The 93675-nt window shown below is 72.3% G+C and carries 71 protein-coding genes, 2 tRNA genes and 7 pseudogenes (1 of these 80 cut by a window edge); 33 read left to right on the top strand and 47 right to left on the bottom strand.

Annotated elements, in window-relative coordinates:
* The coding region (locus tag MMR14E_RS09240) for a PAS domain-containing protein (RefSeq protein ID WP_331313813.1) at positions 1–693 on the bottom strand (693 nt) is incomplete at its 3' end.
* A gap of 29 nt (positions 694–722) precedes the next feature.
* Positions 723–1613, bottom strand: coding sequence for a cobalamin B12-binding domain-containing protein (locus tag MMR14E_RS09235; RefSeq protein ID WP_331313812.1), 891 nt, complete (start codon positions 1611–1613; stop codon positions 723–725).
* A 318-nt stretch (positions 1614–1931) separates the two neighbouring features.
* Here MMR14E_RS09235 and bchF point away from each other — a divergent pair, with 318 nt between their 5' ends.
* From bchF to MMR14E_RS09155, 16 genes are all read left to right on the top strand, one after another.
* Positions 1932–2438, top strand: a complete 507-nt coding sequence (gene bchF / locus MMR14E_RS09230) for a 2-vinyl bacteriochlorophyllide hydratase (RefSeq protein WP_331313811.1) — start codon at positions 1932–1934, stop codon at positions 2436–2438.
* Entirely contained in the window at positions 2435–3706 is a 1272-nt protein-coding gene (locus tag MMR14E_RS09225; RefSeq protein WP_331313810.1) for a ferredoxin:protochlorophyllide reductase (ATP-dependent) subunit N, read from the top strand. Before bchF ends, MMR14E_RS09225 begins: the two co-directional genes overlap by 4 nt.
* A 4-nt stretch (positions 3707–3710) precedes the next feature.
* The gene (gene bchB, locus MMR14E_RS09220; RefSeq protein WP_331313809.1) at positions 3711–5303 is read left to right on the top strand and encodes a ferredoxin:protochlorophyllide reductase (ATP-dependent) subunit B; all 1593 of its coding nucleotides are present in this window, start codon (positions 3711–3713) and stop codon (positions 5301–5303) included.
* Positions 5278–9084 (top strand): magnesium chelatase subunit H, encoded by a 3807-nt coding sequence (locus MMR14E_RS09215; RefSeq protein ID WP_331313808.1) that lies wholly within the window; start codon positions 5278–5280, stop codon positions 9082–9084. The genes bchB and MMR14E_RS09215 overlap by 26 nt, the downstream gene beginning before the upstream one ends.
* A complete protein-coding gene (gene bchL, locus MMR14E_RS09210; RefSeq protein WP_331313807.1) occupies positions 9081–9974 on the top strand; it encodes a ferredoxin:protochlorophyllide reductase (ATP-dependent) iron-sulfur ATP-binding protein in 894 nt (297 codons plus the stop codon). Before MMR14E_RS09215 ends, bchL begins: the two co-directional genes overlap by 4 nt.
* 16 nt (positions 9975–9990) lie before the next feature.
* On the top strand, positions 9991–10746 hold the full coding sequence (bchM, locus tag MMR14E_RS09205; protein WP_331313806.1) for a magnesium protoporphyrin IX methyltransferase: 756 nt from the start codon (positions 9991–9993) through the stop codon (positions 10744–10746).
* Positions 10743–12170 (top strand): BCD family MFS transporter, encoded by a 1428-nt coding sequence (locus tag MMR14E_RS09200; protein ID WP_331313805.1) that lies wholly within the window; start codon positions 10743–10745, stop codon positions 12168–12170. The genes bchM and MMR14E_RS09200 overlap by 4 nt, the downstream gene beginning before the upstream one ends.
* Positions 12171–12188: 18 nt before the next feature.
* Positions 12189–12968, top strand: a complete 780-nt coding sequence (puhA, locus tag MMR14E_RS09195) for a photosynthetic reaction center subunit H (protein WP_331313804.1) — start codon at positions 12189–12191, stop codon at positions 12966–12968.
* On the top strand, positions 12965–13615 hold the full coding sequence (puhB, locus tag MMR14E_RS09190) for a photosynthetic complex putative assembly protein PuhB (RefSeq protein ID WP_331313802.1): 651 nt from the start codon (positions 12965–12967) through the stop codon (positions 13613–13615). The genes puhA and puhB overlap by 4 nt, the downstream gene beginning before the upstream one ends.
* 11 nt (positions 13616–13626) lie before the next feature.
* Positions 13627–14127 carry a photosynthetic complex assembly protein PuhC gene (gene puhC, locus MMR14E_RS09185; RefSeq protein ID WP_331313801.1) on the top strand — a complete coding sequence of 167 codons (501 nt, stop codon included), beginning with the start codon at positions 13627–13629 and terminating at the stop codon, positions 14125–14127.
* Positions 14127–14423: a hypothetical protein gene (locus tag MMR14E_RS09180; protein WP_192710362.1), complete on the top strand. Its 297-nt coding sequence runs from the start codon at positions 14127–14129 to the stop codon at positions 14421–14423. Before puhC ends, MMR14E_RS09180 begins: the two co-directional genes overlap by 1 nt.
* Entirely contained in the window at positions 14420–15508 is a 1089-nt protein-coding gene (acsF, locus tag MMR14E_RS09175) for a magnesium-protoporphyrin IX monomethyl ester (oxidative) cyclase (protein WP_331313800.1), read from the top strand. Before MMR14E_RS09180 ends, acsF begins: the two co-directional genes overlap by 4 nt.
* A gap of 1 nt (position 15509) precedes the next feature.
* Positions 15510–16304 carry a putative photosynthetic complex assembly protein PuhE gene (gene puhE / locus MMR14E_RS09170; RefSeq protein ID WP_012318818.1) on the top strand — a complete coding sequence of 265 codons (795 nt, stop codon included), beginning with the start codon at positions 15510–15512 and terminating at the stop codon, positions 16302–16304.
* Between the two features lie 112 nt (positions 16305–16416).
* On the top strand, positions 16417–17634 hold the full coding sequence (hemA, locus tag MMR14E_RS09165; RefSeq protein ID WP_331313799.1) for a 5-aminolevulinate synthase: 1218 nt from the start codon (positions 16417–16419) through the stop codon (positions 17632–17634).
* 170 nt (positions 17635–17804) lie between these two features.
* Positions 17805–18815 carry a magnesium chelatase ATPase subunit I gene (gene bchI, locus MMR14E_RS09160; protein ID WP_331313798.1) on the top strand — a complete coding sequence of 337 codons (1011 nt, stop codon included), beginning with the start codon at positions 17805–17807 and terminating at the stop codon, positions 18813–18815.
* 348 nt (positions 18816–19163) lie between these two features.
* The gene (locus MMR14E_RS09155; RefSeq protein ID WP_331313797.1) at positions 19164–19289 is read left to right on the top strand and encodes a hypothetical protein; all 126 of its coding nucleotides are present in this window, start codon (positions 19164–19166) and stop codon (positions 19287–19289) included.
* 31 nt (positions 19290–19320) lie between these two features.
* Here MMR14E_RS09155 and MMR14E_RS09150 read toward each other — a convergent pair whose 3' ends face one another.
* Positions 19321–19467 (bottom strand): hypothetical protein, encoded by a 147-nt coding sequence (locus MMR14E_RS09150; RefSeq protein ID WP_331313796.1) that lies wholly within the window; start codon positions 19465–19467, stop codon positions 19321–19323.
* A gap of 210 nt (positions 19468–19677) precedes the next feature.
* On the opposite strand from MMR14E_RS09150, the gene bchO reads away from it, so the two are divergent.
* The 5 genes from bchO (at position 19678) to MMR14E_RS09125 (ending at position 25183) form a co-directional block, all read left to right on the top strand.
* Complete coding sequence (gene bchO, locus MMR14E_RS09145) at positions 19678–20586, top strand: alpha/beta fold hydrolase BchO (RefSeq protein ID WP_331313795.1); 909 nt, start codon at positions 19678–19680, stop codon at positions 20584–20586.
* 83 nt (positions 20587–20669) lie between these two features.
* Entirely contained in the window at positions 20670–21455 is a 786-nt protein-coding gene (locus tag MMR14E_RS09140; RefSeq protein ID WP_331313794.1) for a gamma-glutamyl-gamma-aminobutyrate hydrolase family protein, read from the top strand.
* A gap of 382 nt (positions 21456–21837) precedes the next feature.
* The gene (gene gntA, locus MMR14E_RS09135; protein ID WP_331313793.1) at positions 21838–22590 is read left to right on the top strand and encodes a guanitoxin biosynthesis heme-dependent pre-guanitoxin N-hydroxylase GntA; all 753 of its coding nucleotides are present in this window, start codon (positions 21838–21840) and stop codon (positions 22588–22590) included.
* A gap of 44 nt (positions 22591–22634) precedes the next feature.
* The gene (locus tag MMR14E_RS09130) at positions 22635–23231 is read left to right on the top strand and encodes an urea carboxylase-associated family protein (protein WP_331313816.1); all 597 of its coding nucleotides are present in this window, start codon (positions 22635–22637) and stop codon (positions 23229–23231) included.
* A 212-nt stretch (positions 23232–23443) separates the two neighbouring features.
* The gene (locus tag MMR14E_RS09125; protein WP_331313792.1) at positions 23444–25183 is read left to right on the top strand and encodes a methyl-accepting chemotaxis protein; all 1740 of its coding nucleotides are present in this window, start codon (positions 23444–23446) and stop codon (positions 25181–25183) included.
* A 37-nt stretch (positions 25184–25220) separates the two neighbouring features.
* On the opposite strand, the gene MMR14E_RS09120 is transcribed toward MMR14E_RS09125, so the two are convergent.
* The 12 genes and pseudogenes from MMR14E_RS09120 to MMR14E_RS09065 form a co-directional block, all read right to left on the bottom strand.
* Positions 25221–26309 (bottom strand): phytanoyl-CoA dioxygenase family protein, encoded by a 1089-nt coding sequence (locus tag MMR14E_RS09120; protein ID WP_331313791.1) that lies wholly within the window; start codon positions 26307–26309, stop codon positions 25221–25223.
* Positions 26310–26459: 150 nt separating this feature from the next.
* Positions 26460–27713, bottom strand: coding sequence for a cytochrome P450 (locus MMR14E_RS09115; protein ID WP_331313790.1), 1254 nt, complete (start codon positions 27711–27713; stop codon positions 26460–26462).
* Between the two features lie 105 nt (positions 27714–27818).
* Positions 27819–28688: pseudogene (locus MMR14E_RS09110) on the bottom strand (FAD-dependent oxidoreductase); the annotation flags it as partial.
* A gap of 252 nt (positions 28689–28940) precedes the next feature.
* Positions 28941–30713 (bottom strand): class I adenylate-forming enzyme family protein, encoded by a 1773-nt coding sequence (locus MMR14E_RS09105; protein WP_331313789.1) that lies wholly within the window; start codon positions 30711–30713, stop codon positions 28941–28943.
* On the bottom strand, positions 30710–31480 hold the full coding sequence (locus MMR14E_RS09100) for an SDR family oxidoreductase (protein WP_331313788.1): 771 nt from the start codon (positions 31478–31480) through the stop codon (positions 30710–30712). The genes MMR14E_RS09105 and MMR14E_RS09100 overlap by 4 nt, the downstream gene beginning before the upstream one ends.
* Before the next feature lie 148 nt (positions 31481–31628).
* Positions 31629–32404, bottom strand: a pseudogene (locus MMR14E_RS09095) (SDR family NAD(P)-dependent oxidoreductase).
* Positions 32405–32406: 2 nt separating this feature from the next.
* Complete coding sequence (locus MMR14E_RS09090; protein ID WP_331313787.1) at positions 32407–33465, bottom strand: phosphotransferase family protein; 1059 nt, start codon at positions 33463–33465, stop codon at positions 32407–32409.
* Entirely contained in the window at positions 33462–34703 is a 1242-nt protein-coding gene (locus MMR14E_RS09085) for an acyl-CoA dehydrogenase family protein (protein ID WP_331313786.1), read from the bottom strand. The genes MMR14E_RS09090 and MMR14E_RS09085 overlap by 4 nt, the downstream gene beginning before the upstream one ends.
* A 70-nt stretch (positions 34704–34773) precedes the next feature.
* Positions 34774–36279, bottom strand: coding sequence for an ATP-binding cassette domain-containing protein (locus MMR14E_RS09080; RefSeq protein ID WP_331313785.1), 1506 nt, complete (start codon positions 36277–36279; stop codon positions 34774–34776).
* Positions 36276–37196 carry a branched-chain amino acid ABC transporter permease gene (locus tag MMR14E_RS09075; RefSeq protein WP_091776055.1) on the bottom strand — a complete coding sequence of 307 codons (921 nt, stop codon included), beginning with the start codon at positions 37194–37196 and terminating at the stop codon, positions 36276–36278. Before MMR14E_RS09075 ends, MMR14E_RS09080 begins: the two co-directional genes overlap by 4 nt.
* Before the next feature lie 250 nt (positions 37197–37446).
* A complete protein-coding gene (locus MMR14E_RS09070) occupies positions 37447–38322 on the bottom strand; it encodes a branched-chain amino acid ABC transporter permease (RefSeq protein ID WP_331313784.1) in 876 nt (291 codons plus the stop codon).
* Positions 38323–38341: 19 nt separating this feature from the next.
* Positions 38342–39601: an ABC transporter substrate-binding protein gene (locus MMR14E_RS09065; protein ID WP_331313783.1), complete on the bottom strand. Its 1260-nt coding sequence runs from the start codon at positions 39599–39601 to the stop codon at positions 38342–38344.
* A gap of 319 nt (positions 39602–39920) precedes the next feature.
* Here MMR14E_RS09065 and MMR14E_RS09060 point away from each other — a divergent pair, with 319 nt between their 5' ends.
* Entirely contained in the window at positions 39921–40898 is a 978-nt protein-coding gene (locus MMR14E_RS09060) for a transporter (RefSeq protein WP_331313782.1), read from the top strand.
* 201 nt (positions 40899–41099) lie between these two features.
* Positions 41100–42125, top strand: coding sequence for a cyclase family protein (locus MMR14E_RS09055; RefSeq protein ID WP_331313781.1), 1026 nt, complete (start codon positions 41100–41102; stop codon positions 42123–42125).
* 370 nt (positions 42126–42495) lie between these two features.
* Here the strand turns inward: MMR14E_RS09055 and MMR14E_RS09050 are convergent.
* From MMR14E_RS09050 to MMR14E_RS09020, 7 genes and pseudogenes are all read right to left on the bottom strand, one after another.
* Positions 42496–43122, bottom strand: a pseudogene (locus tag MMR14E_RS09050) (nucleoside-diphosphate sugar epimerase/dehydratase); the annotation flags it as partial.
* A gap of 93 nt (positions 43123–43215) precedes the next feature.
* Positions 43216–44067 (bottom strand): DUF1206 domain-containing protein, encoded by an 852-nt coding sequence (locus tag MMR14E_RS09045; RefSeq protein WP_331313780.1) that lies wholly within the window; start codon positions 44065–44067, stop codon positions 43216–43218.
* A 132-nt stretch (positions 44068–44199) separates the two neighbouring features.
* A complete protein-coding gene (locus MMR14E_RS09040) occupies positions 44200–44541 on the bottom strand; it encodes a hypothetical protein (protein WP_020096438.1) in 342 nt (113 codons plus the stop codon).
* A 47-nt stretch (positions 44542–44588) separates the two neighbouring features.
* Positions 44589–45152 (bottom strand): Uma2 family endonuclease, encoded by a 564-nt coding sequence (locus MMR14E_RS09035; RefSeq protein ID WP_331313779.1) that lies wholly within the window; start codon positions 45150–45152, stop codon positions 44589–44591.
* A gap of 158 nt (positions 45153–45310) precedes the next feature.
* Positions 45311–45802, bottom strand: a pseudogene (locus tag MMR14E_RS09030) (M23 family metallopeptidase); the annotation flags it as partial.
* A gap of 148 nt (positions 45803–45950) precedes the next feature.
* A tRNA-OTHER gene (locus MMR14E_RS09025) sits at positions 45951–46082 on the bottom strand.
* A tRNA-OTHER gene (locus MMR14E_RS09020) sits at positions 46083–46149 on the bottom strand. It lies immediately after the preceding tRNA gene.
* A gap of 643 nt (positions 46150–46792) precedes the next feature.
* Here MMR14E_RS09020 and MMR14E_RS09015 point away from each other — a divergent pair.
* Positions 46793–47086 (top strand): helix-turn-helix transcriptional regulator, encoded by a 294-nt coding sequence (locus tag MMR14E_RS09015; protein ID WP_331313778.1) that lies wholly within the window; start codon positions 46793–46795, stop codon positions 47084–47086.
* A 25-nt stretch (positions 47087–47111) separates the two neighbouring features.
* Here MMR14E_RS09015 and MMR14E_RS09010 read toward each other — a convergent pair whose 3' ends face one another.
* The 3 genes from MMR14E_RS09010 to MMR14E_RS09000 form a co-directional block, all read right to left on the bottom strand.
* On the bottom strand, positions 47112–47885 hold the full coding sequence (locus MMR14E_RS09010; protein ID WP_331313777.1) for a ferredoxin--NADP reductase: 774 nt from the start codon (positions 47883–47885) through the stop codon (positions 47112–47114).
* 189 nt (positions 47886–48074) lie between these two features.
* Positions 48075–49025, bottom strand: coding sequence for a ring-cleaving dioxygenase (locus tag MMR14E_RS09005; RefSeq protein WP_331313776.1), 951 nt, complete (start codon positions 49023–49025; stop codon positions 48075–48077).
* 485 nt (positions 49026–49510) lie between these two features.
* A complete protein-coding gene (locus MMR14E_RS09000) occupies positions 49511–49978 on the bottom strand; it encodes a peroxiredoxin (RefSeq protein ID WP_100252052.1) in 468 nt (155 codons plus the stop codon).
* A 183-nt stretch (positions 49979–50161) separates the two neighbouring features.
* On the opposite strand from MMR14E_RS09000, the gene MMR14E_RS08995 reads away from it, so the two are divergent.
* Entirely contained in the window at positions 50162–53611 is a 3450-nt protein-coding gene (locus tag MMR14E_RS08995) for a hypothetical protein (RefSeq protein ID WP_419539325.1), read from the top strand.
* 34 nt (positions 53612–53645) lie between these two features.
* On the opposite strand, the gene MMR14E_RS08990 is transcribed toward MMR14E_RS08995, so the two are convergent.
* The 9 genes from MMR14E_RS08990 to MMR14E_RS08945 all read right to left on the bottom strand — a co-directional run bounded on the left by MMR14E_RS08990 (position 53646) and on the right by MMR14E_RS08945 (position 67299).
* Positions 53646–55250: a TROVE domain-containing protein gene (locus tag MMR14E_RS08990; RefSeq protein WP_331313774.1), complete on the bottom strand. Its 1605-nt coding sequence runs from the start codon at positions 55248–55250 to the stop codon at positions 53646–53648.
* Positions 55251–55484: 234 nt separating this feature from the next.
* Positions 55485–56780 (bottom strand): pitrilysin family protein, encoded by a 1296-nt coding sequence (locus MMR14E_RS08985; RefSeq protein ID WP_331313773.1) that lies wholly within the window; start codon positions 56778–56780, stop codon positions 55485–55487.
* Between the two features lie 106 nt (positions 56781–56886).
* The gene (locus MMR14E_RS08980; RefSeq protein ID WP_331313772.1) at positions 56887–58296 is read right to left on the bottom strand and encodes a pitrilysin family protein; all 1410 of its coding nucleotides are present in this window, start codon (positions 58294–58296) and stop codon (positions 56887–56889) included.
* Between the two features lie 159 nt (positions 58297–58455).
* Positions 58456–59121 carry a hypothetical protein gene (locus tag MMR14E_RS08975; RefSeq protein ID WP_331313771.1) on the bottom strand — a complete coding sequence of 222 codons (666 nt, stop codon included), beginning with the start codon at positions 59119–59121 and terminating at the stop codon, positions 58456–58458.
* Between the two features lie 160 nt (positions 59122–59281).
* Positions 59282–59797, bottom strand: a complete 516-nt coding sequence (lspA, locus tag MMR14E_RS08970) for a signal peptidase II (RefSeq protein WP_331313770.1) — start codon at positions 59795–59797, stop codon at positions 59282–59284.
* An 88-nt stretch (positions 59798–59885) separates the two neighbouring features.
* Positions 59886–62909 carry an isoleucine--tRNA ligase gene (ileS, locus tag MMR14E_RS08965; protein ID WP_331313769.1) on the bottom strand — a complete coding sequence of 1008 codons (3024 nt, stop codon included), beginning with the start codon at positions 62907–62909 and terminating at the stop codon, positions 59886–59888.
* Between the two features lie 607 nt (positions 62910–63516).
* Positions 63517–64470, bottom strand: coding sequence for a DMT family transporter (locus MMR14E_RS08960; protein WP_056523381.1), 954 nt, complete (start codon positions 64468–64470; stop codon positions 63517–63519).
* A 928-nt stretch (positions 64471–65398) separates the two neighbouring features.
* Positions 65399–66070, bottom strand: a complete 672-nt coding sequence (locus MMR14E_RS08950; RefSeq protein ID WP_331313767.1) for a DUF1932 domain-containing protein — start codon at positions 66068–66070, stop codon at positions 65399–65401.
* Positions 66071–66096: 26 nt separating this feature from the next.
* On the bottom strand, positions 66097–67299 hold the full coding sequence (locus tag MMR14E_RS08945) for a pyridoxal phosphate-dependent aminotransferase (protein WP_331313766.1): 1203 nt from the start codon (positions 67297–67299) through the stop codon (positions 66097–66099).
* A gap of 200 nt (positions 67300–67499) precedes the next feature.
* Here MMR14E_RS08945 and MMR14E_RS08940 point away from each other — a divergent pair, with 200 nt between their 5' ends.
* Entirely contained in the window at positions 67500–68534 is a 1035-nt protein-coding gene (locus MMR14E_RS08940; RefSeq protein ID WP_331313765.1) for an LLM class flavin-dependent oxidoreductase, read from the top strand.
* A 164-nt stretch (positions 68535–68698) separates the two neighbouring features.
* On the opposite strand, the gene cysN is transcribed toward MMR14E_RS08940, so the two are convergent.
* The 3 genes from cysN to MMR14E_RS08925 are packed head-to-tail and all read right to left on the bottom strand — an operon-like array spanning position 68699 to position 71912.
* Positions 68699–70105, bottom strand: coding sequence for a sulfate adenylyltransferase subunit CysN (gene cysN / locus MMR14E_RS08935; protein WP_331313764.1), 1407 nt, complete (start codon positions 70103–70105; stop codon positions 68699–68701).
* On the bottom strand, positions 70105–71064 hold the full coding sequence (gene cysD, locus MMR14E_RS08930; protein ID WP_331313763.1) for a sulfate adenylyltransferase subunit CysD: 960 nt from the start codon (positions 71062–71064) through the stop codon (positions 70105–70107). Before cysD ends, cysN begins: the two co-directional genes overlap by 1 nt.
* Positions 71061–71912, bottom strand: a complete 852-nt coding sequence (locus MMR14E_RS08925) for a phosphoadenylyl-sulfate reductase (RefSeq protein ID WP_331313761.1) — start codon at positions 71910–71912, stop codon at positions 71061–71063. Before MMR14E_RS08925 ends, cysD begins: the two co-directional genes overlap by 4 nt.
* 265 nt (positions 71913–72177) lie before the next feature.
* Here MMR14E_RS08925 and MMR14E_RS08920 point away from each other — a divergent pair, with 265 nt between their 5' ends.
* The 4 genes and pseudogenes from MMR14E_RS08920 to MMR14E_RS08905 all read left to right on the top strand — a co-directional run bounded on the left by MMR14E_RS08920 (position 72178) and on the right by MMR14E_RS08905 (position 79211).
* Positions 72178–72693, top strand: coding sequence for an Lrp/AsnC family transcriptional regulator (locus MMR14E_RS08920; RefSeq protein ID WP_010686224.1), 516 nt, complete (start codon positions 72178–72180; stop codon positions 72691–72693).
* Positions 72694–72804: 111 nt separating this feature from the next.
* A pseudogene (locus MMR14E_RS08915) lies at positions 72805–74555 on the top strand (diflavin oxidoreductase).
* A gap of 171 nt (positions 74556–74726) precedes the next feature.
* Positions 74727–76577, top strand: coding sequence for an NADPH-dependent assimilatory sulfite reductase hemoprotein subunit (locus MMR14E_RS08910; protein ID WP_331313760.1), 1851 nt, complete (start codon positions 74727–74729; stop codon positions 76575–76577).
* A gap of 453 nt (positions 76578–77030) precedes the next feature.
* On the top strand, positions 77031–79211 hold the full coding sequence (locus MMR14E_RS08905) for a TonB-dependent siderophore receptor (protein WP_331313759.1): 2181 nt from the start codon (positions 77031–77033) through the stop codon (positions 79209–79211).
* A 35-nt stretch (positions 79212–79246) separates the two neighbouring features.
* Here the strand turns inward: MMR14E_RS08905 and MMR14E_RS08900 are convergent.
* The 6 genes and pseudogenes from MMR14E_RS08900 to MMR14E_RS08875 all read right to left on the bottom strand — a co-directional run.
* Positions 79247–80053 (bottom strand): annotated as a pseudogene (locus MMR14E_RS08900) (PepSY-associated TM helix domain-containing protein); the annotation flags it as partial.
* Between the two features lie 76 nt (positions 80054–80129).
* A complete protein-coding gene (gene garD / locus MMR14E_RS08895; RefSeq protein ID WP_331313758.1) occupies positions 80130–81734 on the bottom strand; it encodes a galactarate dehydratase in 1605 nt (534 codons plus the stop codon).
* Positions 81735–81778: 44 nt separating this feature from the next.
* Entirely contained in the window at positions 81779–82666 is an 888-nt protein-coding gene (locus MMR14E_RS08890) for a 2-hydroxy-3-oxopropionate reductase (protein ID WP_331313757.1), read from the bottom strand.
* Between the two features lie 36 nt (positions 82667–82702).
* On the bottom strand, positions 82703–83467 hold the full coding sequence (locus MMR14E_RS08885) for an HpcH/HpaI aldolase family protein (RefSeq protein ID WP_091776158.1): 765 nt from the start codon (positions 83465–83467) through the stop codon (positions 82703–82705).
* A 130-nt stretch (positions 83468–83597) separates the two neighbouring features.
* A complete protein-coding gene (locus MMR14E_RS08880) occupies positions 83598–84488 on the bottom strand; it encodes a LysR family transcriptional regulator (protein ID WP_331313756.1) in 891 nt (296 codons plus the stop codon).
* Positions 84489–84610: 122 nt separating this feature from the next.
* On the bottom strand, positions 84611–85744 hold the full coding sequence (locus MMR14E_RS08875; RefSeq protein ID WP_331313755.1) for a branched-chain amino acid ABC transporter substrate-binding protein: 1134 nt from the start codon (positions 85742–85744) through the stop codon (positions 84611–84613).
* A gap of 350 nt (positions 85745–86094) precedes the next feature.
* Here MMR14E_RS08875 and MMR14E_RS08870 point away from each other — a divergent pair, with 350 nt between their 5' ends.
* A complete protein-coding gene (locus tag MMR14E_RS08870; protein ID WP_331313754.1) occupies positions 86095–88800 on the top strand; it encodes an MGH1-like glycoside hydrolase domain-containing protein in 2706 nt (901 codons plus the stop codon).
* A 21-nt stretch (positions 88801–88821) separates the two neighbouring features.
* Here the strand turns inward: MMR14E_RS08870 and MMR14E_RS08865 are convergent, their stop codons facing one another.
* The 3 genes and pseudogenes from MMR14E_RS08865 to MMR14E_RS08855 form a co-directional block, all read right to left on the bottom strand.
* On the bottom strand, positions 88822–89151 hold the full coding sequence (locus tag MMR14E_RS08865) for a hypothetical protein (RefSeq protein WP_331313815.1): 330 nt from the start codon (positions 89149–89151) through the stop codon (positions 88822–88824).
* A 209-nt stretch (positions 89152–89360) separates the two neighbouring features.
* Positions 89361–89771 (bottom strand): annotated as a pseudogene (locus MMR14E_RS08860) (MFS transporter); the annotation flags it as partial.
* Positions 89717–89992, bottom strand: coding sequence for a hypothetical protein (locus tag MMR14E_RS08855; protein WP_331313753.1), 276 nt, complete (start codon positions 89990–89992; stop codon positions 89717–89719). The gene MMR14E_RS08855 and the pseudogene MMR14E_RS08860, both read right to left, overlap by 55 nt.
* A 591-nt stretch (positions 89993–90583) precedes the next feature.
* On the opposite strand from MMR14E_RS08855, the gene MMR14E_RS08850 reads away from it, so the two are divergent.
* Positions 90584–92236, top strand: a complete 1653-nt coding sequence (locus tag MMR14E_RS08850) for a hypothetical protein (protein ID WP_331313752.1) — start codon at positions 90584–90586, stop codon at positions 92234–92236.
* A 236-nt stretch (positions 92237–92472) separates the two neighbouring features.
* Here MMR14E_RS08850 and MMR14E_RS08845 read toward each other — a convergent pair whose 3' ends face one another.
* Positions 92473–93036, bottom strand: a complete 564-nt coding sequence (locus MMR14E_RS08845) for a sugar O-acetyltransferase (RefSeq protein WP_331313751.1) — start codon at positions 93034–93036, stop codon at positions 92473–92475.
* 136 nt (positions 93037–93172) lie between these two features.
* Between MMR14E_RS08845 and MMR14E_RS08840 the strand changes: the two genes are divergently transcribed.
* Positions 93173–93675, top strand: the 5' portion of a protein-coding gene (locus MMR14E_RS08840; protein ID WP_331313750.1) for a TetR/AcrR family transcriptional regulator. Its footprint extends 43 nt past the window's final position; the window shows 503 of its 546 coding nt (coding positions 1–503); it begins with the start codon at positions 93173–93175; the stop codon falls past the right edge of the window.

Genomic DNA, 93675 nt, shown 5'->3' with positions numbered 1-93675 from the left:
GGCGGCGAACTGCGCCTCCAGGGCCCGGGTGCTGGCGGGGTCGAACAGCTCGACGGCGTCCTGCCCGGCGATGCGCTTGGCCGGGCGCCCGAGGAGGCGCGCCGCGGCCGGGTTGGCCTCGGCCACCCGGCGCGTGCCGGCATCGACCACCAGCACCGGCTCGCCGGAGATCTGGAACAGGAGCCGGTAGCGGGTCTCGGCGGCGCGGAGCCGGTCGTAGTCCCGCTCCAGGGCCTGCTGGGTCTCCACCAGCCGGCGCTGCAGGACGGCCACCGCCCGCATGTCGCGCCCGAGCACGAGGATCGGGCCGCCCTCTGCGGGCCGGATCGACGCGTAGCGGATCGGCAGGTCGGCACCGTCGGGCGAGGGGTGGTTCACCTGGCGCCAGCGGGTGATGCCGTCGGACCCGGCGTCCCGCAGCAGGGCGTCGATCTTCGGGCGGCTCTCCACCGTGACAGTGTCGATCCAGCGCCGGCCCAGCCAGCCCGCCACGGTCTCCGCCGCCGTCTCCGTCGCGAGGTCGGCGCCGACCGCGGCGTCCCGAATCACGCCGTCGGTGTCGATCACCAGGGAGAGGTCCGCCGACGCCGCGACGATGCGCCCGACCGCCTCGCCCTGGAGGAGGCCGGCCACCTGCTGCAGGGCCGCGGGCGGCGACTGCGGGGAGGGGCGGGGCTGAGGGGTCACGGTCACCGCAATGTGATAGTCGGTTGGAGGCCCTTTCAGCAGGCCAAGGCCTGTCTGTCCAGCAAAGCTTCCGCCGCGGCGGGCGCGAGGCACGCGTCCGACGCGCAGGCATCCGCCCCGACGATCCCCGCCTCGCCGCCGTGGCGCGCGAAGAAGGGGCCGCCGACCAGCACCCGGACGTGCCGGTTGCGCGAATCGCGGCGCACCTCCGCCACCGTCGCCGTCAGGACCGGCAGCAGGACGTCGCAGGAGAGCGACAGGCCGACCACGTCGAACCAGTCGGACCGGAGCAGGTCCAGGGGATCGACCCCCGGCCCGGGCACCGCGGTGGTCACGTCCCAGCCCGCCTCCCGGAAGAAGCTCGCGACCAGCGACAGGCCGAAGACGTGGGTCTCGCCCGGGCAGGGCAGCAGCAGGACGCTGCGCCCGTTGGCGGGGACCGATTCGCTCTCCAGCTCGGCGCAGAGGCGGCGGCTCACGGCGTGGAGCCGCCCGAGGGCCTCGGTCACCGCCAGGAAGTCGCAGGCATCCTCCTCCCAGAGGGCGCCGAGATGCCGGGCCGCCGGGGCGAGCAGGTCGAGGAGCAGGCGCGGGAGCGGCAGGCCGCCGTCGCGCAGGGCGTCCACCCGGGCGTCGAGGTCGACCGGGCCGGCGGCCAGGAGCAGGGCGCTGAAATCGGCGATCTCCCGCGCGCTCGGCGCCCGGTCCGCCGGGGCGGCGCGGCCGGCGGGCCGGTGGGCGAGCATCAGGCGCGGCAGGATCTCCGCCTCGACGACCTTGGCGAGCGCGTCCGGGACGGGCCTGTTCAGGTCGGACCAGCCGAGGGCGGTGTCGCGGAACACGGGGAGACCATCGCTGACGGGGCTGCAGCCGGCCGCGGACGGACCGTGATCCAGACGGCCACCGAAATGCCTCCAGTTTCCCATCGGCATCCTCCCTTGAGACGACCCCGGCCCGGGAGGGCCGGCGGATCCGCTCGCGCGCTCGGTGTGGCGTTGCTCGCCCGTCTATTCTTCGTGTCCGTCAGTTCCTGAGGCTGACCAGCCAAACGGCCGCAATCTCTGCCGCCGCGGCCGACGATACGCTTCCTAGCGATCTTGGCAATGATCTTATTCGAAGAAAAGATATCCCTCCTCCTGTCATGCCATCGAAGCGTCAAGCGCACTTGACACTTCTGGGAGCCCCGCCCTAGCCTCTGTCAACGACGGAGCCTCTGGCGCCGCCGATCACAAGGGAGCGGATGCATGGGTCCCGAGGACCGGCCGGCACGACCGCTCTACACGCCCGCCGAACGGCGCCGGCGCGATTCTTCGCCCTGGACCATGATCCAGGGGGTGCTGGCGCCTCTCCAGTTCGCGATCTTCCTGATTAGCCTTGCCCTGGTGCTGCGCGCCCTGGCCACCGACGACGGCCTGCGCGCGGCCGAGATCTCGGTCATCGTGAAGACCGTGGCCCTGTACGCGATCATGGTCACCGGCTCGATCTGGGAGAAGGTCGTATTCGGACGGTGGCTCTTCGCCCCTGCCTTCTTCTGGGAGGACGCGGTCAGCATGCTGGTGCTGGCCCTCCACACCGCCTACCTCGCGGCCCTCGCCACGGGCGTCCTGAGCGGGCAGGCGCTGCTGCTCCTCGCGCTGGCGGCGTACGCGACATACGTGGTCAACGCGGCCCAGTTCCTCCTGAAGCTCAGGGCCGCGCGCCTGGAAGGTGCAGGCAGCCGCGCGCCGCGTCTCGCGGAGGCGCTGCCGTGAACGCTCCTCTGGCCCACCAGCCGCCCTGCGGCGGGATCGACCTGCATCAGGAGCAGGGCCAGCGGGCCGTGTTCTGCGGGCTCACCGGCATCGTCTGGCTGCATCGGAAGATCCAGGACGCGTTCTTCCTCGTGGTCGGCTCGCGCACCTGCGCGCACCTGATTCAGTCCGCCGCCGGCGTGATGATCTTCGCCGAGCCGCGCTTCGCCACCGCGATCATCGACGAACGCGACCTCGCCGGCATCGCCGACGCCAACGAGGAACTCGACCGGGTGGTGACCCGGCTGATCGAGCGCCGGCCCGACATCAAGCTCCTGTTCCTCGTGGGCTCCTGTCCGTCCGAGGTGATCAAGCTCGACCTGTCCCGGGCGGCGCAGCGCCTGTCGAGCCGCCTGAATCCGGTCCGGGTGCTGAATTATTCGGGCTCCGGCATCGAGACCACGTTCACGCAGGGCGAGGATGCCTGCCTCGCGGCCCTGGTGCCGGACCTGCCCCGCGATGCGGACGCGGCGGCGTCGCTCCTCGTGGTCGGCGCGCTGGCCGACGTGGTCGAGGACCAGTTCCTGCGGATGTTTTCCGCGATGGGGATCGCGGATGTCCGGTTCCTGCCCGCCCGCCGGGCCAACGCGATGCCGGCCATCGGGCGCAACACGCGATACCTGCTCGCCCAGCCGTTCCTGACCGACACGGCACGCGCCCTCGAAGAGCGCGGTGCCCGCCGGCTGCCCGCGCCGTTCCCGCTCGGCGCCGAGGGCACGACCGGCTGGCTGCGGGCGGCCGCCGAGGCCTTCGGCGTCTCCGACGCAACCTTCGAGGCCGCGACCGCGCCGGGCCGCGCCCGCGCCGAGACCGCGCTGGCGCCCCAGCGCGAAAAGCTCGGCGGCAAGCGCGTGTTCTTCTTCCCCGATTCGCAATTGGAGGTTCCGCTCGCCCGCTTCCTCGCCCGGGAACTCGGCGCGGAGCTGGTGGAGGTCGGCACGCCCTATCTGCACCGGGGGCATCTCGCCGCCGAGATCGAGCTTCTTCCTGCCGGCACGCGCGTGACCGAGGGCCAGAGCCTCGACGACCAGATGGACCGCTGCCGGGCGGCCCGGCCGGACCTGACGGTCTGCGGCCTCGGCCTCGCCAACCCGCTGGAGGCGGAGGGTCTGTCGACCAAGTGGTCGATCGAGCTGCTGTTCACGCCCGTACAGGGCTACGAGCAGGCCGGCGACCTCGCCGAGCTGTTTGTGCGCCCGCTCCGGCGCCGCGCCTTGCTGGAGGTGTAGCGCCATGCAGCTCACCCTCTGGACCTACGAGGGGCCCCCTCACATCGGCGCGATGCGCGTCGCCACGGCGATGTCCGGGCTGCACTACGTCCTGCACGCGCCGCAGGGCGACACCTACGCCGACCTGCTGTTCACGATGATCGAGCGGCGGGACGCCCGCCCGCCCGTGACCTACACGACCTTCCGGGCCCAGGATCTGGGCCGCGACACCGCCGAGCTGTTCAAGCAGGCGGTCTCGGCCGCCCACGCGCGGTTCCAGCCGCAGGCGATGATCGTCGGCGCCTCCTGCACCGCCGAGCTGATCCAGGACGATCCGGGCGGCCTCGCCAAGGCACTCGACCTGCCGATCCCGGTGATCCCGCTGGAGCTCCCCGCCTACCAGAAGAAGGAGAACTGGGGCGCGTCGGAGACCTTCTACCGGCTGGTCCGCGCCCTCGCCGGGCCGCCAGCCCCGCGCCCGGCACGGGAGCCCGGGCAGCGCCCGCTCTGCAACATCCTCGGGCCGACCGCGCTCGGCTTCCGTCACCGGGACGACCTGATCGAGATCCGCCGGCTCCTCGACACCCTCGGCATCGCGGTGAACGTCGTGGCGCCGCTGGGGGCTACGCCCGCCGATCTCGGCCGGCTGCGGGACGCCGATTTCAACGTCGTGCTCTACCCAGAGACCGGCCGGGCGGCGGCAGAATACCTTAAGAAGAACTTCGGGCAGCCGTTCACGCAAACCATCCCGATCGGCGTCGGCGGCACCCGCCGGTTCGTCGAAGAGGTGGCGGGCCTCGCCGGGACCGATCCGGCCCCGGTGCTCGACGGCCCCGGCTCGCGGCTGCCCTGGTACTCCCGCTCGGTCGATTCGACCTACCTTACGGCCAAGCGCGTCTTCGTGTTCGGCGACGCCACGCACGCGATCGGCATCGCCCGGGTCGCCGCGAAGGAACTCGGCTTCACGGTCGTCGGGCTCGGCACCTACGGCCGCGAATTCGCCCGCGAGGTCCGCGCCGAGGCGGCCGAGCACGGCATCGAGGCGCTGATCACCGACGACTACCTCGACGTCGAGGCGGCGATCCGCGCGGCAGCGCCAGAGCTCGTGCTCGGCACCCAGATGGAACGCCACGTCGCCAAGCGGCTCGGCATCCCCTGCGCGGTGATCTCGGCCCCGGTCCATGTCCAGGATTTCCCGGCCCGCTACGCCCCGCAGATGGGCTTCGAGGGCGCCAACGTCCTGTTCGACACCCTGGTCCATCCGCTGATGATGGGCCTCGAAGAACACCTCCTCGGCATGTTCCGGGAGGATCCCGAATTTCACGACGGCGTCGGCCCCTCGCATCTCGGCGGCAAGTCCTTCGGGACTCCGGCGGACGGGGCGCTCGAGGCCGCGGAACGGGCGCCGGCCGACACCCCTCCGACGCCGGCGCCCGTTCCGATTCTCCTGGACCGCGCGGCGGCTTGGTCGCCGGAGGCCGAGAAGGAGCTGAAGAAGATCCCGTTCTTCGTGCGGGGCAAGGCGCGCACCAACACCGAGACCTTCGCCCGGGAGCGGCACCTGCCGCTCATCACCCTCGAGACCCTCTACGATGCCAAAGCGCATTACGGCCGCTAGAGCGCTCTCCGCCGAGGTGGACGCCGGCTCGGCGCAAGGGAGCGCGTCGAAGTCGTGGCTTGGCGCAGGGCTCCGTCGCGGCGCGATCGGGCCCGCAGCCAAGCCGCCGATCCGCGTCGTCATCGTCACGCTCGACAATCACTTGGCGAGCGCGGTGGAACGGGCGCGCCTGCGCCTCCGGTCGGAGATGCCCGGGCTGGTGCTGTGCTTCCACGCGGCCGCCGAGTGGGAGAACGATCCCGCCACCCTGGAGGCCTGCCGGGCCGACATCGCGCAGGCCGACATCGTGCTCTCGGCCATGCTGTTCATGGACGAGCATGTCCGGGCGATCCTGCCGGCGCTGGCGGCCCGGCGCGATGGCTGCGACGCGATGGTCGGCTGCCTCTCGGCCGGCGAGGTGGTGAAGACCACGAAACTCGGCCGCTTCGACATGAGCGGCACCAAGCGCAGCGCCCTCGACTTCCTGAAGAAGCTCCGCGGCAAGCCGGGCCAGCAGGGCAATGCCGGCCGCCAGATGGCGCTCGTGCGCAAGCTGCCGAAGATCCTGCGCTTCATCCCGGGCTCGGCCCAGGACGTGCGCGCCTACTTCCTCACCCTGCAATACTGGCTCGCGGGGTCGGACGAGAACGTCGCCGCCCTGGTGCGCTTCCTCGTGCACCGCTACGCGGCCGGCGCGCGCGCCGCCTGGCGGGAGGGACCGGCGGCGCCCGCACCCCTCGATTATCCCGAGACCGGCCTCTACCACCCGCGCCTGCCGGGCCGGATCGGCGCCGACCCGTCGCGGCTGCCGCGCCTCGCGGGCGCCCGGGGCCGGGTCGGCCTGCTGGTGATGCGCAGCTATGTGCTCGCCGGCAACACCGCCCATTACGACGGCGTCATCGCCGCCCTGGAGGCGCAGGGCCTCGACGTGGTGCCGGCCTTCGCCAGCGGCCTCGACAACCGCCCGGCGGTGGAGGCCTTTTTCATGCGAGACGGGCGCGCCGCGATCGACGCGATGGTCTCGCTCACCGGCTTCTCGCTGGTCGGCGGCCCCGCCTACAACGACGCAGCCGCCGCCGAGGCGATGCTGGCCCGCCTCGACGTGCCGTACCTCGCCGCCCAGGCGCTGGAATTCCAGACGATCGAGCAGTGGGAGGCGGGGGACCGCGGCCTGTCGCCGGTCGAGGCGACCATGATGGTCGCGATCCCCGAACTCGACGGCGCCACCGCCCCAATGGTGTTCGGCGGCCGCTCCTCGGCCTCCGGCAGCGACAATGCCCGGGACATGCGGGTCCACCCTGAGCGCGCCGCCCGCCTCGCCGAGCGGGTCGCCCGGCTGGTGTCGCTCCGCCGGACCGCGAGGCCTGAGCGGAAGCTCGCCGTCGTGCTGTTCAACTTCCCGCCCAATGCCGGCGCCACGGGCACGGCGGCGTTCCTGTCGGTCTACGCCTCGCTGCTCAACACCCTGAAGGGTCTGGCGGCGGACGGCTACACGGTGGAGGTCCCCGAGAGCGTCGATGCCCTGCGCGCGGCGATCCTGGAGGGCAATACCAAGCGCTACGGGACCCAGGCCAACGTCCACGCCCGCATCCCGGCCGAGGATCATCTGCGCCGCGAGCCCCACCTCGCCGAGATCGAGGCCCAGTGGGGCCCGGCGCCGGGCCGCCACCTGACCAACGGCGGCGAGATCTTCGTCCTCGGCGCGCAGTTCGGCAACGTCTTCGTCGGAGTCCAGCCGGCCTTCGGCTACGAGGGCGACCCGATGCGGCTGCTGTTCGAGCGCGGCTTCGCGCCGACCCACGCGTTCTCGGCCTTCTACCGCTACCTGCGCGAGGACTTTTCCGCCGACGCCGTCCTGCATTTCGGCACCCACGGGGCGCTCGAATTCATGCCCGGCAAGCAGACCGGCCTATCCGAGGCCTGCTGGCCGGAGCGGCTGATCGGGGCGCTGCCGAACGTCTACCTCTATGCGGCCAACAATCCATCCGAAGGAACGCTCGCCAAGCGCCGCTCCGCCGCGACGCTGGTGAGCTACCTGACCCCGAGCCTCGCGGCGGCCGGGCTCTATCGCGGCTTGCTCGATCTCAAGAGCTCGATCGAGCGCTGGCGCGGCCTCGGCCCCGAGGCGGCGCCCGAGCGCGGCAGCCTTGCCGAGCTGATCCAGCAGCAGGGTGCGGCGGTCGATCTCGTGGCCGCGGAGCCCGCGTGGAGCGGCGATCTGGAGGCGCGGGTCTCCGGCCTCTGGGCCGCCCTTCAGGAACTCGAGCAGACCCTGATCCCGCACGGTCTCCACGTGGTCGGCCAGGGCACGCCGGCGGAGGAGCGGGTCGACCTGCTCCTGGCGCTCGCCGAGTCGGCCCACGGCGTGCGGCCGGAGCGGGCCGGGATCGAGGCCCTGGTGGCGGGGCAGGGGATCGAGGCGGCGCTGAAGGCGTCCGGCCTGCCCGCCGACGAGGCGACCCGCGAAGTCCTGAAAAATCTGGCCGAAACCGACCGGCTGCTGTCCCGCGACCACGAGGTGCCGGCCCTGCTGCGCGCGCTGGACGGCCGCTTCGTACCGCCGGTGGCCGGCGGCGACCTGCTGCGCAACCCGGCCGTGCTGCCGACCGGCCGCAACATCCACGGCTTCGACCCCTACCGCCTGCCCTCTGCCTTCGCGGTGGCCGACGGCGCACGGCAGGTGGCCCGGATCCTCGAGCGCTTCGCCGCGGACGGAAAGCCCTGCCCGGAGAGCGTCGCCCTGGTCCTGTGGGGCACCGACAACCTCAAGAGCGAGGGCGGCCCGATCGCGCAGGCGCTGGCGCTGATCGGCGCAAGGCCCCGCTTCGACGGCTACGGCCGGCTCAGCGGCGCCGAGTTGGTCCCGCTCGAGACCCTCGGCCGCCCGCGCATCGACGCGGTGGTCACCCTCTCGGGCATTTTTCGCGATCTGTTGCCTTTGCAGACCAAGCTTCTGGCTGAAGCGTCGTATCTCGCCGCCACCGCCGACGAGCCGGTGGAGCAGAACTTCGTCCGCAAGCACGCCCTGGCGATCCAGGTCGAGCAGGGCTGCGATCTGGAGACCGCGTCCCTGCGGGTCTTCTCCAACGCCGAGGGGGCCTACGGCGCCAACGTCAACCACTTGGTCGATTCCGGGAACTGGGACGACGACGCCGAGCTGTGCGAGACCTTCTCCCGCCGCAAGAGCTTCGCCTACGGCCGCACCGGCCGCCCGGCGCCGCAGCGCGCGCTGATGCAGGCGGTGCTCGCCTCCGTCGACATGGCCTACCAGAATCTCGATTCGGTCGAGGTCGGCGTCACCTCGGTCGATCACTACTTCGACGGGCTCGGCGGCATGGGCCGGGCGGTGGCCCGGGCCAAGGGCGAGTCGGTGCCGATCTACATCAGCGACCAGACCCGCGGGGAGGGGCGCGTCCGCTCCCTGGAGGAGCAGGTGGCGCTGGAGACGCGCACCCGGATGCTCAACCCGAAATGGTACGAGGGCCTGCTCGGCCACGGCTACGAGGGTGTCCGCCAGATCGAGACGCATCTCACCAACACGGTCGGCTGGTCGGCCACCGCCAACGCGGTCCAGCCCTGGATCTACGAGCGGATCACCGAGACCTACGTCCTCGACCCCGCCATGCGCGAGCGCATGGCGGCCCTCAACCCCACCGCCTCCGCCAAGGTCGCCCAACGGCTGATCGAGGCCCACCGGCGCGGCTTCTGGACTCCCAACGCAGAGATGCGGGACGCCCTCGACCGGGCCGAGGAGGAGCTGGAGGATCGTCTCGAAGGCGTCACCACAGGAGTCGCCGCATGAACATCGCCATCCGCAATCCGGTCGTCGCCCGGAAGGAAGAAGGCAGCGTCCAGGTCGCCCTCGATCCGGACCTGAAGATCGAGACCGCCAAGGTCTTCGCGGTCTACGGCAAGGGCGGGATCGGGAAGTCGACCACCTCGTCGAACCTGTCAGTGGCCTTCTCGAAGCTCGGCAAAAGGGTGCTGCAGATCGGCTGCGACCCGAAGCACGACTCGACCTTCACGCTGACCAAGCGCCTCGCCCCGACGGTGATCGACGCCCTGGAGGCGGTGAACTTCCACTCCGAGGAGCTGCGCGTCGAGGATTTCGTGGTCGAGGGCTACAACGGCGTGATGTGCGTCGAGGCCGGCGGCCCCCCGGCCGGCACCGGCTGCGGCGGCTACGTGGTCGGCCAGACGGTGAAGCTCCTCAAGGAGCACCATCTCCTGGAGGACACCGACGTCGTGGTGTTCGACGTGCTGGGCGATGTGGTCTGCGGCGGCTTCGCCTCGCCGCTCCAGCACGCCGACCAGGCGCTGATCGTCACCGCCAACGACTTCGACTCGATCTTCGCCATGAACCGGATCGTCGCTGCGATCCACGCCAAGTCGAAGAACTACCCGGTGCGCCTGGGGGGCGTCATCGCCAACCGCTCGGCCAAGACCGACGAGATCGACCGGTTCAACGACGCGGTCGGCCTGAGGCGGCTGGCCCACTTCCCCGATCTCGACGTGGTCCGCCGCTCGCGGCTCAAGAAGTCGACCCTGTTCGAGATGGACTCGTCCCCGGAGCTCGACGCCGTGACCGCCGAGTACATGCGGCTCGCCGAGACGCTCTGGTCGGGCGCCGCGCCCTGCGAGGCAGTCCCGATGAAGGACCGCGACCTGTTCGAGTTCCTCGGTTTCGATTGAGTTTGGGGTCCGACCGATGGCCAGCGCCAGCTACGACGCCCGGCGGGGCGAGCTCACCACCTACTTCGACCGCACCGCGGTCGAGGCGTGGTCGCGCCTGACCTCGGACGCCCCGGTCAGTCGGATCCGCGCCACCGTACGCGCTGGCCGCGACGCCATGCGGGCGACGCTGCTCTCCTGGCTACCGGCCGACATGACCGGCCTGCGGCTGCTCGACGCCGGTTGCGGCACCGGGGCGCTGAGCGTCGAGGCGGCGCGCCGCGGGGCCGAGGTGGTGGCCATCGACGTCTCGCCGACGCTGATCGGGCTGGCGCAGGAGCGACTGCCGGCGATCTCCGGCGCGGGGCGCATCGACTTCCGCGTCGGCGACATGCTCGATCCGGCGCTCGGCCGCTTCGACCACGTCGTGGCCATGGATTCGCTGATCCACTACCGCGCCGTCGACATCGCGCGGGCGCTGGCGGTTCTGGGCGCGCGCACGGACGGCTCGGTGCTGTTCACCGTGGCGCCGCGCACGGCGCTGCTGACTGTGATGCACGCCGCCGGGAAGTTCTTTCCGCGCGGCGACCGCTCGCCGGCCATCGTGCCGGTGACCGAGGGCGGGCTGCGGCGGCGGATCGCTTCGGAGAAGGCCCTCGCCACCTTCGCCTGGACCCAGAGCCACCGGATCAACAGCGGGTTCTACCTGTCGAACGCGGTCGCGCTGACGCGCACCCTGCCTCCCGCCGCGGATGGGGGAGCAAGCCCGGCGGTACCCGGGGTGCGACCATGACCCCCGCCCGCAAGCTCACCGATGCCCTGATGCGCCTCGGTCCGGCCGTGCTTCCCTTCGCGGATGCCGCCACCGTCGAGCTGCCGCTGGGACGTCTGCTCCGCCTCGCCCTGTTCCAGGTGACCGTCGGCATGGCGGCGGTGCTGCTGATCGGCACCCTGAACCGGGTGATGATCGTCGAGCTCGGCGTCCCGGCCTGGATCGTCGCGATGATGCTGGCGCTGCCGCTGGTCTTCGCCCCCCTGCGCGCGCTGGTCGGCTTCCGCTCGGACACGCACCGCTCGGTCCTGGGCTGGCGGCGCGTGCCCTATATCTGGTTCGGCACGCTGCTCCAGTTTGGCGGCCTGGCGATCATGCCGTTCGCCCTGCTGATCCTGTCGGGCGACACGACCGGGCCGCTCTGGGTCGGCGACCTCGCGGCGGCGCTGGCCTTCCTGCTGGTCGGCGCCGGCCTGCACACCACCCAGACCGTGGGCCTCGCACTCGCCACCGACCTCGCCCCCGCCCACGCCCGGCCGAAGGTGGTGGCGCTGCTCTGCGCGGCCCTCCTGTTCGGCATGATGGCGAGCGCCGTGCTGTTCGGCCTGTTCCTCGCCCACTTCTCGGCCGTCCGGCTGATCCAAGTGATCCAGGGCGCGGCTCTGGTCACGATCATCCTCAACGGGTTCGCCCTCTGGAAGCAGGAGCCGCGCGATCCGAACCGCACACGGACGGCGCCGCAGCGGGACTTCCGGTCCTCCTGGCGGGCTTACGCGGGGCAGGGCACCGCGCGGCGCCGCCTCGTGGCGATCGGGCTCGGCACGGCGGGCTTCTCCATGCAGGACATCCTGCTCGAACCTTACGGCGGCCAGATCCTGCACCTCTCGGTCGCCGCCACCACGGCGCTGACCGCGCTGCTGGCCGCCGGCGGCGGACTCGGCCTACTGGTCGCGGCGCGCTGGCTCGGCCGCGGGGGCGACCCGTTCCGCGTGTCGGCGGTGGGTGTCGGGATCGGGATTCTGGCCTTCTCGGCGGTGGTCTTCGCCGCCCCGCTCGCCTCGGCCGACCTGTTCGCCGCGGGCGTGAGCCTGATCGGGCTCGGCGGCGGCCTGTTCGCCCACGGGACGCTCACCGCCTCGATGAACCGCGCCGGCCCCGAAGATACCGGGCTCGCGCTCGGCGCCTGGGGCGCCGTGCAGGCGACCGCGGCCGGCCTCTCGATCGCGGCGAGCGGCCTCGTGCGGGACGTGGGCGGCGCCATCGCCCAGTCGGGGGTGCTCGGCGAGGGCATGAACGAGCCCGCCATCGGCTACCTCATCGTCTACCACATCGAGATCGCCCTGCTGTTCGCGGCCCTCCTCGCCCTGGGGCCGCTGGTGCGGGAGGACGCGCGGGCTGAGACGCAACACCGACTCGGCGGCGATCTTGCCGGCCGGACGGCCTGAGATACGGGGAGGTCCACCATGCCAACCGGCGCACTCACGGGTTACGTCGACGTCGCCCAGGTCGTGCTCTACGCCTTCTTCCTCTTCTTCGCGGGGCTGGTCTTCTGGCTGCGCCGGGAGGACCGGCGGGAGGGCTACCCCCTGGAGAATGAGGCGGTCGGGCGGCGCAAGTCGGACGACCCGATCCTGATCCCGCGGTCCAAGGCGTTCCACCTGCCGGGCGGCGAGACGACCTACGCGCCGCAGGCGGTGCACGGCCGCGACGACGTCGAGACCGGAATCCCGGCCCGCAAGGTCGAGCCCTGGCCGGGGGCGCCCTACGAGCGCACCGAGTCGTCGCTCCAGGCCGGGGTCGGTCCCGGCTCCTGGGTGCTGCGGCACGACGTGCACGATCGGACCTGGGACGACGAGATCCGCATCGTGCCCCTGCGGGTGGCCAGGAACTTCGTCATCCACGAGGACGGCCCGAACCCGATCGGCATGACGGTGTTCGGCACCGACAACGCCGTCGCGGGCGTGATCAGCGACGTCTGGGTCGACCGCGGCGAGTCGCTGATCCGCTACTACGAGGTCGAGCTCCCGACGGGCGGGCGCCGGCTGATGCCGACCACGTTCTGCCGGGCCGGCGGCTTCACCAAGACGGTGACGACCGAGGCGCTGCTCGCCAGCCAGTTCGCCGACATCCCGACCACCCGCGACCCCGACAGCGTGACCTTCCTCGAGGAGGAGCGGATCATCTCGTATTTCGGCGCCGGCACGCTCTACGCGACGCCGGCCCGGGCGGAGCCCCTGATATGAGCGGCGACTTCCTCCCCGAAGGCACCCTGCGGGGTCTGCCCGGCCCGCTGCCGGCGGGCGAACGCATCCTCTGGCAGGGTGCGCCGGCCACCGCGGGGCTGCTGGTCCGGGTGTTCCACGCCCGCCTCGTGATCGCGTGGTTCTCGGTCTGCGCCCTGGCCTTCGGCCTCGCGGCGGGCTCGCCCGCCGCGGCGATGAGGGTGGTGGCGCCGACCCTGGTGATCGGCGCCGTCGCCGTCGGGCTGCTCTGGCTGCTCGCTTGGCTCACCCACCGGACGACGCTCTACACGGTGACCAACCGCCGGGTCGTGCTGCAGGCCGGCATCGCCCTGCCGGTGACCCACAACCTGCCCTTCGCGCAGATCGAGACGGCGGCCCTGCGCGCCTTCACGGACGGCAGCGGCGACCTGCCGCTGCGGTTGCGGCCGGGCCTCCGGATCGCCTACCTTCACATCTGGCCGCATGTCCGGCCCTGGCATCTCGCCCGGACCGAGCCCATGCTGCGCTCGGTGCCGGACGCGGACGCCGCGGCGGCGCTGCTGGCACGCGCCCTCGAGGCCCATGCCGACGGCACGGCGCCGCCGGTTCGGGTGGCGCGTCTCGGCCGAGCGGACGAGAATCCCGGTCGCCTCGTCGCGGCCGAATAGGGAGGGGCACGATGGGCGAGCGGGCGGAGGGCGCCGGCCGGGCCATGGCACCGTCGGTCGCGGGACCGGCACCGGCGCTGCTGATGATCGGTGCCGGAGCGCTGATGGGCTTCACCATGCTGGCGGTCCTGATCGGCCGGAGCGAGAAGGTCGGCCTCGTCGCCCTGCCGCCTGCCAAGGTGGTGGAGCGCCTCGAGTTCCGCGCCGAGGATCAGGTCGACGGCTCGATCGCCCTGCGGGACGTCGCCGACCGGCACATCGTCGCCTGGATCCGACCCGGCGAGGACGGCTTCCTGCGCGGGACCCTGCGGGGTCTCGCCCAGGCCCGCCAGCGGGAGGGCCTCGGCCCCGAGAAGCCCTTCAGCCTGACCCGCTACGACGACGGCCGCCTCGCGCTGGCCGACGAGGCGACCGGCCGCCGTGTGCCGCTCGAAGCCTTCGGGCCGACCAATGCCGGGGCCTTCGCCCGGCTGATGCCCGCGCCGGGCGCCCCCGCCACGGAGACGCGGTGATGGGCCTGTTCGGCAGCCGCACCGTCACCGTGCCCTGCACGGTGGAGATCGAGCAGACGCCCGAGAGCCTGCACGCGCACGTGACCCTCGATGCCGGCTTCGAGATCGAGCCCGGCGACGCGGTCCAGGTCCACGACGCGCCGACCTCGGTGCCCTACGGCGAGCGCCTCACCGTGCGGCGCACCGCCACGATCACCCGGGCCGGCCCGCTGGAGCGGGCCTGGACCAAGCTCATCGCCCATCTCGAGCTGACCGAACTCTACGAGGTCAGCTTCTCCGAGAGGAGGAAGCTGTGAACGCACCCGTCCCGCCGCCCTCCGGCCAGCCCGTCCCGAAGACTCCGGTCAACGAATCGACCCGGGCTGCCCAGGAGACGACCTTCCTGAGCCCGCGCTTCTACACGACCGATTTCGACGAGCTCGACCGGACCGACGTCGAGCCGGTCCGGCGCGACTGGGACGTGCTCATCGCCGAGCTGCGCTCCGACCCGAACAAGCGCCACTTCACCCGCAACGAGGAGTTCGACTGCGACCTGTCGCGGATGGAGCCCGAGTTGCGGAAGGAGTTCCTGGACTTCCTGGTCTCGTCCATCACGGCGGAATTTTCCGGCTGCGTGCTCTACGCGGAGATGAGGAAGCGGGCCAAGAACAAGGATATCAAGGAGCTGTTCGGCTTCATGAGCCGCGACGAGGCGCGCCACGCGGGCTTCATCAACGACACGCTCAAGGACTTCGGCATCGGCGTGGATCTGGGCTTCCTCACCAAGTCCAAGAAGTACACGTTCTTCCGGCCGAAGTTCATCTTCTACGCCACCTATCTGTCGGAAAAGATCGGGTACGCCCGCTACATCACGATCTTCCGCGAGCTGGAGCGGCACCCGGAGCGGCGCATCCACCCGATCTTCAAGTGGTTCGAGCTGTGGTGCAACGACGAGTTCCGCCACGGCGAGGCCTTCGCGCTGCTGATGCGGGCGAACCCGAAGCTGACGAGCGGCGTGAACCGCTACTGGATCCGGTTCTTCCTGCTCGCGGTCTTCGCCACGATGTACGTGCGCGACCATCACCGCCCGGCCTTCCACGCCGCGCTCGGGGTCGATCCCAGCGACTACGACTTCAAGGTCTTCCGGATCACTTCGGAGATCTCCCGCCAGACCTTCCCGCTGGAGCTCGATATCGACAATCCGAAGTTCAAGGCGGGGCTCGACCGGCTCCTCGCCTGCTCCCGGGCGATCGCCGACGCCAAGGCGCGGGGCGGCCTCGTCGGCAAGGCCCTGCAGGGCCTCCACGCCGCGCGCGCCGCCGTGACCTTCGCGCGGCTCTATCTCCTGCCCGTCAAGGCCAACGCCCTGCCGGCCGATATCCGCCTCCAGCCGGTCTGGTAGCATGGGGACCTACGCCGCCCCGGTCCTGTACGCGGTGCTGCTCTGGTGGTTCTCCACCGGGCTGATCCTGCTGCTCGACCACGCCCCGCGGCGGACGCATCCGTGGAGCATGGCCGGGGCGACCCTCCTGCTCGCCGGCGCCCTGGTGGCGATCCGGTCCAGCGCCGCCGACACGAGCGCCACGGGGGCCTACACGGCCTTCACGGCGGCGCTCGTCGTCTGGGGCTGGCAGGAGATGAGCTACTACATGGGCTTCCTGTCGGGCCCGCGGCCCGTCGCCTGCGCGCCGAGCGTGCGCGGCCTCGACCGGTTCCTCGCCGCGCTCGCCACCAGCCTGTGGCACGAATTCGCCATCGTGGTCGGCGGCCTCGCGATCCTGGCGCTGGTCTGGGGCAGCCCCAACCGCTTCGCCCTGTGGACCTACGGCACGCTGGTCGTGATGAACCTGTCGGCGCGACTCAACCTGTTCCTCGGGGTGCGCAACCTCCACGCCGAGTTCCTGCCGGACCATCTCGGCTACCTCGCCTGCTACCTGTCCCGGAAGCCGATGAACCTGCTGTTCCCGGTCTCGGTGAGCCTCGGGACCATCGCGGCGGCCCTGCTCGGGCGCGCGGCGCTCGGAGCCGACCTGCTGGAGCACGAGCTGATCGGCTTCACGGTCCTGGCGACGCTGACCGCGCTCGCCACGCTGGAGCACTGGTTCCTGATGCTGCCGCTGCCCTCGGCGGAGCTGTGGCGCTGGAGCCTGCCGGCCCGGGCGCCCGGGGAGGCGGCCGGACCGCCGGACCACGTGTAGGCCGAGGGATCATCGCGGGGCGACGCACGTCCACCAATCTGGAACTGGTCTTGTGCGAAGTCCGGTGTCACAGGCGGGATCAACCCGCAGGGTTTGTTCGGGGAGAGGCGACATGGATTACGAGACCTTCTTCGAAGGCGAGATCGCCGGGCTCCACCGGGAGGGCCGCTACCGGGTCTTCACCGACCTCGAGCGCCACGCCGGCAACTTCCCGCACGCCACCCACCACCACGCGGGCGGCACCCGGCCGGTCACGGTCTGGTGCTCCAACGACTATCTCGGCATGGGCCAGCACCAGACCGTCACCGGGGCGATGCACGAGGCGATCGACCGCTGCGGCGCCGGCGCCGGCGGCACCCGCAACATCTCGGGCACCAACCACTACCATGTGCTCCTTGAGCAGGAACTCGCCGACCTCCACGGCAAGGAGGCGGCCCTGCTGTTCACCTCCGGCTACGTGTCGAACTGGGCGGCGCTCGGGACCCTGGCCTCGCGCCTGCCGAACTGCGCCGTCTTCTCCGATTCCGAGAACCACGCCTCGATGATCGAGGGAATCCGGTTCTCCCGCGCCGAGCGCCACATCTTCCGCCACAACGACCCGGAGGACCTGAACCGGAAGCTCGGCCTGATCGACCCCGCCCGACCGAAGCTGGTGGCGTTCGAGTCGGTCTACTCGATGGACGGCGACATCGCGCCGATCGCCGAGATCTGCGACGTGGCCGAGGCCCACGGGGCGCTCACCTATCTGGACGAGGTCCACGCGGTCGGCCTCTACGGCGCGCGCGGCGGCGGCATCTCGGAGCGGGACGGCGTCGCCCACCGGCTCGACGTGATCGAGGGCACGCTCGGCAAGGCCTTCGCGGTGCACGGCGGCTACATCACGGCGTCCGAGAAGCTCTGCGACTTCGTGCGCAGCTTCGCGTCGGGCTTCATCTTCACGACCTCGCTGCCGCCGGCCGTCGCGGCGGGCGCGGCGGCGTCGATCCGCCACCTCAAGGAGAGCGGCGTCGAGCGGGCCCGGCATCAGGAGCGCGTGGCGAAGGTCCGGCAGGCGCTCGAGGCCGCCGACATCCCGACCATGCCCAACGACAGCCACATCGTGCCGGTGATGGTCTGCGATCCCGTGCTCTGCAAGGGCATCTCCGACACCCTGCTCGACGAGTTCGGCATCTACGTGCAGCCGATCAACTACCCGACGGTCGCCCGCGGCACCGAGCGCCTGCGGATCACGCCGTCGCCGCTGCACACAGACGCCGACATCGCCCGTCTGGTCGAGGCGCTCACCACGATCTGGGGGCGGATCGGGCTCCGGCAGAAGGCCGCGGAGTAGGGCTTTCCTTCTCCGCATCGCACCCTCATCCTGGGGCGCCCGCGCCAGCGGGCCTCGAGGGAGTTCGCCGGCCGCGCGTTCCCCGGGGGCCTCCGTCGCGGCCTCCGCCCCGCCGCGGCACCTCAGGATGAGGGGGTGGGTCGGATGCCCCCGCAGCATCGAGTCATCGCGTGCCCACCTTCCCCTTCTCGGCCATCGTCGGCCAGGACGAGATGCGCCAGGCGCTGCTGATCGCGGCGGTTGACCCGGCGGTCGGCGGCGTGCTCGTCTTCGGCGACCGCGGCACCGGCAAGTCCACGGCGATCCGGGCGCTGGCCGCCCTGCTGCCGCCGATGCGGGCGGTGGTCGGCTGCCCGTACAACTGCGACCCGGACAGCCCGGCGGAATCCTGCCCGCACTGCGCCGCGGGCGGCCCGCGCAAGAGCCACAAGAAGCCGGTGCCGGTGGTGGACCTGCCCCTCGGCGCCACCGAGGACCGGGTGGTCGGCACCCTCGACCTGGAGCGGGCGCTCGGCGCCGGCGTGAAGGCCTTCGAGCCGGGGCTGCTCGCCCGGGCCAACCGCGGCTTCCTGTACATCGACGAGGTCAATCTCCTCGAGGACCACCTCGTCGACCTGCTGCTCGACGTGGCGGCCTCCGGCGTCAACACGGTCGAGCGCGAGGGCCTGTCGCTGCGCCACCCGGCGCGGTTCGTCCTCGTCGGGTCCGGCAACCCGGAGGAGGGCGAGCTGCGGCCGCAGCTCCTCGACCGGTTCGGGCTCGCCTGCGAGGTCGTGACCCCGAAGGACATCCCCACCCGCATCGCGGTGGTGCGCGCCCGGGACGCCTACGAGCGCAACCCGGAGGGATTCTGCGCGGCGCACGCGGGGGCGGAGCGGAAAATTCAGAAGACAATCCTGCTGGCGCGGGAACGCCTGCCCGCGGTCACCGTCCCCGACGCCGCCCTGGAGCGCGCGGCGCGGCTCTGTCTGGCGCTGGGCACCGACGGGCTGCGCGGCGAGCTGACCCTGATGCGCACCGCCCGGGCGCTGGCCGCCCTGGACGGCGCGGAGGCGGTGACCGACGACCACCTCATTCGCATCGCCCCGGCCGCCCTGCGCCACCGGCTGCGCCGCAACCCGCTGGACGAATCCGGTTCCACCGCCCGGGTGGAGCGGGCGCTGGCGGAGGTGTTTGCGTGACGCCACCGCCGCGCATCCCCTGCCCCTCGGAGGGTGAAGGGAGGGCGCCCGATCCCTGGGCCGATCCCTGGGCCGATCCCTGGGCCGATGCCGGTCTCGCCGCCCGGCTTCTCGCCGCCGACCCGCACGGGTTCGGCGGCGCGGTGCTGCGGGCCCCCGCCGGGCCGGTGCGCGAGCGCTGGCTCGACATCGTGCGGGCGGCGCTGCCCCCGGGAACGCCCTGGCGGCGCCTGCCGCCCGGCATCGGCGACGACGGCCTGCTCGGCGGCGGAGGGGGGACGGGCCCGGGCGGGCGCGGACGCCCTGCAGGCGGCCCGAGCCCTGCGTGCGGCCGGGCTGCAGGCCATCGTGGTCGATACCGGCACACGGGGCGAGGAGGCCCGTTCGGTCGCGGACGCGATGGGCGCCCGCTACCTGAAACTGCCGCGGGTCGAGGCCGGCCAGCTCAGCGCGGCGGTGCGGGCGGCACTCTGAGCGCCGCGCCCGTCACCCGTGCGACAGGGTGTCAGAGGTCGCCGCCGATGCCGCTGTCGGCGAGGCGCTGGTGGTGGGCGAGCCAGGAGTTCAGCATCTCGCGGACGATGGCCTTGAGGCTCCAGCTGCCGGAGACCGGGGCGGCGATGTTCTGGGTCGAGGAGGTGAAGAGGATCATGGCCTTCTCCGGAGTTGGTGGACGCGTCTTGTTCTTGCTCGCCCGTGGTATGACGTCGCTGCTGCAGCGCAGCAATCGGTCTCCGCTCACCGGTGGCATGCGGCCGCCGCATGGGATTGTTCAGTGTTACGAAATACTTCCGGCCATGAACGATAGCGCCGCCGTCGCCTCTGGATCGTCCGGCTATGCCGCAGTGCAGGATACGCGCGCATGCTGACCGGCTATGACGCGGACCGGCCCGACTGGGCCCTGGAGGGCCGGGACTGGCCCCATCGGGACACCAGCCGCTTCGTGGAGGCGGCCGGCCTGCGCTGGCACGTCCAGGAATACGGGTCTCCGGACGCCCCGACGCTGCTGCTCCTGCACGGGACCGGGGCGGCCACGCATTCGTGGCGCGGGCTGGCGCCACTGCTCGCGCGCGACTTCTTCGTGATCGCCCCGGACCTGCCGGGCCACGGCTTCACGGACCCGCTGCCCGACGCCGACCTGTCGCTGCCCGGCATGGCCCGGGCCGTGGCGGGCCTCGTGGCGGCGCTCGGCCGGCCGCCGGTCCTGGCGGCGGGCCACTCGGCCGGCGCCGCCATCCTCGCGCGCATGTGCCTCGACGGCGCCATCGCGCCCCGGCTGCTGGCGGCCTTCAACGGCGCTCTCGCGCCGCTGCCGGGGGCGGCGAACCTGCTGTTCCCCAGCATGGCGCGCCTCCTGTTCCTCAACCCGTTCACCCCCCGGATCTTCGCCTGGACGGCGGACCGGTCCGCGGCCAAGCGCCTGATCGAGGGGACCGGCTCGCGCCTCGACCCGGAGGGGGTCGACCTCTACCGGCGGCTCTTCGCCCGAGCCGGCCATGTCCGCGGGGCGCTGGGCATGATGGCGAACTGGGATCTCGCCGGGCTGCACAGCGCGCTGCCCGGCCTCGGCACCCGGACCCTGCTGATCGTCGGCGGCGACGACAGGGCCATCCTGCCGGACACTGCCTTCGCCCTGCGGGACCGCATGCCCGACGCCCGCGTCCGCCTGATCCGGGGCCTCGGCCACCTCGCCCACGAAGAGGCGCCGGAGCGCGTGGCCGAGGTGCTCCGCGCCGAGGCTTCGGACGCGGGCGTTCTGTCGCCGCCTTGAGCCGGACGGGACTGGCGCCGGCCTTGCGTGGGTCGTAGAGCCTGCCGCGGCGGGCAGGACAGGATCGAGGAGCGGCCGGAACGATGGCGAGACCCGTGATCGGCGTCATCGGCAACGCGCGCCTGATCGACAGCCGCTTCCCGGCGCAGATCGTCGGCGAGAACAACATGCGGGCGGTCGCCGCGGTGGCGGGCGCCCTGCCGCTGATGTTCGCCGCCGCTCCGGCGATGACCGACCTCGGCGACCTCCTCGACACCGTGGACGGCATCCTGCTCACGGGGGGCCGCGCCAACGTTCACCCGGCGCGCTTCAACACCGAGCCCTGCGCGGCGCACGAGCCCTACGACGAGGATCGCGACGCCGTGGCGCTGCCGCTGATCGAGGCCTGCGTGGCGGGGGGCGTGCCGCTGTTCGGCATCTGCCGCGGCTTCCAGGAGATGAACGTCGCCTTCGGGGGCAGCCTGCACCCGGAGATCCGCGACCTGCCGGGCCGGCTCAACCACCGCATGCCGCGCCTCGCGAACGGCGAGATCCACCCGGACCTGGAGGTGATCTTCGCCGACCGTCACGAGGTCCGGCTGACGCCCGGGGGCGCCTTCGCCCGCCTCCTGGCGCGCGAGACGATCCGGGTGAACTCCCTGCACGGCCAGGGCATCCTGGAACCGGGCGGGCGGATCGTGGTCGAGGGCATCGCCGAGGACGAGACGGTCGAGGCGATCCGCGTCCGCGACGCTGCGGGCTTCGCCCTGGGCGTCCAGTGGCACGCCGAGCACGATCCGGCGACCAACCCGATCAACCGCGCCCTGTTCGAGGCCTTCGGGGCCGCCGCGGCGACGCGGCACCGCGCGCGGCGGGCCGGCCGGGTCTGAGGCGCCCGCGCGGCGGCCTGGCCCAGTGCAGGGGCCGCGCGCGGCAGCCCAGCGCCGGCACGCCCCCGNCGGGCCGGCCGGGTCTGAGGCGCCCGCGCGGCGGCCTGGCCCAGTGCAGGGGCCCCGCGCGGCAGCACAGCGCCGGCACGCCACCGGCACCGTGAGCATTTCCGGCCTTAACCTATGTTTATCCGACCGCAATGATCCACGAAATATTGTCCGTCCAACCGGACAGATCTTGCCGGCATGCGGCAGGATTCACCTTATCCCCCGGACGACCTGTCGCAGGACGGAACAGCGGCCGCCCGGTGGTGTTCCCGGAGTCCCGAACAGTGGCCGCCTCGCGTCGAGGCCGGCCGCGCAGAGACCGGGCAGGCCCTGCATGCATCTCCCCCGCGACGACCGAGAGCACCCCCGTGCCGAGGCCTTCCGCGACTTCATCCGGAACCCGCCCTTCCCCTGCGTGGGCGCCAAATCGGCCCTGTCCCGGGGGCGGATGCGGATCGTCGTGGCCCGGGATATCACCTCGGGCTGGGACGACATGCGGATCTACCCGGCGCTGCTCGCCTTCGTGGCGCAGTACCGGGCGCAGCCCGACCTGTTCCAGAGTTTCGCGGTCGTGTTCGAGGGTCCGGGCGACCTCTCGGAGGAGGCGTTCGAGCGGAACCTCTGGGCGCGCGCGCAATCCCTGACCGACAAGGACGCCTGGCTCGGCCAGCCCCACGATTCCCGCGTGGCCGAGGATCCCGACAACCCGCACTTCTCCCTGAGCTTCGGCGGCGAGGCGTTCTTCGTGGTCGGGCTTCACCCGCAGGCGAGTCGGCCGGCGCGGCGCTTCTCGTCGCCGGTGCTGGTCTTCAATCTGCACGCGCAGTTCGAGCGGCTGCGGGCCGAGGGGCGCTACGAGAAGCTGCGCGCCGCGATCCTGGAGCGGGACGAGGCCCTCGCCGGCAGCGTGAACCCGATGCTGGCGCGCCACGGCGAGGCCTCGGAGGCGCGCCAGTACAGCGGCCGCGCGGTCGACGCGGACTGGCGCTGCCCGATGAAGGGCCGACCGGCGCCGGCCCCGGAGGCGCGGGACTGGCACCCGCCGGTCCTGACCCTCGACCGCGGGCTGCCGGGCGGCAGCGCCTGAACCGGTCGGATCGCGGACCTGAGAACGGAGTGAGCCAACCCGCCATGTGCCAAGCCGACGTGCAGACGATCGCGCCGCGTTCCGGCGTCGCCTTCACCCTCGACCGCGGCCAGCGCCTCACGGTGATCGACCCCTGCGGCGAGCAGGTGGCCGACCTCCTCGCCTTCAACCGCCACGACACGGGGGAGGTGATCTCGTCGGGCCGGACCCTCGACTACGCCAGCCGGATCTACCTGACTACCGGCGACCCGCTCTACTCGAACCGCTCCAACATCCTGCTGCGGATCGTGGAGGACACGGTGGGGCGGCACGATTTCCTGCTGACGCCGTGCTCGGCCGACACGTTCCGCATCATCTACGGCGACGCGAACCCGCATCGCGGCTGCTTCGGCAACCTCGCGGCGGCGCTCGCCCCCTACGGCATCGCGCCGGACGCGATCCCGGTGGCGTTCAACTGCTTCATGAACGTGCCGATCGACGGCGCGACCGGGGCGCTCACCGTGGCGCCGCCCCTCAGCCGGGCCGGGGACCGGATCGTGTTCGTCGCCGAGACCGACCTGATCATCGGGCTCACCGCCTGCTCGGCCCTGCAATCCAATAACGGCAGCTTCAAGCCGATCCACTACAGAGTCGGCTCGTAGCCGCAAACTCGAATAATGCTACGACCCAGCGTCGAGACTGATCTATTTAAGTCTGCCGTTCGAAACTCATCTGGCGCCTTGAAACCGCTATTCGCCGGCTAGCGGCCCCAGGTCTTTGCGATTTACTAACCCGAATGCACGAGGTTGGCCCGGCGCAGCGCGGGCGGCGAATCCACGCCGGCCGGCCGCAGGCCTCCTCTTCCGGTGCTCGGATGACCCCCACGCAGACCAGCCGCCCGCCCGTCGACCGCGTCGCGCCGTGGCAGCGCCTCGCCGATCTCCGGCTCCGCCACAAGCTCGCGGCCGTGATGGGCTTGGTGCTCCTGGCCATCGGCGCCCTCAGCGCCCTGAGCTTCCTCGACATGCGCGGCTCGGCGCTCGAGGACCGCGCGCTGATGACCAAGCGCCTGACCGAGGTCGCGCAGAGCCTGCTCGCCCACTACGAGGCGCAGGCCCGGACAGGCCAGATGCCCGTCGCCGACGCGCAGAAGGCCGCGCTCGCGGCGATCACCGCCCTGCGCTTCGGCAGCGAGGACTACTTCTTCGTCCTCGACGCGCAGGGCCACCTGATCGCCAACGCCTTCAACGCCAAGAACGTCGGCAAGCAGGTGGTGGACCAGACCGACGTCCCCGGCGGCAAGCGCTACTTCGCCGAGATGGTCGAGACCGCCAAGCGCGACGGCTCGGGCTTCGTCGACTACATGAAGCCGCGCCCCGGCGGATCCGTGCCGGTGGAGAAGGTCGCGAGCGTGCAGATGTTCAAGCCGTGGGGCTGGATCGTCGCCACCGGCCTGTACCGCGACGACGTCCACGCGGCCGTGCGCGACCGCGCGGTCACCATCGGCCTCTGGTCGGCCGGTCTCGCCCTGCCGATCCTGGCGCTGCTGCTGCTCGTCGGCAACGGCCTGTCGCGCCCGATCACCCGCCTGACCGCGGCGATGCGCTGCCTCGCGGACGGCGACCTCGCGGTGACGGTCGCCGACCAGCGCCGCGGCGACGAGGTCGGCGCCATGGCGCGCGCCGTCCAGGTGTTCAAGGACGCCCTGATCGCCAAGCGGGCGGCCGACGCCGCCGCCGTGGCGGAGAACGACGCGAAGATGCGCCGCGCCCAGATGCTCGACACGGTCACCGCCCGGTTCGACGCGCAGGTCAGCGCGCTGACGCAGGGCCTGTCGGCGGCCGCGGTCGAGATGGAGGCCACGGCCCGGGAGATGACGCGCACCGCCGCGCGGACCACCGACCAGTCGGTGCGCGTCGCCGCGACCTCCGAGCAGACCTCGAGCAACGTGCAGACCGTGGCGGCGGCGAGCGAGGAGATGGCGGCCTCGATCAACGAGATCGCGTCCCGCGTCGCCCAGTCCTCGGCGATGGCCGACCGGGCCGGCACGGACGTGGCCCAGACCAACGCCCTGATGCAGGTGCTCGCCCGCGGCACGGACCAGATCAGCGAGGTGATGGGCCTGATCGCCGGGATCGCCGGTCAGACCAATCTGCTGGCCCTCAACGCCACCATAGAGGCCGCGCGCGCCGGCGAGGCCGGCAAGGGCTTCGCCGTGGTGGCGGGCGAGGTGAAGGCGCTGGCCTCGCAGACGGCCCGAGCCACTGAGACCATCGCGACGCAGATCGCCGCCATCCAGAACGAGACGCGGCAGGCGGTCGAATCGATGCGGACGATCGGGGGCACGATCGACGAGATGCGCACGGTCGCGCTCAGCGTGGCCGCCGCCATGGAGGAGCAGGGCGCGGCGACGAGCGAGATCGTCCGCAACGTCACGCAGGCGGCGCAGGGCACCCAGGCGGTGAGCACCGACATCGCCGACGTCCGGCAGGCGGCCCGCGAGACCGGCGCGGCCTCCGACCAGGTGCTCAGCGCCGCCCAGGAACTGGCCCGCTACTCGTCGAGCCTCGGCCAGGAGGTCACGACCTTCCTGGCCGCCGTGAAGGCCGCCTGAGGGCTGGGTCGCCGGGCCGTCCGGCGACCCAGCGTCCTTACAGGCTGATCCGCTCCCGCACCGCGATGTCGGGGCTGGACGCGCCGCAGGTCGGCAGGCTCTCCACGGGGCCATGCACCGCCGAGGTGGTCGCCGACAGGTCGTGGTAGCAGATGCAGCCTTCCGCGAAGTAGTGGTGCACCAGGGCCTTGCGGGAGCGCTGCATGTCGGCGCGGGCGGAGCCGCCGTGCAGCAGGTTCGCGTGCCAGAACAGCACGTCGCCCTTGCGCGCCGTGAAGTAGGCGGGCGTCGCCCCGTGCTCCCGGATCTCCTGCTTGATCGCCGGCTCGTAGCGCTCGGAATAGGCGCCGTAGCCGCGCTCGCGGAACTCGTCCGTGGTGATGCCGACGTCGTGGCTGAACAGGTACGGCAGGCGGTGGGTGCCGGGATAGTAGACGAGCGGCCCCGCATCCGCGTGGATGTCCTCCATGGCGACCCAGCAGGCAGCCAGGTAGCCGAGCGGGTAGGTCGTCATGTGGATCGAGTCCGAGTGCTCAGATTGCTGGCTGCCCTTGTGGGACGCGATGGTCTGGAACGGGATCGCGGGGCGGCCGAGCACCATGCTGCTGAAGTTCATCAGCACGGGATGCTTCAGCAGCCGGTCGATCGCCTCGACCTTCAGGTGCGGGTTGAGGTAGCGGCCCGGGTGCGGGTCGTCCGGCGCCGCCTTCTCGGGGGCGAGGGTCAGGTCCCCGCCGGCGATCGCGGCCTCGTAGGCGGCCCAGACCTCGTCGATCGTGTCGGGATCGATCGCGCCGCGCAGGACGTAGTAGCCGTGCTCCACCCAGGACCGGCAGATCTCGGCCTGCCGGGGCGTGATCTCCCGGCGCGCCACGCGCCGCGCGACGATGTCGAGGGCGTCGGGCTGGTCGAGCCAGGGGCTCGGCCCGGATTCGGGGAAGCTCTCGGCCCGGAACACCTTGATGCAGCCGATATCGACCGGGATGTCGGCCTCGACCGCGCGGGATGGCGCGGGCGGCGCGTGGGGCGCTTGGGGCGGGACGTCGTCGCGCCCGAGGGCGAGGTTGCGCACCGTGGTCCTCACCGTGCGCGCCAGCGATGCAGCGCGCGCAAGCCCCTGAGCCATCGTCTCAACCCGCCGGTTCCGTCCGAGTCGCCATCAGGCCGGTCGATCGCGACTTTAGCGAGGCAAACAACTTTACGGCGACGAACTTTCGTCTCGGTCGCGTCGGAGGTCTCATCGATGTTCGGATGAGCCGTCCGGCCCGCCCGCGGCTCAGGCGATCCCGTCGATCGCCACCCGCAGGTGCTCCGGCCCCCGCAGGGCGGCGCCCGGCCGGTAGGGCGGCGGGTCCTCGACCAGGCGCGGCGCCTTCAACCGGCGGGCGAGGGCGGTGAGCGCCGCCTCGGCCTCGAACCGGGCCAGCGGCGCGCCCACGCAGTAGTGCAGGCCGCCGCCGAAGCCGAGATGGCGGATCCCGGTGCGGTCCGGGTCGAACCGGTCGGGGTCGGGGAAGACGGCCGCGTCGCGGTTGCCGGAGGCCAGCAGCAGCACGAGATCGGCCCCCTCGGGGATCGTGACCCCGGCGATGTCGATGGGCGACAGGGTCCGCCGCGTCCGGAACTGCACCGGCGGCTCGTAGCGGAGCAGCTCCTCGATCAGCCGCGGGGCCCGGAGCGGGTCCTGCCGCAGGCGCTCCAGCTCGTCCGGATGCCGCAGCAGGGTCAGCAGGCCGTTGGTGATCAGGTTCACGGTGGTCTCGTGCCCGGCCACCAGCATCAGGATCGAGGTGGCGATCAGGTCGTAATCGCCCATCTTCACGCCGGCCGGGGTGGCGTGGTTGGCGAGGCCCGACAGCATGTCGTCCTGCGGGTGCCTGCGCTTCTCCCTGATCAGGTCGCCCATGTAGCCGCCGATCGCGTCGAAGGTCCGGCTGTTCGCGGCGCGGATCTCGGGATCGGACAGGCTGTCGGGCTCCAGCGCGGTGGCGAGCTGCGTCGCCCAGCCGTGGAATTTCGGCTCGTCCTCGCGGGGCACGCCGAACAGCTCGCAGATCACCGTCACGGGCAGCGGGTAGGCGAGGTCGTCGACCGCGTCGATCTCCCGGGCACCGCACTTCTCGTTGAGCAGGTCCGCCACCAGCCGGTCGGAGCGGGCGCGCATCGCCTGGACGCGCTCGCGGGAGAACTGGTGCATCACCGCCGAGCGCAGGGCGTCGTGGTCCGGCGGGTCGCGGAAGATGAAGACCCGGTGCCGGTCCATCATCCAGTCCTTGAGCGGTTTGACGATCAGGTCGGTGAGGGGGTTGCCGGTGCGCGGCCGGTCGGCCGGGGGCAGGGTGTCGGAGCTGACCCGCGGGTCCTGCAGCAGGCGCGCGACGGTGCCGTGGGTCGCCGCGACCCAGGTGCCCGCCTCGGTACCGTCGTCCTGGCGCGAGACGGGATTCTCCCGCAGCTTCGCGTAGACCGGGTAGGGGTTCGGCCGGTTGGCGAAATCCTTGACCTGGTCGAGGAGGGTGGCGTCGGGCATGCGGTCTCCTTCACGCATCGACCCGGACGGCGGCCACCGGCCTTCGGGAAAGATGCTGCAACGACAAAGGCTTCGCCCGATGGGCCGGTTCCGCTTCCCGACGCGTTACGGAAAGCCCGGCTCGTGGACCGTGACGCGCTTCGGCCGGTCGGTCGCGGCGCCCTCGGGCGGGAACGGCGCGCGGGCCTCCACGAGCTCGGCATGGGCCGGCAGCCAGCGGGCGGAATCGACCGCGACCGCCGCGATGCAGCGCCCCGCGCGGCCGTAGGTGGCGACGAAGCGGCCGGCCGCCGGATCGCCCTGCGTGATCGCCACCGCGTCGGCGCCCTCGGTCAGGCCGACGGATTTCACCACGAGGTCGCCCTGCGTCGACCAGAAGGTCGGCAGGGCGCCGTAGGGCCCCTCGGGCTCCGCGCCGGCGAGGCGCCGGCCGGCATGGACGCCCTGCGCCACCGCGTGGCTCCAGTGCTCCAGGGCGACGCGCCGGCCGTCGTAGAGCGGGTGGGGAAAGCGCGCCACGTCGCCGGCGGCGGCGATGCGCGGGTCGGGCCTGCCGTCGGAATCGAGGACGTGGCCGCGCGCGTCGCAATCGACGCCGCCCGGATCCGCCGACAGGCCGGACCCGTCGAGCCACTCGGTGTTGCGCACGGCCCCCAGGGCGATGACGGCGACGTCGGCCGCGAGGCTGCTGCCGTCGACGAGGTGGGCGCGCACGAGCCGGCCGTCCCGGCCCTCGAGCCACTCGACCTCGCGGCCGCAGCGCAGCGCGACCCCGTGGCCCGCGTGGATCGCGCCGATGAATCCCCCGACGGTGCTGCCGAGGACGCGGGCCAGCGGCGTCGGGCCGGGCTCGACCAGGGTGACCGGCAGGTCGAGCTGCCGGCACAGGCTCGCGACCTCGCAGCCGATGAAGCCGGCGCCGATCACCAGCACGTGCCGCGGGCCGGCGGCCAGCGCCCGGCGCAGGGCGGCGGCCCGCGGCACGTGCNCGGCCCGGTCCGTCCGGGCCGCGCCGCAGGTCGTCGCCGCCGCGCCGCCGCCCCCGGAGGGCTACGCCCGCTACAGGGCCTACAATTACGGGCCGGGCTACGGCTACGGCTACGCGCCGGGTTATGCGCCGGGCTACACCGACGACCGCCTCGACCGCCTGAGCAGCGCCCAGGCCGCCGGATACGTCGTGGTCCACCGCCGGACGGTGCAGTTCCCCGACGGCCGGACCCTGCGGGTCTACCGCCCGGACGACGGGGGCGAGCCGTTCTGACCTGACCCGCCCGCGAACACCGCCCGCAGGGGCGCCCGCAGGATCTTCCCGGCGGGGTTGCGGGGCAGGAGCCCGTCCCAGATCTCGATCCGCACCGGCACCTTGAACGCCGCGAGCCGCTCGGCCGCGAAGGCGCGGATCGCCTCCGGGTCGGTCTCGGCGCCCTCGGCCAGCACCACGATGGCGCCGGGCTCCTCGCCCAGCGTCGGGTGGGGCACCGGCAGCACCACGGCGTCGATCACGTCCGGATGCGCGTAGAGGGCGTTCTCGACCTCGCAGCAGTAGATGTTCTCGCCGCCGCGGATCAGCATGTCCTTGATCCGGTCGACGATGGTCAGGAAGCCCTCGTCGTCGGCCCGGGCGAGGTCGCCAGTGCGCAGCCAGCCCTCGGAGAGGACCTCCGCGGTGGCCACCGGGTCGTCCCAGTAGCCGCGGACCACGTTGGGGCCCTTCACGCAGAGCTCGCCGACGCTGCCGGGCGGCAGATCCTGCCCGAGGGGATCGAGGATCCGCACCTCGCAGACCGGCAGGGGCGGTCCGCAGGATTCCGGGTGGGCGAGGTAATCCTCGCCCTGGTGGTGGGTGAAGGTCGCCGAGGTCTCGGTCATGCCCCAGCCGGTGCCCGGGACGACCCGCGGCAGGGCCTCGCCCAGCGCCCGCACGAGGTCGCCGGCGGCCGGGGCGCCGCCGTAGGTGACGCCCTCGAGGGTCGGCAGGAGCCGGCCGGCCTCCCGGGCCGCGTTGGCGAGCTGCCACGCGATGGTCGGGACGCCGCCCGCGCTCGTGCAGCCCTCCCGCTCGATCAGGTCGAGGGCCGCGGCGGCGTCCCAGCGGTGCATCATGACGAGGCGGTGGCCGCCGTAGAGAGCCGCCCCCAGGCTCGCGTGGCAGCCGGTGACGTGGAACAGCGGGATCACCAGCAGCGCAGCCCGCTGCGGCGCGGCCGGGTCGGGCTTCGGCGGCGCCTCGCCCCGGCGCAGGGCGCTGCGCGCCGCCGAGTAGGGGTAGGCCATCACCGTGGTGGCGGCCGCCCGGTGGGTGCCGACCGCCCCCTTGGGCTTGCCCGTGGTGCCCGAGGTGTAGAACAGGGTCGCGTCGTCCTCCGGGTCGAGGGCGATGTCGGGCAGGGGGCGATCGGGGAGGGCGCCCCAGTCCCGGACCGGCCCGACGATGTCGGAAAGCAGGGTCGCCCGCGGATCGGGCTCCATCCGGGTGGTGAGGACCCGCTCCAGGGCCGGACATTCGGACAGGTGCGGCGCCAGTCGGTCGAAGCGCTCGCCGTCGGCGATCAGGACCCGGGCGCCCGAATGCTGCAGGCCGTAGGCGAGTTCGGGGCCGGTCCACCACGCGTTGAGCGGCGTCGCGATCGCCCCGGCGAGCAGCGCACCGAAATAGCTCACCGGCCATTCGGGCAGGTTGCGCTGCGCGATGGCGACCCGGTCGCCCTTGCGCACGCCGGCCTCCGCCAGGGCCCGCGCCAGGGCGGTGGCGGCGCGGGCGAAGCCCGTGAAGGTCACGCGCTCGTCCCGGTAGACCACGAAGGTCTTGTCCGCGTGGCCGCGCGCGATCCGGAACAGGTCGCCCAGCGTCGGCGGGGCCTTCTCCCAGATCCGGGTCGGCACGCCCCGGATCGGCACCGTGGCGACGGCGAAGGGTGTGCCTGGGGCGGTGAGCCGCGCCTCGGCCTCGCGGAAGGGCAGGGCCGGCCAGCCGGCGGGGATGCGGGGATCGAGGCTCATCGCGCGATCGTCACCCCGCCGTCGATCACGAGCGCCTGGCCGGTCACGAACCGGCCGGCCGCCGAGGCCAGGAACACGGCCGCGCCGGCGATCTCGTCGGGCTCGCCGATCCGGCGCAAGGGGGCAGCGTCCGTGGTAGCGGCCAGCATCTCGGGATCCTCCCACAGGGCCCGGGCGAAGTCGGTGCGGATCAGCCCCGGGCACAGGCAGTTCACCCGCACGTTGGCGGGGCCGTACTCGACCGCGTAGTTGCGGGCGAGCTGGAGGTCGGCGGCCTTCGAGACGTTGTAGGCGCCGATCACCGGCGAGCCCTTGAGCGCCCCGATCGAGGAGACGATGACGATCGCGCCGTCCCGCCGCGCCACCATGCCGGGAGCGACCATCTGGATCAGCCAGTGGTTCGACAGGACGTTGTTCTCGAGGATCTTTCGGAACTGCGCGTCGGAGATGCCGGCCAGCGGCCCGTAATAGGGATTGCTGGCGGCGTTGCAGACCAGCACGTCCACGGGACCGAGCTGCTTGTCCGTCTCGGCCACCAGGGTTTCCAGCTCCGCCTTCACCGAGATACTGGCCGGAATCGCCACGGCGCGGCCGGCCCCATGGGCGGCCTCGATCTCGGCCACGACCGCCTCGCAGGCCTCGCGCTTGCGCGAGGAGATCACCACCCGGGCGCCGTGCTCGGCCATCCGCAGGGCGATCGCCCGCCCGATGCCCCGCGACGAGCCGGTGACGAGGGCGGTCTTGCCGGTCAGATCGAACAGGGACATGGCGAGGCTCTGCTCTGGATGAAGCGGCGAACGGCTTCCGTCCCCGTTCCACGGGATATGAGGGTCGCGACGCACCCTCTCTCCCGTGCGGGAGAGGGGACCCGCGCCCCATCCGGCCGTCGACAATCTCGCCGGACGCCGCCCATCCTCACACCCCCGCCCGCATCGACCGGCGCAGGCGCGCCATGCCGGCGAGCCAGCGCTCGGGGTCCTCGGCCCGGCGGCGGGCGTATTCGGCCACCTGTGGGTGCGGCAGGATCAGGAAACGCCCCGATGCCAGCCCGTCGAACGCGGCTTCGGCCACCGCCTCCGGCGCCAGCACGCCGTCGCGCGACGCGGCGCTGGCTTCCCCCAGCATGGCGGTGTCGACCCCCTGCGGGCACAGGGCGGCGACCCGGATCCCCTCCCCGGCATGGGCGATGGCGAGATGCTCCAGGAAGGCGAGCGCCGCGTGCTTGGTGGCCCCGTAGGTGGCGCTGCCGATCTGGCTGAGCAGCCCGGCCGCCGAGACGGTGCCGAGGAACGCGCCCCCGCCCCGGGCGCGCCAGAGCGGCACCAGCACCCGCGCCGCGTGGACATGACCCATCACGTTCACCGCGAAGGCGCGCGCCCAGCTCTCCGGATCGGCGGAGGTGGCGAGATCCGGATCGGGGTCGCGCTCCAGGATGCCGGCGTTGGAACAGTACAGGGTGATGGGCCCGATCTCGGCTTCGATGCGCGCCAGGATCGCGGCGACCGCCTCCGCGTCACCCACGTCGAGCGCGAAGGCCCGTCCGCCGAGTTCCGCCGCCACGGCCTCCGCGCCGGCCCCGTCCCGGTCGAGGGCCACGACCGTCGCGCCCCGGGCCTCGGCGGCGACCGCGAGCGCCCGGCCGATGCCCCGGGCGGCCCCGGGACGGCGACGACGCGGCCGGACAGCTCCATATTCAGGCCCCCGCCCGCTCGGCGAAGCCCCAGGCCGCTTCGGCGAGCTTCGGCACCCGCGCCGCCATGGCGGCGGCGTGCTCGCTCGCGGCGTTGCCGGCCTTGGCGCGGGCCGCCACGCCCTGGAGGATGCCGACCAGCCGGAACAGGTTGTAGGCGAAGTACCAGTCGAGGTCGGGCAGGTCTTTGCGGTCCGCCGCCCGGCAGTAGAGCGCCACCGCCTCGTCCCGGGTGGGGATGCCGAGCGCCGGCAGGTCGAGGCCGCCGAGCCCGCTGCGCCCGTCGGCGGGCAATTCCCACTGCATCAGCAGGTAGCTGAAATCGGCCAGCGGATCGCCGAGGGTCGACAATTCCCAGTCGAGCACCGCGCTGACGCCCCCGTCTGTCGAAAAAATCAGGTTGTCGAGGCGATAGTCGCCGTGGACCACGCAGGCGCCCTGCTGCTCCGGCACCGTCCTGGGCAGCCACGCGATCAGGCGCTCGACATCCTCCAGGCGCCCGTCCTCGGCGGCGCGGTACTGGCGGGTCCAGCGGTCGACCTGCCGGGCGAAGTAGTTGCCGGGCCGGCCGTAATCGGAAAGCCCCGCCGCCTCCGGGTCGATCGCGTGGAGGCGCGCCAGCGTGGCGATCATGCCGGCATAGTGCCGGTGGCGGGCGTGCGGGTCGAGGCCGGGCAGGGCGCCGTCCCAGTGCACGGCGCCGTCGACCGCCTCCATCACGTAGAAGGCCGCGCCGATGATCTCGGGGTCCTCGCACAGCGCGAAGGGCCGCGGCACCGGGAACCCCTCGCCGTAGAGGGCGCCGATCACCCGGAACTCCCGGTCCACCGCGTGGGCGGAGGGCAGGAGCGGGCCGAAGGGCTTCCGGCGCAGCACGTAGGCCTGGGCGGGCGTGTCGAGCCGGTAGGTCGGGTTCGACTGGCCGCCGCGGAACTGCCGCACGGTGAGCGGCCCGGCGTAGCCGCGGACGTGCGCTTCCATCCAGGCGGCGAGCTTCGCCTCGTCGATCCGGTGGCGCGGCTCGACCGGCTTCACGCCGGAGAAGACATCGGCGTCGCTCATGCGCGCTCCGCCTCGCTTCTGTTGGTGTAGCGCCCGAATTCCAGCCGGGCGATCGCGCGATTGTGGACCTCGTCGGGCCCGTCGGCGAGCCGCAGGGTGCGGATCTGGGCGTACATCTTGGCGAGCCCGAAATCCTCCGAGACGCCGGCCCCGCCATGGGCCTGGATCGCGTCGTCGATCACCTTCAGGGCGACCCGCGGCGCCGCGACCTTGATCATGGCGATCTCGAGCTTGGCGCCCTTGTTGCCGACCTTGTCCATCATGTCGGCGGCCTTCAGGCAGAGGAGGCGGGTCATCTCGATGTCGATCCGCGCCTCGGCGACCCGCTGCTCCCAGACCGACTGCTCGCTGATCTGCTTGCCGAAGGCGACGCGCGAGACCAGCCGCCGCGCCATGGCCTCCAGCGCCACCTCGGCCGCCCCGATCGTGCGCATGCAGTGGTGGATGCGGCCCGGACCCAGCCGTCCCTGCGCGATCTCGAAGCCGCGCCCCTCGCCGAGGATCAGGTTCCCGGCCGGGACGCGAACGTTCTCCAGCACCACCTCGCCGTGGCCCTTGGGCGCGTCCTCGTAGCCGAAGACCGGGAGCAGGCGCTCGATCCGCACGCCCGGCGTGTCCATGGGCACGAGGATCTGCGATTGCTGCCGGTGGCGGGGGGCCTCCGGGTCGGTCTTGCCCATCAGGATCGCGATCTTGCAGCGCGGGTCACCGACGCCGGTCGACCACCACTTGCGGCCGTCGACGACGTAGTGGTCGCCGTCGCGGCGGATCGCCGTCGCGATGTTGGTGGCGTCCGAGGAGGCGACCTCCGGCTCGGTCATCAGGAAGGCCGAGCGGATCTCGCCCGCCATCAGGGGCTTCAGCCACCTCTCCTTCTGGGCCGCGGTGCCGTAGCGGTGCAGCACCTCCATGTTGCCGGTGTCGGGCGCCGCGCAGTTGAACACTTCCGAGGCGATCCCGACCCGGCCCATCTCCTCGGCGCACAGGGCGTAGTCGAGGTTGGTCAGCCCGGCGCCGCGATAATCGTCGGTGTCGTGCTCGGGCGAGGGCGGCAGGAACAGGTTCCACAGGCCCTCGGCCCGGGCCTTGCCCTTGAGGCGCTCCATGGTGGGGGAGGGTTCGCGGCTCTGCGCGCGCTCGGCAGCGACGGCACCGGCCGCAGGCAGAACCGCGTCGGCGATGAAGGCGCGGACGCGGGTCAGCCAGTGCGTCTGGGAGGGGGAGAGGGTGAAATCCAAGGCGTCCGCTCCGCTCACATCCGTCGCTGCGGGCTTCTCGCCTCCCCTGTTGCGGGGAGGAGGGAAGCCCTCACAGATAGGCCGATCCCATCTCGCTGGCGAAGCGCTGCGGCGGGCCTTCCCAGACGATCCGGGCCTGCTCCAGCACGTAGACCCGGTCGGCGTGGGGAAGCGCGAAGGTGACGTTCTGCTCGCCGAGCAGCACCGTGATCGGCGTGGTCTGACGCAGCTTCTCCAGCGCCTTCGACAGCAGTTCCAGGATCACCGGGGCGAGGCCGAGCGTCGGCTCGTCGAGGATGAGCAGACGCGGCCGCATCATGAGCGCCCGCGCGATGGTCAGCATCTGCTGCTCGCCGCCGGACAGCGTGCGGGCGCTCTGCGCCTCGCGGGCCTTGAGGATCGGGAACAGCTCGTAGAGCCACTCCCGCTGCCGGGCAGACTCGGCCTTCGGGAAATGCTGGCCGCCGAGGTCGAGATTCTCGCGCACGCTCAGGTCGCCGAACAGTTCGCGGGTCTCGGGCACCTGGACGATGCCGGCCCGGGCGATGGCGGCGGGCTTCATCCGGGCGAGGTCCTGGCCGTCGAACCGGATCGTGCCCGTGTGCGGGACGAGGCCCGAGATGGCGTTGAACAGGGTGGTCTTGCCGGCGCCGTTCAGGCCCACCACCGAGACGAACTCGCCCTCGTGGACGTGGATCGAGGCGGCGCGCAGAGCCTGCGCCTTGCCGTAGAGCACGTCGACGTTCTCGACGGTGAGCAGCGAGTCGGGCTTGAACGCGGCTTCCGGCCGGGCGGCCGTCTCGATGCTGCCCCCGAGATAGACCCGGCGCACGGTCGGGTCGGCCATCACGGACTCGGCCGAGCCCTCGGCGATGCGCTCGCCGAGATACATGGCGAACACCCGGTCCACGAGCGCCGCGACGCTCTTCACGTTGTGGTCGACGAGGAGCACGGCCTTGCCCTCGTCGCGGAAGCCGCGGATCAGCTCGGAGAAGGCCGCGACCTCGCCGCCGGTCAGGCCCGCGAAGGGCTCGTCGACCAGCACCACCCGGGGGTCGCGGGCGATGGCCTTGGCGAGTTCGAGCCGGCGCAGATCCGCGAAGGGCAGGGTGCCCGGGCGCCGGTCGATGACGGCGCCGAGGCCGACGCGCTCGGCGATCTCCTTGGCCCGCCGCGCCACGTGGGGGTCGGCCGCCAGCCGGATCAGGCTGTCGGGCAGGAGCGCGAGGCTGATATTCTCCAGCACAGTCTGCCGCTGGAGCGGCCGGGCGTGCTGGAACACGAGGCCGATGCCGGAGCGCGCCACCCGGTGGGCCGGCATCCCGCCGATCTCGGCGCCGTCGAGGCGGATCGAGCCGGCGCTCGGGCGCTCCAGGCCCATGATCAGCTTCATCACGGTGGACTTGCCCGAGCCGTTCGGGCCGATCAGCCCCAGGATCTCGCCGGGCCGCAGGTCAAGGTCGACCTCCTTGACGGCGACGAGGCCGCCGTAGCGCTTGGTCAGGCCGCGCACGGTGAGGCAGGGCTCGGCCAGGACGGGCGACACGGCCAGCGGGGGCGCGACGGCGACGGTCATCGGGCTCTCCGGAGCGATCCGAGGCCAAGCAGCCCCGAGGGCACGAACAGGATCACGAGGAGCGCCACCGCCGAGACCACGAAGGTCGAGAGGCCGCCGAGCGGGCGCAGCAGCTCGCCCGCCGCGATCAGGAACACGGCGCCCAAAGCCGCGCCCACGATGGTGCGCCGGCCGCCGAGCACCGCCGCGATGATCACCTGCACGCCGACCGACGTGTTGATCAGCGTGCCGACCGAGGCGGTGCCCATGTAGAAGACCACCAGCCCGCCCGCGAGGCCCGAGAAGGCGGCGCTGACCGCGAAGGCCGCGAGCTTGTGCTTGGCGACGTTGAAGCCGAGCGCCCCGGTCACCACCGGGTCCTGGCCGGCGGCCTGGAGGATCAGGCCCGCGGGCGAGCGGGCGATGGCGGTCAGGATGAGGCCCGAGACCGCCATGAAGCCGAGCGCCAGCCAGTAATTGGTGTCGGCGTCGATCGAGATGACGTCCGGCACGGTCAGGCCGATCTCGCCGCCGGTGAGGCCGGAGAAGACCACGATCATGTTCTGCAGGAGCAGCACCGCCACCAGGGTGATCAGGCCGAAATACGGGCCGCGGACCTTCAGCGCCGGCAGCGCCAGGGCGAGGCCGCCGACCACGGCGAGCACGGTCCCGGCCGCGAGGCAGTAGGGGATCGGCAACTCGTAGCGGTTGTTGAGGATGCCGGCGCCGTAGGCCCCGAGCCCGATCAGGAAGGTCGGGCCGAAATTCACCTCGCCGGCGAAGCCGAAGAGCAGGTCCCAGGCCATGGAGAACACGCCGAAATAGTAGGCGATGGTCAGGAGGCCGAGGATGTAGCCGGAGACGTACCAGGGGAGGGTGGCGGCCAGCGCGACGGCGAGGATCGCGATCCAGAAGCCGGGGGTTGTGAGGAGCTTCATCGGGATACACGAACTCCGCGCGTTTCCCTCCCCCCTCTGTGGGGGAGGGTGCCGTATCCACACGTCTGGGTCCGAGAGCAACACTTTGAGAAGAGCGCGCTTTCCCCTCCCCCTTGCGGGGAGGGGGCAGGGGGTGGGGGTGGCGCAGAAGGCACCGCACCGCCCCATCCTGCACCACCCCCACCTCCGGCTCCTCCCCGCAAGGGGGAGGAGGGAGAGCGGCGGCGCGGGACAGCCCCGAATGAAACCATCACCGCCGCCCCAGCAGGCCCTGCGGGCGCAGGTACATGACGGCGACCAGCAGCAGCAGCGCCGGGATCACCCGGTAGGCGGGCGAGATCATGTAGGCGGTGGCGGTCTCCAGATACCCGACCACGTAGGCGGCGATCAGCGAGCCGGTGACGCTGCCCAAGCCCCCCAGCACCACGATCGAGAAGGCGCTCGCGGTGAGCGGCCCCACGGAATACGACGAGACCCCCAGGAACATCCCGAGCAGCACGCCGGCGATGCCGGCGAGCAGGCCGTAGATCGCCCAGACCGCCACGTAGATCTTGCCCATGTCGTGGCCGAGCAGCGTGACGCCCCGCGGGTTCATGGAGGCCGCGAGCAGGACCTTGCCGGCCCGCGCCCGGTTCACGAACAGCCAGAGCAGGCCGATCACCACCCAGCAGATGACCGCGGTGAAGACCTGGTTCCTCGGCGTCCGCACGCCCGCGATCTCGAAGACGCCCTCGACGATCGGCAGCACGGTCTTCGGGTTGTCGGTGAAGAAGTAGGCCACCAGCTCCTGGATCATGATCCCCCAGAGCAGCGTCCCGGTCAGGACGAAGATCTCCTTCTCCTCCCGCGGGATCGCCCGGCTGCGCTCGATCGGCGCCACGACGGCGAAGTAGGTGACGAGGGCGCCGGCCAACCCGCACAGCACGCCGATCGCCGCCCCCGCGTAGGAGCCGAGCCCGAACAGGGCCGAGGCCGCCCAGGCCGCCACCGCGGCCATGACCATCAGGGCGCCGTGGGTCAGGTTCAGGACGCCCGAGACCCCGAAGATCAGGGTGAAGCCCATCGCACCGAGCGCGTAGAGGGCCGAGATCGCGAAGCCGTCGACGAGGATCTGGAGGCCGATCACCGCGCTCTCCCCGCCCGACCTACTGGACCGCCGGCTTGACCGCGGGCGGCAGGATCATGGTCCCGTTGGCGGTCGCGGCCGGCCAGATCGCCACCTGCTTGCCGTTCTGCCACTGCCCGAGCACGCTGGTCATCAGGCCGGGGCCGTACTGGATCGAGTGGGTGAACGGGTCGTCCTTGCCGTAGAACTTGAGGTGCCCGACGGTGCCGACATAGTCGGTCTTCTCCAGGGCCTCGACGAGCTTGTCGGCCTCCGTGGAGCCGGCGCGCTTGATCGCCTCCGCGGTGTAATGGACGGCATCGTACGCCATGTAGCCCGCGTAGGACGGCGCGCCGCCGAAGCGCTTGGTGAAGGCGTCGGCGAACGGGATCGTCTTCTCGGTGAGCGCCACGCCCGGCAGCGCCACGCTGTCGAACAGCACGCCCTGCGTACCGCCGTTGGTGTTGGCCCAGAAGGTCGAGGAGGTCGCCTGGCCGCTGATGCCGGTCATGGCGATCGGGACCTGCTGGTTCTGCCACTGCACGGTCGGCTGCACGCCGACATGGGCGATGCCGGTGACGATCAGGTCGGGCTTGGCCGCCTCGATCTTGTTGTAGATCGGCGTGAAGTCGCCCGTGTCCGGCGAGAAGCGGACATGCTCCACCACCTTGAGCCCGGATTTCGGCAGGCATTCCTGGTAGGCGGCGTCGAGCGGCCGGGTCCAGGCTGCATCCTCGCTCATGATCGCCGCCGTCTTGGCCTTGAGCTTCTCGACCAGCACTTCCTTGGCCGAGTCGCACACCGCCTGCGCCAGGGCGTGCGAGGTCAGGTAGCCGTGGAAGGTGTACTTGTTGCGCGCGTAGTCCTTGTGGACCGCGACGCTGATCTCGTTCGAGGCCGCGCCCGGCGTGATCATCGGCGTCTTGAGCCGGGCCGCCCAGGGCATCAGGGCGAGCACCACCTCCGAAATGTAGCTGGCGATGACGAAGTTGACCTTGTCCTCGGAGACCGCCCGCTGGAAGGCGCGCACCGCGTCGGAAGCCGAACTCTTGTCGTCGTAGGTCACGACCTGGATCTGCCGTCCGTCGACGCCGCCCTTGGCGTTGATCTCGTCGGCGGCGAGCTGCACCGCCTGCGGGATCGAGGCACCCGCGACCGACTGCGCCTCGGCGATCACCCCGATCTTGATCGGGTCGGCGGCGCGCGCAGGCCCCGCCAGCATCGAGCCCGCCGCCAGCAGCGCGGGCAGCATGCGCCGGATCTGGACGCACCTGGCAACGGCGCGCGCGGTCTCGGACATCGGCGTTTCCTCTCGTCGCGCCCGCATTCTTTATTCGCAGGCTTGGCGACGACTCTATCCGGCACCTGCCGGATCACAAGGGGCCGGCGGTGTGAGGCAGGTGACGTTTCCGGCCAGTCGTTGGCTGCGCGGGGTCGCGCCCGGAACGTTGCACCCACGCAACACGCGCCCCGATTCCCGCGGCGCCCGTACCCATCGCCCCAAGCGGCGTGAGCGGGTCCGCCGGAGTCCAGCTTCGGCACAGCGCGATGGTGTCGCGTCCTCTCCCGACCGAGCCCGGACGCAGGCGCGCCGTGCAGCCTCGGATCGGGGGGATGCCATGCTCACACGATTCACCACCGCGGCTCTGACGGTGGGCGCCCTGCTGCTGGGCGTGACGGGCCAAGCCCGCGCCGCCGCCGTGACCCAGCCAGGAGAGCAGGTCGGCCTTGCACCGGGCTTGCCGCTGCCGGAGGGCTTCTACGCCTTCGACACGTTCAGCTGGGGACGGGCCGACCGGCGCGACGCCGCCGAGGTCGGGGTCAACATCCCGTTCGTGATCTATTCGTCGCCGCTCAAGATCTTCGGGGCGCAGATCGAGCCGGTGGTGGCGTTCCCGTCGGCGTTCATCAACACCCACTCCCCGGCCCCGATCCCCAACAAGGAGATCAGCACCTTCTACACCCCGTTCCTCGGCAACATCTTCGCCTGGAATCTCGGCGGCGGCTTCGGTGTGTCGTACATCGCGGGCGCTTACCTTCCCTACGGCGACCGGGGCTCGCTCGGATTGGGATTGCGGGGCACGCCGCTGCTCACGCAATCCGCGTCGGCGACCCTGACCCAGCGCGTCGCCGCCACCTACGTGGGCGACGGCAGCCTGAATCTCTCGGCGATCCTCACCTACAACCGTCCCTTCGACGCGCATGGCCGGTTCGGCGGCGCGGTCGGGGCGGCGATCGGGTCGATCCCGGTGGCCGACCAGATCAACCTCGACCTGACAGCCACCAAGAAGTTCGGTGCCTTCGAGATCGGCGCCGTGGCGTACGGCTACACCGACCTGCCGGTGAATCGCCGCGACCGTCTGTTCTCCCGGGTCCAGCGGGACGGGTACATCGCTGCCGGCGGACTCGTGGGCTACAGTTTCGGGCGCTTCATCCTGCAGAGCTTCGTGACGCGCGAGATCATCGCCCGCGACACCCTCAACGTCGCGGGGCATCGTCAGCACAACGAGGAGACGCGGGGCTGGTTTCGGGTGATCGTACCCTTCCCCCTCGCTGCCGCCGCGCCCGCGCCGGAGCCGCTGGTCCGCAAGAACTGAAGCCGCGGCGGGTTTCACGGAGCCCGCGCTGTCCGCCGGCGGGCTTCCGGACCCGGGAGCGCGGGCCTAGGCTCCGCGCGGATCTGCGGCAAGCGGACCGACGGCCTCCTCAGAAGGGCGCGGACAGGTGAGGAACGCAAGCACGACCGCGCCCGGGACCGTCCCGGGCCGCGGCGCCCGGCCAGCCCGGGAATCGACCCCGTGAGCCTGCGCTGGACCCGCCGGCCCGAGGGCTCGACCTGGGGGGATTTCGGCCCCGACGACGAGCGCGGGCGGCTGAACCTGCTCACCCCCGAGAAGGTGCGCCAGGGGGTCGCGGAGGTGCGCGAAGGGCTCACCTTCTGCCTCAGCCTGCCGCTGGACCTGCCGGGCGGCAACGTCCTGAACCCGCGCCGCCACCCGCCGCAGATCACCCCGACCCGGCGCGCCAACGGCCGGCCCAACATGAACTTCCCGGTCTGCGAGGAGGTCGACGGCGCCACCGACGTGATCTGCGACGACCGCGCGCTGATCCACCTGCAATACTCGACGCAGTGGGACTCGCTCGCCCATGTCGGCTCGCTGTTCGACGCGGACGGGACCGGGGCGGCGCCGACCTTCTACAACGGCTTCCGCGGCGGCCGGGACATCGTCGGGCCGGAGACCGCCGCGGCGGCCGAAGGGCCCTCCCGGGCAAAGCGCCTCGGGATCGAGCGCTTGGCCGAGACCGGGATGCAGGGCCGGGCCGTAATGGTCGACCTGCGCGCCCATCTCGGCGATGCCAAGACCCGCGTCGGCTACGACCAGCTCGCCCGGATCCTGGAGGCCGACGGGGTGGTGGTGGAGCCCGGCGACATGGTCTGCCTGCACACGGGCTTCGCCGAGCGGCTGATCGCCATGGGCGGCGATCCGGACCCGAAGCTGGTCTACAACCTCTGCGCCGGGCTCGACGGGCGCGATCCCCGCCTCCTCGACTGGATCACCCGCACCGGCCTGTGCGCGCTGATCGCCGACAACTACGCGGTGGAGGCCTACCCGGCCGGGCCGGGTCCGGCCTGCTGCGCGACGCTGCCGCTCCACGAGCACTGCCTGTTCAAGCTCGGGGTCAATCTCGGCGAGCTGTGGCACCTGACGCCGCTCGCCGACTGGCTGCGGGCCCGCGGCCGCAGCCGCTTCCTGCTCACCGCCCCGCCGCTGCGCCTGCCCGGCGCCGTCGGATCGCCGACGACGCCGATCGCCACGGTGTGAGGATCGGGGCGGCCCCGGGACGCGCGCCCGATCGTGTCGCAACGGTTGGGTCGGACGGCGGCCCCGGTCTCGGCAGCCGCGCCAGGCCCCCCATCCCGTGCGGGAGCGGGGACGCGCGCCTCCTGCGGTAAGGACCCGGCGATCGCCGCCGTCCCACCGTGATCGGGAACGGCCCTGCGGTGCGCCCTCGGAGTCGCGCGGATCAGCCGAGCGCGGCGGGCACGGGCCGTCTATAGCGGGACTCCGCCCGGCTTTCCAGGGCGGGCGGGCCGGACACTGGGCAGATCCTGCCGGGCGGGCGGCAGGTTCGATCGGGCAGGCCCCGCGCGCCTAGGGAAGAGAGCGAGCAATGTCAGGAACTTAGCCGGACGGCGACCACCCGCTCGAGATCCGGGAAGCCGCCGAGCACCGGCACGCCGCGCATGAACTGGCCGCGCTCGTCAGCCCGGGGCGACAGGATGCCCCGCGGCGCGAGCTTCCGCACCGAGCCCGCCTCGATCGCCCGGACCAGCACGTCCATGTCGGCGCCGCGCCCGAGAAGCAGGGTCGGCACGGTGGCGGCCCGCGCGCTCGACTGCCGGGAGCGGGTGTCCTTGAGGTAGCGGAACGCCAGGCGCGTGCCGCCCAGGAAGAAGATCTGCAGCACCCAGTAGAGCAGGATCGCGATCTTGCCGAAGAAGTAGAAGCCGTAGAGGTCGGACGAGACCAGCACCCAGTCGATCACCAGGAGCGCCAGCGCCAGGACGCTGGCGGCCCGGACGATGCCGGCGAGGTCCTGCAGCGAGGCGAAGCGCCACTTGGTCCGGTAGAGCCGGAAGCGGCCGTAGACGAGGCCGGCGAGCACCAGGAACGGCGGCAGCAGCAGGGGCAGGGCGTGCAGGCGCTCGGCCAGCATGCCGCCCTGGAAGCGGAACAGGAAAGTGAGCACCACGGCGGCAGCGGTCGCCGCGAGGTCGTGGGTCACCATCACCGCGGTCTTGTAGAGGCGCTGCTGCATCGGGAGCCGGATGGGGTGCCGCGGGGTATCCGCCGCGGCACCGGCCCTGTCAACGCGGCCCGTCCCGGGCCCGGGCCGGGGACGGCGCGAGCCTCAGCCCAGCGCCCGGGCCGCGGCACCCGCCGCGTCGTCGACCCGGTCGATGTCGGGGGCGTCGATGTGGCGGTAGCGGGCCTGGATGAGCCCGAAGGCCCCGAAGGCGGCGTGGCCGGCCGCCACGAGCCCGAGGAGGATCCAGCCGTAGGGCTGGGCGCGCAGCAGCGCGAAGGCCTCGGACAGGCCCTTGGCATCCGAGGAGCGCTGGTGCCACGCCGCCGCCACGAGGAACCCGCCGATGATCAGGAAGGCGAGGCCCCGCGCCGCGTAGCCGAACCGGCCGATCGGGCCGGCCCAGCGGTCCCGGGCCCGCGCGTCGAGGGCGAGGCGGTCGGTGACGTCCCCGCGCCAGGCCTTGCCGAGGAAGCCGAAGCCGCCCGCCACGACCGCGAGGCCGACGAGGGCCACGAGCCAGCGGCCGAAGGGCTTGCTCAGGAGCCACGCGGTGCCGTCATGCACGCCGTCGCCGCCGCTCATGCCCAGCCCGAGGCTCAGCGAGGCCGCGCTGGCGGCGAGACCGAGATAGAGCCCGGCGCTGATCAGGTGGGCGCCGCGCACCGCGAGGCCCTTGGCGGCGGTGCCCCGCCGGTCGGCGTCGGTGATCCCCTCGACGAGGCGCCAGAGGGCGAAGCCGGCGAGGCCGAGGGCGATCAGGCCGACGACGGCCGCGCCGAACGGCCCGGCCATCACGGCGCGGAGCGCGTCCTTGCTGTCGCCGGCCCGGCCGCCATGCCCCAGGGCCGCCAGCAGGGCGAGGGCGCCGACCACGATGTAGACCACGCCGCGGGCACCGTAGCCGAAGCGGGCGATGCGCTCGATCGCGTTGCGGCCGCCGGGAAGGGTCCTCATCGGCGGGACCGGGCTTCGGGGAATCGGGCGTCGGGCACGGGCGGCATCCTGTCGGGCGGGCTGTCGGGCGGGACCGTTCAACGCCCGGCGGCGCGGACCCGATCCGTTGCCGGCACAACCGCCGCGGCCGCCCTACATCGGCGTCCGGTCGGCCCGGCCGGTGAGCGCCACGTAGAAGCCGAGCCCGTCCTGGGCCGGCAGGGTCTGCAGGCGCTCGATCAGGCCGCGGCGCTTCGCGTCGAGGAGCAGGCGACCGGCCGGCTGGAACAGGGTCTCGCCGCCGCCCTCCGGAGGCGGATCGAGCCGGATCGCCACGGTCTTGCCCTTGGCGAAGCGGCTGCGCTCCAGCATGTCCTTGAGCGAGGCCTCGGCGGTCGCCCGGTTGGTGCCGCGCAGGTCGAGCACCGACTCGGCGTCGGTCACGCCGAGGGAGCCGCGCAGCTTGGCCGCGTAGAAATCTTCGAAATGGGGCAAGTCGGTGCCTTGATGCTTCGCCGTTCGATCAGGTGGGGTGCGGCCGCTCAGAAGGCGAGACCGCGGTAGAGGTCGCGCACCGGCACGGCGCCGTCGAGCTCCGGCAGCGACACGGTGCCGTCGAGCCCGAGGGCCGCGACGCTCCAGTCGTCGCCCCCGCGCCGCCAGACCTCGACCCGCGCCTCGTCGGAATAGACGATCAGCAGGACCGCGAGGCTCGGCACGGTCCGGTAGAAATCGATCTTCCGGCCGCGGTCGAGGCTCATGGTCGAGGGCGAGAGCACCTCGGCGACGAGGAGCGGGTCGGCGGCGTAGCCCTCCGGCAGCGGCGGCCCGCACCGCACCACCACGTCGGGGATCGGGGCGAAATCGTCCATCGCGGCGCTGAGGATCGCCAGCCCCGGCATGGCGCGGCAGCCTCGCGGCTCCGCCAGGGCGTCGAGTCGTCCCGCCAGGTTCATGACGATTCGCTGATGCCGCTCCCGCGGCGGCGCCATGAGCACCGGCTCGCCGTCGAGCAGCTCCCAGCGCTCGTGCGCGGGCCGGCCCTCCACCCAGAGCCTGAACTCGGACACATCCATCCGCGCGTCGCGCTTCGCGGCCAGAGCCATCGCCGATCCCCACCTCGGCCGGATCGTAGCACCGGGCCGCCCGCCCGCAACAGGTCCGGCCCGGAAGGCCATCCCCGCGCGGGCGTCACGGCCGATGCCAGGCCGGCCTCCCTCGGGGACTCGGAGGCCGGCACAGGGCGACCGGCGCAGGGACGGACTCAGTCGGCGCCGAGGCCGGCCGCCGCGACGGTGGCGCCGGCCTCCAGGAAGCGCTGCGGATCCACCGGCTCGCCGTCGATGCGGGTCTCGTAGTGGAGATGCGCCCCGGTGGAGCGCCCCGTCGAGCCGACGGCGCCGACCACGTCGCCCGCGGCCACGCGCTGCCCGGGGCGGACCGCGATGCGGGCGAGGTGGCCGAACCGGGTGGTGACGCCGTGGCCGTGGTCGATCTCGACCATGTTGCCGTAGCCGCCCGCGGCCTCGGCGGCGGTCACCCGGCCCGGCGCGGTGGCGCGGGCCGGCTCGCCGTACTCCGCCTTCAGGTCCAGCCCGGTATGCAGGGCGAGGCCGTGGGTGAAGGGGTCGAGGCGCGTGCCGAACGGGCTCGACACGGTCGCGCCTCCCCGGATCGGGCGTGCCAGGGGCAGGGCGGCGGCGAGCCGGCGCAGGCGCTCGCCGTCGTCGAGCGTGCGCCGGGCCAGGGCGAGGCCGGGCGGGGACGCGGCCGCAGCGCGTCGTCCACCGCCGCTCGCGCGCGGCCGGTATCTCGTGTGGTCGGGGGCGGGGTTCCGTCCGGCCGGGCGCGGGCGTGGCGGCGACGAAGGGCTTGTCCGATGCTCTGCTTGAGCTACGGGCCTGACGGCCCGGCGGGACTCGCACCCGCACCCCTCGGATCCCGATAACCTTCGTCTTCCGGCCCGCGTCCGGGCGATGCGGGCGTGGGGTGAGGAACGGTGTCCGGGCGCTCTATCCGGGCTGAGCTACGGGCCTCGCGGCCCGGCGGGATTCGAACCCGCGACCTCCCTTCGGTGAAGATAACCGTTCCTCTCCGGCCCGCATCGTCGGCCGGGATCCGCGCACGGTCGGCGCCACGGTCGTCTCGCGGGGCCCTGCGGTCGTGGTGTCGGGGACGGGCATGAGCTCCGGCGACCTCGCGGCCCCCGGCGGGGATCGAACCCGCAACCTCCGCGGGACAAGCCCGCGGCGCTCTACCGATGATAACCGTCCCCTGCCGGCCCGCAGGGTTCTCGAGACGCGTGGAACCGCGTGGGCGGCGCCGGGCTCCGCCCGGACGCGCTCAGCCTCTCGGGCCGAGAGCCCCGCGATACGACCGTAACGTTCGCATCGACCCGGAACGGGCGAACGCCGCGGCGCCGATGCCGTCGTGCTGTTTCATGCCATGCTCCGTCCGAACGGGGCTGCGGGGGACGCGGGCGTGTCGATGAGGCTCGGGGGGATCCGTGACAGGGATAACCGAGCGTCTCCGGCCCGCGCCGGTGAACTGCGATGGGCTGCCGGCGGCGACCGTCGCGAAGGGAACCGGACTCTTCCGCCGCGGCGCGCAGGGCCGCGGATACGAGGAGCGTGCGGTCACTTCAGATCACCGGCCCGGCAGGCCGATGGCGCGGTGGATACGGTCGCGCTCGGCCTGCGTCAACCGGAAACTTGAAAATTCTTTCAGTTCGGGCGATCCCGGATCCATGATCACTGCCGCCCAGATCCGCGCCGGCCGCGGACTTCTCAAGTGGACGCAAGGGGTTCTCGCGAGCCGCGCCGCGGTCTCGGTCGTCACCCTGAACATGATCGAGAGCGAGCAGGTCCGGCCCCGCACCCGGACCCTCACGGCGATCCGCACGGTCCTCGAGGGGGCGGGCATCCGCTTCGTCGGCGACGCGCAGGAGGGCTACGGGGCGATCCTGCGCCCCGCCCCCGGGATCGCGTCCGGGATCGCGCCGGCACAGAAAAGCCCGGCGCGGCGGACCGCACCGGGCTGAAGCCGAACCGGCCTGCGGGTCCGCGCTACTTCTCGACGAAGGCCTTCTCGATGACGTAGTGGGCGGCCTCGCCGTGGTTGCCCTCCTCGTAGCCGCGCGAGGTCAGGAGCTCGCGGGTGTCGCGGATCATGTCGGGGCTGCCGCAGAGCATGAAGCGGTCGGCCTCGATCGACATCGGCGGCAGGCCGATATCCTCGAACAGCTTGCCCGAGACCATCAGGTCGGTGATCCGGCCGCGGTTGCGGAACGGCTCGCGGGTCACGGTCGGATAGTAGATCAGCTGGTTCGAGATCATCTCGCCCAGGAACTCGTGGCGCGGCAGCGTCTCGGTGATGGTCTCGCCGTAGGCGAGTTCCTGCACCTGCCGGCAGCCGTGGACCAGCACGACCTTCTCGAACCGGTCGTAGGCCTCGGGATCCTTGATGATCGACAGGAACGGCGCCAGCCCGGTGCCGGTGCCCAGCAGGTACAGGTTGCGGCCCGGCAGCAGGTTGTCGAGCACCAGCGTGCCGGTCGGCTTCTTGCCGACGATGATCGGGTCGCCGACCTTCAGGTGCTGCAGCTTCGAGGTCAGCGGGCCGTCCTGGACCTTGATCGAGAAGAACTCCAGCTCCTCCTCGTAGTTGGCCGAGACCACCGAGTAGGCGCGCAGCAGCGGCCGGCCCTCGACCTCCAGGCCGATCATGGTGAACTCGCCGTTGCGGAACCGGAACGCCGGATCCCGCGTCGTGCGGAACGAGAACAGGTTGTCGGTCCAGTGATGGACCGACAGAACGCGCTCCTCGTAGAACTTGCTCATCGACGGATCAGTCCTCGGCGCGCTGCTTCTTTCGCAGTTGCAGCACGCCCGTCAAGGCGCGCCGGGATCACACTGGCGAAAGAAGTGAACGGCCTGGAATCGTTCGAAGATTTAGCGTCTTCGCGGACGCTCCGCAGCGCCGCTCCGGACATGGGAGGGTTGCCGCAGAGCGGGCCCCGCGCGCCGCCCTCAGACGGGGGCGGCGGGCCGCAGCGGCGTCAGCCCGGCCTCGATCTCGGCCCGCCGCGGCTCCAGGAACGGCGGCAGAGCGAGGCGCGCGCCCAGGGTCTCCAGGGGCTCGTCCGCGGTGAAGCCCGGCCCGTCGGTCGCGATCTCGAACAGGATGCCGTTCGGCTCGCGGAAGTAGAGGCTGCGGAAGTAGTAGCGGTCCACCGGACCGCTGCTCGGCACGCGCGCCGCCCGGAGCCTGTCGGCCCAGGCCCCGTAATCCCCGTCCGGGATGCGGAAGGCGACGTGGTGGACCGCGCCCGCGCCCTGACGGGCCGGAGCGGACCGGTCGGCCAGGAGCTGGAGCTCCGCGGCCGGGCCGCCAGGTCCCATCGCGTAGACCTCCACCGGGCCGTCGCCCGTCTCGAAGGCGCGGTCCCGGCGCAGGCCGAGCACCTCGGTCAGCACGGCGGCGGTGCGGGCCGGGTCCGGCACCGAGAGCCGGATCGGGCCGAGGCCGCGGATCTGGTAGGCGGCCGGCACCGGCGATCCGTCCCAGGGGTGCTCCGGCCCGGTGCCGCCATCGTCCACCAGGGCGAGGCGCTGGCCCTCCGGATCCTCGAAGTCGAGGGTGAGGCGCCCGTCGCGCGCGACGGGCTCGGCCTCGACGAGGCCGGCCTCGCGGAGCCGCGCGTGCCACCACGCCACCGCGCCCGCGCCCGGGACGCGCAGGTGCGTGCGGGTGATGCTGCCGGAGCCCCGCCGCTCCCGGGGCGCCGGCCAGTCGAAGAAGGTGATGTCGGTGCCGGGGCTCGCCAGACCGTCGGCGTAGAACAGGTGGTAGGCCGAGACGTCGTCCTGGTTCACCGTCTTCTTCACGAGCCGGAGGCCGAGCGTGCCCGTGTAGAAGGCGACGTTCTCCACCGCGCGGGCGGTCACCGCGGTGAGGTGGTGGATGCCGGTGAGCTGCATGTCAGTCCTGGGGTTCGCCGCGTCGCGCCTCAGGCGGGGAGCGGCGGCTTCGCGAGCGGCCCGCGGATCGGGCGGCCGGCCCCCGTTCCTCCGGGGCCGCGCCGCGGTCGGCCCGNGCGCTCCAGGGCGGCCGCGACCCGGTCGGCCAGCCCCGCCTCGCTCCCCGCCCGGTCGCTCCGGTCGCGGTCGAGGCGGTCCTGGAGCTCGCCGATGCGCGCCTCGTAGGCGTCGCGCAGGGCGGCCTGCCGGGCCACGAACCCGGCGAGCACGTCGTCGTGGAACACGATCAGGTAGGAGGCCCCGAGCGACCAGGCCAGCGTCAGGGCGAGGCCGGCGGCCAGCCAGGGGGCCGGCCGGTGCGGCCTGAGACGCGCGGGGAACTTCGGAGACTGCATCGGGACGGCACCGGAGGAGCCGCCATTCAGACCTCAGTAGGGTTAAGGATCCGTCGCGCGCCGGGCGTCGGGGGGGACGTCAGGGGCACATCAGGGCAGCGCGCGCGCGGCCGCCAGGACGGCCTCGGCGTGGCCGGGCACCTTCACCTTCGGCCAGATCCTGGCGACGCGCCCCTCCCGGTCGACCAGCACGGTGGTGCGCTCCACGCCCATGTATTTGCGCCCGTACATGCTCTTCTCGACCCAGACGCCGTAGGCCTCCAGCACCGTCTTGTCCTCGTCGGCGGCGAGCGGGAAGGTCAGCCCGTACTTGCTGCAGAACTTGTCGTGGCTCTTCACCGGGTCCGGCGACAGGCCGACGACCTTGGCGTCCGCCTCCGCGAAGGCCGGCAGCAGGCCGTTGAAGTCCTGCGCCTCCAGCGTGCATCCGCTCGTGTCGTCCTTCGGGTAGAAGTAGAGCACGACTTTGTGACCGCGGAGCGCGGACAGTCCGACACGCCCTCCGCCGGAGGCGGGAAGGTCGAAATCGGGGGCGGGATCCCCCTCTGACAGCGGCATCGTGCCTTCCTTTCGGCCGATTGATGATGTGCAACCGATCTCGTGCGCGGGCTCGAGCGATGGCACCGCGCACGTCCGAGCCAAGCCCGGAGTCGCGGCCGCTGTAAAGCGCGGGCGCGCTTCGATCCACCGGCCGCGGAGCCCGAGGGCGCCGCGCGCAGAGACCCCGGAACAAAGGTCCCGATGGCGGACGAGACAACGCCGGCATGCAGGCCTCGGGGGAAGGCGCGACGCGTCGGCGGCGTCTGCCTCGTGAGCGCCCTCGCGCTGGTGCTGCTCGTCGGCGCGGGTGTGGGCCTCGTGGCCCTGCGCCTGTCGAACGGGCCGCTGCAGATCGACGGCCTGTCGCGCCGCGTCGCCGCCGCCGTGGCCGAGCGGATCGGGCCCGGCTGGAGCATCGGGCTGCGCGGCAGCAGCCTGGAACTCGACCGCGAGAACGCGCTCAGCCTGCGCTTCTCCGGCCTCGACATCCGCAACCCGCAGGGCGACCTCGTGGTGCGGGCGCCGCTGGCGCTCGTCAGCCTCGATCTCTGGGGTCTCCTGCGGCTCAACCTGCAGCCGCGCTCGATCGAGTTCCGCGAGACGCAGACCACCGCGCTGCTGCACCGGGACGGCTCCATCGCCTTCGCGGCCTCGGAGGCCAACCACCCGGTCGACGTCGCGCCGCACACGCCGCCGAGCGTGGACGGGGTGCGCGGCACCGTCTCGCCGCTCTCGGCCGCGATCGCGTCGATCTTCGGGGTCGTCCTCGATCCGGGCGGCGTGGTCGGCGCCCTCGACCGCGCCCGCGTCACCGACGCGCGGCTGCGGCTGATCGACGAGGACGGCCGCGAGCGCGCGGTCTTCGCGCGGGTCAACGGCCTGTTCGGCCGCGACCCGGTCAACGGCACCCGGAACTTCGAATTGCGGCTCGACGGTCCGCACGGCGAGTGGCGCTTCGGCGGCACGCTGCGCGACGGCGCGGACGGGCAGGAGCGCTCGGGCATCATCACCCTCGACGACCTGCCGGTCACGGATCTCCTGCTGCTCTCGGGCCAGTCCGGCCTGCCGCTGACCACCGACCTGAAGCTCTCGGCCCGCGCCGACGTGAGCCTGACGGCCGGCCGCATCCGGACCATGAACGCCAAGCTCCACACCGGCGACGGCACGTTCCTGATCGAGGAGAAGGACTTCAACCCGGTCACGGTCGAGAGCCTCGACGCGTCCCTGGACTGGGACGAGGCCAACCGCGTGATGTCGCTCACCGGCCTGGACTATCGCGGGGCCGGCAACGCCGTGCACCTCGCGGGGACGTGGACGGGCAGCCCCGCGGGCGCGAACACGAGCTGGACCGCGACGCTGGCGAGCCGCGACGCCACCTTACGCGGGGCGACCCCGCAGGACGCGCCGGTGAAGATCGACGCCCTGGACGCGCAGCTCTCGGGCCGCGACGGCGGCATCGCCATCGACGCGCTGACCCTGTCGGGGCCCGGCGTGAAGGGCGCGATCACCGGGACGATCGGCACCAGTGCGGACGACGGCGGCCTGACCCTGCACCTCGCCGGCCACGACGGCGAGGTCCGCACCGGGCTGCGGCTCTGGCCGGAGCACATCGCGCCGCCGGCCCGCACCTACCTGGTGGACCAGCTCCGGCGCGGCCGGGTCGATTCCGTCGACATCAAGGTGAAGATGTCCGGGGCGGTCCTGGCGGCCGCCACCCGGGGCGACCCCGCCCCGGACGACGCGGTCCACATCGACTTCCACGTCTCGGACGCGGCCATCGACGTCACCGCCGACGCGCCGCCGGTGACCAAGGGCAACGTCGTCGGCGTGATCACCGGGCGCTCGACCACAGTGCGCAACGTGACCGCCGAGGTCCACGGGCCTGACGGGCGCGGGCTCGCCATCTCGGACGGCAGCTTCGTCATCCCGCAAATCACCCCGGACCGGGTCGTGGCCCAGATCGGGATGCGGCTCTCCGGCGGCGCCGACGGCATGGCCTCCGTGCTCCAGGCCAAGCTGTTCAAGAGCGTGATGAGCGTCGACCTCGACCCCGCCACGATCAAGGGCAGCGCCGACCTGCGGGTCGACTTCCCCCTCGACCTCAAGCACATCCCCGACCTGCCGGACCTGCCGGTGACGCTGACCGGCGCGCTGGCCGACCTCTCGGTGGACAAGGTGATGGGCCGGGACCGGCTCGAGTCGGGCCGGTTCAACCTCGTCTACGACCGGGGCGCCTTCACGCTGAAGGGCGACGGCCGGGTCGCGGGCGCGCCCATGTCGGTCGACCTGCGCCAGCCGAAGGTCGGGCAGCCCGGCGAGGCGGTGATCAACGTGTCCCTCGACGAGGCGGTCCGCGGCCGCAAGGGCCTGCCGACCGCGCCGCAGCTCACCGGGACGATCCCGGTCCGCGCGGTGGTGCAGATCGGCCGGCCGGGATCCGGCAAGCCGCCGATCCGGGTCGAGGCGGACCTGGCGAAGGCCGGGATCGACGGGCTGATCCCGGGGCTGACCAAGCCCCCGGGCAAGCCGGGACGGCTCACCTTCACCCTCGTCGACAGCGGCCAGACCTTCGACCTGCGCGACTTCGCCCTCGACGCGGCCCCGGCTAGCGCCCGCGGCACAGTCTCGATCACCCAGGAGGGCGGCCTGGAGCGGGCGGACCTGAGCAGCGTCAAGCTCTCCCCCGGCGACGACCTGCGCGTGAGCCTCGACCGGACCGGCGGCGGCTACAAGGTCGTGGTCCGGGGCGCGGTGGCCGACGCCCGGCCGTTCCTGAAATCCCTGGGCGCCCCCGACCCCAAGGGCGGCCGTGAGGCGCGGGACGCGAATCCCAAGGATATCGACGCCGACATCCAGGTGCCCATCGTCACCGGCTTCAACGAGGAGGCGCTGACCGGCGCCAACCTGAAGCTCGCCCTGCACGGGAAGACCCTGCGGGCCGCCAACATCACAGGGCGGTTCCGCGCGGCGCCCTTCGCCGCCACGGTCACCCGCGGCGAGCGCGGCGTGCCGACCCTGTCGGTGGAATCGGCCGATGCCGGCGCGACGCTGCGGTTCGTCGACGTGTACCGGCGGATGTATGGCGGCCGGCTCACGGCGGGGATCGGCCTCAACGACGGCCCGCAATCCGGCGTCGTGCAGATCCGCGACTTCATCCTGCGCAACGAGCCCGCGCTGTCGAGCATCATGGCGCAGGGCCCGGAGCCGACCGACGCGGAGACGGCCCGCGGCCGCCGGGTCGCGCCGGGCCGGGGCGCGGGCGACGTCACCTTCGACCGCATGCGCGCCAACTTCGTGCGCACCGGCACCCGCGTCGACTTCACCGACGCGGCGATCTCGAACGCCGCCATGGGCTTCACCCTGTCGGGCTGGCTCGATACCGGCCGCGAGCGCACCGACATGACCGGCACCTTCGTCCCGCTCTACGGCCTGAACAACGTGGCCTCGCAGCTGCCGCTGCTCGGGCCGCTGCTCGGGGGCGGCCACAACGAGGGCCTGTTCGCGGTCAATTTCCGGGTCTCCGGCAAGCTCGCCTCGCCCGACGTGAGCGTGAACCCGCTCTCGGCGATCGCCCCGGGCTTCCTGCGCAAGCTGTTCAGCGCCGGCGGCGGCCCCTTCGCGGACGGGATGCCGGGCGTCCCGCAGCAATAGGGCGGGCAGCCCGGAAGAGCCGCCCGCCCCTGTCTCACGCGCGGATGAAATCCGCGATCACGGCCGGAGCCGCGGTGTCGAAGCCGACCACGTCGAGCATGCCGGGATCCTCCGGGTCGGCGATGCTGAAGCCGTTGGAGACCAGCCCCACGACCACCAGCTTCGCCGGGATCCCGGTCTTCTCCCGGTACGCCCGCAGCGCCTGGACCGGGTGGACCGGCCCCGCCCAGGTCTCCGAGTCCGTGTAGACCACGAACGCGTCGGCCTTCACGCCCCGCTCCAGCGCCCAGCGCATCGGCAGGCCGCAATCGGTGGCGCCGAACGGCAGGTCGGCGGTCGCCCGCACCGCCTGATCGAGCCGCGTCGACGGCCCGATCGGCAGCGGCGTCAGCGCGGCCCCCTGGCTCCAGGCCCGGCCGGCCTCGGCGGTGAAGCCCAGCACCTGCCAGTGCTCCTCGGTCGCCGCGGTGACGAGCGCCATCGCGGCGGCCGCCTCCCGGGCCGTGAGCGTCGAGCCCGCGACCGTGCTGGCGCCCATCGAGCCCGAGACGTCCAGCGCCAGCACGAGGCGCCGGCCCGTGGACTCGACCGCGCCGAACGCCGTGTAGAACGCGGCGTTCAGCGCCTCGACGATCGCCGCCACCGGCTCCCAGGCGAGCCTGCCCCGCTGACCGTGCCCGGAGGCGTAGGTCTTGAGGGCCAGCAGCAGCGCCATCGGGTGCAGGCGCGCCCGGAGGATCCGCTCCCGGTCCGACAGGACCGCCCGGACGTGCTCGGTGCCCTCCGAGAAGGGCGCGAGCACCCCCGCGGCCGTCAGACGGCCGAGCTGGCGCACGAGGGCGCCGACCGGCATCCGCTCGATCAGGGCCTCGTTCACCGCGCGGCTGCCCATCAGCCCGGTCGGCAGCGCCTCCCAGGGCAGGTCGTGGGACCGCACCAGGGCGGCGGCCACCGCCCCGTCGAGGCCCTCCGCCTGCACCCGCGCGAAGGCGTGGACGATCCCGGGGGTGGCCTCGGTCAGGCTGCCGCGGCAGATCCAGTCGAACAGCGCCTTCCGGGCGGGCTCCTCCGTCTCCGGATGGGCCAGCCGCAGGAGGTCGCGGTGCGACCAGCCCTGGCGGGTCCGGTACTTCACCGCCTGGAAGGCCAGAGCCTCCACGGGCTTGGTGCAGTACCAGTCACCGACCGCCCGGCGCAGGCCCCGGCCCCAGCCGCGCATCGCCTCGACGGAGGCGGCGAACTGGAACAGGTGCGTGCCGGTGCGGCAGACCCGCGGCAGGGCCGCGAGAGCCGCGCGCCGAGTCGCCAGATCCGCCGACGCGGCGGCCAGCGCCAGGGCGAAGATCGCCGGATCCTGCTTCGGAGCCCGGCCGCCCTCGCTCACCGCCACGATGGCGGCGACCGCGCGGGCGCCGTCCTGCGCGATGCACCGCTGCACCGCCGCCGCGTTCTCGGCGGTCAGGGCGCGCGGGCTCGCGTAGTACGAGCCGCCCTCGGAGCCGAGCACCAGGAAGCGGTCGAGCCGCGCCCAGTCGCCGACCGCGAAGGCGTGGCCTCCGGCGGCGTTCGGCACCGTGCCGGGGATCGGCTCCGTCTGCGGGGTGGCGCGGAGCCGGAACATCTGTGCGAGCTTCGTCATGGCGGGCTCCTCTCGGTCTCTCCTCTCTCCATCGCGGCCGATCGCCGGCCGGTGGCGCGTTCCGGCGCGCGCGGTCGGGCGGGGACGCGGCCGCAGCGCGTCGTCCACCCATCGCCAGCGACGGGACGACGAATCTGAAGGGGCACGCCAAGGCGGCGGAGTTGGCGCGCCGCTTTCCCTTGGGTTTCGACTACGCGGTGGATTTCGCCGAACCGCGGTCCCGAGACCCGCTTCTCAGAGCCCGACGGGCCGGCCGGCGGCGACCACCAGCATCCTGCCGTCCGCGAAGGTGCGGGCGGCGGCCCGGCGGATATCCGCCTGGGTGACCGCCGAGACCATGGCGTTGCGCCGGGCGATGTAGTCCATGCCCAGTTCCTCGAAGGCGATCTGCACCAGCTGGTGGGCGATCTTGGTCGAGGTGTCGAAGCCGAGCGCGTAGGAGCCGGTCAGGTAATCCTTCGCCTTCTGCAGCTCGTCGTCGTCCGGGCCGTCCGTGATCAGCCGGCCGATCTCGTCGCCGATCACCGACAGGGCCTCGCCGACGCGCTCGTTCTTGGTGGCGGTGTAGCCCCAGGTCATCGCGGCCGAGCGGTGGCTGACCAGCGAGGTCCCGACCGAGTAGGCGAGGCCGCGCTTCTCGCGCACCTCCTGGAACAGGCGGGACGTGAAGGCGCCGCCGCCGAGGATGTGGTTCAGCACGTAGGCGGGGATGAAGTCCGGGTCGCGCCACGGCACGCCGGCCATACCGAACCGGATCACCGACTGGGGCACGTCGAGGTCGACGATGACGCGCTTGCCGAGATCGTGAACCTCGGTGCGCGGCACCGCCTTCAGCGCCCCGGCCTCCGGCAGGGACCCGAAGGCGCGGTTCAGGCCCTCGGCGAGCTGCTCGGCGCCGATGGCGCCGACCGCCGCCACCTTCACCCGGCCGCGGCCGATGATCCGGGCATGCATGGCGAGCAGGTCGTCCCGGGTGATCGCCGTCACGCTCTCCACGGTGCCGGAGGACGGGCGCGCGTAGGGATGGCCGGCGAACGCCTCCTTGAAGAAGCGGCGCGAGGCCAGCACGCCCGGATCGTTCTGCTGGTAGCGCAGGCCGGCGATGATCTGGGCGCGGACGCGCTCGATCGCGTCGGGGTCGAGGCGGGGCTTGGCGAGCGCCAGAGCGAGGAGCGCGATGCCCTCGTCGGCGTGCTTGACCAGCATCTTCAGCGAGCCGCCGACCGCGTCGGCCCCGGCGTGGAACGACAGCTCGATCGCGCGGGCGGCGAGCTGCTCCTGGAACAGGTCGGAGGTCAGGTCTCCGGCGCCCTCGTCGAGGAGCCGCGCCAGCATCTGCGCGCAGCCGGCCTTGCCGGCCGGGTCCTGGGCGGCGCCGCCCTCGAAGGTGAAGGCCAGAGCGATCATCGGCACCACCGGCGACTCGACGTGCCACGCCTCGATGCCGGGGGCGGTCGCCACCGGCAGCGCCGTGGTGGGCGAGCTGACGGATTGGGCGGTGGTCTCGACCAGAGTCTCGGCCAAGCTCATGGGAACCTCGTGTCTGTTTCTCGGGCGACGGCGGAGCGGGCCAGGGCTCCCGTTCGGCAGAACGCCCCGCCGGCCCCCTCCCGGGCCCGGCGGAGCGCACCCGCGGTTACTCGGCGGCCATCGCGACCGGGGCGTCGGGATCCTGCGCCTTGGTCAGGTAGCCGGTGACCGAGCGGGCCGGCGTCAGCCAGCGCTCGGCGGCGCCCTTGAGGCGCGCCTGCGTCACCGCCTCGATGTCGGTCGGCCAGCGGCGGACCTCCTCGATGGTCTCGCCGATCGCCAGCGCCGAGCCGTAGATGCGGGCCAGCGACGACTGGCTGTCGGAGGAGTAGACGGTCTCGGCGACGAGGCGGGTCTTGGCGCGCTCGATCGCCTCGGCGTCCAGGGCCTCCGCGGGGGCGCGGCGCAGCACCCTGTCGACGGCCTCCTCCAGCTTCTCCAGCGGCACGCCCTCGGCGGGCACCGCGTAGACGGAGAAGCGGGTGTCGTCGATCGCCGAGCCCATGTACCAGGCGCCGGCATTCACCGCGAGGCCGGTCTCCATGACCAGCTTGCGGTAGAGGTACGAGGTCGAGCCGCCGCCCAGCACCTCGGCCAGCAGCTCGAGATCGTGGCAGCCGCCGTCGCGGGCGGTGATGCAGGACGGGGTCAGGTAGAGCCGCTGCAGGGTCGGCTGCTCGACCTTCGGGTCGGCGACGGCGACGCGGCGCAGCGCCTTCGGCTCCGGCTCCCGCGCCCGCAGGCGCTCGGGCCGGGTCCCCTGGGGCGCGACGCGCCCGTAGGTGGTCTCGGCGAGCCGCCGGACCTCGTCGGGGGTGACGTCGCCGGCCACCACCAGGATCGCGTTCTCGGGGGTGTAGAAGCGCTTGTAGTAGGCCAGCGCGTGCTCGCGGTTCAGGCCCTCGATCTCGTGCATCCAGCCGATGATCGGGATGCCGTAGGGATGGTGCACGAACAGGCCGGCCGCCATCGCCTCGGAGAGCTGGGCAGAGGGGTCGGTCTCGACCCGCATGCGCCGCTCCTCCAGCACGACGTCGCGCTCGGGGGCGACGACGGCGTCGTCGAGGACGAGGCCGCTCATGCGGTCCGCCTCGAACGCCATCATGGTGCCGAGATGGTCCCGGGCGACCCGCTGGAAATACGCGGTGTAGTCGTAGCTGGTGAAGGCGTTCTCCTGGCCGCCCAGGCCCGACACCGCCTTGGAGAAGGCCCCGACCGGGTGCTTCTCGGTGCCCTTGAACATCAGGTGCTCGAGGAAGTGGGCGATGCCCGACTGGCCGAGCGGATCATCCGCCGAGCCGTTGCGGTACCAGATCATGTGGGTGGCGACGGGGGCCCGGTGATCGGGGACGACCACCACGTCGAGGCCGTTGTCGAGGGTGAAGGCCGTCACTTCCGGTCCGCCCGCCTCGGAACGCCCGAACGGCGCGGCCTCGCCCCGGCCGGCGCTGCCGCCGTAGGACGAGCCCGGACGCAGCGGGAAGAGGGTGGGCGTCGCCTTCCTGAACAGGTGCATTCCGCTTTCCTTCTGCCGGCCCCGGATCGAAGCGTCCCGCGTCGGGATGCGCGCGCGGATCGGGGCCGTCCTGGTCACCGGGGCGCAAGAACCGCACCGGGACGATCATCTCATGTTGCCACGCCGTGTCGCCGTTGCAACGGCGACACGGCGCCCCCGTCACTGCTGCGCGCGCTGACGGAGATACGCGCGGGGATCCGCCTCCTCGCGCTCGCGGCTGGCGTTGTTGATCGGGTCGCTCGACGGCGGCCGGGCCAGCTGCTTGGGCGACTGCCGGTATCCGGTCGGCGGGTCCGTGAGCGTGTCGCGGCTCGGCTCGATGTCGGAGGGCTCGGCGTTGGCGCTCTTGCCCTTGAGCAGCTCGAAGGGGCTGAGCAGGCTGTCGTCGCGGTTGTTGTCGCCGGGCTTGCGCTCGGCGGTGGTCGTCAGGCCCGCGCCGGCGCGGCGCCCGCCGCGCATCTCCTCCACGGACAGCGTCGCGTTGTTGTCGTCGTAGCGGCCCTGGGCCTGGGAGCCCTTGGGATTGCGCCGCTCCACGGCGGCGCGCTCGCGCTCGACGATCTCGGGATCCTTCGGCCAGGCGGTGTTGGTGGAGCGCGCCCGCGGCTGGGGCAGGGCCTTGCCGTCGATCTTGGGCGGCATCACCAGCGGCGGCCGCTCGTGGTAGTCGATCGGATCCTGGCGCTTCTCCAGGAGGCCGATGCCCGACAGGGCGTCGCGCATGAACTCGCCGCGTTCCTGCGCGTGCGCGGCACCGACGACGCAGAGCGGCGCCAGGGCCACCGCGGCGGAGAGGAGGGGACGAAGCCTGCGATGCCCGGTCATGCTGCCTCACGGGTTCCGGACGGGGCGTCCGGCTCTGGGATGGCCGCGGCGCGGCCTGATCCGACAGGTCCCGGCCTGAGGCCGGTTTCCGGCGATCGTATGGCGCCTTGACTGCGTCGCGCCAGGAGGGGGACGCGGCCGGACCTGTGTGTTGCAGGGATCACAGGCGCGGCGCCGGGTCGCCCTGCGGCGGGGACGCCCGGCCCCTGCGGCCGTCCGGGGACAGGCTGTCGAGGATCAGCCCGATCACGCCCGCCACGATCGCCGCGTCGGCGACGTTGAACACGTACCAGGACCAGCCGCCGGCATGCAGGTGGACGAAGTCGAAGACGGCGCCGTAGGCGGCCCGGTCGATGGCGTTGCCGAGCGCGCCCCCGACGATCAGCCCCAGGGCGATCCCGAGGAGCCGCGACGAGGCCCGGCGCATCCAGATCCCGAGGCCGAGGGCGGCGGCCAGCGACAGGGCCACGAGGAGCCAGCGGCCGATCCCGCCCTCCTGCTGGAACAGCCCGTAGGAGACGCCCCGGTTCCAGACCACGACGAAGTCGGCGAAGGGCGCCAGCCGCCAGGGCTGCGTCAGCACGAGGTCGGTGCCGAAATACAGGCCGAGCTTGCTGGCCTGATCGAGAATCAGGGTGAGGACGAGGGCCAGGAGGCCGGCGCGGAAGGGCGTCACGGGTTTCGCGCCCGGCCCGGGGCGGCGCCCCCCGCTCCCCGCTCGCGGAGAGAGGGGGCGGCGGCGGCGCCGACGGCGTGGAACGCCCTCACGCCGCGCTCGCCTCCGGATGCGCCGCGTCCCACTCGCGCAGGGCCTGGGCGTCGCGGGGCGTCACCTCCGGGTAGTCCGGGTCGCTGCCGACCTCCGGGCTGACCCGCCAGGAGCGGGCGCATTTGCGCCCCTCGGCCGGGCTCGGCACCACCGCCACGCCGCGCACCTCGTCGAGGCGGAAGGCCTCGGCCGGGCCCTCGCCCGCCACCACGGTGATGGCCGAGGTGATGCAGGTATCGGCGAAGTCGCAGCCCTCGAGCGCCGCGAGCAGCTCCGGATCCGCCACGTAGACCTGCGGCGCCGCCTCCAGGCTCGCGCCGATCCGCTTGGCCGCGCGCTCGATCTCCAGGGCGCCGGTGACGACGCGCCGGACCCGCCGGATCCTGTGCCAGCGCTCCGCGAGGGCGGGGTCGAGCCAGTCCGTCGGGGTCTCCGGCAGGGTCTGGAGATGCACCGAGCCGTCCTCGGACGGGTAGCGCTCGAGCCACGCCTCCTCGGCCGTGAAGGCCAGCACCGGGGCGAGCCAGATCGTCGCCCGCCGGAAGGCCGCGTCGATCACCTGCAGCGCCGCCCGGCGGCGGACCGACGAGATCGGGTCGCAGTACAGGGCGTCCTTGCGCACGTCGAAGTAGAAGGACGACAGGTCGCCGGTCATGAAGCCGTTGAGCAGCGCCACCACCCGCTTGGTGTCGAAGGTCGCGTAGGCCTCGCGGATCTCGCCGTCGAGCTCGGCCAGCCGGTGCAGGATCAGCCGCTCCAGCTCCGGCATTTCCTGGAACGCAACGTCGTCGCCCTGGACCCGGTGGGCGAGGGAGCCCAGCATCCAGCGCAGGGAGTTCCGGAGCTTCCGGTAGGTCTCCGCGAAGGTCTTGATGATCTCCGGGCCGATGCGGAGGTCGTCGGTGTAGTCGGAGGCCGCGACCCACAGGCGCAGGATGTCGGCGCCCGAATCCTTGATGACGCTCTGCGGCGCGACGACGTTGCCCTTCGACTTCGACATCTTCAGGCCCTTGCCGTCGAGCACGAAGCCGTGGGTGAGGACGATGTCGTAGGGCGCCCGGCCGCGGGTCCCGGCCGATTCGAGCAGCGAGGACTGGAACCAGCCGCGGTGCTGGTCGGAGCCCTCCAGGTACATGACCCGGTCCTGGCCGCCGTCGCGGACGCGCTTCACCCCGGAGAGCCCCGGGAAGGCCTCCGGATCGTCCAGCACGAAGGCGTGGGTCGAGCCGGAATCGAACCAGACGTCGAGGACGTCGGTGACCTTCTCGTAGGCGGCCGGGTCGTGCTCGGGCGCCAGGAAGCGCTCCGCGGCGTCGTCGCGGAACCACGCGTCGGCGCCCTCGGCCGCGAAGGCGTCGCGGATGCGGGCGTTGACGCGCGCGTCCTTGAGGATCTCGGCGGTCTCGCGGTGGACGAAGACGGTGATCGGCACGCCCCAGGCGCGCTGGCGCGAGACCACCCAGTCCGGCCGGTTGGCGACCATCCCGGTGATGCGGTTCTTGCCCTGGGTCGGCACCCACTGGGTGTCGTCGATGCCCTGGAGCGCCACCTCGCGCAGCGTCCGGTTGCCGAGCGAGTCCACCGGTCGGTCCATGGCGATGAACCATTGCGGCGTGTTGCGGAAGATCACCGGCTTCTTGGACCGCCAGGAATGCGGGTACTGGTGGCGCAGCACCCCGCGGGCGATCAGCGCCCCGGCCTCCGTCAGCGCGGCGATGACCGCCTTGTTGGCGTCGCCCTTCTCGCCCTTGGCGGTGAGCACCCGGGTGCCGGTGAAGCCCGGGGCGGCCTCGGTGAGCACGCTGTCGGCGTCGACCGTGTAGGGAATGGTCGCGTCGATGCCGCGCTCGCGCAGCAGCCGGCCGCTCGCCATCCAGAGCTCGAAATCCTCGCGGCCGTGGCTCGGCGCCGTATGGACGAAGCCCGTGCCGGACTCGTCCGTGACGTGGTCGCCGTCGAGCATCGGCACGGCGAAGCCGTAGCCGAGCTTCGCCAGGGGGTGGTCCAGAGTCAGGCCGGCCAGGACTTCCGCGGGAACGTCAGCGACACGCTCAAATCCGCCCTCCGGGACACGGGCGGCCTTGAACACGGTCGCGGCAAGGGAATCGGCGAGCACATAGGTTTCGCCGGGCTTCGCCCAGTTGTCATCCGGCGCCCGTGAGACCCGGTAGAGTCCATAGGCGATCTTCTTCGAATAAGCGACGGCGCGGTTGCCCGGTATGGTCCAGGGAGTGGTCGTCCAGATGACGACGCGTGCACCTGCCAACGCAGCGTTGTTTGGATCGGTCGGAATCGTGCCTGGAACGATGTCTTCGGCAAGAGCGAACTTAATTTCGCGGATCGGAAAAGCACAGAAAATCGTGTCGCTGACGTGCTCCTCGTACTCGACCTCCGCCTCGGCGAGCGCGGTCTTCTCGACCACCGACCACATCACCGGCTTGGAGCCGCGATAGAGCTGGCCGCTCATCGAGAACTTCATCAGCTCGTCGGCGATCACGGCCTCGGCGGGGAACGCCATGGTGGCGTAGGGATGGTCCCAGTCGCCGGTGACGCCGAGGCGCTTGAACTCCTCGCGCTGCACGTCGAGCCACTGGGCCGCGAAGGTCCGGCATTCCTGCCGGAACTCGATCACCGGCACGTCGTCCTTGTTGCGGCCCTTGGCGCGGTACTGCTCCTCGATCTTCCACTCGATCGGCAGGCCGTGACAGTCCCAGCCCGGGACGTAGTTGGCGTCGAAGCCGAGGGCGGTCTGCGAGCGGACCACCACGTCCTTGAGGATCTTGTTGAGCGCGGTGCCGATGTGGATGTTGCCGTTGGCGTAGGGCGGCCCGTCGTGGAGCACGAATTTCGGCCGGTTCTGCCCGCGGGCGCGCAGCGTCCCGTACAGGTCCATCCGCTTCCAGCGCTCGAGGAAGAGCGGCTCGCGCACCGGCAGACCGGCGCGCATCGGGAACTCGGTCTGCGGCAGGAACAGGGTCTTGGAATAGTCGCGGGCGGGCGCGGTCTCGGGGGCGGTCATCGGATCTCGCATCGGCGGTCGGGCCGGCGCAGGGCCGGCGAAGTCGGGTCAGGCGGCAGGAGGATCCCGGACCTCCGCGCGGCCGCGCCGGAGCGGGCCCTCAGGCGGAGGCCGGGCCGGTAATTCGGATCGGGCGGCCGGGGCCGCGCAGGGCGCGCGAAGCGTGCATGGGGCGTTCTCTACCAGCCGCCCCGGCCCGAGGCCAGCGGCAGCGCGGATCACGCGCCCGTGACCGCGGATGGGACCAATCGGCGTCTGAACCGTTGACCGACACACCCTCCGCCCGCCGCGGCGGCGCGGAGCCGACCCAAACCGACTCACGGGAGTAGACCCATGAAGAAGCTTCTGATCGCGACCCTCGCCCTCGCGCCGCTGGCCTACGCGGGCGCCGCGGAGGCCCAGGGCACGGTGCGCGGCGCCCAGCGCGGCGTCGAGGACGGCACGGGTCGGCGCGGCGACCGGCACGGTCGGCGGGGTGCTCGGCACCGATCCGGACCCGGCCCGCCGGGCCCGCGAGAACCGCCGCGAGGAGCGGATGGAGCGCCAGGAGCGTCGCTGAGCGCGCCTCGGCCGCTGACGTTCTGGTGCCAGGTTCCGGCCGGTCGCCTCAGGCGGCCGGCCGCGCCTCCCGGCGGATGGTCTCCTGCGCCAGGAGGTACAGGCCCGATCCGACGACGATCATGGCGCCCGCGACCGTCCAGCGGCTCGGGACGTCGCCGAAGAGCAGGAAGCCCAGCGTCACCGACCACAGCAGCTGCGTGTAGATGAACGGCGCCAGCACGTTGGCCGGGGCCCGGGCATGGGCCATCACCAGCAGCCAGTGGCCCAGCGTCCCGAACAGCGCGACCCCGAACAGCAGCGCCCAGTGGGTCAGGCTCGCCGGGCTGGTCCAGATCCACGGCAGGAGCGGCGCCATCAGCGCGAGCCCCGCGAGGCCGGTGTAGAACATGGTCGTGGCGGTCGAGTCGTAGGCCGCGAGCTTGCGCGTGATGATCGCGTAGAAGGCGTAGACCACGACGTTGGCGACGCAGAGCAGAGCGGCCGGATGCATCCCGCCGACGCCCGGCCGCACGATCACCAGCACGCCCAGGAAGCCGACGCCGATCGCCGCCAGCCGCGCCCGCGACGACCACTCGCCGAGCAGCGGACCGGCGAGCAGCGCCACGGTGAGCGGCGCGGCGAACTGGATCGAGATCGTCTCGGCGAGCTGCAGGTAGCGCAGGGCCAGGAAGTTGAGGGCCGTGGAGGCGAAGAGCAGCAGGGAGCGGGCGATCTGCAGCGGCAGGCGCCGGCTCTTCACGACGCCCGGCGTGCGCACCGGGTTGATGAACAGCGAGATCATGGCGACGCTCGCCGCGTAGCGCATGAAGGTGGTGACCAGCGGGTCGACGCCGGCCCGCGCCAGGGTCTTGCCGCAGGCGTCGAGGCTCGCGAAGAAGGCGACGGCCCCGCACATCAGCGCGATGCCGACGATCCGCCGGCGGCCGGCGAGGTCGGCCTCCGGAGCGGCGCGCGGCGCGGCGCTGTCGTCGGGGACGGAGGTCGCGACCTGCGTGCTCATGCCTGACCAATCTCGGTAGAGGCCGAAATCCCTGCCACGCCCGGCGCCGCGCCGGTATCCGCCGGCGCGCAGGGGAACCATGCAGCCGGCACGGTCGCCCGCGCCGGCGGGGGACTCAGCGCTTCGCCGCGACCTTCTCGGCGACGGGGGCCTTCTCGGCGGAGGCCGTCCTGTTCGCGGTCTTGGCGACCTTCGGCTTGGGCGGCGTCGCGCCGGCGATCAGGGCGGCGAGGTGCGACTGGTCGAGCCCCGCGGCGGCGCGCGCGGGCGCGGCGGGGACGGGCGCCGCCGCGGGGACCGGCGCGGGCGCCAGCGCGGCGGCCCGCTCNGCTCGACCCGGCGCGGCTCGATGGAGCCGGTCGCGGCGGGCTCGGCGAGGCTCGCCGTCGCGACCGCGGGCGCGGCGGACTCGCGCTGCACCCGGAGGGTCCAGTGCGCGGCGGTGGAGAGCGCGGCGATGCCGAGGATCGCCTTGATGCCGCTGGTGAGCAGGGCTCGCATGGTCGTCAGGCCCGAGAGAACGCGGTTACGCGGAACCGGATCCCCGGCCCGGACGCATCATCGCTCCGGAGCGTGAACGAAGCCGCAACGGCCCCGGGCGCCCCTGTCCCGGAACGGGTCAGGGACCCGCGCCCGCGACCCGTCTCGCGGGCGGAATCCGGCGGGAAATCATGTGGGCCATGCGCCGGACCCGCGGTTCCTGTTCCCCGCGCTCCCGACACTCCTGCAGCGACTCGGCCCACTGAGCCTCACAGGAACGGCCCAGAGAACTGGTCCGGACCGCCCCGTCACTGCCGACCCCGCCGCCATGCAGGCCCGAGCGGGCTCGCGAAACCTTCAGGCGCATCGGCCGCTGGGGACAGCCCGTGTAGAGGGTGACAGCCGAGCCGGCAACAGAGGCGGGACCGTTTCCGGGGGCCCGCGGCGATCAGCGCTCCGCCGCGGCCGCGGCGAAGCGCATCAGCGCGGCGATCTCGTCCGCACCGTCCTCGGCGGCGAGGCGGCGGTAGAGCGCGGCGTAGCCGGAGAAGACCTGCCGCCCGGCCGCGTCGGGCCCGAGGAACCCGGCGATCTCCTCCATCTCGGGTGCCCAGCGACAGGCCTTCGGCGCCATGTCGGGCAGGCCCCTGGCGAACCGGGCCAGCAGCGCCGGCTCGTTCTCGGCGAGTTCGGCCAGCAGCGCCGCGCCGGCGCCGGCGCGCGCCGCGGCGCCGATGACGAGAGCGGCGAGCGCCGTCAGGCCTTTGTTGAGGCCGGCATAGCTCATCTTGAGGCTGGAGGCGGCGCCGATATCACCGGGACAGACGCGCAGGTCGAGGCCGAGGTCGCGCAGGACCAGGGCCGGGGCCGTCTCGGCGCCCGAGACGTAGACGCGCGGCCCCTTGGCGCCGGGCTGCGGCGGCAGGCCCAGGATCGCGCCGTCGAGGAACGGCGCGCCGGCGGACGCGACGATCGCGGCGATGCGCCCGACCGTCTCCGGGCTGACGGCGTTGGCGTCGATCCCGTCCAGGGAGGTCAGCACCCGGGCGCCGTGCCCGGCGAGCCGGGCCCCGACGGCGCTGCCCATGGCGCCCGGGGCGATCACCGCGATCGTGGGCACGGGACCCTCCGGGACCCTGGGGATCGCTACCGCAGCGAGCCGCAGAAGCGCTGGATGCGCCGGCAGGCCTCCTCCAGCACCGCGTTCGAGGTCGCGTAGGAGATGCGCAGGTTCGGGCCGAGGCCGAAGGCCGAGCCGTGGACCGCCGCCACGCCCTCGGCCTGGAGCAGCTCCATGACGAAGTCCTCGTCGGTCTCGATGGTCTTGCCGGCTTCCGTCTTCTTGCCGATCAGCGCCGCGCAGGACGGGTAGACGTAGAACGCGCCCTCCGGCGTCGGGCAGGTCAGCCCGTTGGTCTGGTTGAGCATCGACACGACGAGGTCGCGCCGGCCCTGGAAGGCGGCCCGGAACGTGGCGAGGTGGTCCTGCGGCCCGTCCAGGGCGGCGACCGCGGCCCATTGCGCGATCGTGCTGGCGCCGGAGGTCTGCTGGCCCTGCACGAAATCCATCGCCTTGATGAGCTTCTCCGGCCCGGCCGCGTAGCCGATGCGCCAGCCGGTCATGGCGTAGCCCTTCGAGACGCCGTTCATGGTCAGCGTCCGCTCGATGAGCTGCGGCTCGACCTGGGCCGGCGTGACGAACTCGAAGTCGCCGTAGGTCAGGTGCTCGTAGATGTCGTCGGTGAGGATGTGGACGTCCGGGTAGCGGAGCAGCACGTCGGTGAGCGCCTTCATCTCGGCGCGGGAATAGGCCGCGCCCGACGGGTTCGAGGGCGAGTTGAGGACGATCCACTTGGTCTTCGGGGTCAGCACCCGGTCGAGCTCTTCCGGCTGGAGCTTGAAGCCGGTGGCCATGTCGGTGTCGGCGAAGACCGGCGTGCCGCCGCACAGCCCGACCATCTCCGGGTAGGACACCCAGTAGGGGCGGGGGATCACCACCTCGTCGCCGGGGTTCAGCGTGGCCAGGAACGCGTTGTACAGCACCTGCTTGCCGCCGGTGCCCACGATGGTCTGCGAGACCGCGTAGTCGAGCCCGTTCTCGCGCTTGAACTTGCGCACGATCGCCTCGCGCAGGGGCACGATGCCGGAGACCGGCGGGTAGCGGGTCTCGTTGCGGTGGATCGCCGCGATCGCCGCCTGCTTGATGTGCTCGGGCGTATCGAAATCCGGCTCGCCCACCGACAGGCTGATGACGTCGACGCCGGAGGCCTTCAGGTCCCGGGCCTTCTGGGTCATCACGATGGTCGCGGACGGCTTCACCCGCGAGAGGACGTCGGCGAGGAGAGCCATGGCGTGCGGTGCTCCGGATTGTCAGGGGCGAGGGTGCCCGAGCGCCGCCCGTTTCGCGGCGCGGCGGACCCTAGGCCCGGGACGCTGAGCCGGCAAGGCGGTGCGCAGCACGCAGTCGACGCGCGCGCCCGGCGCGCCGTGCAGGGCTCGCCTGCGCGGCCGCCCTCGCTTTGCGGGATCGTCGTTACCAGATCCTGCCCATGACCCCGCTCTCCGTCCTCGACCTCTCCTTCGTCAGCGCCGATTCGACCCCGGCGCAGGCCCTGCACGACACCCTGGCGCTCGCCCGCCACGTCGATAACCTCGGCTACCGGCGCTACTGGCTCGCCGAGCACCACGCGCTGCCCAACGTGGCGAGCCCGGCCCCCGAGATCATGATCGGCCAGATCGCCGCCGCGACCCGCACCCTGCGGGTCGGTTCCGGCGGGATCATGCTGCCGAACCACGCGCCGCTGATGGTGGCCGAGCGCTTCCGGGTGCTGGAGGCCCTGTTCCCCGGCCGGATCGACCTGGGTCTCGGCCGCGCGCCCGGCACGGACGGAATCACCGCGCGGGCGCTGCGCCGCCGGGAAGCGCCGGGAGAGGGCGGCCACGGGGGCGGGGACGATTTCCTCGACCGCCTGCAGGAATTGCTGTTCTGGGACGGCGGCTTCCCGGAGGGGCACCCGTTCGCGCGGATCGCGGCGAGCCCGGCGGGGGTGCCGCTGCCGCCGATCTTCCTGCTCGGCTCCTCCGACTACAGCGCCCGGCTCGCCGCCGAGATCGGCTGCGGCTTCGGCTTCGCGCAGCACTTCTCCGGGATGCCCGCGGAGCCGCCGATGCTCGACTACCGGAACCGGTTCCGGCCGACGCGGCTCGGCGCGAAGCCCCACGCGGTCCTGGCTGTGGCGGCGGTCTGCGCCGCCACGGACGCGGAGGCCGAGCGGCTCGCCTCCAGCGCGCGGCTGGCGACTCTGCGGCGGGAGCGCGGCGAGTACCGGCCGCTGCCGAGCCTCGCCGAGGCGCTGGCCTACCCGTATTCCGACGGCGAGCGGATGCAGATCGAGCGCGGCCGCGACCGCCTGCACGTGGGCGGCCCCGAGACCCTGCGGGCCCGGCTCGCCGAGATGGTCCAGCGCACGCAGGCCGACGAGCTGATGATCGTCTCGGCCATCCCCGACCAGGCGGCGCGGCACGACTCCTACGCGCTGCTGGCGCGGGCCTGGGGGCTCGGCGCCGCCTCACAGGCGGCCTGACACCGGGAGATGTCAGGGTTCCCGATGGGCTCAGCCCCAAGGGGGGGTGTCGGGGTGAAACCCCGACGAACGGGTCATGAGCCCCCTCCCGGGTGCCCGCAACCCGTTTCGCAGGGCTCTGCCCTGCACCCGCGAAAGGTCCCGGACCTTTTGGAACGCGGATTTCAGCGCCCGAACAGGCGCCCGAGGCGGGCGAGGAACCCGCCCCCGTCCGCGGGCTTGGCGCCGGGCGTCGCCGCCTGCGCGGCCCCCGCCTTCGGCGCCAGGACCAGTCCGAGGGCCGCCGTGTCGGTGGTCTCGCGGTCGATCAGGATCAGGCTGCCGGTCTCGCGGTTCTCCGCGTAGGCGTCCACCGCCACCGGCCGGTCGAGGCGGAGCGCCACGTCCGCGATGTCGTTGGCCGACAGGCGCTCGGCCGGGCCGGGCTTGCCGGTCTCGGGGTCGATGCGCGAGACGATCCGCTCCACGGTCGCGGTGACGGTGGCGGTGCCGATCTTGGCGAACAGGCTCGCGCCCGGGCTCAGATCGGTCTCGGCCGCCCAGAACAGGCGCGCGTCGAGGGTCTCGGTGACCCGCATCGGCGCGTCGGTGGCCACGATCACCTGACCGCGGGAGGCGTCGATCTGGTCGGCGAGCACCAGCGTCACCGACTCGTCCTCGCCGGCCTCGGGCAGGTCGCCGTCGGCGGTGTAGATCCGCGCCACCGTGGAGGTCCGGCCGGAGGGCTGGACCGTCACCGAGTCGCCCGGGCGCACCCGGCCGCTGGCGATCCGGCCGCTGTAGCCGCGGAACTCGGAATTGGGCCGGTTGACCCACTGCACCGCCATCCGGAACGGCGCGTTGAGCGCCTCGGCGCGGACCGGCACGGTCTCCAGGTAGGTGAGCAGCGGACCACCCGTGTACCAGGGCGCCGCGATACCCGGCTCGACGACGTTGTCGCCGTTCTTGGCCGAGAGCGGGATCGCCTTGACCTCAGCGAAATTCAGCCCCCGGGCGAAGTCCGAGAAGCCCGCCACGATGCCGTCGAAGGTGCCCTGCGCCCAGCCGGCGAGGTCCATCTTGTTCACCGCCAGCACGACTCGGCGGATCCCGAGATTCGAGACGAGCAGCGCGTGGCGCCGGGTCTGCCGGGTCAGGCCCTGGCGGGCGTCGACCAGGATCACCGCCACGTCCGCCGTCGAGGCGCCGGTGGCCATGTTGCGGGTGTACTGCTCGTGGCCGGGGGTGTCGGCCACGATGAAGGAGCGCTTGTCGGTGGAGAAGAACCGGTAGGCGACGTCGATGGTGATGCCCTGCTCGCGCTCGGCCTGGAGACCGTCCACCAGCAGGGCGAGGTCCATCTCCTGCCCCTGGGTCCCGTGCTTGCGCGAATCCCGCTGCAGCGCCGAGATCTGGTCGTCGAAGATCTGCTTGGTGTCGTGCAGGAGCCGCCCGATCAGGGTCGACTTGCCGTCATCCACCGAGCCGCAGGCGATGAAGCGCAGCACCGCCTTGTTGCGGTGGGCGGTCAGGAACGCCGCGTAGCCGGAGGCCCGGTCGGTGAAGGCCGTGGGAGCCTGGTGGAGCGTCATCAGAAATAGCCCTCCTGCTTCTTGCGCTCCATGGCGCCGGCCCCGTCCTTGTCGATCACCCGGCCCTGGCGCTCCGAGGTGCGGGCGGCGAGCGTCTCGCCGATGATCTCGGGCAGCGTCGCGGCGTCGCTCTCCACCGCGCCGGTCAGCGGGTAGCAGCCGAGCGTGCGGAAGCGGACGAGGCGCTGCTGCGGGGTCTCGCCGGGCGCGAGCGGCAGGCGCTCGTCGTCGACCATGATCAGCTGGCCGTCGCGCTCCACGACCGGCCGCTCCTTGGCGAAGTAGAGCGGCACGATCGGAATGTTCTCCTGCTCGATGTAGAGCCAGATGTCGAGTTCGGTCCAGTTCGACAGCGGGAAGACCCGCAGGGACTCGCCGCGCTTCTTCTTGAGATTGTAGAGGTGCCAGGGCTCGGCGCGCTGGCGCTTCGGGTCCCAGCGGTGCTGCGCGGTCCGGAGCGAGATGATCCGCTCCTTGGCGCGGCTCGCCTCCTCGTCGCGGCGGGCGCCGCCGAAGGCCGCGTCGAACTTGTGCTGGTCGAGCGCCTGCCGCAGGGCCTGCGTCTTCATCACGTCGGTGTGGACCTCCGAGCCGTGGCTCACAGGGCCGACGCCGCGGGCGAGCCCGTCCGGGTTGGTGTGGACCAGGAGGTCGAGGCCGAGTTCCTTGGCGCGGGCGTCGCGGAAGGCGATCATCTCGCGGAACTTCCACGTCGTGTCGACGTGGAGCAGCGGGAACGGCAGCCGCCCGGGCGCGAAGGCCTTCAGCGCCAGGTGCAGCAGGACCGAGGAATCCTTGCCGATCGAGTAGAGCATCACCGGGTTCTCGGTCTCGGCGACCGTCTCCCGGAAGATGTGGATGGCCTCGGCCTCCAGCCGCTTGAGGTGGCTGAGGCGGTCGGCGGTCTGTGCGGACGCGGGGGCGCTCGGCTGCACGGCGGCGGCGAGGGCGGCGTTCATCGGGCGAACTCCGGCTGGCGGGCGGTCTGATTCGGGGTAGCCTCGAAAGGAGGCTCGAAGGCGGCGGGCTCGAGGATCGCGGGTTCCTGGCCGGGCTGCACCGACGCGCCGGGGCGTCCGACGTGCAGGCCGCATTCCTTCTTGTCTTCCTGCTCCCACCACCAGCGGCCGGCGCGCTCGGGCTCGCCGAGCTTCACGGCCCGGGTGCAGGGGGCGCAGCCGATCGACGGGAAGCCGCGATCGTGCAGGACGTTGTAGGGCACGAAATTGTCGCGCACGAAGCGATCGACCTGCTCGCGCGACCAGTCGGCCAGCGGGTTCAGCTTGATCAGGCCGCGCGCGGCGTCGAACGCGGCGAGCGGCGTCTCGGCGCGGTTGGCCGACTGGCCGGCCCGCAGCCCGGTGAGCCAGCCGCTCGCGCCTGCGAGCGCGCGGCCCAGCGGCTCGACCTTGCGGAAGCCGCAGCAGGCCTGGCGCGCCGCGACCGACCGCCGGAAGCCGTTGATGCCCTCGGTCCGAACGAAATCCTCCGCGGCCGCGCGCTCGGGCGCGTAGGCGGTGATCCGGATGCCGTAGGCCGATTCGGTCTCGGTCCAGGTGTCGTAGGTCTCGGCGAAGAGACGGCCGGTATCGAGGGTGACGATCTCGACGCGCCCGTCGGCGAGCCCCTCGGCGAGCCTGGCCATGGCCAGGGCGTGGGTGAGCGCCTGGTCCTCGACCCCGAGGCTCGTCGTGAAGACGAGGCGGCCGGGGATCTCGGTGGCGATCAGGTGGAGGCGGCCTGGAAGGTCGAGCCCGGACAGCCGCTCCGCGAGGGAGTCGGCCGTCTGTCGGTCCGGACGGGTCATCGCGCCATGTCCCGGGGTTCGCGTGGTGGAAAGGCCACGGCCAGCGCCGTGCCTGTTGTCGGACGGTCGAAATGTTCGCTATACCGAACGAAGTCAAGGCGCCCCGGCGCGCTCGACCGGGTCGGACCCGCGGTTCGGCGTGCGGTTGCGCACAGCTCCCGGCGCGGGCAGCATGGGCCCGAGGTAAAAGATTCTTCTCACCGGTGCCGGTAGACACGTATATGCGCTCGCGCCTCGCGGGCGGCGGAAGCCCACGGAGACAGCTTTGGACGCGATCGATCTGAAGATTCTCGCCCTGCTGCAGACGGACGCCACGCTCTCCATCGCGGCGATCGGCGAGCGCGTGGGCCTGTCGCAGACCCCGTGCTGGAAGCGCATCCAGAAGCTCGAGGCCGACGGGGTCATCGACCGGCGCGTCGCGGTGCTCGATCCGGTGAAGCTCGGCCTCGGGCTGACCGTGTTCGTCTCCATCGAGACCGCGGACCATTCCCAGGAGTGGCTGCAGCGCTTCGCCGCAACCGTCTCGGCCATGCCGGAGGTGCTCGAGTTCTACCGGATGGCCGGCGACGTGGACTACATGCTGCGGGTCGTCGTCGCCGACATGCAGGCCTATGACAGCTTCTACAAGCACCTCATCGCGGTGCTGCCGCTCAAGAACGTCACCTCCCGCTTCGCCATGGAGAAGGTGAAGTCCACCACGGCCCTGCCGCTGCCGGCGCCGCCCAAGAACGGGCGGCACCTGCCGGGGACTGCCCCCGTCCTCGCCGTGGTTGGAGAATGATGTTCTCTTTTTTCGCAGCGCAGCGAACGTGATCTCCTAAACTCCGCCCGTTCTGCAAAAAGAACGTTTCTCGATTGACACCGGCCGCGCCGGCCCCGACATGGTCCCGTAATGTCCCGCCAGAATCTCCTCCCGCGCACCGCCCCGTTCGGGGACGGCGAGCGCGCCAGCCTCGACGCGGTGCTCGGCACCGCGAGCCCCACGCAGCGCGCGTGGCTCGCCGGCTTCCTGGCCGGGCTCGACGCCGCGGGCGGGCNGCCCCGCCCAAGGCCGCCGCGCCGCTGACGGTGATCTACGCCAGCGAGTCGGGGAATTCCGAGGCGCTCGCCGGCAACGTCGCCAAGCTCGCGCGCAAGCAGGGCTTCAAGCCGAAGGTCGTGGATTTCGCCGATCTCGACCTCGCGACCCTGCCCAAGGCCGGCAAGCTGATCGCGATCGCGGCCACCTGGGGCGAGGGCGAGCCGCCGGCCCGGGCCGTGCGGGCCTACGGCGAGCTGATGGGGGAGGGCGCCCCGCGCCTCGACGGCGTCGAGTTCGCGGTGCTGTCGCTCGGCGACACCTCCTACGCGGAGTTCTGCGCCATCGGGAAGGCGCTGGACGCGCGCTTCGAGGCCCTGGGCGGCAAGCGCATGGCCGAGCGCGCCGACCTCGACCTCGACTTCGAGAAGCCGGCCGCCGACTGGATCAAGGGCGCGCTGAAGGCGCTCGCCCCGGCCGAGCAGCCCGACAACGTCGTGGCGGTGGACTTCGCCCGCGCCGGGGCCGGCGAGGACGACGAGGCCGAGCCGAGCCGCGAGCCCCTGGTGGTCGAGGTCGTCGAGCACGTGAACCTCAACTCCTCGCGCTCCGACAAGGAGACGATCCACCTCGCGCTGGCCTTCGAGGACGGCGCGCCGGCCTACGAGCCGGGCGATTCGCTGGAGATCTTCCCCGAGAACGACCCGCAGCTGGTGGACGAGATCCTGAACGCCGCGGGTCTCGCGGGCGACGAGGCCCTGCGCGGGGCCCTGCTCGCCGAGCGGGACATCACCACGCTGTCGGCCGCCACGATCGAGCGGTTCGTGAAGGCCACCGGCCACGCGGACGCGCAGAAACTCGTCGACAGCGGCGAGGCCAAGGCCTGGATCGAGGGCCGGCACCTGATCGACCTGCTGGAGACCTACCCGGCCAAGCTCACGGCCGAGCACATCGGCACCATCACCCGGCCGCTGCCGCCGCGGGCCTACTCGATCGCCTCCTCGCGCAAGGAGGTGGGCGACGAGGTCCACCTCGCCATCGCTGCGGTGCGCTACGAGACCCACGGCCGGGCCCGCGCGGGCGTCGCCTCGGTCCACGTCGCCGACCGGATCCGCGACGGCGCCAAGCTGCGGGTGCGGCTGAAGCCGAACCGCCACTTCCGCCTGCCGCAGGATCCGGCCACCGACATCATCATGGTCGGGCCGGGCACCGGCGTCGCGCCGTTCCGGGCCTTCGTGCAGGAGCGCCGGGCCGTGGAAGCCCCCGGGCGGTCGTGGCTGTTCTTCGGCGACCGGCACTTCACCCACGACTTCCTGTACCAGCTCGAGTGGCAGGACGCCCTGGAGGACGGGTCGCTCACGAAGATCGACGTGGCCTTCTCGCGGGACCAGCCGGAGAAGGTCTACGTGCAGGACCGGATCACCCAGCACGCGCGGGAGCTGGTCTCCTGGCTGGACGGGGGCGCGCATCTCTACGTCTGCGGCGATGCCAAGGCCATGGCCAAGGACGTGCGGGCCGCTCTGGTGAAGGCCTACGAGACCGCCAAATCCTTGAGCGCCGCCGACGCGGAAGCACAGGTCGCGGCGCTGGAGCGCAGCCACCGCTACCAGCAGGACGTTTACTAACAGGCCGGCCTTCCGAGGCCGCAGGATCGAGATTGCAGCGGAGCAGGATGGGGCACGGGAGAGGGAGACCGTCGCGGATCCCGCCCCCTTCCGTGAGCCGGCCCAGTCCCGCTCGGCACCCGCCCCTGATGCGAGGCGCGGGCAACGCGTTCAGACAGACGGATTCACCCCATGGACGACCACAGCCCCCGCGACGCCGCCGAGACCCCGGCCTCCAGCGCGCCTTCGGCACCGGCCAAGCGCGTCTACGAGACCCCGCCGACCGCGCGGCCGATCACCGATGCCGAGGCCGCCCGCGCGGCCCAGCTCGCGGCGAACGAGCACATCAAGATCGCCAGCGGCTACCTGCGCGGGACGCTCGCGGACGGGCTGCTGAAGCACGCCACCGGGGCGATCTCGGAGGATGACGGGCAGCTCGTGAAGTTCCACGGGATGTACCTGCAGGACGACCGCGACCTGCGCCCCGAGCGGACCAAGAAGAAGCTCGACAAGGCCTACAGCTTCATGATCCGCCTGCGCATCGCCGGCGGCGTCATCACCCCGAAGCAGTGGCTGATCCTCGACGACATCGCCCGGACCTACGCGGGCGGGGCGCTGCGCGCGACCACGCGCCAGACCTTCCAGTACCACGGCGTGATCAAGTCGAACCTGAAGCGCACGATGGCGGCGATCGACGGCGCGCTGCTCGACACGATCGCGGCCTGCGGCGACGTCAACCGCAACGTCATGGCGGCGACGAACCCGGCCCAGGCCGGCGCCCACAGGGCCGCCTACCAGCTCGCCAAGGACATCTCCGACTCGCTGCTGCCCAAGACCAGCGCGTGGCGCGAGATCTGGCTCGACGGCGAGCGCGTGGTCGGCGGCGAGGAGGAGGCCGAGGTCGAGCCGGTCTACGGCCGGACCTACCTGCCGCGGAAGTTCAAGACCGTCGTGGCGGTGCCGCCCTCCAACGAGGTCGACATCTTCGCCCACGACCTCGGCTTCATCGCGATCCTCGACAAGAAGAACCAGGTCACCGGCTGGAACGTGACGGTGGGCGGCGGCATGGGCATGACCCACGGCGAGCCCGACACCTTCCCGCGCACCGCCGACGTGATGGGCTTCGTGAAGCCCGAGGACGCCCTGAAGGTCGCGGAAGCCGTGATGACGGTCCAGCGCGACTGGGGCAACCGCAAGAACCGCAAGAACGCCCGGCTCAAGTACACGATCGAGCGCTACGGCCTCGACGCCTTCCGGGCCGAGGTCGAGAAGCGGATCGGCAAGACGCTCGGCGCGCCCGAGCCCTTCGCCTTCACGGGCAACGGCGACCGCTACGGCTGGGTCGAGGGCGACGACGGCCGCCACCACCTGACGCTCTACGTGCCCTCGGGCCGGATCAAGGACATCGACGGCGGCCCGCAGCTCCTCTCGGGCCTGCGCCGCATCGCCGAGGTCCACCAGGGCGATTTCCGCCTCACCGGCAACCAGAACGTCATCATCGCCAACGTCCCGGCCGAGAAGCGGGCCGAGATCGACGCGCTGGTCGACGAGTACGGCCTGACCCGGGGCGCCAGCGCGCTCCGGCGCAGCTCGCTGGCCTGCGTGGCCCTGCCGACCTGCGGCCTCGCACTCGCCGAGAGCGAGCGCTACCTGCCGGACCTGATGACCGAGCTGGAGGAGAGCCTCGCGTCCCACGGGCTGGCCGAGGAGGAGATCACGATCCGCTCGACCGGCTGCCCGAACGGCTGCGCCCGGCCGTTCATCTCCGAGATCGGCCTCGTGGGCCGCGGCCCCGAACGCTACCACCTCTATCTCGGCGCCGCCCATGACGGCTCGCGGCTCAGCAAGCTCTACAAGGAGGATGTTGCAGCCTCCGAGATCCGCGACACCCTCGACCCGCTCTTCGCCGACTACGCGAAGGGCCGGCAGCCGGGCGAGCATTTCGGCGACTACCTGATCCGCGCCGGCCACGTGGCCCGCACCACCAACGGCCCGGACTTCCACGAGCGGACCGGCGCCCTCAAGCCGGCCGCGCTCGGCTGACCCGGGCGGCGCGTCCGGGGAGGCTCCCGGACGCGCCGGGACGATGAGCCCGCGGCGGCGCGGCCGCGCGCCGGCCCGGCCGCCGTCCCCATCGCGCGTCGGATCCGGCGCGCGGTACGCCGGCCGGTCCGCGATCCCCCCTCACGCGGGCCGGCCGTTCTCCCGGGCGATCCCGCGCGATCGCCCGACGGACACGAGGCCGTGAGTCGGCCTGCCTACGGCGCCCGTCCCGGGACCAGCCGGTTGCGAAGCCCAGCATCGCACACGCCAAAGTTGGTAGCTTTGAACGACTTCAAAGCACTGCCCATAGAATCGTGCCTTCCGCGCAACAACCGGGCACCGGTTGCGCGCGTCACCCGCCGCTTTCGCGATCGGCGTTGAGAAAAGACGGCGTTTGCAATCTAGAAATACGTCATCGCGCCGATACGCCGCTCTTGAGAACGATTTTAAATCATGCCCGTCGCCCGGATCGACGTCGTCGATCGCATCAAATACTGCCGGTCGCGCCCGAATCTCTGCAGGACTGGACTCGCAACGTCGCTCCTTCTGCTTGCGCCGACAGAGATCCGCGCGCAATCTGAGCCCGCCGCTGACGAGGTTGTTCTCTCGGAACTCAGTGTTGCGGGCACGGGCCCCGTCAGCGAGCGGGCCGACGGTCCCGTCGTCGGCTACCGGGCGACGCGCTCGGCGACCGCCACGCGCACCGACACGCTGGTGCGCGACTCGCCGCAATCGATCAACGTCGTGCCCCGCTCGGTGATCACCGATCAGCAGGATCTGCGGCTCACCGATGCCGTGACCAACGTCAGCAACGTGGTTCTCGGCAGCACGGTGCAGGGCCGGTCGCAGAACTACCTGATCCGCGGCTTCTCCACGCAGGTCTTCGCCGTCGACGGCGTGCTGGTCGACCCGGCCATCAACTTCTACCCGGTGACGCGCGACCTCGTGGATGCCGAGCGCGTCGAGGTGATCAAGGGGCCGGCATCCGTGCTGTTCGGCCGGGGAGACCCCGGCGGCGTCATCAACATCGTGACCCGCCGGCCGACCTTCGAGCCCACGGCCGACGCGAGCGTGCAGGGCGGCAGCTTCGGCTTCCGGCGCTTCCAGGGCTCCGTGTCCAGCGCGCTGCCCGCCGTCGAGGGACTCGCCGCGCGTCTCAGCTTCGCCGCCCAGGAGGATCCGACCTTCCGCAATTACGGCGGCGACACCAACCGGCGCGTCTTCGTCGCGCCGGCCCTCAGCTGGACGCCGAGCGCCGACACCCGGGTCTACGTGAACTCGGAATTCACCAACCAGAACACCCAGTACGACGAGGGGCTGGTGGCCTTCCGCGGCCGCGTCCCTCTCGACAATATCGGCCGGTTCTACGGTGAGCCGTCCTCGCGCTACTTCGGCGCCTTCAACACGATCACCCTGCGGGCCGAGCACGACGTCAACGAGAACCTGACGCTCCGGCAGGTCATCGCCGGGCAATGGGGTACGTTCGACGTGTTCGCCGCCCGTGCCCTAGCGGTCAACAATGCCGGCACGCTGCTGACCCGGCGGGAGGCCACGGTCAACTCGCGCTTCGCCGCGGTCGACAGCCAGACCGAGGCCGTGATGAAGTTCGACACCTTCGGCTTCGCCCATACGGCGCTCCTCGGATTCGAGTACTCGAACGGCTTCCGCCACGCCTTCTCCCAGCAGGGCAACCTCGCCCCGGTCAGCTTCCTCAACCCGATGTTTGGCGCGGCCTTCCAGCCGCTCCAGTTCCAGGCCGACCTGAAGCAGAAGCTGGAGGTGTTCGGACTCTACGCCCAGGACCAGATCGTGCTGGCGCCGGGCCTGCAGCTCGTCGTCGGGGCACGGTTCGATCTCGGCAGCCAGTACTATTTCAACCGCCAGCCGGCCTCGCGGACCCAGCCGCCCGAGCAGACCCTGTTCGGTGCCTCGCCGCGGGTGGGGCTGATCTACCGGCCGTTCGAGCCGCTGACCTTCTACGCGAGCTACGCCACGTCGTTCCTGCCGCAGACCGCCAGCGTGCTGAACGTGGCGAACCCCCCGCCCAGCACGGGCGAGCAGGTCGAGGCCGGCACCCGGGTCGATCTCACGCCCGGCCTGACCCTGAGCGCGGCCGCCTTCCAGATCGTCCGGGACAACGTCGCGGCCACCGACCCGCGCAATCCCACCTTCTCGGTCATCACCGGCCAGCAGCGGTCGCGGGGTGTCGAAGCCGACCTGGCCGGCGAGATCCTGCCCGGCTGGAACGTCATCGGCAGTGTCGGCCTGATCGACGCGCGGATCACCAAGGACACGACCTTCGCGGTCGGCAACCGGCTCACCGGCGTGCCGGTGTTCAGCGGCAGCCTGTGGTCGACCTACGCGTTCCAGGAAGGCCCTCTGCGCGGGCTCGGGCTCGGCTTCGGCGTCACCCATGTCGGCCGGCGCTACGGCGACCTCGACAACAGCTTCACCGTGGGCGCCTACAACCGGCTCGACGCGCTCGTGTACTACGATTTCGACGCCCACTGGCGCCTGTCGGTGAACATGCGCAACCTGACGAACGTGCGCTACATCGAGGCGCCGACCAACGCGACCAACAACACCCCCGGGGCGCCGTTCACGGTTCTGGCGACGATCACCGCGCGGCTCTGACAGGCCGAAACCCGCGCGGCGGCGGGGCGGCCTTCGTCGAACGACGGCCCGCGGGAGGCCCCCGTCAGGGGCTCGCCGCGCGGACGGCGCCCGCCGGCNGCCTTCCCGCCCGGGGCGGCGGTCTTGGCCGCGTCCGGCGCGCCCGCGAGCAGCCGCGTCGCGCCGTCCTTGAACGACGGGTACGACCACGTCAGGCCGCTCAGCGCGATGACCAGGTAGACCGGCAGGAGCCAGGTCCCGACCACGGCGTGCAGCGACCACCAGCGCGGCCGGCCGGGCCGCGACAGGGCCGGCTTCAGCCAGATCCGCCAGCGGTGGATCCGGGGCCAGCGCAGGTAGAGGCCGGTCGCCAGGAAGGCCAGCAGCGCCAGGGTGCAGGCGCCCGTCACCGTGCGGCCCCAGCCCTTGGACCCGCCGGGCAGCAGCAGCCAGCGGTGCAGGTCCCGCACCGTCGTGAAGGCGCCCTCCAGCCGCACCGGGCCGAGCAGCGCGCCGTCGTAGGGGTCGGCGTAGGCGGCGGGCGGCCGCGCGCGGGTCTCGGGATCGCGGGCGAAGCGGACGTGGACGCTCGCGCGCGGGTCGTCCGACAGGGTCAGCACGTTGGCGACGCGGCCGCCCGCCTGCGCGTCGATCCGGGCGGCCAGGGCCGCCGGGGTCAGGGCCTGGCGCGCGGCCGCCTCGACCGTCAGCCGGTCGCGGTTGGCGAAGGCGGTGATCGCCTCCTCGTAGCTCATCAGCGCCCCGGTCAGGCCCATCAGGGCGAGGACGAGGCCGGCGGTGAGGCCCAGCGCCCAGTGCAGGCGGAAGAGCAGGGTCCGGAGGGAGGGAATCGGCAGCGTCATGGCAGTGCCGGCTGCCTAGCAGAGTCCGGCCACGCTGACGACGCGGCGGGACGCAACGCCGTCCCGCCGGTGAGTCTCAGGTGATCGGCGCGGGGTTGAACAGGGTCAGGTCGTTGAACAGCCCCCACCGGTCCGACCAGGGGCGCTTGCGCCCGCTCGCCACGTCGAGGATCAGGTGGAACAGCTCCCAGCCGACCTCCTCGCTCGTCGCCGCGCCGGTGGCGATGCGGCCGGCATCGAGGTCGATCAGGTCGGACCAGCGCTCGGCCAGCTCGGTGCGGGTGGCGACCTTGATCACCGGCGCCTGTGCGAGACCGTAGGGCGTGCCGCGGCCGGTGGAGAACACCTGCAGGGTGATGCCCGAGGCGAGCTGCAGCGTGCCGCAAACGAAGTCGCTCGCCGGCGTCGCGGCGAAGATCAGGCCCTTCTCGCGGACGCGCTCGCCCGGCGCCAGGACCCCGGAGATCGCGCTCGTGCCCGATTTGGCGACCGAGCCCAGCGCCTTCTCGACGATGTTGTTGAGCCCGCCCTTCTTGTTGCCCGGCGACGGGTTGGCCCGGCGGTCGGCCTCGCCCTTGGCGAGGTAGGCGTCGTACCACGCCATCTCGCGGACCAGCGCCGCGGCGACCTCCGGGCTCTTCGCCCGCGGGGTCAGGAGGTGGATCGCGTCGCGCACCTCGGTCACCTCGGAGAACATCACGGTGGCGCCGCAGCGGACCAGCAGGTCGGCCGCGAAGCCGAGCGCCGGGTTGGCGGTGACGCCCGAGAAGGCGTCGCTGCCGCCGCATTGCAGGCCGACCACCAGATCGGAGGCCGGGCAGGTCTCGCGGGTGCGCCGGTTCAGCACCTCCAGGCGGGCCTCGGCCATCGCCAGGATGCTGTCGATCATGGCCGAGAAGCCGCGGTGGCGCTCGTCCTGCAGCCGCACCACCCCGTCGCCGGCCGCGCCGCTGTCGGGCAGGAGCCGCTCCGAGACCAGCTTCTCGCAGCCGAGGCCGACGACCATCACCTCGCCGCCGAAATTCGGGTTCTGCGCGAGGCTCTGGAGCGTCCGGATCGGCACCACCGCCTCGGGGGCGTTGATGGCGACGCCGCAGCCGTAGGCGTGGGTCAGGCCGACCACGTCGTCGACGTTGGGGTAGCGCGGCAGCAGCTCCTGCTTGATCCGCCGGATCGCCACGTCGAGGGTGCCGGCGACGCACTGCACGCTGATCGAGATCGCCAGGATGTTCTTGGTGCCCACCGACCCGTCCGGGTTGCGGTAGCCCTCGAAGGTGTAGCCCTCGAGCGGGGGCAGGGGGGCCGGCACGCGGGTGGCCATCTCCAGGGCGTCGAGGGCGGGGGCGACCGGCGTCGCGACGCGGGATTCCTCCACCCAGGCGCCCCGCGGGATCGCCTGCGTGGCGATGCCCACCACCTCGCCGTAGCGGCGGACCGCGCCGCCCTCCGGGATGTCGGTGAGCGCCACCTTGTGGCCCTGCGGCACGAACTCGACGAGTTCCAGCCCGTCCGGGAACACCGTGCCGGCCGGAAGCCCGAAGGCGTTGACCACGATCGCGACGTTGTCGCTGTCGCTCAGGCGGATCGTGCGCGGCACGTCGCCGGCGGCCCTTGCGGCTCCTCCGCCGGCCCCCGCGCCGGCCGGGTGCGGGCGGGTCGGGGCCTCGATCTCGGCCTGCATCGGATGCTCCTTCCGTCTCGCGCCCGTCCGGGCTCCTGTCGGGATCAGGCGGCGTCGCCGACCGCGTGGTTCGCCAGGGCCTCCAGGGCCTTCACCAGGGCGGAGTGGTCCCAGGCCGCGCCGCCCTGGGCCACGCAGGCCGAGAACAGCTGCTGCGCCAGCGCCGTGGCGGGCAGGCTGAGGCCGAGCGTCCGGGCGCTGTCCAGGGCGAGGTTCAGGTCCTTCTGGTGCAGGCCGATGCGGAAGCCGGGGTCGAAGGTCCGCTCGATCATCCGCGCGCCGTGCAGCTCCAGGATCCGCGAGGTGGCCAGCCCGCCGGTGATCGCCTGCCGCACCTTGGCGGGATCGGCGCCGGCCTTCGAGGCGAAGAGCAGCCCCTCGGCCACCGCCTCGATGGTCAGGGCGACGATGATCTGGTTGGCGACCTTGGCGACCTGCCCCGAGCCGACCGGGCCGACATGCGTCACGGTCTTGCCCATGGCGGCGAACAGGGGCTCGGCGCGCGCGAAGGTCTCGGCCTCGCCGCCGACCATGATCGAGAGCGCGGCGTTCTTGGCCCCGACCTCGCCGCCCGAGACCGGCGCGTCGAGATAGGCGCCGCCCCGCTCGGCGATCCGGGCGGCGAAATCCTTGGTGGCCAGCGGCGCGATCGAGCTCATGTCGATCACGGTCTTGCCCGGGCTGAGCCCCTCGGCGACCCCGTCCGCCCCGAACAGGACCTGCTCCACGTCCGGGGTGTCGGGCAGCATCAGGATGATCGTGTCGGCGCGCTCGGCGACCGCGGCGGCGGTGGCGCAGGCGGTGCCGCCCGCCGCGAGCAGGGCCTCGGGCACGCTGCGCCGGGTCTTGAGGAACAGGCTGTGGCCCGCCGCGATCAGGTGTCCGGCCATGGGCGTGCCCATGATGCCGAGGCCGATGAATCCGATGTTCATGGGTACGATCCCGGTTGCGGAACTCAGGCGCGGAACTCAGGCGCGGAAGCGGGCGGCGAGCGCCTCGGAGCTGCGGGCGAGCAGCCCCATGTCGGAGCCCACCGCGGTGAAGCGGGTGCCGGCCGCGATGTAGCGGCGGGCCAGCTCCTCGCTCGGCGTGAGGATGCCGGCCTGCTTGCCGGCCCGGACGATCCGGGCGACCGCCGCCTCGATGGTGGAGACCACCTCCGGGTGGCCCTGCTGGCCGACGTAGCCGAGGCTGGTGGAGAGGTCGCCGGGCCCGATGAACACGCCGTCCACGCCCTCCACGGCGGCGATCGCGTCCAGATTGTCGAGGGCGCGGCGGGACTCGACCTGCACCGCCACGAAGATCTCGGCCTCGCAGCGGGTGTGGTAGTCCTTGATCCGGCCGAACCGGGCGGCGCGGGGCGCCTGCGAGAAGCCGCGGATGCCGCGGGGCGCGTAGCGCGTCGCCGCGACCACCCGGGCGGCCTGCGCGGCGTCGTCGATGTTGGGGATCATCAGCGACTGGGCGCCGGCGTCGAGGATCCGCTTGATGGTGATCGGGTCGTCGCTCGGCACCCGCACCATCGGGTGCGTGTCGCCCTCCATCATCGCCTGGAGCTGGGCGTAGATGTCCCGGAGGTCGTTGGCCGAGTGCTCCATGTCGAGGAGCAGCCAGTCGAACCCGGCGCCGGCGACCACCTCGGTGGAGATGGGACTCGCGAGGCTGCACCACAGGCCGATCTGCTGGCGCCCCTCGGCGAGGGCCGCCTTGAAGCGGTTGGTGAGGCTGTCCATCACGATCCTCCCTGGGGGCGTCGCGGCGTCTGCGCGCCGTCCGTCCCATCACGCGCAGCCTTCCGCCGCGAGGTCAAAGCCAAACACTGGATCGATCGATGCGGATCGCGCATCGATCAGCCGCGCGGGCTCACGCGGGCGGCATCCCGGCCACGATCGAGACCAGCTGGGCGATGAGCGGGTCGTCCGCGTCGCGCCGCCACGCGAGGAGCAGTTCCACCGGGCGCGGCGCCGGCAGGACGAGGGGGCGGACCACCACGCCCTCGAAGCGCAGGCGCTCGGCGGCGGCCGGCACCAGGGCGATGCCGAGCGCCGCCCGGACCAGGGCCAGGATCGAGTGGATCTGCGTGAGCTGCTGGACCGTCGGGGGCTGGATCTCGGCCTCGGCGAGCAGGCCCAGGACGAGGTCGTGGAAGTAGCGCGCCTCGTTGGGCGCGTAGCCGATGAGCGGCTCGCGCGCGAGATCGGCGGGGGCGAGCCCGTCGCGCAGGGCCAGGGGGTTCCCGGCCGGCAGGGCCACCACCAGGGGCTCGGCCAGCGCCCGGACGGCGATCAGGTCCGGGTGCGTCACCGGCGGGCGCACCAGCGCGGCGTCGATCCGGCCGGCGAGCAGCTCCTCGATCTGGTCCTTGCTGACCATCTCGCGCAGCGCGAGCGTCACGTCCGGCAGCGCCCGCCGGAACGCGGTGACGAGGCGCGGCAGGAAGTCGTAGGCCGAGGCCGCCGTGAAGCCGAACTTGAGGACGCCCGCGCGGCCCGCCGCGACCTGCCGGGTGACGTGCGTCGCGGTCTCGGCGAGCCGCAGGATGCGCTGCGCCTCGGGCAGGAAGCTGCGGCCGGCGGCGGTCAGCCGGACCGTGCGGCTGGTGCGCTCCAGGAGCTGCACGTCGAGGACGCGCTCCAGGACCTGGATCTGCCGCGACAGCGGCGGCTGCGTCATGTTCAGCCGGGCGGCCGCGCGCCCGAAATGCAGCTCCTCCGCCACGGCGGCGAAGCACCGGAGCTGGCTGAAGTCGAACATGAAGGCTCCCTCTCCCGGACCGCGGCGCGGTCGGGCGGGAGCATAAGGCCTCCGCGGCGGCCGCGCTGCGATCGCCGCCCTCATCCAATTAGGTAAGGCGGCGGCCTCCGGGCCCGACCGGGCTACGGCGCGACCTCGTGCCCGGCATAGTCGATCCGGCCGTCCGGCCCTTCGGTCCACTCGTAGATGACGTAGTCGGGGCGGGTGAGGTCGCCCTTCCCGTCGTAGGCGATCGGCCCGACCACCGTGTCCACCGGCTCGCCCCGGTGCAGCCAGTCCGCGAGCTTCTTGCCGTCGCTGGAGCCGGTCTCGGCCATCGCCTTCGCCAGGACCTGCACGGCCGCGTAGGCGTAGAGCGTGTAGGCCTCGGGATCGATGCCCCGGGCGTTGAACGCCGCCACCACGCCCCTGGCGTTCGGGTTCTTGCGGGCGTCCGGCGCGAAGGTCATCAGGGTCCCGGCCGCGCCCGGGCCGGCGATCTGGACGAACTCCTTGTCGGGGATGGCGTCGCCGCTCATCATGCGGGCGGCGAGGCCCTGGTCGCGCATCTGCCGGATGATCAGCCCGGCCTCGGTGTGCACGCCGCCGAAATAGACGAGGTCGACGTTGGCGGACTTCATCTTGGAGACGAGCGCCGCGTAGTCCTTCTCGCCCGGGTTGATGCCCTCGAACAGCACCTCCCTGCCGCCCTTGGCCCGGAAGGTCTTCAGGGTCTCGTCGGCCAGCCCCCTGCCGTAGGGGGTCTTGTCGTGGACGAAGGCGACCTTCTTGCCCGGGAAGTGCGCGGCGAGGTAGCTGCCCGCCACCGCGCCCTGCTGGTCGTCGCGGCTGCAGGTGCGGAACGTGTTCCACATCCCGCGCTCGGTGAACTTCACGCTCGTGGAGGCCGGCGTGACCTGGATGATGCCGGCGTCGAGGTAGACGTCGGAGGCCGGGATCGTGACGCCGGAATTGTAGTCGCCGACGACCATCTTCACGCCGTCGCCGGCGAACTTGTTGGCCACCGAGACGCCCTGCTTCGGGTCGGAGGCGTCGTCGCCGACCGTGACGGTCAGCGTCCTGCCCTTCAGGGTGCCGGCCCTGTTGAGGTCCTCGACCGCCTGGCTCACGCCGTTGCGGATCTGGGCGCCGAAGGCCGCGTTCGGCCCGGTCATGGGCGCGGCGACGCCGATCTTCACCGGCGCGCCGCCCTCCTGACCGTGCGCCGCGGCCATGACCAGCAGCCCGGCCAGGCTAGCCATCAGCAATCGCGTCATCGTTCCCCCAAGATGTGGCCGGACAAATCGCCGACGAACGCTGAATTCGGCTAGGTCAACGCGGATCGCCGCGCGTCGAGTCGCAGATCACCGGGCGCGATCCTGTCGCTCACCTTACCCGGGGTCAAGGTTTCCGGGGCGGCCCCGGATGTCGACCGGCGCGGGCGCGCCGGTCGGCCGGCGGGCGCTCACGGAGCCGTGCGGCTCCCCGAGGGCCCGCCGGATCGGGATGGCGCCGATGATGCATCGGGCCGCCGGATCCGCAGCAACCCGCCGTGACCGATGGCCGCCTCCCGTCCCCGACCCACCTCCCGCCCCAGCCGACCGGGCCCGCGTCCGGGACGCGGCTGATGGGGCCGCGCGCGGACGAGGATCGGGACGCGGGTCGGGACGCGGATCGGGACGCCTCGGTGGACTGGGCCGAGCGCCGCCGGATCGCCGAGCAGGGCCGGGGCGACCGGGCGTGGTCGCTCTGGGGCCCCTATCTCAGCGAGCGGCAATGGGGGACCGTGCGGGAGGATTACAGCCCCTGCGGCAACGCCTGGGCCGCCCTGACGCACGAGGACGCCCGCTCGCGCGCCTATCGCTGGGGCGAGGACGGGCTGGCCGGGATCTGCGACGAGCGCGGCAACCTGTGCCTGGCCCTCGCCCTCTGGAACGGGCGCGACCGCATCCTCAAGGAGCGGCTGTTCGGCCTGACCAACCAGGAGGGCAACCACGGCGAGGACGTGAAGGAGGTCTACCACTACCTCGACGCGGTCCCGAGCCACGCCTACCTGAAGATGCTGTACCGCTACCCGCAGGCGGCCTTCCCCTACGCGGACCTCGTCGGCGAGAACGGGCAGCGCGGGCGGGAGCAGCCCGAGTACGAGATCGAGGAGACGGGCGTCTTCGACGGGGACCGGTTCTTCGACGTCACCGTGGAGTACGCCAAGGCCGACGCCGACGACGTCCACGCGGTGATCACCGCGCTGAACCGGGGGCCCGAGCCCGCCGACCTGCACCTCGTCCCGCAGCTCTGGTTCCGCAACACGTGGTCGTGGGAGGCCGGGCAGGCCCGCCCGCGCATCGCCCGCGCGCCCGACGGGGGCGCGGTCTGCACCCACGAGAGGCTCGGGCCGTACCGGCTCGCCTTCGACGGGGCGCCGGACCTGCTGTTCTGCGAGAACGACACCAACCTCCGGCTGCACGGCGGGCAGCCGGACGCCGCGGGACCGTTCAAGGACGGTCTCCACGCGGCGATCGTCGGCGGCGATCGCACGGCGGTGCGCGGGGACGCGGGCACCAAGCTCGGCCTGCACTACGCGCTGCGGCTGGCGCCCGGGGAGACCGCCCGGATCCGCCTGCGGCTGTCGGCGGGCCTGCGCGCCCGGGCCGTCGACGACGGGTCCCTGGTCCGCCGCCGGGTGGCCGAGGCGGACGCGTTCTACGAGGAATTGCAGGACGGCATCGCGAGCCCGGAGTCCCGCGCGATCTTCCGCCAGGCCGCCGCCGGGCTGATCTGGTCGAAGCAGCTCTACGGCTACGACGTGCGGCGCTGGCTGGAGGGCGACCCGCTCCAGCCGCCGCCGCCCCGGGGGCGCGCGGGCGGCCGCAACGGCCAGTGGCGCCACTTCGCGGCGGCCGACGTGCTGTCCATGCCCGACACCTGGGAATACCCCTGGTTCGCCGCCTGGGACCTCGCCTTCCACTGCCTGCCGCTCGCCCTGCTGGACCCGGACTTCGCCAAGAAGCAGCTCCTGCTGCTCACCCGCGAATGGTACATGCACCCGAACGGCCAGCTCCCGGCCTACGAGTGGGAGTTCGGCGACGCCAACCCGCCGGTCCACGCCTGGGCCACCTACCGGGTGTTCGAGATCGACCGGGACCGGCGGGGCGGGCGCGGCGACCTCGCCTTCCTGGAAGGCGTGTTCCACAAGCTCCTGATCAACTTCTCCTGGTGGGTGAACCGCAAGGACGCGCAGGGGCGCAACGTGTTCCAGGGGGGCTTCCTGGGGCTCGACAATGTCGGCGTGTTCGACCGCTCGCGCCCGCCCCCGGGCTTCGGGGTGGTGCACCAGGCCGACGCCACCGCCTGGATGGCGATGTACGCGCTCAACATGATGCGCATCGCCCTGGAGCTCGCCCTCCACAACGACGTCTACGAGAGCACCGCCTCGAAGTTCTTCGAGCACTTCCTGCTCATCGCCGAGGCCATGACCGACATGGGCGGGTCAGGCGCGGACGGGCAGGGCTTCGGCCTGTGGGACGAGATCGACGAGTTCTACTACGACGAGGTCGACATCCCCGGCGGCGGGATGCTGCCCTTGCGGGTCCGCTCGATGGTCGGCCTCGTCCCGCTCTTCGCCGTCGAGGTGATCGAGCCCTCCGTGCTCCACCGTCTGCCGGATTTCGCCCGGCGCCTGAACTGGGTGCTGGAGAACCGGCCCCACCTCGCGCGGCTGGTCTCCCGCTGGACCGAGGGCGGCGTGAAGGACCGCAAGCTGCTGTCGCTGCTGCGCGGCCACCGGATGAAGGCGCTCCTGCGCCGCATGCTCGACGAGGCCGAGTTCCTCTCGCCCTACGGCGTGCGCTCCCTGTCGAAGGTGCATCGCGAGGCGCCCTACGTGCTCAACGAGCTCGGCGCCTCCTTCACGGTCCGGTACGACCCGGCCGATTCCACCTCGAACATGTTCGGCGGCAACTCGAACTGGCGCGGCCCGGTCTGGATGCCGATGAACTTCCTCATCGTCGAGGCGCTGCGGCGGTTCCACACCTATTACGGCGACGACTTCCGGGTGGAGTACCCGACGGGCTCGGGCGCGCTGCTCACGCTCAGCGCCATCGCGGACGCCCTCGAGGACCGCCTGATCGCGCTGTTCACCAAGGACTCGACCGGTCGCCGGCCGGCGTTCGGGTCGCGGCCGCCGATCGCCCCGGCGCCGGGCGCCGAGGAGCCGCTGCTGTTCCACGAGTTCTTCGACGGCGATACCGGCCGGGGGCTCGGCGCCGCCCACCAGACCGGCTGGACGGCCCTCATCATCAACCTGCTGCGCGACCGGGCGCGCCCGCGGTAGGCGCGCCCGGGCGGGAACCGGTCAGCAGCTCAGCCGCCGGCCCTCGCGGCGCCCGAACACCCGGTAGTGGGCGGCACCCGATTCCATCTGGCCGTTCGCGACCGCGCGGCGGACGTCCGGGTTGCAGCGCAGGTACTCGCGCTCGTCGAACCCGTAATTGGCGCGGCCGCGGTAATCGTCCCGGTCGCGGTAGCCGCGGTCCCGGTACTCGTAATCGCCGCGGTCGCGGTAGCCGCGGCCGCCGTAATCGTCGTAGTCGGGGCGCGGCTGCGCGGAGACCGGGCCGACCACGCCCAGAATGCCGAGGCTCACCGCGGCCGCTGCCAGAATCGCCTCCGCGACTCCCGGCAGGGCGCGCAGGGCCGCCTCGACCTCGCCGATCTCGATCCGGTGGCCGCGGATCTTGACCTGGTCGTCCGCCCGCCCCGCGAAGGCGAGGGTTCCGTCGGGCCGCCGCCGGACCCGGTCGCCGGTGCGGTACATCCGGCCGCCGCCCGCGGCGAACGGGTCCGGCAGGAAGCGCTCGGCGGTGAGCGCCGGTCGCGCCCAGTAGCCCCGNGGAACGGCAGCCGCCAGCCCCAGGCCAGGAAGCTCTCCTTGTCGAGGAGGCCCGCGAGCCGGAAGGCCAGCAGCGACAGGATCTGCCCGGCGGGGCTGACGAGCTGAGCGAAGGAGGCGAAGAAGGTGTTGCGTCCGGCCGGCGCGTGCTCGGCCGCCATCAGCACGGCGCCGCCCCACTCGCCGCCGACCGCGAGCCCCTGGATCAGCCGCAGGACCACCAGCATCACCGGCGCCCAGATCCCGATCGACGCGTAGGTCGGCAGCAGGCCGATGCCGGAGGTCGCGATGCCCATCATCACGAGCGTCGCCACCAGGGCGCGCTTGCGCCCGAACCGGTCGCCGAGATGCCCGAAGATCAGGCCGCCGAGCGGCCGGGCGAGGAAGCCGACCGCGAAGGTCCCGAGCGCATCTCCCGATGCATCATGTGGCGCTCCATCCGGTGGCGCATCATCCGGCGCTCCATGCGACGGCGCATCATGTGGCGCTCCACCGGATCCATCTGGACCGTCGAGACCATGTCGGCGGGCGCCGACACGCCGGTGCCGGGGCCGATCGGCGCGGCGGAGGCCGGGATCGCGACGGCCGAGCCGAGGACCGCCAGCAGGGCGGCGGTGATGATCGTTGAACGCACGTGAGGTTTCCTCTCTCGCCGCCCGGCAAGACGGGCGGGCGTTTCCAGGGGGCTCGCGGCCGGACCCGATCCGCCCGCGGCCCCGCCCAGGAAGGCACGGACCGCTCGGATGGTTCCGCGGATCGCGCCGGTCCGGTCGTGCCGCCGAGCCGGGGCCGGCCACCGAAGGGGCGGACCCGGTGATGCACGAATGCACCATGCGCCGGCAGAGTCAGGTCGATCCGCACGAAAGATCGGACAAGTCGCGATCACTATTCTTCGCCGAAGATCGCAGTATGACTTTCCCGATTTCGCTGTCGCCACCCGAATAGTTGATCGGGTAACGATCAAAGGACCCTGCAATAAGTCGCCAGATCCGTCGTCATCTCGATCTGCGGAACTCCCGATCTTCAGAATCGGGGCACTTTACCTTAGCCATACCGGCGCACCGCGGTGACGGCGCGCAATCGGCGGACGTTTGATGTCAAGCATCGCACGCTCAGCGACAACGAGACGATGACGTCGGCGCCTTCGATTACGCACGACGGGGGATTTCTCATGTATCGGATCTCGGGTCCTGGTCTTCTCTTCTGCCTGCTGTCGCAGACCGCGATGGCGGCGGATCTTCCGCGGCGGCCGCTTCCGGCGGCGCCGGCCGCGCTGCCGGTCTTCTCCTGGACCGGCGCGCATGCCGGCCTGTTCGCCGGCTACGGCGCCCTCGACCGCGCCACGCAGTTCGTCTGCACAGGTCCGGACGGGCAGCCCGGAGCCCGGAACTGCCCGGTCATTCCATCGAAGCGGGCCTCGGACGGGAGCTTCGTCGGCGGCGCCGAGGTCGGCTACGATTGGCAGGTGAATTCCGGCTTCGTCGCCGGCGCCGCCGCGGATTACCAATTCACCCGGCTGTGGGGCTACGAGCGCCGCGAGGGCGCCTTTCCGGCCGTGGGCGGCGGCTTCTATCGCCGCAGCGTCGCCCATTCCGGCCAGCGGCTGGACGAGCTCGCCACCCTGCGCGGCCGGATCGGCTTCGCCGTCGATCGCACCCTCGTCTACGCCACGGGCGGCCTCGCCGCGGGCACGGTCCGGACCGAGAACAACCTGTCGCTGGCCGGTTTCCCGCTGTTCGACGGGCGCCAGGGCGCGGTGCGCCTGGGCTACGTGGCCGGCGCCGGCCTCGAGCACGCCTTCAGCGAGCACCTCTCCGCCAAGGTCGAGGGCCTCTACTACGATCTCGGCTCCCGGGCGGTCCTCCCGGCTCCGTCGTACCCCGTGCTGACCGGCTACCACGCCGGCACGCGGGTCGCGACGGACGGCTTCCTGGCCCGCGTCGGCCTCAATTACCGGTTCGGAGCCGGGCTGCCCGACCTGCCGCCGGTCGCGTCGGCAGGCCCGGCGACCTGGGATTTCGAGGGCGGCCTGCGCTACGTCTTCAGCGCCGGGACACCGCGCGAGAAGCTCGGCGACCCCGACGCGCCGGGCCAGCTCAATTCGCGCCTGACCTACGCCAACGCCCAGGCCCATGCCGGCGAGAGCTTCGCCCGGATCGAGCACAATCCCACCGGCCTGTTCGCCAAGGGCTTCCTCGGGACGGGCGGCGTCACGGGCGGACGCCTGGCCGACGAGGACTTCCCGCCCGCCCTGCGCCGCTACTCGAAGACGCTGTCGCCGATCAAGGACGGCGACGTCGGCTACGGCGTGGTCGATCTCGGCTACGACCTGCTGCGCCGGGACGGGTACAAGCTCGGCGGCTTCATCGGATACCAGTTCGCCTCCGAACTGTATAACGGCTACGGCTGCCGCCAGGTGGCGGGCGGGACGCCCTGCGCCAGATCGTACCCGACCGGCATGAAGACGCTGGGCGAGAGCATGCAGTGGAACGCGCTGCGCGTCGGCGTCATCGGCGAGGCGCGGTTCGATCGGGTCCGGGTCAGCCTGGAGGGCGCCTACCTGCCGGTCGTGAGCCTCAGCGGCGTCGACCGGCACTGGCTGCGGCCCGACATCAATCCGGGGCCGGAAGCCGGCCACGGCGACGGCTACTTCCTGGAGGGGATCATCGCGTACGACCTGACGCCGTCCGTCAGCGTCGGTGTCGGCGGCCGGTACTGGCAGCTCCAGGCTGACAGGGCGCACACGACGGCCTTCCCGTTCCTGGCGCCCAGCCCGATGAAGTTTGAGACCGGCCGCTACGGCGGCTTCGCGCAGCTCTCCTACCGGATGGCCGATTTCGGCTTCGGCGAGACGGCGGCGCCGGCTCGGAAGGACTGACCCCGCCTCCGCCCGGCGCCCGACCGCGGCCGCTCCGGCACGGCGCGCGAGGGGCAGTCCGGTGCCGGCAGCGCGATCCCGGCGGCGCGATCCCGGCATCGGCCCGCCCAATCGACGGTCCGGTCGCGGCAGCTCCGGCCCGCACGGAGACACGGCGCGCTCGGCGCCGGCCCCGGCGCCGACGCGGTCGGGCAGCAGGCACCCCACGCAGCACGCCCCCGCGCGCCCTCATCCTCTCACGGCCGCGGCCGGGCCGGGTTCCCCACCACGGTGGCGCCGGCCGGGATGTCGCGCGTCACCACGCTGCCAGCCCCGACGATCGCGTCGTCCCCGATCGTGACCCCCGGCAGGATGATCGCGCCGCTGCCGATCCAGACATTGGCGCCGATCACCACCGGGCGGGCGAATTCCAGCATCTGCCGGCGCTGCGCCGGGTCGCGCGGGTGATCGGGGGTCAGGATCTGCACGGCCGTGCCGATCTGCGTCAGATCGCCGATCGTCACCGACATCACGTCGAGGATGCTGCACCCGAAGTTCAGGAACACGCCGCGGCCCAGGCTGATGTTGTAGCCGTAGTCGCAGTGGAACGGCGGCCGGATGTTGCAGCCCGGGCCGACGCGCGCGAAGGCCTCCTCCAGGAGAGCCTGCCGCTCGGGCTGGCTCCGCGTCTGCGTGGCGTTATACCGATCCATCCATTCCGAGATGCGCCGGTTGTCGGCGGCCAGTTCCGGGTCGTCGGCGCAGTACAGCTCGCCGGCCAGCATCTTCTGCTTCTGGGTCTTCATGATCTCTGTCTTCATGGTGAGGATCTCGCTCCGGCGGCATCGAACCGCCGCCGGCCCGGCGCCGCGGGCCCCGGCCATGCGTACAGATGTACACATCGGGGCCGCGCGCGTCACGAGCCGAGAGCCCTGAACCGGATCCGAGGAGGAGTCCTTGCCCGCCGCCCAGCGCCGCTTCGACCCGGATCGCCGGGCGCGCATCCTCCAGGCGACCCTCGACGTCGTCGCCGAGCACGGCGTCGCCGGCACGACCCACCGCCGGGTCGCGGCGGCGGCCGACGTGCCGCTCGGCTCCATGACCTACCACTTCGACAGCCTCGACGCGCTGCTGACGGAGGCGTTCACCGGGCTCGCCGACACGGTCTCGGCGCGCTTCGCCGATCGGCTGGCCACGGCCGCGACCCTCGACGAGGCCTGCGAGGCGGTCGTCGACCTGATCGTGAGCGACCTCTGGGCGAGCCCGCGCACGATGCTGCTGAGCTACGAACTCTACGCCTTCGCGGCCCGGAACCCGGCGCTGCGCCGGGTCATGCAGGGCTGGATGGCCAAGAGCCGGGCCGCCCTGGGGCGGCACTTCGCGCCGGAGACCGCCAAGGCCCTCGACGCGATGATCGAGGGCTTGACGATCCACCGCTCGGTCGATCCGCAGCCGGCCGA

The organism is Methylobacterium mesophilicum, assembly GCF_036441335.1.
GTDB classification, from domain to species: domain Bacteria; phylum Pseudomonadota; class Alphaproteobacteria; order Rhizobiales; family Beijerinckiaceae; genus Methylobacterium; species Methylobacterium mesophilicum_B.
Note: the sequence above shows the minus strand (reverse complement) of the source record. Positions and strands in the feature narration are given on the sequence as shown.

Coding starts and splice junctions, on each gene's coding strand:
- MMR14E_RS09235 (WP_331313812.1), bottom strand. CDS start 1,613: ATGGGAAACTGGAGGCATTTCGGTGGCCGTCTGGATCACGGTCCGTCC.
- bchF (WP_331313811.1), top strand. CDS start 1,932: ATGGGTCCCGAGGACCGGCCGGCACGACCGCTCTACACGCCCGCCGAA.
- bchB (WP_331313809.1), top strand. CDS start 3,711: ATGCAGCTCACCCTCTGGACCTACGAGGGGCCCCCTCACATCGGCGCG.
- MMR14E_RS09215 (WP_331313808.1), top strand. CDS start 5,278: ATGCCAAAGCGCATTACGGCCGCTAGAGCGCTCTCCGCCGAGGTGGAC.
- bchL (WP_331313807.1), top strand. CDS start 9,081: ATGAACATCGCCATCCGCAATCCGGTCGTCGCCCGGAAGGAAGAAGGC.
- bchM (WP_331313806.1), top strand. CDS start 9,991: ATGGCCAGCGCCAGCTACGACGCCCGGCGGGGCGAGCTCACCACCTAC.
- MMR14E_RS09200 (WP_331313805.1), top strand. CDS start 10,743: ATGACCCCCGCCCGCAAGCTCACCGATGCCCTGATGCGCCTCGGTCCG.
- puhA (WP_331313804.1), top strand. CDS start 12,189: ATGCCAACCGGCGCACTCACGGGTTACGTCGACGTCGCCCAGGTCGTG.
- puhB (WP_331313802.1), top strand. CDS start 12,965: ATGAGCGGCGACTTCCTCCCCGAAGGCACCCTGCGGGGTCTGCCCGGC.
- puhC (WP_331313801.1), top strand. CDS start 13,627: ATGGGCGAGCGGGCGGAGGGCGCCGGCCGGGCCATGGCACCGTCGGTC.
- MMR14E_RS09180 (WP_192710362.1), top strand. CDS start 14,127: ATGGGCCTGTTCGGCAGCCGCACCGTCACCGTGCCCTGCACGGTGGAG.
- puhE (WP_012318818.1), top strand. CDS start 15,510: ATGGGGACCTACGCCGCCCCGGTCCTGTACGCGGTGCTGCTCTGGTGG.
- hemA (WP_331313799.1), top strand. CDS start 16,417: ATGGATTACGAGACCTTCTTCGAAGGCGAGATCGCCGGGCTCCACCGG.
- MMR14E_RS09150 (WP_331313796.1), bottom strand. CDS start 19,467: ATGATCCTCTTCACCTCCTCGACCCAGAACATCGCCGCCCCGGTCTCC.
- bchO (WP_331313795.1), top strand. CDS start 19,678: ATGCTGACCGGCTATGACGCGGACCGGCCCGACTGGGCCCTGGAGGGC.
- MMR14E_RS09140 (WP_331313794.1), top strand. CDS start 20,670: ATGGCGAGACCCGTGATCGGCGTCATCGGCAACGCGCGCCTGATCGAC.
- gntA (WP_331313793.1), top strand. CDS start 21,838: ATGCATCTCCCCCGCGACGACCGAGAGCACCCCCGTGCCGAGGCCTTC.
- MMR14E_RS09130 (WP_331313816.1), top strand. CDS start 22,635: ATGTGCCAAGCCGACGTGCAGACGATCGCGCCGCGTTCCGGCGTCGCC.
- MMR14E_RS09125 (WP_331313792.1), top strand. CDS start 23,444: ATGACCCCCACGCAGACCAGCCGCCCGCCCGTCGACCGCGTCGCGCCG.
- MMR14E_RS09120 (WP_331313791.1), bottom strand. CDS start 26,309: ATGGCTCAGGGGCTTGCGCGCGCTGCATCGCTGGCGCGCACGGTGAGG.
- MMR14E_RS09115 (WP_331313790.1), bottom strand. CDS start 27,713: ATGCCCGACGCCACCCTCCTCGACCAGGTCAAGGATTTCGCCAACCGG.
- MMR14E_RS09105 (WP_331313789.1), bottom strand. CDS start 30,713: ATGAGCCTCGATCCCCGCATCCCCGCCGGCTGGCCGGCCCTGCCCTTC.
- MMR14E_RS09100 (WP_331313788.1), bottom strand. CDS start 31,480: ATGTCCCTGTTCGATCTGACCGGCAAGACCGCCCTCGTCACCGGCTCG.
- MMR14E_RS09090 (WP_331313787.1), bottom strand. CDS start 33,465: ATGAGCGACGCCGATGTCTTCTCCGGCGTGAAGCCGGTCGAGCCGCGC.
- MMR14E_RS09080 (WP_331313785.1), bottom strand. CDS start 36,279: ATGACCGTCGCCGTCGCGCCCCCGCTGGCCGTGTCGCCCGTCCTGGCC.
- MMR14E_RS09075 (WP_091776055.1), bottom strand. CDS start 37,196: ATGAAGCTCCTCACAACCCCCGGCTTCTGGATCGCGATCCTCGCCGTC.
- MMR14E_RS09065 (WP_331313783.1), bottom strand. CDS start 39,601: ATGTCCGAGACCGCGCGCGCCGTTGCCAGGTGCGTCCAGATCCGGCGC.
- MMR14E_RS09060 (WP_331313782.1), top strand. CDS start 39,921: ATGCTCACACGATTCACCACCGCGGCTCTGACGGTGGGCGCCCTGCTG.
- MMR14E_RS09045 (WP_331313780.1), bottom strand. CDS start 44,067: ATGAGGACCCTTCCCGGCGGCCGCAACGCGATCGAGCGCATCGCCCGC.
- MMR14E_RS09035 (WP_331313779.1), bottom strand. CDS start 45,152: ATGGCTCTGGCCGCGAAGCGCGACGCGCGGATGGATGTGTCCGAGTTC.
- MMR14E_RS09015 (WP_331313778.1), top strand. CDS start 46,793: ATGATCACTGCCGCCCAGATCCGCGCCGGCCGCGGACTTCTCAAGTGG.
- MMR14E_RS09010 (WP_331313777.1), bottom strand. CDS start 47,885: ATGAGCAAGTTCTACGAGGAGCGCGTTCTGTCGGTCCATCACTGGACC.
- MMR14E_RS09005 (WP_331313776.1), bottom strand. CDS start 49,025: ATGCAGCTCACCGGCATCCACCACCTCACCGCGGTGACCGCCCGCGCG.
- MMR14E_RS09000 (WP_100252052.1), bottom strand. CDS start 49,978: ATGCCGCTGTCAGAGGGGGATCCCGCCCCCGATTTCGACCTTCCCGCC.
- MMR14E_RS08995 (WP_419539325.1), top strand. CDS start 50,162: ATGGCGGACGAGACAACGCCGGCATGCAGGCCTCGGGGGAAGGCGCGA.
- MMR14E_RS08990 (WP_331313774.1), bottom strand. CDS start 55,250: ATGACGAAGCTCGCACAGATGTTCCGGCTCCGCGCCACCCCGCAGACG.
- MMR14E_RS08985 (WP_331313773.1), bottom strand. CDS start 56,780: ATGAGCTTGGCCGAGACTCTGGTCGAGACCACCGCCCAATCCGTCAGC.
- MMR14E_RS08980 (WP_331313772.1), bottom strand. CDS start 58,296: ATGCACCTGTTCAGGAAGGCGACGCCCACCCTCTTCCCGCTGCGTCCG.
- MMR14E_RS08975 (WP_331313771.1), bottom strand. CDS start 59,121: ATGACCGGGCATCGCAGGCTTCGTCCCCTCCTCTCCGCCGCGGTGGCC.
- ileS (WP_331313769.1), bottom strand. CDS start 62,909: ATGACCGCCCCCGAGACCGCGCCCGCCCGCGACTATTCCAAGACCCTG.
- MMR14E_RS08960 (WP_056523381.1), bottom strand. CDS start 64,470: ATGAGCACGCAGGTCGCGACCTCCGTCCCCGACGACAGCGCCGCGCCG.
- MMR14E_RS08945 (WP_331313766.1), bottom strand. CDS start 67,299: ATGGCTCTCCTCGCCGACGTCCTCTCGCGGGTGAAGCCGTCCGCGACC.
- MMR14E_RS08940 (WP_331313765.1), top strand. CDS start 67,500: ATGACCCCGCTCTCCGTCCTCGACCTCTCCTTCGTCAGCGCCGATTCG.
- cysN (WP_331313764.1), bottom strand. CDS start 70,105: ATGACGCTCCACCAGGCTCCCACGGCCTTCACCGACCGGGCCTCCGGC.
- cysD (WP_331313763.1), bottom strand. CDS start 71,064: ATGAACGCCGCCCTCGCCGCCGCCGTGCAGCCGAGCGCCCCCGCGTCC.
- MMR14E_RS08925 (WP_331313761.1), bottom strand. CDS start 71,912: ATGACCCGTCCGGACCGACAGACGGCCGACTCCCTCGCGGAGCGGCTG.
- MMR14E_RS08910 (WP_331313760.1), top strand. CDS start 74,727: ATGGACGACCACAGCCCCCGCGACGCCGCCGAGACCCCGGCCTCCAGC.
- MMR14E_RS08905 (WP_331313759.1), top strand. CDS start 77,031: ATGCCCGTCGCCCGGATCGACGTCGTCGATCGCATCAAATACTGCCGG.
- garD (WP_331313758.1), bottom strand. CDS start 81,734: ATGCAGGCCGAGATCGAGGCCCCGACCCGCCCGCACCCGGCCGGCGCG.
- MMR14E_RS08890 (WP_331313757.1), bottom strand. CDS start 82,666: ATGAACATCGGATTCATCGGCCTCGGCATCATGGGCACGCCCATGGCC.
- MMR14E_RS08885 (WP_091776158.1), bottom strand. CDS start 83,467: ATGGACAGCCTCACCAACCGCTTCAAGGCGGCCCTCGCCGAGGGGCGC.
- MMR14E_RS08880 (WP_331313756.1), bottom strand. CDS start 84,488: ATGTTCGACTTCAGCCAGCTCCGGTGCTTCGCCGCCGTGGCGGAGGAG.
- MMR14E_RS08875 (WP_331313755.1), bottom strand. CDS start 85,744: ATGACGCGATTGCTGATGGCTAGCCTGGCCGGGCTGCTGGTCATGGCC.
- MMR14E_RS08870 (WP_331313754.1), top strand. CDS start 86,095: ATGGGGCCGCGCGCGGACGAGGATCGGGACGCGGGTCGGGACGCGGAT.
- MMR14E_RS08850 (WP_331313752.1), top strand. CDS start 90,584: ATGGCGGCGGATCTTCCGCGGCGGCCGCTTCCGGCGGCGCCGGCCGCG.
- MMR14E_RS08845 (WP_331313751.1), bottom strand. CDS start 93,036: ATGAAGACAGAGATCATGAAGACCCAGAAGCAGAAGATGCTGGCCGGC.